Genomic DNA, 115,343 nt, shown 5'->3' on the forward strand with positions numbered 1-115,343 from the left:
AGGCGCAGGGCGCGTTCAATGGCCACCAGGCTGTAGTCCAGACTTGGGTGCAGTCCAGTTGTCGCATGGACCTGGTCAATCAGGTTTTCGCGCCGGGAGTCAAATGGCAGCAGGGCCAGCAGGTAGGCGCTGCGCGGGTCGCCTGAAGGGTAGAGCGGGTGGCCAAATCCTGCCATGTAGTGCGGTGTCTGACCGGTCTGCCTGGCTTCCAGCAAGGCCTGCAACGAGGCGGCCAGGGCTGCCTTGGGCGGTCTGCCATGCCATTCGTCCCAATGAGCGCTGATGTGCCGGGTCATGCCGCCATGCAGTGGGCCGGACAATGCGGCCAGCCCTGCTCCGACGCTGGCATGCAGGCTGGCGCCGGTGGATGCAACCACGCGTGTGGCAAAACTGGACGCATTGAGCTCATGGTCGGCGCACAGTACCAGGGCGCTACGCAGCACATTGGTGGCATCGACCTTGGCGTCAGAATCTGCAGCGATCTGCCAGCTGGCGGCCAGGCGCTGATGCAGTGGCGCAAGCGTCACAGTTTGCGCAGATGGCTTTGAACTGGAGGCGCTGGCTGGTGGCGGCAGACCCAGCAACACATCTCCCATGCAGTGCAGCAGTGCCAGATGATTGCGCGGCACCGTTGCCATGCCAAACCATGTGGCCAGCGCCTGTGCCGCGCTGCGGGGCATGTGACGAGCCCCCTGCCTTGCCGGTGCCTCATCGACCCCGGTGGGGCCTGCGCTGCTTTGCTGCCAGAGCAGCATTGCGGTTTCTTCCAAAGTGGCGCTTTGTGCCAGTTGTACGGCGCTGTGGCCGCGGTAGTAAAGCTGTCCGTCGCGCACCAGGGTGATGGCCGAGTCCAGCACGGCCTGACCCCAGTCCAGGGTGGACTGGGCCAGTTGTGCGGGGTTGCGCACGGCCTGCCGCTGGCGCACGAGACGCTGCACATCCGACAGCAGGTAGACGTTGCCGCGCCTGCCGACGAGTCGTTGAGCCTTCAACAGGCCGCGGCTGACATAGCTGTAGAGGCTGGCGCGCTGCACCCCCAGCATGGCTGCAGCTTCTGCCGCCTGCAGCCATGGGGAGGAGGAGGGCATATCAGCGGACATGGGCAGTCGATCAGGCGATGAGAGGTGGTGGCCCTGCATCGTAGCGCCTGCAGATGGGTTGATGGCGAGTGTGTGCTGTCCGCAGTCGATTGGCCCAATCAAGATTGACGGCCATGGATCATGGCGCGTGCAATGCAAGACATGGGTTTACGGCGCTTGCCAGGAGTTTCGATGTCTACAGCCAGTCTTTGCTTTTCTTCTTCCGCAGCGTCCGCACAGCGGGCTCGTGCCGCGCTGCAGCAGCAATGGGAATTGGCCGGTTTGCCTGCACGGGCCTTATCGCAGCTGCGGTTGACGGGCAGGGCCCGCGGCTTTGTCAGCAGCTTTGCCGTGGTGGATGCAGTGCAGGCCAGCGTGGCAGCGGCAGCGCTTGCGGCCACGCAGATAGAGCAGCTGCGTCAGCCCCGTCGCCCTGTGCAAATGGTGACGGTAGATGCCCAACATGCGGCATTCGAGTCCAGCGGCTATTTCACCCTGGATGGAAGAAGGCCTGACCCATGGGCGCCAGTCTCCGGACTGTATGCCTGCGGCCAGGCGGTGGGCGAACCAGGCTGGGTTCGTATTCATGCCAATTTCGATCATCACCGCGACGGGGCGCTGGCCTTGCTGGGGCTGCCCGAGGGCGCAGCCACTCCACGCGAGGCCGTGGCTCAGGCGCTGGCCCATTGGCGTGCGCAGGACGTCGAGACACAGGCAGCCGTCCGTGGCTTGCCGGTGGCCGCATCGCGCAGCCATGCCCAGTGGCAGTCATTGGGCCAGGAGGAGAGGGTGGCCGGGGCTGCGCTGGTGCAGATAGAGCGAGTGGGCGATGCTCCAGCATTGCCCTGGCCGGGACTGCAGAACGGGCAGCGGCCGCTGGCGGGGCTGAGGGTGCTGGATCTCACGCGCATTCTGGCCGGGCCGGTTGCAGGGCGTACTTTGGCCGCCTATGGCGCGGATGTGATGCTGGTCAACAGCCCGCATTTGCCCAATATCGACGCTATTGCCGATACCAGCCGGGGCAAGCGGTCCACACATGCGGATATGAATGAGGCCGCAGGACACGATGCCCTGAGCATGCTGGTAAGGGGTGCTCATGTCTTCATGCAGGCCTACCGCCCCGGGGCTTTGCAGGCCAAGGGCTTTGGCACAGAGCAACTGCTGCAGATGCGGCCCGGGCTGGTGGTGGCCGAACTCTGCGCCTATGGATGGGAGGGGCCATGGGCCGGGCGGCGCGGCTTTGATTCTCTGGTGCAGACGGCCAGTGGCATCAACGAGGACGAGGCCGCCGCGCATGGCTCGGCCCAGCCCCGCGCGCTGCCCATGCAGGCGCTGGACTATGGTGCAGGGTTCTGGCTGGCCTTTGGCGTAGAGGCCGCCTTGCTTCGTCAAGCGCAGCAGGGGGGCAGCTGGCGTGTGCGTGTCACCCTGGCCGGTGTGGCGCACTGGTTGCGTGGCTTGGGGCGGGTGCAGGTAGCGGGCCATGCCTGGACAGAGGCCAGGCCTGATATCGCGCCCTATCTGCAGACATTGGACAGCGGCTTTGGCAAGTTGCAGGCCGTGCGTCACAGCGCCCGGTTCTCGCACACGCCGGTGGCCTGGGACCATGCATCCATGCCGCCCGGCAGCAGTCAGCCGCGGTGGTGAGCAGGCGCTGCAGGCATAATTGACGGTCTATGAGCGGCAATACCTTCGGCACAATTTTCACGGTCACCAATTTCGGTGAGTCCCACGGTCCGGCCATTGGCTGTGTGATTGACGGCTGCCCCCCGGGCATGGCCTTGAGCGAGGCGGATATCCAGCATGATCTGGATCGGCGCCGCCCAGGCACCAGCAAGTTCGTCACCCAGCGCAACGAGCCCGATGCAGTGGAGATTCTCTCCGGCGTGTACGAGGGCAAGACCACGGGCACGCCGATCGCCCTGCTGATCCGCAACACCGATCAGCGCAGCAAGGATTACTCCAATATTGCGCAGAGCTTTCGCCCCGGTCATGCCGACTATGCCTACTTCCAGAAGTACGGCATCCGCGACCCGCGCGGCGGCGGTCGCTCCTCGGCACGCCTGACAGCGCCCACCGTGGCCGCGGGTGCCGTGGCCAAGAAATGGCTCAAGGAAAAGTTCGGCACCGAGTTCCGCGCCTGCATGACGCAGATCGGCGAGCTGTCCATAGGCTTCGAGAGCTGGGAGCATGTGCCTCACAACCCCTTCTTCGCACCCGTGGCCGATGTGAGCCGTTTCGAGGAATACATGGAGCAGCTGCGCAAGAGTGGCGATTCCTGTGGTGCGGCGCTGCGAGTGAACGCCAGCAATATGCCGGTCGGCCTGGGCCAGCCTTTGTATGACCGCCTGGACGCCGACATCGCCTACGCCATGATGGGCCTGAATGCGGTCAAGGCCGTGGAGATCGGCGCAGGCTTTGACAGCGTTGCCCAGCGCGGCACCACGCACGGCGATTCGCTGAGCCCCGAGGGTTTCCGCAGCAATAATGCGGGCGGCATCGTGGGCGGCATCAGCACCGGCCAGGATCTGGAAGTGCGCATCGGCATCAAGCCCACCAGCTCCATCATCACGCCGCGTGAATCCATCGACGTGCACGGCCAGAGCACCGAAGTCATCACCAAGGGGCGCCACGACCCTTGCGTGGGCATTCGTGCCGCCCCGATTGCCGAGGCGCTGCTGGCGCTGGTGGTGATGGACCATGCGCTGCGCCACCGCGCGCAGAATGCCGATGTGGATTCCGGTCTGGCTCCGATTCCGGCCTCGGCCAGCTGACATCACCCAGACCTTTTTGTGCGTTACAAGCTCTGACTCAGGAGAGTCCGATGGTTGCAACTGACAAAAAACCGGATCAACGCCAGTCTCGCGCCCTGTCGCCAGGCTGGCGTTGTGCTTTTCACAAGGTCTCCGCCCCCCTCTGCGCTGCGCTGCTCGCATTGGGCTTGAGCGCATGCAGCGGTGGTGTGCCCAGGCCTGCCAGCATGGAGATCATCGTGCTGGGCTTCAACGACCTGCACGGGCATCTGGAGCCGCCCGGACTGGCGGTGACGGCGCAGAACGCGCAGGGCCGCAACGTTGTCGTGCCTGCGGGCGGCGTGGCCTACATGGCCCGGGCCATCGCCCAGCGCCGCCGGGCCAGTCGCCATGTGGCGCTGGTCACGGCAGGGGACATGATCGGGGCTTCGCCCATGGTCTCGGCGCTGTTTCTCGATGAGCCGACGATAGAGGTGCTCAATCTCATGCGGGTGGACTTTGCGGCCACTGGCAATCACGAATACGACCAGGGCGTAGCCGAGTTGCAGCGCATGCAAAACGGTGGCTGCGAGAAGTTCACCAGCAAGCAGCCATGCCAGATCAGCCAGCCCTTCAGGGGCGCGGAGTTCCCGTTTCTCGCGGCCAATACGCTGCGCGGCGACGGCCGGCCGCTGTTTCCCGCGACGGGGCTGAAGTTCTTCGAGCAGGACGGTCTGCGCATAGGCGTGGGCTTCATCGGCATGACGCTCAGGAACACGCCGCATATGGTGCGGCCCAGCGGGGTCAGAGGGCTGACATTCGCCGACGAGGCACAGACGGCCAATGCGCTGATCCCCCAGCTGCGTGCGCAGGGGGCCGATGTGATCGTGGTGCTGATCCATGAGGGTGGAGCCACCACGTCGGGCCTGCAGGACGATAGCTGCCAGGGCCTGTCCGGCGCTATCGTGCCGATTCTGGAGCAGCTCTCCAGCGAGGTCGATGTGGTGATCTCCGGTCACACCCATCGTTCCTACGTGTGCGATTACGCCAGGGTGAATGCCCGCAAGCCGTTCTTGCTGACCAGCGCGGGTCACTACGGCACGCTGCTGACCGAGGTCAGACTGACGGTGGATGCGCGCAAACGCCGCGTCAGCCGCAAGTCGGCGCACCAGACCATCGTGCAGGGCGAGGCCTATCGCAGCGCTGGTGGCCAGGTGGGCTTGCAGCCCGAGTTTCCGGTCTTTGACGCCGATGCTGAAGTGGCGGCGCTGGTGGCTCGCTACAAGGCTGCGGCGCGGCCGCTGGCCGAGGCCGTTGCAGGGCGGCTGGCCGGACCTGTCAGCCGCATGCCGCAAGCCAATGGCGAAAGCGTAATGGGGCGCATCGTGGCCGACGCCATACTTGCGGCCACGCGCGATGCCGCCGCGGGCGGAGCGCAACTGGCTTTTGTGAACCCCGGCGGTGTGCGCGCCGACCTGCTGCCCGCGGCCGACGGCAGCGTGAACTATGGCCAGCTGTTCAGCGTTCAGCCGTTCGGCAATACGCTGATGGTGATGAGCCTGACGGGCGAGCAGATACGACAGGCGCTGGAGCAGCAATTCGACAGCGGCAGCAACACCGTGAATGCGCCGCGCATCCTGCAGGTGTCCGAGGGCTTCAGCTACCGCTTCGACCGTCGCCAGCCCGCGGGCCGGCGCGTGAGCGAGCTGCGTCTGAACGGCCGGCGGCTCGAGATATCGCAGCGCTACCGCGTGGGACTGCAGAGCTATCTGGGCAGCGGCGGCGACAACTTCAGCATCTTCGCGCAAGGCATCGATGTGGTGGGCGGCATGCTGGATCTGGATGCCCTGGCCGAGCATGTGCGCGAGCAAAGCCGCAGCGGTCCGATGGCGCTACCTTTAATGGAGCGCATTACGCTCGTGCATTAAGGGAATTAGATAAAAAACTATCTGATATCCTTTTATATCATGCGATAGTTGCTCATTAATTCATAGCAGATGCCTGCCGTCAAGTGCACAAAACAAAAGCCACCCGAGGGTGGCTTTTGTCATGGCGGTGGTCAGGGCTGGGGCTTTCTGGCGGCCTTGGCCTTGGGACTGCGAACCTCATCCATGATGTTCTTGAAATCGTCCACATCCTCGAAGCTGCGGTATACGCTGGCAAACCGGATATAGCCGACCTTGTCCAGGCCCTTGAGTTCATCCATCACCAGCTCGCCAAGGCGGCTGGAATCGATTTCACGCTGGCCCAGATTGAGCAGCCTGTCCTCGATGCGCTCTATGGCCGCATCGATGAGTTCGGTGCTCACGGGGCGCTTGCGCAGCGCGATCTGAAAAGAGCCTTGCAGCTTGGCGCGCTCGTACTCGATACGGCGGCCGTCTCTCTTGACCACGGTCGGAAAGCTGACCTCGGGGCGCTCGTAGGTCGTGAAGCGCTTGTCGCAGCCGCCGCAGCGGCGGCGGCGGCGGATGAAGCCCCCGTCCTCGGACTCGCGGGTCTCAACCACTTGCGTGTCTGGATGGTTGCAGAAGGGGCACTTCATGACAGATCAGCGCAGCAGAATTTACTTGCTGTAGACAGGGAACTTGGCAGTCAGCTCGGCCACCTTGGCGCGCACGGCGGCCAGATTGGCTTCGTCTTCGGGCTTGTCCAGCACGTCAGCCACCAGATTGGCGGTGATGCGGGCTTCTTCCTCACCGAAGCCACGTGTGGTCATGGCGGGCGTGCCGATACGGATACCGCTGGTCACGAAAGGCTTCTCGGGGTCGTTGGGGATGGCGTTCTTGTTCACGGTGATGTGAGCCAGACCCAGAGCCGCTTCGGCAGCCTTGCCGGTAATGCCCTTGGCGCGCAGGTCCACCAGCATCACGTGGCTTTCGGTGCGGCCGGAGACGATGCGCAGACCGCGCTCGGTCAGCGTTTCGGCAAACACCTTGGCATTCTTCACGACCTGTTCCTGGTAAGCCTTGAACTCGGGAGTCAGGGCTTCCTTGAAGGCCACGGCCTTGCCGGCGATGACGTGCATCAGTGGGCCGCCTTGCAGGCCAGGGAAGATGGCGCTGTTGATGGCCTTCTCGTGCTCGGCCTTCATCAGGATCACGCCGCCACGAGGACCGCGCAGGCTCTTGTGAGTGGTGGTGGTGACCACGTCGGCGTGGGGCACGGGGTTGGGGTACACGCCGGCGGCAATCAGGCCGGCATAGTGGGCCATGTCCACCCAGAAGATGGCGCCGACTTCCTTGGCGATCTTGGCGAAGCGCTCGAAATCGATGCGCAGGGCATAGGCGGAAGCGCCGGCCACGATGATGCGGGGCTTGTGCTCACGGGCCAGCTCTTCGAGCTTGTCGTAGTCGATGGCTTCGTCGGCATTCAGACCGTAGGAGACGGCCTTGAACCATTTGCCGGACATGTTCAGCGCCATGCCGTGGGTCAGGTGACCGCCTTCGGCCAGGCTCATGCCCAAAATGGTGTCGCCGGGCTTGGCGAAAGCCATCAGCACAGCCTGGTTGGCCTGAGAGCCGGAATTGGGTTGCACGTTGGCGGCGTCCGCGCCAAAGATCTGCTTGATGCGGTCAATGGCCAACTGCTCGACCACGTCCACATGCTCGCAGCCACCGTAGTAGCGCTTGCCGGGATAGCCTTCGGCGTACTTGTTGGTCAGCTGGGAGCCCTGGGCTTCCATCACGGCGGGCGAGCAGTAGTTCTCGCTGGCGATCAGCTCGATGTGCTCTTGCTGGCGATGGTTTTCAGCTTCAATAGCTGCAAACAGTTCGGGGTCGACTTTCGCGACGGTATCGGTGCGTTGAAACATGGCAGTCCTATGAACTTAGATATTCCCTTGAGGCCAAGGGCTGCCCAGGCGAACGGCTGAAACGCTTGCAGGCGGCAGTCGCTGCGGCTCTGGGCGGTACGCTCCCCGGTGGTTCACAGACCTTGCAGTCTGCCGGTTTCCACGTCAGCGGCAGAAAACTCTGCGCCTATCGCCAGTTGCGTACACCCGCTAGTGTAGCTGAGCCGGCATGGCTCCAAGGCCTATGCCCGTTTTTCCCTCAGAGCCGTGCCAGGCATAAAAAAAGCTGGCCGCAGCCAGCTTGAGAAATACGGGGATCTGTCGCTTAGAGATTGGAGTCGGCCAGGGCCACCTGCTGGGCGTGGGAGACCTTGGTGGCTGCTTCGGACTTGGCCGTCATCAGCGGGCTGGCCTGCAGGCCCACGCCCTGGCGCAGGCGCTGGTGTTCGGCAAGCACCTTGGCCGCATAGCCGCCGTCCGAAGGAAGATTGGCTGCGCCCACGTAGTAGCGCAGGCCGCCCTCGATGGAGCCGGCGCGGGCAATGCATTCCTTGAGCACCTTGACGCCGACCTTGAGGTTGGTCACAGGGTCGAAGGCCGCATGCTGGCCGCCAAAGCTTTCATACTTGTCGGTGTGCACGGACGTCATCACCTGCATCAGGCCCTGGGCACCGACCGAGCTTTGGGCAAACGGGTTGAAGCTCGATTCAATCGCCATGATGGCCAGAATCAGCGTCGGATCGAGCTTGTTGGCCTTGCCCTGGGCATAGGCTTCGCTGACCAGGGCTGCAATCGGTTCGGGCGCCACCCGGTATTTTTTGCTGAGCCAGTAGGCGACAGCCGCCTGCTCCTTGGGCAGGTTCTTGGGGTTGACGGCCGTGGCACGGTCGCTGGCGACGACGATGTTGGCGGAAGCAGGAGCTTCCTCCACTTCGGCGGCAGCCACAATGGTGCTGGCGGGCAGGCGTGTGTCGAGCCACTCGCGCAGCTCGGTGGCGCCGGCCAGACGCAGGTCCGGACGAGAGATCAAAATCAGGGCCGAAATGGCCACGGCCAAGCCCAGCAGGGCGAAACCGTTGTGAGTAAGAGCAAGAAAACCGTGGGCCGTCTTATGGCCCAACGTTCGCGCAGAGGCGATTAATTTTCCTGACGCTGGCATAGCTTGTCCTTTCTTGGCTATCGCCCGAGGTCGCACCGGATCAATCTCGCGGTGCAACCAGGACAACTGGCCGATGAGGTTTGCTGCGGGCCGATTAAAAGCGCCCCTCGGGGCGCCGATCGGTCTGCTCAGTCGTGAGGCAGCGGAAACAAAAAACGCTCATTTCGAGCGCTGGCGGATTCTAGAAGCGTCCTAAATATTCAGTCAACACTAACAAAAATACTTTTTAGATTTTAAAATTATATAAAAACTGTATGAATGTACAGTTTGCTCAAAAAATTACAGCAAAAAATCACGGATTCAAGAGGTGTATACGCTCACATCGTTTTATTTGTCATCAAGGCGAAATAAAGTGCAAAAAGCCTGGTAGCCCTACGCGAGCACAGATATAGTGAATCTGCCTGCAAGTTGCAGGTGCTTGCCAAAGGAAAGGAAAAGCAAACTCCGCCGAGGCCTTTGATTCCATGGGCTGTTGGCACTTGCTCTTTATCTTCGCTTGAGGCACTAAAGGGAGCAATCGTTGCTTCCAGCGGCAAGGACCACACCCTCCTTGAACCGCGAAAACGGCCCGGTCTGGTACCGGCCGTGAAGCCCGGAAGTCGGTTTCGCCACTTCCGGGCTTTGTCGTTTCTGGCGAGGTCTCGTGCTGCAGCGCATTGTTTGCATTTTTTCGCGCTCATCTGTCTCTGCCGGGCATGTCGATGACGCAAACTTCTCTCTGGAAACGCCTCTTGCCTCTATCTATATATAGAGCGCAATCTGGATACACCTGTATGCGCTCAAGGTACAGTGGTGTTCCGGGCGCGTGGCGGGTCCCGGCCCTGAGAGTCTTGAAAGGCTTTCAATCCCTGCATCAATAACAAATCCTCATGTCCTTGCTCACATCGAATCGCTGGCTTCGCCGGCTGATCTGGTCTGTTCTTGCTCTTTTGCTGTTATGGCTGCTGCTCTGGGCGCTGGTGCCCTGGGTGGCTAAGAGCCAGCTGGAAAAACGGGCTGCCGAGAAGCTGGGGCGCGGCGTCCATGTGGGCAAGATCGAGTTTGCGCCCTGGGCGATGTCCATCACCCTGCATGATCTGGTGATTGATAAAGCTACTAAAAAAGTAGCTGTAACCGCTGATGCAGAAGGCGTTTCAGCTCATAAAGACCTGAATTCTGCCGCAGAGCCCCAGCTGGAGATCAAGCGCATCTTCATCAATGCCAGTGCGCAATCACTGTTCAGGCTCGCGCCTGTGCTGGATGCCATCGAGGTCGATGCGCCCGTGGTGCGCCTGACTCAGCATTCGTTGGGCAAGCTCGATATCGACGATGTGATTGCCAGGCTCATGGAGCCCGATGACGAAGAGCCAGCCAAGCCCGTGAGCTTTGCGCTCTACAACATTGCCTTGCGCGACGGCCGTGCCGAACTCAATGACGAGTCGGTGCAGCGCAAGCATGAGCTCAAGGACTTGCAGCTGAGCATTCCCTTCATCAGCAATCTGGCGTCCAAGCGCGAGATCAAGGTGTTGCCGCATCTGGCTTTCGACCTCAACGGCAGCAAGTTCGATACATCGGGCGAGAGCACGCCATTCACGGACAGCCGCCAGACGGCGATGCATCTCAAATGGGAGCACATCGATCTGACTCCTTATCTGGGCTATGTGCCTGCCAGTGTTCCGGTGCAGCCTCTCTCGGGAATGCTTGATACGGATCTGCAGGTCAGCTTCGAGGAAAAAGACCAGCCGGTGGTTCGCATCAGCGGCAAGCTGGCCTTGAGCGAGGTCGCTTTGCAGGACCGCCAGGGCGCGCCGCTGCTGAGCTTTGATGCGCTGGAAGTGCAGCTCCAGAATGTTCAACCGCTGCAGAACCAGATGGCGCTGGAGACGGTGCGCTGGGTCAAGCCGGAGGTACATGTCAGCCGCAACGCGCAAGGCGTGATCAACTGGCTGGGGCTGAATGCGCCGGCCGTTGCTCCCGCAGCGCCGCTTGAGAAGGCAGGGCCTGAGCCCGCTTCCGTCGAGGCAAGCAATCCGGCCCAGGCAAATGCGAAGGCTCAGAAGCCCAACCCCTTGGTCGTTGGCGTGCAGCAGTTCGATATTGAAGGCGGCATCGTGCATTGGCAGGATGCTGCAACAGGTGCGGCACCTGCGGCGCTGACGCTGGCTCCGTTGACCCTGCAGGCCAGAAGCCTGGCCTGGCCCATGAATGAAGCTTTGCACCTGAAGGCCTCCGCAGGAGTGCAAGCAGGCGGCCAGCCACAGGCGCAAGAGGAAGCCAGCCTGGCTGTGGAGGGTGAGGCCACGCTCAAGGCCGGCAAGCTCAGCCTCAAGCTGGAGCAGTTGCCGCTGCAATGGCTGCAGCCCTATGTGCAAGCGCACTTCACGCCGCAGCTCAGCGCCATGCTCAATACCGATGCCCGGATTTCCTGGGGCGAGGGCGGGGTGGTGGCGGAAGTGACCGAGCTGACTGCCGACAAGCTGCAGCTGCAGGACAAGCAGGCTCCCGTCAATATCGCGCAGATCAAGGTCAGCGGCGTTCAGGTCGATCTCGCTGCCCGCCAGGTGCAGGTGGAGGCCATCGCCGTCCAGAAACCTCAGCTTGCGGCGCTGCGCGACGCACAAGGGCGCTGGATGTACGAGCGCTGGCTGCCTGCCGCAGTGCCGGCAGCCAGATCGACAAGCCAGGGGGCTAAGACGGAGCCAGGCCAGCCCTGGTCGGTCAAGCTCGCAGCGATTGCCGTGGATGGCGGTGCGCTGCAGTTCCGCGATGCCGCACCTGTGCAAGGCCGCAGTGCACAGCCGGTACAGCTGGATGTCAGCGCCTTGCGCGTGCGCCTGGGCGCTTTCGAGCCGCTGGCGGCCAAGGCGGCGCCGACCCCGCTGGAGGTCTCGGCGCAGCTCTCGGCCAATCGCCGGGTGCAGGCTGGCCAAATTCAGTTCAAGGGGCTGCTGGGCCTGACGCCGGTTTCGGCTCAGGGTCAACTGCAGGCTCGTGCCGTGCCGCTGCATGCACTGGAGCCGTATTTCGCTCACAAGCTCAATGTGGATCTGGTGCGTGCCGATGGCAACTTCCGCGGCCGGCTCAACTATCTGGCCCATGCCAAGGGGCCGCAAGTGTCCGTGTCGGGGGATGTGGAACTCAACGACCTGCGCGTGCGCTCCACGCTGGCTGCTCCGGTGCAGGAGGAGGCTGGCAAGCCTAGCACCGCCAAGGGCGCGCTGACGGCGGTGCTCAATGACTCCACGGCGGACCGCGCCAAGGCGCTGGCAGCGCGTACCGGCCTGGGCCTGGGCGATGATCTGCTGGCCTGGAAGACACTGGCCGTGCGCGGGCTGGATCTGAGCATGCAGCCGGCCCAGCCGCTGCGCGTGAGCGTGCGCGAGACGGCATTGAGCGATTTTTTTGCGCGCGTCATCGTGCAGCGCAACGGCCGCATCAATCTGCAGGACATTGTGAAGACCGAAAAGTCCGAACAGTCCGTCGCGCAGAACGAAGAGGCGAACGCCAAGGTGGCGGCGGGCCAGAAGCCCGAAGCCAGCAAGCCTGTGGAAGAGCCGGCAAAGCCCGAGGACAGCGGGCCTGCGCCCATCATCAAGGTCGGGCCGATTGTGCTGACAGGCGGCAAAGTGCAGTTCTCTGACTACTTCATCCAGCCTAACTACTCGGCCGATCTGAGTGAGCTGACCGGCCGTCTGAGTGCTTTCTCTTCACAGGCCCCTGCAGGCCAGGCCGGACCGCAAATGGCCGATCTTGAAATCAAGGGCCGGGCCCAGGGCACGGCGAAGCTCGATATCAGCGGCAAGATCAATCCGCTGGCCAAGCCTCTGGCGCTGGATGTGCGCGCCCAGATGAATGACCTGGAGCTGTCGCCGCTGTCGCCATATTCCATCAAGTACGCGGGCTATGGCATAGAGCGCGGCAAGCTCTATATGGATGTGAACTACAAGGTGCAGCCCGATGGACAGCTCACGGCCTCGAACAAGCTGGTGCTGCGTCAGCTGACTTTTGGTGACAAGGTCGAAGGCGCGCCCGCGTCGCTGCCCGTCAAGCTGGCCGTGGCCCTGCTGTCCGACCGCAACGGCGTGATCGATCTGGATGTGCCGCTGAGCGGCTCGCTCAACGACCCGCAGTTCCGTCTGGCCCCCATCATCTTCAAGGTGATCGGCAACATCATCATGAAAGCCGTGACTGCACCGTTTGCGCTGTTGTCAGGCGCATTCTCGGGTGGCGACGAATCGGGTGCTGTCAATTTTGCGCCGGGCAGTGCCAAGCTCGATGACCAGGCAAAAGAGCAGCTGGCCAAGATCGTCAAGGCACTCAACGACCGCCCGGCACTCAAGATGACGGTGGTGGGTGAGTCGCGCGAAGCCGAAGACCAGGAGGCCTGGAAGTCGGAGGAGCTGGATCGACTGCTGCTGGCCCAGAAGCGCCGCAACGTGATTCGCGCAGGCAAGAGTGGCGATGAGGTGATGGAGTTCAGCGAAACCGAGCGCCTGGCCTTGCTCAAGGCTGTCTACGGCCGTGCCGACATCAAAAAGCCCCGTAACATGGTCGGGATGGCCAAGGATCTGCCGGCCGATCAGATGAAGGCCCTGCTGGTGGCCAGCATCAAGGTGCCCGACGATGCCATGCGTGAGCTGGCACTGGCGCGCGGCGTGGCTGTGCGGGACTATCTGGCCACCCAGCAACTGCCGCTGGAGCGCCTGTTCCTGGGCGCTCCCAAGCTGGATCTGAAGGACAAGGACTGGACTCCGCGTGCCCAGCTGAGCCTGTCGGCTCAGTAATGAAATCGCCGCGAAATACCTTGCGATTTCGCATTTTTTGGCTTGCCTTTAAATAAAGGCGAAAATACCGGTTTGCCTAGGCACTCATGTGCCTGGGCTTGCGCTTGGAAAGTCTGCCCTCATGTGGGTTGGCTCTGGCCTGTTGCAGCGTTGACTGCGGTGGCTGCCAAGCATTTTCTGACCCTTACATGACATCTATTTCTCCTAGCAGCACCATGTCTGATGCATCTGAAGTGAACCCGGCCTCTGCCAAGAATTCTGAGCAACATCCGCTGGATGCATTGACGGGTGGTGCTTTCTCCGCCGAGACCTCGGGTGATCGCGCCGCGCGCATTCGCGACTGGCTGGCGACCCAGCCCACGGTCGAGCAACTCCAGGACGTTCACAAGGAACTGAGCAAGGGCGACAAGAGTGCTGCCCGTGCCGTGCGTGAGCGCCTTGATGAAATCCGCCGCACCGCAAATCAGGAAAAGATTTCGGTGGAATGGGCCGAGAAGGCAGAGGCGCTGCTGGCAGCCGTGCCCTTTGACGCCGCAGCTGCAGCCGCCTGGCAGCGTGATGCCGCCAAGGCCGGTGCCGCACTGTCGCGCGAGCCCCTGTCGCAATTCAAGGCCCAGCTGGTCGAGCGTGTGAAGGCTGTGGAAGACCTGCAACATCGCACCCAGGTGCAGCGCGAAGTGGCGCTGCTCCTGGCGCAGCGCATTGAAGTGCTGTCCACCAAGTCCTGGAAGGATGCCAAGGCCGTTCTGGAGGCTCTCGGCGCTGATGTGGCCCGTTGGCAAGAACAGGCCAAGGAACTGACCGGTGACGCCAGCTGGAGCAGCGTGGACGGCCGCTTCCCGCCTCAGCTGGAAGCCGCGTCGGCACAGCTGGCGCTGGTTTGGGATGCCTTCCAGTCTGCGCTTGCGCTTACCGAAGCGGCTGCCGCCGACGAGGCTGCACCTCTGCCCACCGTGCCGGTCTGGGCTGACGAAATCCGTGTAGCTCGTGGTTTGCCGCCTGAGGCCGCTGCTGTGGAAGTGGCCAAGCCTGCCGCGCCACGCGCAGCAGCCGGTGGCCGTGGCAAGCCCACCTCCGAGCAGGTCGAAGCTGCCAAGGCCGGCCTGGGCCAGGCTCTGGAGGCGCTGAAGGCCGAGACCGCAGCCGGCAACAGCAAGGCAGGCTCCGAAGCCGTGCAAGCCATGCGCGCTGCCATCAAGACCCATGGCCGCTTTGTGGATGAAGCGACCGTGAGCGAAGTGCACGACGCTCTGCTGGCTGCCGGTGAGGCCGATGGCTGGCAGCGTCAGCTGGCCGACAAGCTGCGCGAAGATCTGGTGGCCAAGGCCGAGGCCTTGCTCAACCGCCCCGACGGTCAGGTTCTGGGTGGCCGCAAGATCCAGGAAACCCTGCGCAGCCTGCGCGAGCAGTGGAAGCAGGCCGACCAGGGTGCTGCGGCCAATCATGCGCTGTGGAAGAAGTTCGACGAGGCCTGCAATGCCGCCTACAAGGTGGTCGAGTCCTGGCACGACAAGATTCGCCAGGACAGCACGCAGGCCAAGGCCCAGCGTCTGGCGCTGATCGAAGAAATCAAGGCCTGGGCCGCAGAGCATTCCGCGAGCCAGGACTGGAAGAACATGCTGCGCGCACTGCGCCAGTTTGGCGAACGCTGGCGCGAAAGCGGACATATCGGCGAAAAGCTGTTTGCCGAGCTGCAACCCCTGTTCAAGCAGGCCATGGCTGCCGCTGAAGCACCCTTGCAGGCGGCGCAGAAGGCCAGCCTGGAGCGTCGCCATGCCATGATCGACGAAGCCACGGCCCTGGGCACTGCGCCCAGCCTGCGCATCGATGCCGTAAAGGCGCTGCAGCAACGCTGGCAGGCCGAGGCTCAGGTGGTGCCGCTGGATCGCAAGCATGAGCAAAAGCTCTGGGATGCATTCCGCAAGCCGCTGGATGATGCCTTCAATCGTAAGAGCGTGGAGCGTGGTGGTCGCAGCCAGGCAGCGGTCGAGCTGTCCGAGCATGATCGTCGCGTGCTGGATGCATCCAAGGCGGTCGAAGCGGCCAATGCCAGCGGCGATGCGCAGAAGATTCACGCAGCGCTGGCCGAGCTGGAGGCTGCCATCAAGGCCCAGCCTGCCAAGACTGGCGACAATCAGCCTCAAGCCCAGACGGAGCCAGCAGCTGAAGCCGATGCGGCAGAAGCTGCGGCAGTGGCCAAGCCGGCACGTCCCGTGGTCGCCGTGCGTGGTGATGACCGCCCTGGCATGAAGAAGGAGGCCGCAGCTGCCGTCGGTGGCCGTCCTGGCGATCGCAAGGATGGAGGCCGTGGCCGAGATGCAGCCCGTGGTGAGCGCGGTGGCCGTGATGGCCGCGACAGCCGCGATGCCGGTCGTGGTCGTCGCGAGTTCGCGCGTGAAGAGCGCGGTCCTCGTCTGGCCGATCCCGCCTTCCGTGCCCAGCGTGATGCCGTGGAGCATGCCCAGGAGGCCTTGCGCAAGCTGGCGGCCCAGGCCCATGGCGAAGCGCTGACCCAGTTGCTGGGTGCCTGGCAGGCACGTGATGCGGCGCAGCTGCCATCGGCTCAGCAGCTGGGTGGCAAGGTGACGGCTCCTGTGCGTACCTCCTGGTCCGGCGCCGTGGCCGCTGCGCCCAAGGGCAATGCTGCAGAAGCTCTGCTGCGCCTGGAAATGGCTGCTGACGTGCACACCCCGGCCGATCAGCTGGCTGCACGCCGTGCGCTGCAGCTGCAGATGCTGACTCGCCGCAACGATCCAGCGCCCCAGCAGACCTGGGGCCAGGATGTGGCCACGGTGCTGGGAAGTGCGATCGATGAGGCGTCTGCCCGTCGCCTGCAGACCGCACTCAAGCAATTGCTGCGCAAGTAAGTGATGGGCATGCCGCCTCGATAAGGGGTGGCGGTCGCAAGAAAGGGAGCTTGAGAGCTCCCTTTCTTGCATCTGTCTCTTGCACCCTTGGTAGGTGCACTGACAAACAAAAAAGCCGCTGCATTTGCATGCAACGGCTTGTCGTGTTTGGTGCCCAGGAGAGGACTCGAACCTCCACGGAGTTACCCGCTAGTACCTGAAACTAGTGCGTCTACCAATTCCGCCACCTGGGCATTTCAGAGTAAGCGAATTATATAGCGTGAAAAGCTGCATTCAGGCGAGTTGAGGCACTTTTTTGTGCATGTTGCGGGCGCTGGCCTTAATTGACCATCATTCCGATACGCGATGACCGGCTTGCTTGTTCTGACCACCCGCAGCAAACGACCCAAAGGCGACATAGAGTTAGTTTTCGTTTGCCTGATAGTGGTCCAGCAGGACTTGCTGGAGTGTGCGATACGATGGACTACTCTTGCGTTCACCGGGAGAGATTTTTTCTAGGGTTATCAGAGCCTTCCACATAGCCCAACCACGACCACGCGCCCATGTACTGCCATCCAAAGGAAGCGCCGCACGAAATGCACGCCGACTTTTTCCTTCAAAGAATGTCCAAGCTATCGCCAAATCGCATGCTGGGTCGCCCACGGCAGAGCAACCAAAATCAATGACGGCACACAACCGGCCCTCATTAACCAGCAAATTGCCGCACGCTATATCTCCATGCACCCAGACTGGCGGAGGCGTCCATTTGCTTTTCAATGCTGCATCCCATACCGCCAAAGCGGTATCCGCATCAAGAAAATCGGCGAGAGCCACGATGGCAGAACGGGTCTCAGCATCGTAGACGGCTAGTGAGTCACCCCGAAAGAAGTTGTGTAGCCCTGGTTGTGGAGCGCCCGCTACGGGAACTTGATGAAGCTCGTGAAGGAAACTGGCTAAATCACGCGCAAAGGTCGCTTTGTCATCAACACGAGCCTCCGCAGCAGGTTCACCTGCTAGCCAACGGTAAACCGACCAGGGCCATGGATAGATGTCACTGGGCTTGCCTTTAGCGATTGGTTCGGGAATGGCCAGGGAGATGTTTGCAGCGATTTTTGGCAGCCACGTTTGCTCCTTCTCGACCTGTTCCACGTACGCTGCTGCACTGGGCAGTCTTACCAGTTTGTCAGCTCCAAGGCGAAAGGTTCGGTTGTCCCAGCCGCCAGGTAACACAGGTGCGAGGCTCAGACCTGCCCATTGAGGGAATTGCAGGTCAATAAGTTGCCGAACGATATTTACGTCAATAAGCGGTTGGCAGTTTTGTGGTGCTTCTTGCATATGCATTTGATGATGACACATCCTCGCAAGAAGACGCTCTAGGTCCGCTTCTGGCCGAACTCAGTCGGTCACGACCAGCAGCCTGGTCAGCCATAGCCGGCGTAGGCGGTCAGTTCGACCGGAATACGCACATGTTGTCTGCAGGGCGTTCCTCCTCGACTCGATGGATCGGACGTGCCGCAGACGCAGGTGGGAGCTAGCTTGCACCTGCGTCCTGCTCCTGGTGTGCGTGACTTCAAGGGCGTAGTGTGGAAACAAAAAAGCCGCTGCATTTGCATGCAGCGGCTTGTCGTGTTTGGTGCCCAGGAGAGGACTCGAACCTCCACGGAGTTACCCGCTAGTACCTGAAACTAGTGCGTCTACCAATTCCGCCACCTGGGCATTTCAGAATGATTGAATTATATAGCAGCTGATCTAGCGCAGATGGCGGTTTGCGCATGTTTTTCCAAAAAAATCAGCGCGATCGATCGAGCGGACTCGGAAACGAAAAAGCCGCTGCATTTGCATGCAGCGGCTTGTCGTGTTTGGTGCCCAGAAGAGGACTCGAACCTCCACGGAGTTACCCGCTAGTACCTGAAACTAGTGCGTCTACCAATTCCGCCACCTGGGCATTTCAGAGTGAGCGAATTATATAGTGGTCAAGGCGGTGTCTGAGCCGATTTGTGCAGATTTTTCAGAAAACTTTGCGCTTCCGACGTCGGGCTTGCAAAAACGAAAAAGCCGCTGCATTTGCATGCAACGGCTTGTCGTGTTTGGTGCCCAGGAGAGGACTCGAACCTCCACGGAGTTACCCGCTAGTACCTGAAACTAGTGCGTCTACCAATTCCGCCACCTGGGCATTTCAGAGTGATCGAATTATATAGCAGCTGATCTAGAGCAGATAACGGTTTGCGCATGTTTTTTCAAAAAAATCAGCACGACCGATCGGGTTGGGTCGAAAACGAAAAAGCCGCTGCATTTGCATGCAGCGGCTTGTCGTGTTTGGTGCCCAGAAGAGGACTCGAACCTCCACGGAGTTACCCGCTAGTACCTGAAACTAGTGCGTCTACCAATTCCGCCATCTGGGCTTTCAGGGAAGCTCGTATTGTAATGCAATTTCTTGCGTTCAACCCGAATCTTCAAATTCTCTAAGATGCCACTTGGCTTGAAAGCATTCCTTTGGGGGAATGTTTTCCAAGTTTGTTTCAACCCTTGCAGGTTGTCGTTAAACTTGGTGCCCAGGAGAGGACTCGAACCTCCACGGAGTTACCCGCTAGTACCTGAAACTAGTGCGTCTACCAATTCCGCCACCTGGGCATCTCAGGAAAGACATAGATTGTATATCAAAAAAATGAACCCTCGCGCAAAAGTTGCCGATATGAACGAAGAAATTTTGGGCACAGTGCAGGGCCACCGCGACGGTCACGGCTTCGTCGTCCGCGACGATGGTGAGCGTGACATCTACCTTCCCCCCAATGAAATGCGTGCGGTGCTGCACAAGGACCGGGTCCAGGTGCGCATTGCTCGCCATGATCATCGCGGTCGCCCCGAAGGGCGCGTGGTGGAAATCGTGGAGCGTCCCGATCAGCCCATCATTGGTCGCTTTCTGCAGGAAAGCGGTGTGTGGCTTGTGGCTCCCGAAGACAAACGCTACGGCCAGGACATTCTGATTCCTTCCAATGCCACGGGTGCTGCCAAACCGGGGCAGGTGGTGGTGGTGGAATTGACAGAGGCTCCGGCCCTGTTTGGTCAGCCAGTGGGGCGCATCGTCGAAGTGCTGGGCGAAGTGGATGACCCCGGCATGGAGATCGAGATTGCGGTGCGCAAGTATGGCGTGCCGCATATCTTCTCCGACGCCTGCCTGGAGCAGGCCAAGGCGCTGCCTGAAAAAGTCCGCCCCGCAGACTGCAAGCACCGCATCGACCTGACCGATATTCCCCTGGTCACCATCGACGGCGAAGATGCGCGCGACTTTGACGATGCCGTGTATTGCGAGCCTGCCAAGGTGGGGCGCAGCAAGGGCTGGCGCCTGCTGGTGGCAATTGCCGACGTGAGCCACTATGTGACCACGGGCAGCGCCATCGATATCGATGCCTACGACCGCGCCACCAGCGTGTACTTTCCGCGTAGGGTGATTCCCATGCTGCCGGAAAAGCTCAGCAATGGCCTGTGCTCGCTGAATCCCGACGTGGATCGGCTGTGCATGGTCTGCGACATGCTGATCACGGCGCAAGGCGAGATTCACGCCTATCAGTTCTACCCGGCAGTCATGCACAGCCATGCGCGCTTCACCTATACCGAGGTGGCGGCAATCCTGGCCAATACGCGGGGGGCGGAAGCGGCCAAGCGCAAGGATCGCGTGCAGGACTTGCTGAATCTGTATGGCGTCTTCCAGTCCCTGCTCAAGGCGCGCGAGGCGCGTGGTGCGGTGGACTTCGAGACGACCGAGACGCAGATCGTCTGCGACGACAACGGTCGCATAGAGAAGATCGTGCCGCGCACCCGCAACGATGCGCACAAGCTGATTGAGGAGGCCATGCTGGCGGCCAATGTCTGCAGCGCTGATTTCATCGACCAGAGCGGGCAGCTGGGGCTGTTCCGTGTGCACGACAAGCCTTCGCTGGAGAAGCAGGAAATCCTGCGCAACTACCTCAAGGCCATGGGCGTGAGCATGAGCATCAGCGAGAACCCTTCGACCAAGGAGTTCCAGCAGATTGCCAGTGCCACCAAGGACAGACCTGACTCGCAGCAGATTCACACCATGCTGCTGCGCTCCATGATGCAGGCCTTCTACACGCCGGAGGGCTCGGGTCACTTCGGCTTGGCCTTTGAGGCGTATACCCACTTCACCAGCCCGATTCGCCGTTACCCCGACTTGCTGGTGCACCGCGTGATCAAGGCGGAGCTGAACGGCACGCATTACAAGCTGCCCAGCCTGCCCACGCCGGGTGAGGCTGAAGCGAAGATGGCCAAGCGTCTGGCTTCGCGGGTGGTCGCGCCGGGTCAGAAGCCGCGCAAGCGTTCGGCGGCCAAGGAGTTTCAGGCCTGGGAAGCCGCCGGCCTGCACTGCAGTGCCAACGAGCGCCGCGCCGACGAGGCCAGCCGCGATGTGGAAGCCTGGCTCAAGTGCAAGTACATGCGCGAGCATCTGGGCGAGGAGTTCGCGGGCACGGTGTCCTCGGTGACGACCTTCGGTGTCTTTGTGACGCTGGATGCCATGTATGTGGAAGGTCTGGTGCATATCACCGAACTGGGCGGCGATTACTTCCGCTTCGACGAAGCCCGGCAGGAACTGCGCGGCGAGCGCTCGGGTGTTCGCTATGGCATCGGTGCACGAGTGCGCGTGCAAGTCAGTCGCGTTGATCTGGATGGACGTCGCATCGACTTCCGTCTGGTGCGCGACGGCGAGGACGGTCTGGTGCAGTCGTCCCGCAGCGGCCGCGGTCAGGCCAAGGATGAGGGGCGTGGTCGCCGTGATTCGCGTGACGAGCGCAGTGCGGGCGGCTATTCCGACAAGTGGAGTCGTCGTGACGCCAAGGCCAGTCGTGCGCAGCGCAATGCTGCTGCAGAGCCTGCTGCTGCGCCTGAGCCCGATCGCTCCAGGCAAGGTCGTAAGGCAGCCAAGAAGGCCATGCTGAAAAGCGTGAATCTGGCGGCGCTGGAGGCGGAATACGCGCAGGCTCCCAAGCCCGAGCCTGTAGCGGAGCCCGTCGCTGTGGCCGTGGTTGCCAAGCCGCGCAAGGCGGCAGGCAGGAAGCAGGTTGCCGCCTTGCTTGCGCCTGATGCGCAACCTGTCTCCGTTGCCAAGCCAGCGGCCAAGCCCGAATCCAAGGCCGTGGCCAAGGTGGCGGCGAAGTCTGTGGCGAAATCGGCGCCCAAGGCTCCAAAGGCGGTAGCCAAGCCCGCAGCGCGTACCAAGCCCGCGCCGGCAAGCAAAACCAGCAAGCGCAAGACCGAACGCTGATTGCTCGCTTGCGAAGCGCTGAAGGCCTTGCCGGATACCGGTAAGGCCTTTTTTCTTGCGCTGGTTACTGCTTGCCCAGGTGCATTGCCAGGGCACTGGCGCTGAACGGGCGGTCTGCGGGCCAGCGATCTGCGAGCTGGCCGTGGCGGAAGGCCCCCTCCATGGCAGCCATATCGGCACTGCGACCCTGTGCCCATAGCGCGGCGATCAGTCCGGCCAGCACATCGCCCGTGCCGCCCGTGGCCAGGCGGGCATTGCCGCTGGCATTGATCCAGACTTGCTGCTGTGGGTTGGCAACAACCGTGCCCGAGCCCTTGAGCAGCACCGTGCACTGAAATTTGCGGGCCAGCTGCAGGCAGGACTGCAGGCGGTCGGCTTGCACTTGGGGGGTAGTGGTCTGCAGCAGGCGCGCGGCCTCCAGCGGGTGGGGGGTCAAGACCGTGCTCAGCTGCTGCATGGCACGCTGGCTCAACTGCTGTGCCAGCACTGGGCTGGCTGCGACGGCATTGAGTGCATCGGCATCCAGTACCAGCTGTGGCGCCTGGCTCAGTATGTGGGGCAGCCAGGCCTGCACGGCTTCGCCACCACCGCAGCCGCAGACCACGGTGGCCTGGCTCCAGTCCTGGGCTGCAGGCCGTCGCAGCATGATTTCCGGCCAGGGGGCAATGCCTTGCGGTAGTGCTTCGTCCAGCAAGGCCAGCATGACGCGGCCGGCTCCGGCGTGCAGTGCGGCCAGTGCCGCCAGCCAGGCCGCGCCCGTCATCGACAGGCCGCGCAAGCCCAGGCCTTCGCCGCCAAGCACGGCTACATTGCCAAAACTGCCTTTGTGACTGGCGTGCGGGCGCGCACTCGAGGAAGCGGAGGAGGGGGGGCTCAGATGCGCTGTGGGCTGCGCTGCAGCGGGGTTGGTCATGCCGGGAGTGCCGGCAATGCCGCAGCCCAGGTCGTCCCACCAGATCTGTCCGCAGGCATCGCGTCCCTGGCCGGTGAACAGGCCGGGCTGCAGGGTCAGCAAGGCAAGCGTGTGGCGCGGTTGACTGGCGGCGATATGGCCGGGCGCGAATTCCCTCAGATACTGGCCGGTATCGCCATCGAGGCCGGAGGCAAGGTCGACACAGAGTACGGCACAGGCGCACTGCCGAACCTGGGCCAGCAGTTGCAGCAAGCGCTGCTTTTCAGTCGAGGCCTTGCCAGAGGGGCGCGGGCTCAGTCCGATGCCCAGCAGTGCATCGATACACAGGTCTTGTGGCCCCAGATCGGCGGGCGCGTCATGCAGCCACTGCGCGCCAGCCTGCCTGGCCTTGTCCCGGGATATCTGTGCGTCGGAAGGTAGCTCGGCAGGCGCGCGCACCTCGCTGACCATGATTCGCACGTGGGGCAGCATGGTTCTGAGCTGCGCCGCCGCCTCAAAGCCGTCGCCGCCGTTGTTGCCCGGGCCGCAGGCAATCCAGATTCGTTGTGCATGGGGGGCTATTGCCAGCGCCAGTTTGGCGATGGCAAGGCCTGCACGCTCCATCAGTCGGTGGGGAGGCAGGCGTCTGGCGCAATCCTGCTCGATCTGGCGCGTGGCGGCGGCGCTGAATAGCGGCCAGCCCTGGCCGGCAGCCATGGAAGCGGGCGGGGTGTCGGTTGGAGAAATGCGCAGCATGGTCCGAGGATAGCCTCAGGCCGCGCATTTGTGGGTTTTGATGATTTTTGCCATGTAGCCCAATGACCATAAGCGGTTGTAGCTACAAGAATGGAAGTCAGACGTGATGGAGCGCGGCTTCTATGCCCGCGCTGATATTCAGGATGGCGTCGTCATGCAGGGCGGCATGCCAGATCATCAGGCCCATGGGGAGTTCGTTCGGGTTGTGGCACGGCAGTGACAGCGCGCAGCCGTCCAGCATATTGACCACGCTGGTATTGCGCAGCAGCAGGCCGTTGACGCGGAAAAATTCTTCGTCACGCCTGAGGTCGGCCGCAGCATCGAAGCCGTTGGCCGGGGCGACGGATGCAATGGTGGGGGCGGTGATCGGCGTGGTCGGCGAGAGCAGGGCGTCATAGTCGGCAATGGCGCTCTCCATCCTGGCAATCCAGCGCTTGCGCGCGGCCAGCAGATCCAGATAGTCGGCAGCGCTCATGCTCGCGCCGCGCTCTATGCGCGAGCGCACCCGGGGATCGTAGAGCTCGGCCTTGGCAGGATCCTGCAGATGGTGCCGGTGCCAGGCATAGCTTTCGGTGGGCGAGAAGCCGCCGATGATGTTGATGGCGTCCAGCTCTTCCAGCTCGGGCAGGTCAATCCATTCGATCTGCGCGCCGCCGGCTTGCAGCTTGGCGATGCTGCGTTCGAAGGCGCTGCGCACGGCGGGTTCGATCTGTTCGAAGAACAGGGGGCGCGGCACTGCCAGACGCCACTGGCTCAGGCTGCGTTCGTCCTTGGTGACTTTGCGCTCGGCCAGGATCTCGTGCAGCAGCACGGCATCGCGCACGCTGCGCGTAATGGCGCAGGCAGTGTCCAGTGTGGGCGAGAGTGGCACGGTTCCTTCGGTGGGCACCAGCCTGGCCGTGCTTTTGAAGCCCACCAGTCCATTGAGCGCAGCGGGAATGCGGATGGAACCCCCGGTGTCCGAGCCCAGAGCCGCCCAGGCGGCGCCGCTGGCGACGGATACAGCTGCTCCTGACGAGGAGCCACCTGGAATGCGGGCCGGCCATGTGGGGGCCAGCTGAGGATTGGCGGGGTGGCGGGCATCCAGCGCGGCAGGGGTACCGAAATGCGGATTCACACCCACGCCGGAAAAAGCGAACTCGACCATATGGGTGCGGCCGATGATGGCGGCACCTGCCGCGCGCAGGCGGGCGACGGCCGCGGCGTCTGCCCGGGCGACAGGAGCATCCTGCAGCACCAGGGAGCTGGCGGCACTGCGTGCGCCTCGGGTGTCAAACAAATCCTTGACCGAGATGGCCAGGCCGGCCAGGGGGGCAGTCGTTGGTGTTTCTGCAGCGGCCCAGCGTGCCTCGTCAAAGAAAGTCTGGCTGAAAACGTTGGCGCACAAGGGACTTTGCGCGGCAGCAATGCTCATTTGCATGAGGTTTGCGGCGCTTTGGCGGCCTTCGCGGATCTCGAGAGTGAGGTGACTGAGGTCGAGTTGCATGGCGATGTGCTAAAATCTTGCGGCTTTGCTAAGGGTTATTCCGTGAGGATTGACTTGAAAAGCTCTGAAAGTGGTTGATGCGATGGCGTTTTGCACCTTGCAGCACCTGCTTTTAAGTCGGCAAGGCAAATAGCAAACCGGCCTATCCAAGGTGTTGCGATCGCTTTTTCAAGGCGGCTGCAATCGTTGGGCCGGATTTTAGACCCAACCTTTGAGGTAATTAACATGGCAGTAACAATGCGCGAGATGCTGGAAGCCGGCGTCCACTTCGGTCACCAAACCCGTTTCTGGAATCCCAAGATGGCTCCGTTCATCTTCGGCGCCCGTAACAAGATCCACATCATCAACCTGGAAAAGTCCCTGCCGATGTTCCAGGAAGCCCAGAAGTTCGCCAAGCAGCTGACTGCTAACGGCGGCACCATCCTGATGGTGGGTACAAAGCGTCAAGCCCGCGAGCTGGTGGCCGAAGAAGCCAAGCGCGCTGGCGTGCCCTTCGTCGACCAGCGCTGGCTGGGCGGCATGCTGACCAACTTCAAGACCGTCAAGACCTCCATCAAGCGTCTGAAGGACATGAAGGCTCAGCAAGAAGCTGGTCTGGAATCCATGTCCAAGAAGGAACAGCTGATGTTCGTTCGCGAACTGGAAAAGCTGGAAAAGGACATCGGCGGCATTCAGGACATGAACGGCCTGCCCGACGCCATCTTCGTGATCGATGTGGGCTTCCACAAGATCGCTATCGCTGAAGCCAAGAAGCTGGGCATTCCTCTGATCGGCGTGGTTGATACCAACCACAACCCCGAAGGCATCGACTACGTGATCCCTGGTAACGATGACTCCGCCAAGGCCGTGCAGCTGTACGCCCAAGGCATCGCCGACGCTATCCTGGAAGGCCGCGAAGCCCGTCTGAACGACGTGGTGAAGGCTGCTGCCGGTGAGAACGGCGACGAGTTCGTGGAAGTGGAAGAGTCCGCCGCCTAAGCGAAGTCCGGCTGCGCGACCGCATCGCGAGAAAAAGCGGGGCTCTAGGTAGCCCCGTTTTTTTAGCCGGAATCCTGTAACGAATCGAACTGATACTGGAGAAATACGATGGCAATTACTGCAAGCATGGTCGCCGAACTGCGCGCCAAGACCGACGCTCCCATGATGGAATGCAAGAAGGCTCTGACCGAAGCTGATGGCGATATGGCCAAGGCTGAAGAGCTGCTGCGCGTCAAGCTGGGTACCAAGGCTGGCAAGGCCGCTTCCCGCGTGACTGCTGAAGGCGTTGTGGCTGCTTTCATCGAAGGCGGCAAGGGCGGCCTGATCGAAGTGAACAGCGAAACCGACTTCGTGTCCAAGAACGACAGCTTCCTGGCCATGGCCAACGCCGCTGCCAAGCTGGTCGCCGAGCACAACCCCGCTGACCTGGACGCCCTGGGCGCCCTGGCCTACGAACAAGACGGCTACGGCCCCACTCTGGAAGATGTGCGCAAGGGCCTGATCGGCAAGATCGGCGAGAACATGTCTTTCCGTCGCTTCAAGGCTTTCAACGGCGCTGGCCTGGCTGCCTACGTGCACGGCACCCGCATCGGCGTGGTGGTCGAGTTCGACGGCGACGCTGCTGCTGCCAAGGACGTGGCCATGCATGTGGCTGCCATGAAGCCCGTGGCCCTGACTTCCGCTGACGTGCCTGCCGAGCTGATCGCCAAGGAACGCGCAGTGGCCGAAGGCAAGGCTGCCGAATCCGGCAAGCCCGCCGACATCGTCGCCAAGATGGTGGAAGGTTCCGTTCAGAAGTACCTGAAGGAAGTGTCCCTGGCCGACCAGGTCTTCGTGAAGGCTGCCGACGGCAAGCAAACCGTGGCCCAGATGCTCAAGGCTGCCAATACCAATGTGAAGGCGTTCACGATGTTTGTCGTGGGTGAAGGCATCGAGAAGAAGACCGATGACTTCGCCGCTGAAGTGGCTGCCCAGGTGGCAGCAGCCAAGGCTGGTGCTTAAACCTAAGCCTTAGCAACAATCGCGGCCAAGAGCCGCGATTGATTTATTCCCCTCCCGTTTTCATACTTATTCAACTTCCACCGGAGAAACACCATGTCCAACGCCATTCCAGCCCACAAGCGCATCTTGCTCAAGCTGTCGGGGGAGGCGTTAATGGGAGATGACCAGTTCGGCATCAACCGTGCAACCATTGAGCGCATGGTTGCCGAGATCGTGGAAGTGACCAAGGTGGGTGTGCAGGTTGCCGTGGTGATCGGCGGCGGCAATATCTTCCGTGGCGTGGCAGGTGGCTCAGTCGGCATGGATCGTGCGACTGCCGACTATATGGGCATGCTGGCCACGGTGATGAATGCCCTGGCCCTGGCCGACGCCATGGACAAGCAGGGCCTGACGGCGCGCGTGATGTCGGCCATCGGTATCGAGCAGGTGGTGGAGCCCTATGTGCGCCCCAAGGCGCTGCAGTACCTTGAAGAGGGCAAGGTCGTGGTGTTCGCTGCCGGTACGGGCAACCCCTTCTTCACCACCGACACCGCAGCTGCGCTGCGTGGTGCTGAAATCGGCGCCGAAGTCGTGCTCAAGGCCACCAAGGTGGACGGCGTGTACACGGCCGACCCGGTCAAGGATCCCTCGGCCACGCGCTACGACAAGCTGGCTTTCGATGAAGCCATCTCGCGCAACCTGGGCATCATGGATGCCACGGCTTTCGCGCTGTGCCGCGACCAGAAGCTGCCGATCCGCGTGTTCTCCATCGTCAAGCCCGGCGCACTCAAGCGCGTGGTCATGGGTGAAGACGAAGGCACTCTGGTGTACGCTTGAGCGTTTTGCCGCCCAATGCTCGCAAAGGAACAAGAACATGACGATCGCTGAAATCAAAAAGAACACCGAAACCAAGATGGGCCAGTCCATCGAGGCTTTGAAGAACAACCTGGCGCGCGTGCGCACCGGCCGTGCAAACCCCGCGCTGCTGGACGCCATTCACGTCGAGTACTACGGCTCCATGGTGCCCCTGTCCCAGGTGGCCAATGTGTCCCTGCTGGACTCCCGCACCATCAGCGTGCAGCCCTGGGAAAAGAACATGGCCGCCAAGGTGGAAAAGGCCATTCGCGAAAGCGATCTGGGTCTGAATCCCGCCTCCATGGGTGACCTGATCCGCGTGCCCATGCCTCCCATGAGTGAAGAGCGCCGCAAGGAAATGACCAAGCTCGCCCGCAACGAAGGTGAGAACGGCAAGATTGCCATCCGCAACCTGCGCCGCGATGCCAATGAAAGCGTGAAGAAGCTGGTCAAGGACAAAGAGGCCTCTGAAGACGATCAGAAGCGCTCCGAAGCCGAAATCCAGAAGATCACCGACAAGCACATTGCCGAGGTCGACACGCTGGTGGCGGCCAAGGAGCAGGACATCATGGCGGTCTGAGTCTTGCCAAAGGACCTGCACTTTTGACATCCAAGAAAAACGGCGCGGTTCCGCGCCATATCGCCGTCATCATGGACGGCAACGGGCGGTGGGCCAAGCGCCGTCTGCTTCCACGTCTTGCAGGTCACAAGCAGGGCGTGGAGTCCCTGCGCCGCTGCGCTCGTGCCTGCGTAGAGCGTGGCGTGCAGGTGCTCACGGTATTTGCGTTTTCCTCCGAGAACTGGAACCGGCCTCAGGAAGAGGTCTCAGGCCTCATGAGCCTGCTGGCCAATGCCCTGGCCAAGGAAGTTGCGCAACTCAGCCGCGACGGCGTGCGCCTGTACTTTGTCGGAGACCGTCAGGGTCTGAGCGACAAGGTCCGTGAGGGCCTGGCCGAGGCCGAGCGCATCACTGCGCACAACACGCGCCTGGTTCTCAATGTCTGCTTCAACTACGGTGGCCGCTGGGACATCGCGCAAGCAGCGCAGAAGCTGGTGGCCCAGGGGCTGGAACTGAGTCCGGAGAATCTGGATAGGGCCATGGCCCTGGCGCATGTGCCTGATCCTGATCTGATGATCCGCACAGGCGGCGAAACCCGCATCAGCAATTTTCTGCTTTGGCAGGCTGCCTACACCGAGCTGTTCTTCAGCAATGCCCTGTGGCCTGATTTCGACGAGGCCGCTCTTGACGAGGCCATTGCCGTGTTTGGCGGTCGGGAGCGCCGTTTCGGCCAGACTTCAGAGCAGATTCAACCATCATCTGCCGTCACCCTGACGGCATAACCATAAGAGGTGCCATGCTCAAGCAGCGCGTCATTACCGCCTTGATTTTGCTGGCCATTTTGCTGCCTGCATTGTTTTATACGGCCAGCACCGTGCCTTTTTCGGCACTGATGCTGTTGTTCATGGCGGCTGGTGCCTGGGAGTGGGGGCGTCTCAACGGCTTCGGGCAGGCAGGCTCGCTGGGTCTGGGGGCTGTCTGTACGGCGCTATGCGCGGGCTCCTGGTGGGCCGGCTGGGTTGACCAGCCTCTGTCCATGGTGTGGCTGATTGCGGGTTGCCTATGGGTGCTGGGGGGCGTGCTGCTGCTGCGTGCTGGCGTGACGGGCTGGCCGCATATTCCGGCTGCAGTCCGTCTGGTTGGCGGCGTGCTGGCATTGTGGCTGGCCTGGCTGGCCGCGGTGCAGGCGCGCAATATCGGCATCAACTTCCTGCTTTCGGTCCTGGTGCTGGTCTGGGTGGCCGATGTATTTGCCTATTTTGCAGGCCGCACTTTCGGCCTGAAGTTCACCAGGAACAAGCTGGCTCCTTCCATCAGTCCCGGCAAGAGCTGGGAAGGTGTCTGGGGGGGCATGCTGGGAGTGGTTGTTCTGGCTCTGGTCTGGAGCTGGGCAGATCGCCACTACGGCGCCGGTGTTCCCAGTTTCTATTCGGTGCTGCAGTCACGAGGGCTCTGGTTCCTGTTGCTGGCTGCGGTGTTTATGGCTGCGATGAGTGTGGTGGGCGACCTGGTCGAATCCCTCATCAAGCGCAGCGTCGGTGTCAAGGACAGCAGCGGCTTGCTGCCCGGCCATGGTGGTGTCCTGGATCGCATTGATGCCCTCCTGCCCACACTGCCGTTGGCGATGATGCTCTCATCCTTTGTGCATCCATGAAGCAGAAAATCACGGTTCTGGGTTCTACCGGTTCCATTGGAACCAATACCCTGGATGTGGTGGCACGCCACCCTGATCAATACGAAATCTTCGCGCTGAGTGCTGCCACGCAAGTGGATCTGATGCTCAGTCAATGCGCGCAGTTCAAGCCGCAGTTCGCCGTGATGGCCAGTGCGCCCCATGCACAGCAGCTGGCCGAGAAGATCCAGTTGCACGGACTTCAGACGCAGGTCCTTCAAGAGCGGAACGCTCTTGAAGCGATAGCATCTCATCCTGATGTCGATGCGGTCATGGGGGCGATTGTCGGTGCGGCCGGACTGGCCCCCTGTCTGGCAGCGGCCAGAGCGGGCAAGCGCCTGCTGCTGGCCAACAAGGAAGCCCTGGTGGTGGGCGGTGCGCTGTTCATGGACACCGTCAAGCGTCATGGCGCCACCTTGCTGCCCATCGATAGCGAGCACTCCGCCATCTTCCAGTGCCTGCCCGAAGACAGCAGCACCTGGGCCGAGCGCGTCGACTCCTTGCTGCTGACGGCCTCGGGCGGTCCGTTCCGCCAACGCGACCCGGCGACACTGTCTGCAATCACTCCCGAGCAGGCCTGCTCGCACCCCAACTTCTCCATGGGGCGCAAGATCTCGGTGGACTCGGCCACCATGATGAACAAGGCGCTGGAGGTGATCGAGGCGCGCTGGCTGTTCGATATGGCGCCCGAGAAGATCAAGGTGGTAATTCATCCGCAGCAGATCGTGCACTCCATGGTGCAGTTCAAGGATTCGTCGGTGCTCGCTCAGCTGGGAACGCCCGATATGCGGGTGCCGATTGCCTGCGGTCTGGCCTGGCCCGAGCGCATCGAGAGCGGCGCGCCGGTGCTGGATTTTGCCAAGCTGGCGGCGCTGACCTTCGAGGAGGCGGATGCGCATCGCTTTCCCGGCCTGCATCTGTCCTGGCAGGCACTGCGCGCGCCCGAGGGTACGACCACGGTGCTCAACGCCGCGAACGAAGTGGCAGTCGCCGCCTTCCTGGAGCGTCGCCTGTCGTTTGACCGCATTCATGCCGTCAACCTGCAGACGCTGGAATCCGTGCAACCGGGCGCCGTGAGCAGTCTTGAAGATCTGATGGCGCTCGATGCGCGAGCACGCGAGAGCGCGGTCGCCATAGCCGGCCAGTGGGCGCGCTGAACGGGCGCGAAGTGCGGGTGCTTGCCGGGCGGCGGTTGAACTTGCGGCCTGGCGCGCACTCCAAGCATCGATTGGCAAAAAGGAGTTTCAGGTGTTGCTGACAGTTGTGGCTTTCGTCGTGGCGCTCGGCGTTCTGATTGCGGTGCATGAGTGGGGCCACTATCGCGTTGCCGTGGCCTGCGGTGTCAAGGTGCTGCGTTACTCCGTGGGCTTTGGCAAGCCGCTGTTGCGCTGGGTCGGCAAGAAGTCGGGCACCGAGTATGTGATCGCGGCGCTGCCTCTGGGTGGCTATGTGCGCATGCTTGACGAGCGCGAGGGCGCGGTCAGGCCTGAGGAAAAGCATCTGGCCTTCAACAACCAGCCTTTGCGCGCACGCGCAGCCATTGTTGCGGCGGGGCCGGCAGCCAATCTGGTGCTGGCCGTGGCGCTGCTGACCGTGGTCAACTGGGTGGGAACGAACGAGCCTGCAGCACGGCTTGCCGCGCCCGCGGCTGGCAGCTTGCTGCAGCAGGCCGGTATTCAAAGTGGCGACTGGGTGCAGCGTGCCTCCGTGGGAGGCCAGGAGTGGCAGCCTGTGCGTGCCCTGGGTGATTTGCGCTGGCTGGTGACGACTGCGGCCATTGAAGGCGAGTCCTTGCAGCTGGAAGTGGCTGACCAGGCACATGGCGCGGCGCGCATCGTGCCGCTGGATCTCGCTTCTTTGCAACAAAAGGAACCAGATGCAGCTTTCTTTGACAAGGTAGGGCTGCAGGGAGCCTGGAGTCGTGCAGTCATAGACGAGATTGTCGCAGGCGGTCCGGCAGACAAGGCGGGCCTGCAAAAAGGCGATGTGCTGCTCAGCATCAATGCTCAGGCAGTCCAGGATGGCGCGCAGGCGCGTGCCCTGATCCGTGCCTCGGGGCAGTCCGGCGAGGTGCAGCCCCAGGCATGGGTTGTGGAGCGCGCGGGCCAGCGTCTGAATCTGCAGGTGCAACCGGAAGTAGTACCTGGCAAGGACGGTCAGGCGCCTGCGGCACGCGTGAATGCCTTCATTGGCAGCCAGCCGGAAATGGTGCTGGTGCGCCGCGGCTTTCTCGATGGCCTGAGTGCCGGTGTGCACAGGACCTGGGAGCTGTCTTCCATGACGCTGCGCATGATGGGGCGCATGCTGATCGGCCAGGCCTCGCTCAAGAATATCAGCGGCCCTCTGACGATCGCCGATTACGCGGGCAAGTCCGCGAGCATGGGGTTGGTGCAATACCTGTCGTTTCTCGCCTTGATCAGCATCAGCCTGGGCGTTCTCAACCTGCTACCATTGCCCGTTCTGGACGGTGGGCACCTGATGTATTATCTTTGGGAAGGTCTGACGGGACGTAGTGTCTCCGATGTCTGGGCTGAAAGACTGCAGCGTGCAGGCATCGCAGTCATACTGCTGATGATGTCAGTCGCCTTTTTCAACGATATCAACCGGCTCTGGGGCTAATTTTTATCGCTACGGTAGGCCGCATTCGCGGCGATTTCCACTCATGAAAAAACATTTCAATCGCTTGGGCGTGCGCTCTGCAACTGCCCTGGCTGCTATGGTTTTAGCTGCGCAAGCGGCATGGGCGCTGGAGCCCTTCAAGGTTCAAGATATCCGCGTCGAGGGTTTGCAGCGAGTGGAGCCCGGTACGGTGTTCGCTTCCATGCCTTTGCGCGTGGGTGATGACTACAACGACGAGAAGGGCGCAGCGGCCATCCGCTCGCTGTTTGCACTGGGCCTGTTCAAGGACGTGCGTCTGGAGGCCAATGGCAATGTGCTGGTGGTGGTCGTGGAAGAGCGTCCCACCATTGCCGAGGTGAATTTTGCCGGCACCAAGGAGTTCGACAAGGACACCTTGCTCAAGGCCATGCGCGATGTAGGTCTGGCCGACGGTCGTCCTTTCGACAAGGCCTTGGCCGACCGTGCCGAGCAGGAGCTCAAGCGCCAGTACATCAACCGCAGCCTGTACGGCGCGGAGGTTGTGACCACGGTGACGCCTATCGAGCGCAACCGTGTGAACCTGACCTTCACCGTCTCTGAAGGCGAGCCCGCGAAGATCAACGAAATCCACATTGTGGGCAACAAGGCCTTCAAGGAATCCACGCTCAAGGACCTGTTCGATCAGGACACGGGCAACTGGATGAGCTGGTACACCAAGTCCGACCGCTACGCGCGCAACAAGCTCAATGCCGATCTGGAGTCGCTGCGCTCCTACTATCTGCAGCGCGGCTATCTGGAGTTCCGCGTGGAGTCCACGCAGGTCGCCATTTCTCCCGACAAGCAGAGCATCGGCCTGACCGTGAACATTCACGAAGGCAACCAGTATGTGGTCTCGGGCGTGAAGCTCGAAGGCAACTACCTGGATCGTGACGACGAGTTCAAGTCGCTGGTCAAGATCAAGCCCGGAGAGCCTTATAACGCCGACCAGGTTTCCGAGACCATCAAGGCTTTTACCGACTATTACAGCAATTTCGGTTTTGCTTTCGCCAAGGTGGAAGCCGTGCCCGAAATCGACCGTACCAACAACCGTGTGTCCCTGGTGCTGCAGGCTCAGCCTTCGCGCCGTGCCTATATCCGTCGCATCAGCGTCAGCGGCAACAACAAGACCCGCGACGAAGTGATCCGCCGCGAGTTCCGCCAGTTCGAAGCCTCCTGGTATGACGGCCAGAAGATCAAGCTGTCGCGCGACCGTGTCGACCGTCTGGGCTTCTTCACCCAGGTTGAGATCGAAACCCAGGAAGTGCCGGGCTCTCCCGACCAGGTCGATCTGATGATCAACGTGGTGGAAAAGCCCACGGGCTCGATCCAGCTGGGTGCCGGTTTCTCCAGCGCCGAAAAGGTCTCGCTGTCCTTCGGTATCAAGCAGGAAAACGTTTTCGGCTCGGGCAACTATCTGGGCCTGGACATCAACACCAGCAAGTACAACCGCACCATGGTGGTGTCGACCACGAATCCCTATTTCACGGATACGGGTATTTCGCGCACCTATGACCTGTACTACCGCACCATCCGTCCCTACTATGACGATGGCGCCTACAAGATCATCACCAAGGGTGCCAGCGTGCGTTTCGGCGTGCCCTTCAGCGAAGTGGATACCATCTTCTTCGGTGCCGGTGTCGAAGGCAATGAAATCAAGCCGGGCACCTATATGCCCGAGGTCTACAACGAATATTGCGGCGGCGCTGTCGGTGCGAATGTCGGCTGCTCCAAGACCGGCATTCCCCTGACGCTGGGCTGGTCTCGCGATAACCGCGACAGTGCCCTGGCTCCGAATGCAGGCCGCTATCAGCGCGTGAATCTGGAAGCCTCGTTCATGAGCGATATGCGCTATGCGAAGGCCAACTACCAGATTCAGCAATACATCCCGCTGAACAAGAAGTACACGATCGCCCTGAACGGCGAGCTGGGCTGGGGCAAGGGCCTGGGCGGTAATCCCTATCCCATCTTCAAGAACTTCTACTCGGGCGGTCTCGGCTCGGTGCGCGGCTTCGAGCAAGGCTCTCTGGGCAAGCACGATTCCGTGAACACCAATCTGGCCCTGGGCGGTACCCGCAAGCTGACCCTGAATGGCGAATTCATGGTTCCATTCCCCGGAGCGGGCAACGACAGGACCTTGCGTCTGTTCGGCTTCGTGGACGTGGGTAATGTGTGGGCGGAAGGTGAAAGCATGGATCTGGGGACCCTGCGTGCTTCCACCGGTATCGGTATCAGCTGGATTTCGCCGCTGGGTCCTCTGCGTTTGGCGTATGCTCAACCAATCCGTAAGGAAACCGGCGATAGAATCCAGAAACTGCAATTCCAAATCGGAACATCTTTCTAATGAAATCTCTCTCTAGCCATCTTTCTCTGGCTGTGCTGCTTGGCGCCATGGCCGTCTCTGCGCATGCACAGGAATTCAAGGCAGGTTTTGTGAACACGGATCGCATCTTCCGTGAGGCATCCGCTGCCAAGGCTGCCCAAGCCAAGCTTGAGCAGGAGTTTTCTAAGCGTGAAAAGGATTTGGTCGATCAGGGCAATTCCTTGAAGACTGCTTCGGACAAGTTCGAGCGTGAAGCCACCACCATGTCCGAAAGCCAGCGCGCTTCGCGCCAGCGTCAGCTGGTGGATCAGGACCGCGAATTCCAGCGCAAGCGCCGCGAATTCCAGGAAGACCTGAACGCCCGCAAGAACGAAGAGCTGGCCACGGTGCTCGACCGTGCCAACAAGGTTGTCAAGCAAGTGGCCGAGGCTGAAAAGTACGACGTCATCCTGCAAGAGGCCGTGTATATCAACCCCAAGTTCGATATCACCGACAAGGTCATCAAGGCCCTGAACGGCGCAAAGTAATCCCAGGGATACTTTTGTGAGCGTTCTATTGGGACAGATTCTCGATGCGCTCGGTGGAGAACTGATCGGCGGCGAGCGCGAGATGACCATCTCGCGCATCGCTCCGCTGGACTCTGCGGGTCACGGTGATCTGAGCTTTTTAAGCAATCCCCGCTATCGCCAGCAACTGGCCGCCTCACAGGCGGCCTGTGTCATTGTGGCGCCGGCGCTGCGCGATGAAGCGGCGCAGCGCGGTGCCTGCATTGTCACGGCCGATCCCTATGCCTATTTCGCGCGAGCCACCCAGTGGTGGAAGGCGCAGCAGCAAGGCGGCAGGCCCAGCGGCATTCATGCCAGCGCCGTGGTGGATGCCACGGCCCAGGTGCATGCCAGCGCCTGTGTGGGGCCGCAGTGCGTGGTGGAGGCGGGCGCCGTCATCGGTGCCGATACGGTACTGAAGTCGCGCGTCACCATAGGCCAGGGCTGTGTGGTGGGCGAGCGCTGCATCGTGCATCCGGGCGTGGTCATCGGAGCCGACGGTTTCGGCTTTGCGCCATCGGCAGGCCGATGGGAGAAGATCGAGCAGCTGGGGGCCGTGCGCATCGGCAACGATGTGGAAATCGGCGCCAACACCTGCGTGGATCGTGGGGCACTCGACGACACCATCATCGAAGACGGTGTCAAGATCGATAATCTCGTACAGATTGCCCACAATGTTCATATTGGCGCGCATACGGTGATTGCCGGCAATACCGGTATTGCGGGCAGTGCGCGCATTGGCAGGCACTGCCAGATCGGTGGCGCGGCCAATATCCTGGGGCATTTGACGATTGCGGACGGTACGGTGATTTCGCCGACCTCCATGGTCACTCGCTCCTTGCCCAAGGCAGGTTTTTATACAGGCATCTTTCCGCTGCAAGAAAACGAGCAATGGGAAAAGAACGCTGCAACCTTCAGGCAGCTGTACACGCTCCGGGAGCGGGTCAAGAAGCTTGAACAAGCGCTGGCTGAGGGCCGGCAAAGCAACAACGGAAATTGATGATGGATATTCAAGAAATTCTCAAGCAACTGCCTCACCGCTATCCCTTTCTTCTGGTGGACCGGGTGCTGGAGCTTGAGCGCAACACACGCATCAAGGCGATCAAGAACGTCACCTTCAACGAGCCGTTCTTCACCGGGCACTTCCCCGGCCGTCCCGTCATGCCCGGCGTGCTGATTCTTGAAGCTCTGGCCCAGGCCGCCGGCCTGCTGGCTTTCGATGCCATGGGTCAGGTGCCCGACGAAAACAATATCTACTACTTCGTGGGTATCGACTCGGCGCGCTTCAAGCGCCCCGTGGTGCCGGGAGACCAGCTGGCCCTGGAGATCACCATCGACCGCGTGCGCGGCGGCATCTGGAAGTTCAATGCCGTCGCCAGCGTGGATGGCGAAGTGGCTGCCGAAGCCCAGCTGATGTGCACCATGCGCCACGTGGGATAAGCATTGATGGCGGCTGTGAGCTTGATTCATCCCACCGCCCTGGTGGACCCCGCGGCCCAGCTCGACACCTCGGTGTCGGTGGGGCCGTATGCCGTCATCGGCCCCAGGGTGCGCATTGGCGCCCGCAGCAAGGTGGGCGCGCATTGCGTGATCGAGGGCGACACCACGATTGGTGAAGACAACCACATCTTCCAGTTCGCATCGCTGGGTGCGCAGCCCCAGGACAAGAAGTACGCGGGCGAGCCCACGCGTCTGGTGATGGGCGACCGCAACACCGTGCGCGAGTTCTGTACCTTCAACACCGGCACCATGCAGGACCGCGGCGAGACCATCATCGGCAATGACAACTGGATCATGGCCTATGTGCACATCGCGCATGACTGCGTCATCGGCAACCAGACCACGCTGGCCAACAACACAACGCTGGCAGGCCATGTGCATGTCGGCGACTGGGTGACCATCGGTGGGCTGACCGGCGTGCTGCAACGCATGCGCATCGGCGCGCACGCCATGGTGGGCTTTCAGGCCCATGTGAACAAGGATGTGCCGCCCTTCATGACGGTGGATGGCAATCCGCTGGCCGCGCGCAGCGTGAATCTGATCGGTCTCAAGCGCCGCGGTTTCTCGGATGCGCGTATTGCCGCGGTGCGCGAGATGCACAAGCTGCTGTACCGCCAGGGCCTGACGCTGGAGCAGGCCATTGCGGCCATGGATGCGATCAAGTTGGCAACGCCCGAAGCCGTGCAGGATGTGGACTTCATGCAGTCCTTTCTGTCATCGGCGACCAGTGGCATCACACGTTGATAGCAGCTTGCGCTGTCTCCATCTGGATTTGAGTCGTGAATAGCTCTGAAATGCCTAATAAGCAAGCGCAAGCTGCTGCGGATTCCGTAGCGCCCCGCATTGCCATGGTGGCTGGCGAGGCCTCGGGCGATCTGCTGGCTTCGCTGTTGCTGGACGGTCTGCGTCAGCGCTGGCCCGATGCAAGCTCCATGGGGATCGGCGGCGACAGGATGCAGGAGCGCGGCTTTGACGCCTGGTGGCAGTCCGAGCGTCTGGCCGTGCACGGCTACAGCTGGGAGGTGCTGGCCCGCGTGGCCGAACTGCTCGGAATTCGCAAAAAGCTGCGCCAGCGCCTGATTGCGCATCCGCCCTCGGTGTTCGTGGGCGTGGATGCGCCCGACTTCAACCTGGGGCTGGAAACGGGCTTGCGCGAAGCCGGCATCAAGACCGTGCATTTTGTCTGCCCTTCGATCTGGGCCTGGCGTGCCGATCGCGTGGAGAAAATCCGGCGCGCGGCTGACCATGTGCTGTGCATCTTTCCGTTCGAGCCCGAGCTGCTGGCCCAGCATGGCATCGAAGCCACCTACGTCGGCCATCCGCTGGCGCAGGTGATTCCGTTGCATCCCGACAGGGCGGCCGCGCGTGCGCGCCTGGGCCTGGCCGAAGAGGGTCTGGTGCTGGCCCTGCTGCCCGGCAGCCGCCGCTCCGAGGTGCGTTATATCGCCTCGGGCTTTTTCAAGGCTGCGGCGCTGGTCCAGAAGGCGTTGCCGCAGACCCGGATCGTGGTGCCGGCCGTGCCTTCGCTCTACGAGGAAGTGCAGCGCATTGCGGCCGAGGCCGGCATGCAGGACCGATGCCTGATCGTCAAGGGCCAGTCCCACGATGTGCTGGCGGCCTGCGACTGCACGCTGATTGCCAGCGGCACCGCCACGCTGGAGGCCGCGCTCTACAAGCGTCCCATGGTCATCAGCTACAGCATGCACCCCTGGAGCTGGCGCCTCATGAAGCGCAAGCAACTGCAGCCCTGGGTGGGACTGCCCAATATTCTGTGCGGCGACTTCGTCGTGCCCGAGCTGCTGCAGGATGCGGCAACGCCCGAGGCACTGGCCCAGGCCGCGCTGGGCTGGCTCAGAGCCAGCCAGGATTCTCCTGTCACCATTGAAGCGCTGGTTGAGCGCTTCACCGCGCTACATCACGAACTGCGCCGCGATACCGCCGAACTGGCTGCCCATGCGATCCAAAAAATCATTGCCACCCCCGCTGCTTGAGCAAGGCTGCCTGCCCTGGCATCCGCCCGGGCTGGTTGCCGGGGTGGATGAGGCAGGGCGCGGCCCCCTGGCCGGCCCGGTGGTGGCTGCTGCCGTCATTCTGGACGACATGAAGCCCATTGCCGGGCTGAACGATTCCAAGAAGCTCACGGCCAACCGTCGCGAGGTGCTCTACGACGAGATCCGCGCCAAGGCGCTGTGCTTTTGCATAGCGCAGGCCTCGGTGCAGGAGATCGACGAGATCAACATCCTCAAGGCCACGCTGCTGGCCATGCGCCGCGCGGTGATGGGTTTGCGCCTCAAGCCCGTGCTGGTGCTGGTGGATGGCAACCAGCTGCCTCAGATCGATGTGCAGGCAGAGGCCATCGTCAAGGGTGACTCGCTGGTGCAGGCCATTTCGGCGGCCTCCATCTTGGCCAAGGTCACGCGCGACCGCTGGTGCGAGCGCCTGGACGCCCAGTATCCTCAGTACGGCTTTGCAGGACACAAGGGCTATGGCACGGCCGCGCATCTGCAGGCCTTGCGTGCCCACGGTGCGACGGCCGAGCACAGGCGCTCTTTTGCCCCCGTGGCCCAGGTGCTGCAGGCCGGCCAGGTGTGCGCTGGCGCAGCGGCCCAGCCCGTGCTGTGCGAGACCGGGCTGTCGGGGGTGACTTCCAGCCTGCAGATGTCGCAGGCTTTGCTCTACGTCTGATGCGCGCCTGATGGTCGGGCCTGCATTCCCGAGTGGGGCGCAGGGGCTGCTCGGGCGCTCTATCTTCTTTGGGACTTACGCGAACAAGAATGCCACGACGGCCTGCCTTCTGAGGCAGTCGCCCGGCCTGAGCCCGTTTTGCGTAAGTCGTGTTCTTTTTTCAGGCCCGGCCAGGCGCTTGCATGCCGGGTTTTTGTTTTTTCTCAGAGGTCGACATGGCTGCACGCCCCCAGGTCACGGACATTCATTCGCGCGACAACGCTTTCGTCAAGGAACTGCGCCGCCTGTCCCAGGACAGCACGGCCTACCGCAAACAGGGGCAGGTCTGGCTGGAAGGCGATCATCTTTGCCGTGCGGCCCTGGTGCGGGATCTGAAACCAAAGGTTGCCGTTTTTGCGCAGTCTTTCTGGCCCCAGGCGCCCGAAGAGTGGGTGCAGGCTGCCAGCAAGGTCGTGGTGCTGGCCGATGCCTTGTTCGACGAGATCAGCAGTCTGGAATCTCCCGCCCGCATGGGCTATGTGATGGACTGGGACGCGGCCTTGCAGGCGCAGTCCGGCATCGCCACCGTGGTGCTGGACCGCGTGCAGGATGCCGGCAACGTGGGCAGTATCCTGCGCAGCGCGTCGGCCTTCGGTTTCACCCAGATTGTGGCGCTCAAGGGCACGGCCGCGCTGTGGAGTCAGAAGGTGCTGCGCGCAGGAATGGGCGCTCACTTCGGTCTGCATCTGGTCGAGGCGGCCTCGGTCGAGGATGTGAAAGCCCTGCAAGTGCCCCTGGTAGTGACCAGCTCCCATCAGGGGACATTGATTCATGAGGCTGATCTGCCCTGGCCCTGTGCCTGGGCCATGGGTCACGAAGGGCAGGGTGTGGGCGAGGCGCTGATGGAGATGGCGCAGCGCCGCATCAGCATTGCGCAGCCCGGAGGTGAGGAGTCACTCAATGTGGCTGCTGCGGCCGCGATCTGCCTGCATGCGAGCAGCGTAAGCATGCTACGCCGTAGAGGGTAATCCCGGGGCGCTTCAAAGGGGTGAAGCGGACAGAGCCTATAATGGGCGGCTTTCAAGCATTCCTTCATACGCCTAGCGACGCTTCCTCGCCATTCCCTGCAGACACAAATGTCCCAGCGCACACGCCGGGGCTTCGTTGGGCGTAACCGTAATTAAAAAACCGGAGAACCCAGTGCTTTTGTCTCTCAAGGGAAATTTCCCATCCGCCATTCTGGCGCTCGCAGACGGCACGGTCTTTATTGGCAACTCGATTGGTGCGCAAGGCACCACTGTTGGCGAAGTCGTTTTCAACACCTCGCTGACCGGCTACCAGGAAATCCTCACCGACCCCAGCTATTGCCAGCAGATCGTGACACTCACGTATCCGCACATCGGCAACTACGGTGTCAATCCTGAAGACGTCGAAGCTGACAAGATCCATGCCGCAGGTCTCATCATCAAGAACCTGCCCCTGCTGGCCAGCAACTTCCGAAGCACGCAGACGCTGTCCGAGTACCTGACCGAAGGTAAGACCGTCGCCATCGCCAATATCGACACCCGCAAGCTCACGCGACTGCTGCGTGATCACGGCGCGCAGAACGGCGCAATCGTGGGTCTGGCCGCTGGTGAAGAAGTCACCCAGGCCAAGATCGACGAGGCCATCGCCGCAGCCAAGGCCGCACCCAGCATGAAGGGCCTGGATCTGGCCAAGGTCGTGACCACCGACAAGTCCTATCCCTGGGCTGAAACCGAGTGGAAGCTGGGCGAAGGCTACGGCCAGCTCGAAGCGCCCAGGTTCAAGGTCGTGGCCTACGACTTCGGCGTGAAGAAGAACATTCTGCGCATGCTGGCCGAGCGCGGCTGCGACGTGACCGTGGTGCCTGCCCAGACGCCTGCCAAGGACGTACTGGCCCTGAACCCCGACGGCGTGTTCCTGTCCAACGGCCCTGGCGACCCCGAGCCTTGCGACTACGCCATTGCCGCTGCGCAAGAGATCATGGCCGCCAAGAAGCCTCTGTTCGGCATCTGCCTGGGTCACCAGATCATGGCTCTGGCCTCCGGCGCCAAGACCTTCAAGATGCAGAACAGCCATCACGGCGCCAACCACCCCGTGAAGGACCTGGACTCCGGTCGCGTCAGCATCACCAGCCAGAACCACGGTTTTGCGGTGGAGATCGAGTCGCTGCCCGCCAATGCCCGCGCCACGCACATCAGCCTGTTTGACGGCACGCTGCAAGGTCTGGAGCGCACCGATGTGCCTGCCTTCTGCTTCCAGGGTCACCCCGAAGCATCGCCCGGCCCCAACGATATCGGCTATCTGTTTGACCGCTTCACAGCGCTGATGGAGAAACACAACAATGCCTAAGCGCAACGACCTTAAAAGCATTCTGATCATTGGCGCCGGTCCCATCGTGATCGGTCAGGCCTGCGAGTTTGACTACTCCGGCGTGCAGGCCTGCAAGGCCCTGCGCGAAGAGGGTTACAAGGTCATCCTGATCAACAGCAACCCCGCCACGATCATGACGGACCCGGCCACGGCCGACGTCACCTACATCGAGCCCATCACCTGGCAGACGGTCGAGAAGATCATTGCCAAGGAACGTCCCGATGCCATCCTGCCCACCATGGGTGGCCAGACCGCGCTGAACTGCGCGCTGGACCTGTGGAAGAACGGCGTGCTGGACAAGTACAAGGTCGAGCTGATCGGCGCCAAGCCCGAAGCTATCGACAAGGCCGAAGACCGTCTGAAGTTCAAGGACGCCATGACCAAGATCGGTCTGGGCTCCGCGCGCTCCGGCATCGCCCACTCCATGGACGAAGCCTGGGCCGTGCAAAAGCAGATGGGCTTCCCCACCGTCATCCGCCCCAGCTTCACGCTGGGCGGCACAGGCGGCGGCATTGCCTACAACCCCGAGGAATTCGAAACCATCTGCAAGCGCGGTCTGGAGGCTTCGCCCACCAACGAGCTGCTGATCGAAGAATCCCTGCTGGGCTGGAAAGAGTACGAGATGGAAGTGGTGCGTGACACCGCCGACAACTGCATCATCGTCTGCTCCATCGAAAACCTGGACCCCATGGGCGTGCACACCGGTGACTCCATCACCGTGGCGCCGGCCCAGACACTGACCGACAAGGAATACCAGATCATGCGTAGTGCATCTCTGGCCGTTCTGCGCGAAATCGGTGTGGACACGGGTGGCTCCAACGTGCAGTTCTCGGTGAATCCCAAGGACGGTCGCATGATCGTCATCGAGATGAACCCCCGCGTCTCGCGTTCCTCGGCACTGGCTTCCAAGGCCACGGGCTTCCCCATCGCCAAGATCGCGGCCAAGCTGGCCGTGGGCTTCACGCTGGACGAGCTCAAGAACGAAATCACCGGTGGCAAGACCCCCGCTTCGTTCGAGCCTTCGATCGACTACGTGGTCACCAAGATCCCGCGTTTCGCCTTCGAGAAGTTCCCTGCTGCCGACAACCGCCTGACCACGCAGATGAAGTCCGTGGGCGAAGTGATGGCCATCGGCCGTACCTTCCAGGAATCCTTCCAGAAGGCCTTGCGCGGCCTGGAAGTGGGCGTGGACGGCATGAACGAAAAGACCCAGGATCGCGAAATCCTGGAAAAGGAGCTGGGCGAGCCCGGTCCCGACCGCATCTGGTATGTGGGCGACGCTTTCGCTGCCGGTTGGTCGCTGGACGAAGTGCACAACATCACCAAGATCGACAAGTGGTTCCTGGTGCAGATCGAAGAGATCGTCAAGATCGAACTCGAGCTGGACAAGCTGTACGAAGAAAAGGGCGAAGGCGCTCTGGCGGCTCTGGATGCGCAGACCCTGCGCAGCCTCAAGCAAAAGGGCTTCTCCGATCGCCGCCTGGCCAAGCTGCTGCACACCAGCGACAAGGCCGTGCGCGAAGCGCGCAAGGCGCTGAAGGTGCGTCCCGTGTTCAAGCGCGTGGACACCTGCGCGGCAGAGTTCGCTTCCAACACCGCATACATGTACTCCACGTATGACGAAGAGTGCGAAGCCGCTCCCACGGACAAGAAGAAGATCATGGTGCTGGGCGGTGGCCCGAACCGTATCGGCCAGGGCATCGAGTTCGACTATTGCTGCGTGCACGCCGCCATGGCCATGCGCGAAGATGGTTACGAAACCATCATGGTCAACTGCAACCCCGAGACCGTGTCCACCGACTACGACACTTCCGATCGCCTGTACTTCGAGCCCCTGACGCTGGAAGACGTGCTGGAAATCGTGGATGTGGAGCAGCCCGAAGGCGTGATCGTGCAGTACGGCGGCCAGACGCCTCTGAAGCTGGCCCTGGGCCTGGAGCGCGAAGGCGTGAAGATCATCGGCACCACGCCCGACATGATCGATGCCGCCGAGGACCGCGAGCGCTTCCAGAAACTGCTCAACGAACTGGGTCTGCGTCAGCCTCCCAACGCCACTGCACGTACCGAAGCCGAAGCCCTGGAAAAGGCTGCCGGCCTGGGTTACCCCCTGGTGGTGCGTCCTTCCTATGTGCTGGGCGGCCGTGCCATGGAAATCGTGCACGAGCAGCGCGACCTCGAGCGCTACATGCGCGAAGCTGTGAAGGTCTCCAACGACTCTCCCGTGCTGCTGGATCACTTCCTGTCCAACGCCATCGAGTGCGATGTGGACTGCGTGCGCGACAAGACCGGCGCCGTGTATATCGGCGGCGTGATGGAGCACATCGAGCAAGCCGGCGTTCACTCCGGTGACTCCGCCTGCTCGCTGCCTCCTTACTACCTGAAGGCCGAAACCGTCGCTGAAATCAAGCGCCAGACCGCCGCCATGGCCGAAGGCCTGCATGTGGTGGGCCTGATGAACGTGCAGTTCGCCATCAAGGAAGCGGACGGCCAGGACGTGATCTACGTGCTGGAAGTGAATCCCCGCGCCTCGCGCACCGTGCCTTTCGTCTCCAAGGCCACCGGTGTGCAACTGGCCAAGGTGGCTGCGCGCTGCATGGCCGGCCAGACTCTGGCCGAGCAGGGCATCACCAAGGAAGTCACGCCGCCTTACTTCAGCGTCAAGGAAGCCGTGTTCCCGTTCGTGAAGTTCCCTGGTGTGGACACCATCCTCGGCCCCGAGATGAAGTCCACCGGTGAAGTCATGGGCGTGGGCAAGACCTTTGGTGAAGCCTTTGTGAAGAGCCAGATGGGTGCCGGCGTGCACCTGCCTGCCGAAGGCAAGGTCTTCCTGTCGGTGAAGAACAACGACAAGACCCGTGCCGTGGCCGTGGCCAAGGAACTGGCCGCCATGGGTTACAGCCTGTGCGCCACACGTGGCACGGCCACGGCGATTGCCGAGGCCGGCATCGAGGTGCAGACGGTGAACAAGGTCACCGAGGGCCGCCCCCACATCGTGGACATGATCAAGAACGGCGAAATCGCCCTGGTCATCAACACCGTGGAAGAGCGCCGCAACGCCATCGCCGACTCGCGCCAGATCCGTACCAGCGCGCTGCTGGCACGCGTGACCACCTTCACCACCATCTTCGGCGCGGAAGCGGCCGTGGAAGGCATGAAGGCCATGCGCGGCAGCCTGGACGTGCACTCGGTGCAAGAGCTGCATGCCATGCTGACCAAGGCCTGAAAAGGCTGACGCCCGAAGCAGCCCGCAAGGGCTGCCGGGTTTTTACCGCGCTTGTGTCGCAGCAAACACGGCATAATCTGCGGTAATGTATTTGAACCGCCGCGCGGCAACGTGCGGCGGTTTGCTTTTGGGGCACAGGCCCCTGTTTGACGTTGTCACTCAGGCCTGTGCGAGAGGTGCCGCGCTGGGCGCGGCGTTTGCTGAATTTGGAGACTTGATCATGGCCACCATCCCAATCACCAAGCGCGGAGCAGAAAAGCTCAAGGTGGAACTGCAACGCCTGAAGACGGTGGATCGTCCCGCGGTCATTCAAGCCATTGCAGAGGCCCGTGCCCAGGGTGACCTGAGCGAAAACGCCGAATATGAATCCGCGAAGGAGCAACAGGGCTTCATCGAAGGCCGCATCATCGAGGTCGAAGGCAAGCTGTCCGCCGCGCAGGTCATCGACCCGACCGAGCTGGATGCCGGCGGCCGCGTGGTGTTCGGCGCGACCGTGGATCTGGAAGATGAAGACAGCGGCTCGGCCGTGACCTACCAGATCGTGGGCGAGGACGAGGCCGATCTCAAGCACGGCCTGATCAATGTGTCCAGCCCGATTGCCCGCGCCTTGATCGGCAAGGAAGAGGGCGATACCGCCGTGGTGCAGGCACCGGGCGGCGAGCGCCGCTACGAGATCGTAGGCGTAAAGTACATCTAATCACCCCTGAGGCGCTGCGCGCCTTCCCCTCTCTCTACGCGCTTCGCACTGCGGGAGGGGACGATGCCCTTGCTGCGAGGCGGCTCTTGCTCGGCATCTCTGGTTTGCGCTCTGCCATGCTGAAATTTCGCCATGATGTTTGAACGCTTTCCCGTTTTCTTTGCGGCTCTGTGGTGGGGCAGCCTGAGCGCCATCGGCTTTGTGGCCGTGCCCATGCTGTTTGCCCATCTGCCCACGCCGGCTCTGGCGGGTTTTATGGCGGCCAAGTTGTTCGCCGCGCAGACCTGGATTTCCATAGCATGTTGCGCTTTTCTGCTGGTGTTTTCAAAGCGAAAGCATGCTGAAAAGCTTGAGCAATGGGCGCAAGCAGCTATCGGTTTTGTGATCGCCGGCATGTTGCTGGCGCTGCTGGTGCAGTACGGCGTGTCACCCAAGATCGTGGCGCGCGAGAACCTCAGGCTCTGGCACAGCGTGGGCACCGGCATGTATGCGCTGCAGTGGCTGTGCGCCGCCATCGTGCTGTGGCGTGTGGCGGGCGCGCGCAAGCCGGCTTGATCCAGTGCAAGCCCGCGCCAGCTGCGGGGAGTACACTGCCCAGGCCATGGAATCTCAAATCGTAAAAATCGACGCGACCGACTGGAGTAACGTCCAGGGGCGCGATGAATGGACTGCTGCCGTCGAAGCCGGCAAGGTGCTGTACTTTCCTCAGCTGAGCTTTGAGCTCTCCGAGCAGGAAAAAACCCTGCTGCGCCCCGATGTGCGCGATCCCAAGACACGCAATATCAGCCTCAACGTGGATGGCTCGATCAAGGGCGTGGCGGGCGACGAGGCCACGCAGGCCCAGGTGGCGGCCATGGTCGGACGCTTTCGCGAGCAGGCCACGGCGCTGATCGCAGGGCTGTTTCCCGCCTATATGCCGGTGGTACGCATGGCGCCCACCAGCTACCGCCCCTCGCAGGTGGAAACGCGGGCACAGTCCTGGCGTGCCGACGACAAGCGCATGCATGTGGATGCCTTTCCTTCGCGGCCCAACTATGGCGAGCGCATTCTGCGTGTCTTTACCAATGTCAATCCCGATGGCCAACCGCGCGTCTGGCGTGTGGGCGAGCCTTTCACCGATGTGGCCAAGCGCTTCGTGCCGCGTGCCAAGCCCTACAGCGCCTGGCAAGCCAAGGCACTGGAGCTGCTGCATGTGACCAAGTCCTATCGCAGCGAATACGACCATCTGATGCTGCAGCTGCACGACGGCATGAAGGGCGACGCCGACTACCAGAAGAATGCGCCGCAGGAGACCGTGCCTTTCGCGGCAGGTTCCTCCTGGGTGTGCTTCTCCGATCAGGCCGTGCATGCCGTCATGTCGGGGCAGTACATGCTGGAGCAGACCTTGTTCCTGCCGCCCGGCAGCGAGTACAACCCTGCGGCCAGCCCGCTGTCGATTCTCTCGCGCATGAAGGGGCATCCGCTGGTCGATGCCAAGTATCGCTGACACCGCTGACAAGGCCGGGCTCGCGCTGATCCATCGGTCAGGCGGGCACAAAAAAAGGCGTTGAACCTCGCGGTCAACGCCTTCTGTTTTTGAGGCTGCAACTGCAGCCGTCCTTCAGCCCCAGGCCTTCTCGATCCACCTAGCCGGCTCGATATGGCGAAAGCGCTTGTTGCGACGGCCTTCCAGGGCGTCGGGCGGGTTCACTTCGCCGTGGAAGATCACGATGCGCGCATCGGCGGGCGGCAGCGGCTCCTTCCAGTAATTGCTGGGCCAGGTCGGAATGCAGTAGTACTTGAAGCTGGGGCACCAAGCGGCAGGCCAGTAGTCCAGCTTGCCCTGCTTGTGCAGAAAGTGCGACAGGTACTCCTGCTCGTTGCGGTACTTGGCACGCATTTCTTCGGTGTGCGCCCGGAAATGCTCCAGCACATCGGCATGGGCGCCCAGCTCGAAGCGGTAGACCGAGGAGTTGCCGACAATGCGCTCGCCAAAGCGCCAGAAGCGCGGATAGTCGTGAATGATGCGGAACTCGCCAGGCAGCGTGAAGAACTCATCGAGGCTGCCCACGATCACCACATCCAGGTCCAGGAACAGAGCCTGACCCTTTAGGCCATGCAGGTCGCGCTCGAAGGTGGTCAGCTTCTTCCAGGCGCCGTCACGCTGGCCGGGAGCCAGATGAATGTTCAGGTCGGGAATGGGAAAGCACTCCACTTCGGAGCGAATCCCCTCTGTGCTGTCGGTCAGGCAGACAAAGCGAAAATCTCCGCTGAGATGGCGGCGCACCATGGCATAGAGTCGGTTGACGTACTCCGGGCCGTATTTGGTGCCCCATTTCATGCAAAGAATATGGCGTGGCTGCTGTGTGGTCTGAACCATGGATTGGCGGTCTCGGCGAGGAAATAAGGCGGATGGACGGGCAGACTGGGCTGATCGGCAGATCAGTCCTGACGGCCTTTCTTGACCGACTTCTGCTTGGGCTTGGCGCGCTTGATGGTGCCGCCGGCGGTCAGGCGCTGGTTGCCGAGCACGCGCAGTTGCTTGACTTCGGGCTTCTGGCCGGCGCGGCCGAACTTGAGCACCTTGACGTCGCGAGGACCGGGCATGCGGTCTTCGTCAAAGGCCTTTTCCTTTTCGGGAATAGGGCGCCACAGCACCAGCAGCTTGCCGATGTGCTGGATGGGAGCCGCGTTCAGCTCGTCACAAAGTTGTTGATAGATCTGCTCGCGGGCTGCACGGTCGTCGCCGAAAACGCGGACCTTGATCAGACCATGGGCATTGAGTGCGGCGTCCACTTCCTTCTGAACGGCAGTGGTCAGACCATCGCCACCGATGAGGACGACGGGGTCCAGATGGTGGGCTTCGGCGCGGTGTTCCCGGCGCTGCGCGGGAGTTAATTCAATTTGGGGCATACCCGTATTATCAAGGCTGCGAGAATTCAGGCATGAAAACGAAAACCAAAAGCAAGAAGGTCAATAAGAATTGGCTGCACGATCACATCAATGACCCGTATGTGAAAGCCGCCCAGAAGGACGGTTATCGTGCCCGCGCGGCCTACAAGCTCAAGGAAATTGACGAGTCGCTCAAGCTGATTCAGCCCGGTCACACCGTGGTGGACCTGGGCTGCGCGCCCGGTGCCTGGAGCCAGTATGTGCGCCGTCGTCTCTCGCCCAGCGGTGCGGCCGTGGGCGAGCTCAACGGCCGCATCATCTCGCTGGACCTGTTGCCCATGGAGCCCATAGAGGGCGTGCATTACATCCAGGGTGACTTCCGTGAGGAGGCGGTGCTGGCGCAGCTGGAGGAAGCCATGGGCGGCGGCAAGGCCGACGTGGTGGTCTCGGACATGGCGCCCAATCTGTCGGGCCATGGCGCCACGGACGGGGCGCGGGTCGCGGTGCTCATCGAGATGGCCGTCGATTTCGCGATCAACAACATGAAGCCTGAGGGTGCGCTGGTGGTCAAGCTTTTCCACGGCAGCGGCTACAACGAGCTGGTGGATCTGTTCAAGCAGACCTTCAAGGTGGTTAAGCCCATCAAGCCCAAGGCCTCGCGCGACCGGTCTGCCGAGATTTTCCTGGTGGGGATGGGGCTGAAGCAGGGCTCCTGATGCAGTTGCCTGCTTGCATAGGGGCATTTGACTTCATGACTTGCTGCAGCAAGTCAGTGAAACTGATAGCGCAAAGCCCTGATAAAACACAGGCTTAGAGCCGATTGGCTGTCGGACCATGGCTTGCCTATGGCCGCTATAGGGGGAAATAGGCGTCCTGGGCGCTTGAAACACCTAAAATGAACCTCAACTAGGTCTGGAGTCCCCTCCGGGCCTTTACGTCTGAATATTCCATTGGAGCCCCGCTTGAACAATCAGTGGTTTTCAAAAGTCGCCGTCTGGCTGGTCATCGCCATGGTGCTGTTTACGGTGTTCAAACAGTTTGACACCCGAGGTGCTGGCGGTGCCTCTCATGTTGGCTACTCGGAATTCCTGGAGCAAGTGCGCAACAACCGTATCAAGAGCGCCACCATTCAGGAAGGTGCCGGCGGTACCGAGGTCGTAGCCACCACCACCGATGATCGCAAGATCCGCACTACAGCCACCTATCTGGATCGTGGCCTGGTGGGCGACCTGATCAACAACAACGTCAAGTTCGACGTCAAGCCACGTGAAGAAGGCTCGCTGCTCATGACGCTGCTCGTGAGCTGGGGCCCCATGCTGCTTTTGATCGGCGTATGGGTGTACTTCATGCGCCAGATGCAGGGCGGCGGCAAGGGCGGCGCCTTCAGCTTCGGCAAGTCCAAGGCGCGCATGCTCGACGAGAACAGCAACACCGTCACCTTTGCCGACGTGGCGGGTGCCGATGAGGCCAAGGAAGAGGTCAAGGAAGTCGTGGACTTCCTCAAGGACCCCAACAAGTTCCAGAAGCTCGGCGGTCGTATTCCCCGTGGTCTGCTGCTGGTCGGTCCTCCCGGCACCGGCAAGACGCTGCTGGCCAAGTCGATTGCGGGCGAGGCCAAGGTGCCTTTCTTCTCGATCTCGGGTTCCGATTTCGTTGAAATGTTCGTCGGCGTGGGCGCGGCCCGCGTGCGCGACATGTTCGAAAACGCCAAGAAGAATGCACCCTGCATCATCTTCATCGACGAAATCGACGCCGTCGGTCGTCAGCGCGGCGCCGGCATGGGCGGCGGCAACGACGAGCGCGAGCAGACTCTGAACCAGATGCTGGTCGAGATGGATGGTTTCGAGACCAACCTCGGCGTGATCGTGGTGGCGGCAACCAACCGTCCCGACATTCTCGACGCAGCCTTGCTGCGCCCCGGCCGCTTCGACCGCCAGGTCTATGTGACGCTGCCCGATATCCGTGGCCGCGAGCAGATTCTGAACGTGCACATGCGCAAGATTCCCGTGGGCCAGGACGTGAACCCCGCCATCATCGCGCGCGGCACGCCAGGCATGTCGGGTGCCGATCTGGCCAATCTCTGCAACGAAGCGGCTCTGATGGCGGCACGCCGCAATGCTCGCACCGTGGAGATGCAGGACTTCGAGAAGGCCAAGGACAAGATCATCATGGGCCCCGAGCGCAAGTCCATGGTCATGCCCGAGGAAGAGCGCCGCAATACGGCCTACCATGAGGCGGGCCACGCCCTCATCGGCAAGCTGCTGCCCAAGTGCGATCCCGTGCACAAGGTCACCATCATCCCGCGCGGTCGTGCGCTGGGCGTGACCATGAGCCTGCCCGAGAAGGACCGCTACTCCTACGACAAGGAGTACATGCTCAACCAGATCGCCATGCTGTTCGGCGGACGTATCGCCGAAGAAGTGTTCATGAACCAGATGACGACTGGTGCTTCGAACGACTTCGAGCGTGCGACCCAGATCGCCCGTGACATGGTGACGCGCTACGGCATGAGCGATGCGCTGGGCACCATGGTCTACTCCGAGCAGGAAGGCGAGCCTTTCCTGGGTCGTACCTTCAGCCGAGGCTCCAATCTGTCCGAGTCCACCATGCAGAAGGTGGACGACGAAGTGCGTCGCATCATCGACGAGCAATATGCGCTGGCGCGCAAGCTGATCGAAGACAACAGCGACAAGATGCACGCCATGGCCAAGGCCATGCTGGACTGGGAGACGATCGACGCCGAACAGCTCAACGACATCATGGCTGGCAAGGAGCCTCGTCCTCCCAAGGACTGGACGCCTCGCAATCCGCCCTCGTCGGATGGCGGCAACTCCTCTGGAGGCAATCCCGCATCGAATGCCGAGCCTTCACCGACTACGGCTTAAGCGCCAAGTCTCCGCAACATAAGGTCCCTCAGGGGCCTTTTGTTTTTGTACTCTCAGATATCGGAAGATCTATGTCGCAACAGTGGCAAACCTCGCGTTTTCTCTTGCAGCTCGACAAGCCCCAGGTCATGGGCATCGTGAATGTGACCCCGGATTCCTTTTCTGACGGCGGCAAGCATGCCGGGGTATCCCAGGCCATGGCCCATGCAGAGCTGCTGCTGGCACAGGGCGCGCATATTCTGGACATAGGCGGCGAATCCACCAGGCCGGGCTCACCCGCAGTCAGCCTGGAGGACGAGCTGGCACGTGTTCTGCCCGTGCTGCGCGAGGCCGTCAAGCTCGATGTGCCCATCTCCATCGATACCTACAAGCCCGAAGTCATGGTGGCAGCCCTGGATCTCGGGGCCGACATCATCAATGACATCTGGGCGCTGCGCCAGCCCGGCGCCTTCGAAGTGGTGAGCCGGCACGACAGCTGTGGGGTATGTCTGATGCATATGCACAAGACCCCGCAGGACATGCATCTGGAGCATATGCAGGGCAACGCCGTGGCGCAGGTGCGGGACTTTCTGCTGCAGGCGACGCAGCCCCTGCTCGACGCAGGCGTCGCACGCTCGCGCATCGCCTGGGACTACGGTATTGGCTTCGGCAAGAGCGTGGTACAAAATTTTGCCTTGCTTGCACATCAGCGTGAGCTGCTGGGCCTAGACTTCCCGCTGCTGGCAGGCTGGTCGCGCAAGGGTTCTCTGGGGCAGGTCAGCGGCCTGCCCGTGGATCAGCGCATGGTGCCCAGTGTGGCGGCGGCATTGCTGGCGGTCGAGCGAGGGGCCAGAATTGTGCGTGTCCACGACGTGAAGGACACGGTGGCCGCGCTGGCAGTCTGGCAGGCCATGCATGATGCGCAAGCACTGCAGGCCTGATGACAGAGTATTGAATCTAAAAAGGACAACGAAACTATGGCAAGACAGTACTTCGGCACCGACGGGATTCGCGGCACGGTGGGCAAGTCGCCCATCACGCCTGACTTTGCCCTGCGCCTGGCGCATGCCGTCGGGCGTGTGCTGCGCCGTACGCAAGAGCGTCCTCTGGTGCTGATCGGCAAGGACACCCGCATCTCCGGCTATATGCTGGAGAGCGCACTCGAATCGGGCTTCAACTCCGCTGGTGTCGATGTCATGCTGCTTGGCCCCCTGCCGACACCGGGCGTCGCCTATCTGACGCGTGCCCAGCGCGCCAGCCTGGGAGTGGTGATCAGTGCCAGCCACAACCCGTTCTACGACAACGGCATCAAGTTCTTCAGTGCCGAAGGCACCAAGCTGCCCGATTCCTGGGAAGAGGATGTGGAAGCCGCTCTCAAGGAAGACCCCGTCTGGGTGGACTCCGCCTCTCTGGGCAAGGCACGGCGCCTGGCCGATGCAGCCGGTCGCTACATCGAGTTCTGCAAAAGCACCTTCGATCACAGCCTGTCGCTGCGCGGTCTGAAGATCGTGGTGGACGGGGCCCATGGCGCGGCCTATCAGATCGCTCCCAAGGTCTTTCATGAGCTTGGTGCCAGCGTGCTGGAGATCGGCTGCTCCCCGGATGGCCTGAACATCAACGAGGGCGTGGGTGCGACCCATCCCGAGGCGCTGGTCAGGGCCGTGCGTGCCAACAATGCCGACTATGGCGTGGCACTGGACGGCGATGCCGACCGGCTGCAGCTGGTCGATGCGCAGGGCCGTCTCTACAACGGCGACGAGCTGCTCTATCTCATGGCGGCCGACCGTCTGGCGCGCGGCGATGCGGTGAGCGGCGTGGCCGGAACCCTGATGACCAATATGGCGGTGGAGCAGGCGCTCAAGGCGCAGGGCGTGGGCTTTGTGCGCGCCAAGGTCGGAGACCGCTATGTGCTGGAAGCACTCATTGCCAAGGGCTGGCAGCTGGGTGGCGAAAGCTCGGGCCATCTGCTGGCGCTGGACAAGCACACCACCGGCGACGGCCTGGTCAGTGCGCTGCAGGTGCTGCAGGCCTGCGTGCGCTCCAAAAAGACCATGGCCCAGTGGCTGGAGTCCGTGAAGCTGTTCCCCCAGGTCATGATCAATGTGCGCCTGCAGCCGGGACAGGACTGGAAAAGCAACGCCAAGCTCCCCGGCGAGCAGGCAGCTGTCGAGAAACTGCTGGGCAGCGACGGCCGCGTGCTGATCCGTCCCAGCGGTACCGAGCCCCTGGTGCGCGTCATGGTCGAGGCCAGAAGTGCGGACATGGCCAGCAACTGTGCCGAGCGTCTGGCCGAGGTGGTCAGGACCAGCTGACGCTGTTCAAGCCCGGGGTGGCTGTCATGAACAACGATGACAGTCATATTTTGGTCATGCAATTGTCATAAACCACCGGCAGACTGCGGGCATGCCCTCAGGGGCGCTTCAAGCTTTCGCAGGCTGCTGCCACATGTCCCAATCCGTACCTGGTTCCGATTCTTTCTTTTCCGCTTCCATCACTTCTTCTTCAGGGCAGGATTGCGCCGCAGCCTCGCAGGCCGGCAGTCAGTCGCAGGAGGCGGGGCCCGCATCCCTGGGGCTGGTGCATCTCTCGCTGGTGTCAGCAGCGGCAACAGTGGAGCAGGGCGGTTGCGTGAAGGGCGCTGCAGGCGAGCCGCCTGCAGTTGCGCAAGCCGCCGGCACCGGGCACCATGAGGTGCCCGGTGCCGTTTCCGACGCGGCCCCTGCGGCATCTTCCGTCCCTGCCAAAGCGCCGCGCCGACGCCGGGCGGCGTCCAAGAACGAGGTTGCCATGCCGCCTGTGATCGAGCCGACTCTGGAGCTGCTGGACCGCGATCAAAGCATTCTGGTCTTCAACGAGCGCGTGCTGAGCTGGGCCGAGCGCGAGGATGTGCCGCTGCTCGAGCGCCTGCGCTATCTGTGCATCGTGTCCTCCAATCTCGACGAGTGGTTCGAGGTGCGCTGCGCCCCTCATGTCTCGGCCGCCAAGGTGGGCGACGAGCAGGGCACCTACTCGCGTGCCAGCTTCGAGCGACTGATGACCACGGCCCATGGCCTGGTGGCCAAGCAGTATCAGCTCTACAACCAGGCCATCATTCCTGCGTTCGACAAGCATGCGATCCGCCTGGTCTCGCATGGCGAGCGCAGCGTGGCGCAGCGCAAATGGGTGCGCGAGTACTTCATGCGCGAGGTCCAGCCCCTGCTGATGCCGGTGGGCCTGGATCCGTCGCACCCCTTTCCGCAGGTCGCCAACAAGGCGCTGAATTTCATTGTGCGCCTCAACGGCGTGGATGCCTTCGGGCGCGCCAACGAGGTGGCCATCGTCAAGGTGCCGCGCGCCTTGCCGCGCCTGATCCGCCTGCCCGAGAAGATCTCGGGCAAGCAAAAGCTGTTCGTCAGCATCTCCAGCGTGGTGCGCGCCCACCTGGCCGAGCTGTTCCCCGGCCGGGAGGTGTCCGAGTTCTCCCAGTTCCGCGTCACCCGCCACTCCGATCTGGCCGTGGATGAGGACGATGTGGTGGATCTGCGCATGGCCTTGCGCCAGGGCCTGCACCACCGCCATTACGGCCAGGCCGTGCGCCTGGAAGTGTCTTCCTCATGCTCCGTGGTGCTCTCTGACCTGCTGCTGGAGCAATACGGCCTGCCTGCCGAGGCGCTGTTCCGCGTCAAGGGACCGGTCAATCTGGTGCGCCAGATGCAGCTGATCGATCTGGTCGACGACCCGGCCCTGCTGTTTCCCAAGTGGAAGCCGGCCTGGCCCACCCAGCTCGTGCCGGGCCGCTCCATCCTCGCGCAGATGCGCAAGAGCGACATCATCATCCATCAGCCCTTCGAGAGTTTCGACGGCGTGCTGGAGCTGCTGCGCGAGGCCGTCAACGACCCGCAGGTACTGGCCATCAAGCAGACCATCTACCGCACGGGTACCGACTCCGAGATCATGAGCCTGCTGGCCGAGGCCGTGAGCCGGGGCAAGGAAGTGCTGGCCGTGCTGGAGCTCAAGGCGCGCTTTGACGAAGAGGCCAACATCAACTGGGCGGAAAAGCTGGAATCGCTGGGCGTGCAGGTGGTGTATGGCGTGGTCGGTCTCAAGACCCACGCCAAGATGCTGCTGATCACGCGGCGCGAAAAGCGCAACAACCAGCTCAAGCGCTATGCCCATCTGTCCACGGGCAACTACAACGCTCGCAGCGCGCGTCTGTACACCGACATCAGCCAGCTGACCTGCAATGACGAGATCACGGCCGATATGGATGCGGTGTTCCGCCACCTCTCCAGCCACAACACCATGCCCAAGCTGCAAAAGCTGGTCATGGCACCCTTCCATCTGCAAAACCGCATGCTGGAGCTGATCGGCCTGGTGGCCGCCGCGGCGGCGCGGGGCGAGAAGGCGCGCATGGTGCTCAAGATGAATGCGCTGACCGACGAGCCGTTGATTCGCGCTCTGGTCGAAGCCGGTCGCAAGGGTGCGCAGATCGATCTCATCGTGCGCGGCTCCTGCATGCTGCCGGCCCAGCGCCCGGGCGTGACGGACAATATCCGCGTGCGCTCCATCATCGGCCGTTTCCTGGAGCATTCGCGCGTCTTCTACTTTGCCTGGGGCCAGGAAGAAGAGGTGCTGCTGTCCAGCGCCGACTGGATGAATCGCAATATGCTCAGCCGCGTGGAGCTGGCCTGGCCGGTGCTGGACAAAAAGCTGCGCCAGCGCGTGATTGACGAGTGCCTGGTGGCCTATCTGGGCGATGACCGCGATGCCTGGACGCTGGATGCTTCGGGCGCTTACCAGAAGCCCGAGCGTCCCCTGGAAGGCAAGGGGGCCCAGCAGGCGCTGATGGTGCGCTACGGCGACAAGAGCCTCTGAGTTATCAAATAAGGAGCTGATTGCGCTTGACAGTCAAGGATTTCAGATACTTTTCATGCTGAAATCATTATCTGACAAGCGCTTGCAGCTCTCTTTTTGAAGACCGAATGCAAAAAAAGGGACTGCCTCGCAGTCCCTTTGCCTTTGCCGTGCGGCGGCCGCATGGCCGGCCGCGTCAACGCAGCTGCAGCTTGAGGCTCCAGGGCGTCTTGCTCCAGGCCATGGCTTCCTCTTCCAGCAGGCGCGCGGATTGCGGATAGGTCAGCATCCAGCCCGAAGGGGTGGAGAACTTGCATTCCGAACCCGAGCGCTTGATCTGCATGCCCTTCATGTCCGGCTCGCGGCGGGTGTGGCACAGCTGCACGGCAATGCGCAGCGCCATCAGCGGCAGGGCCAGCTGGGGCTCCTCGATGGCGTCCTCCAGCTTGCGCAGCTTGCCCTGGTGGCCCAGCACCAGCTGGCAGATGCGCTGGCGCAGCTCCGGCTCCCAGGTGGCCAGGCCGCAATGCTCGACAATGTAGGCACCGTGGCGGTGGTAGTTGCTCAGGGCCACACGCATGCCGACCTCATGCAGCTGCGCAGCAATGGCCAGGGCCTGCGCGCTCTGCGCCGCCGTTTCGGCAGGCAGGATCTGCTGATACAGCTCGGTGGCAATACGCTGCACGCGCAAGGCATGAGGGGCATCCACGCCGAAGTCCAGTTGCAGGGCGCTGATTTCTGCGGCCTCCTTGTCGGCAGGAGGCTCGTGATCGAGCAGGTCGTGCAGGGCCCCCTGGCGCAGCGCTCCCTGGGCGACTTCGAGCTCGGTGATGCCGAGCAGGTCGACTACGGCCATCATCACGCTGATGCCGCCCGCGACCACGGGGCGGCGATCTTCCTTGAGGCCCGGCATGCGCAGGCGGTCCACATGGCCGATGTCCAGCAGCATCTCGTAGAGGTGGCGCAGCTTGGCGGGAGTAATCACCTGTCCGTCCAGGCCCTGGGCCGTGAGGGCGTCGGCCACGGCATTGGCCGTGCCGGAAGAGGCGTAGGCGCAGTCCCAGGCCGTGCCCGGGTAGGCGAACTGGGCCTGGGCCAGGCATTGCTTGGCGGCAGCAACGGCGGCCTGGAAGTTGGCCTTGTTCAAGGCCCCATCGCTGAAGAAGCGGCTGCTCCAGGAGACGCTGCCCAGCGCATACGATGCCACCTGCAGCGGCTGGCTGTGCTGGCCGATGATGATCTCGGTGGAGCGCCCGCCAATGTCGATGACCAGGCGTTTTTGCTGGCTCGGCGGCAACGAGCTGGCCACGCCGCGATAGATCAGCCGGGCTTCTTCCTCGCCGGCAATGACTTCGATGGGAAAGCCCAGCAGCTGGCTGCCATGCGTCACGAATTCGTCGGCGTTCAGGGCCTCGCGCAGGGTCTGGGTGGCGACGGCGCGGACATGTGAGGCATCGAAGCCCCTGAGGCGCTCGCCGAAGCGCGCCAGGCAGTCCCAGCCTCGCTCCATGGCTTCGCGCGAGAGTTCCTGGCGCGAGTTCAGACCGTTGCCCTGGCGCACGGTTTCCTTGAGGTATTCCACACGCTCTATGCGTTGATGCGAGCCGATGCGGCCTATTTCAAGGCGAAAACTGTTGGAGCCAAGGTCTACGGCGGCAAGCAGCGATTCTGGAGCCATTTCTGAGCCAATCAATGCGTTGTTGTTATGCGGGTTGGGGCACGAGTGGAGCATGAGCGTGAAGGAGCTTACGACACATGCATCGGGCAGTGGAATATGCAATATGCGCCGTCATCGGGCTATCAGGGGGCAAAGTTCAGCCTATGCCAAGTCAGGTATTTGCAGGTATTGCCGGCCCTTGCCACCGCTGAGGGGTGCTCACGCTGTGTGACAGACTATGTCATACATTGCCAGCGCCCCGGCATCGGCCTTGCGACAAGCTGTTACCTGTGGTTTCACTCGGGGACCGGGTATGCAGGTCAAGGCTCAGCAGTTTGCGAATGAAATATGACAATCACATGACCGGATCGAGCGTCTTTCACTCGGTTGCGCCTTGAAATTTTCATGTCACGACGCTGTCATAAAAGGTTTTTAAAGTCCACTCCATCGAATCTTTCAACCCTAAGAGGTCGTTTCATGAAGTTGTCCTTGATTCACGTTCTGGTAGCTGGTGCTCTGTCTGCCGCGGGTATTGCCAACGCCAGCCAGGAAGCTACGGGTGCCGGTGCGAGCTTCCCGGCTCCTCTGTATTCCAAGTGGGCTGCTGACTATAACAAGGCCACTGGCGTCAAGATTAACTATCAGTCCGTTGGCTCCAGTGCCGGCGTCAAGCAGATCGATGCCAAGACCGTGGACTTCGGCGCCTCGGACGCTCCCCTGACCGATGAAGAGCTGAAGAAGAAGGGCCTGCTGCAGTTCCCCACCGTGATCGGCGGCATTGTTCCCGTGGTCAACATCAAGGGCGTGGCTCCCGGTCAGCTGAAGCTGTCGGGCCAGGTGCTGGGCGACATCTACCTGGGCAAGATCACCAAGTGGAGCGATCCCGCCGTTGTCGCTCTGAACCCCGGCGTGGCGCTGCCTGATGCCGCCATCGCTCCCGTGCGCCGCGCCGACGGCTCCGGCACCACCTTCGGCTTCACCAACTACCTCTCCAAGGTCAACGCCGAGTGGAAGGACAAGGTCGGCGAAGGCACGGCCGTGAACTGGCCCACCGGTGCCGGCGGCAAGGGCAACGAAGGCGTTGCCGCCTTTGTGGGCCGTCTGCCCAACTCCATCGGCTACGTCGAGTACGCCTATGTCAAGCAGAACAAGCTGACCTACACACAGCTGCAGAACAAGGAAGGCGCTTTCGTCTCTCCTGACGACGATACCTTCAAGGCTGCCGCTGCTGGCGCCGACTGGGCCAAGAGCTTCTACCAGATCCTGACCAATCAGCCCGGCAAGAGCGCCTGGCCCATCACCTCGGCCACCTTCATCCTGATGCACAAGACCCAGGATAAGCCCGCCCAGGCCGCCACTTCGCTGAAGTTCTTCGAGTGGGCCTACAAGCAAGGTGACAAGACTGCTGCCGATCTGGACTACGTGCCCATGCCCGACTCCGTCAAGAACGTGATCTACAAGTCCTGGAACGACATCAAGGACACTTCGGGCAAGGTTGTTGCCAAGTAATCTCGTGTAATCAGTGAGCAGCGGACTGCCGTGCCGGACGGCATCTCCGCTGCTTGTTTCAACCCTTTGCGAATAAAGGCGCTCACGTGTCCACTACGTCGCCCTCCAGTTCGCTGGCTGCTGCCTCCACCGATGCCGCCAAGCGACGCTCTCCTTCTCCGCCACGTGCTCCGATGATCTCGGGACGTATGGCGGATCGTTTGTTTGGTGGCCTGGCATGCGGTGCAGCGATTCTGACGCTGGCGCTGCTGGTGGCCATCATGGGTTCGCTGATCGTCGGTGCCTGGCCCGCCATTGCGGAATATGGCCTGGGCTTTCTGACCAGCAGTGTCTGGGACCCCGTCCAGAATCAGTACGGCGGCCTGGTCATGATTTACGGCACGCTGGCCACGTCGGCCATCGCACTCCTCATTGCCGTGCCCGTGAGCTTCGGCATTGCCCTGTTTCTGACGGAACTCTCGCCCGCCTGGCTCAAGCGCCCCCTGGGCACCGCCATCGAGCTGCTGGCCGCAGTTCCCTCCATCGTCTACGGCATGTGGGGTCTGATGGTGTTCGGCCCCGTGCTGGCCACCTATGTGCAGCAGCCGCTGCAGAACCTGCTGAGCGGCGTGCCCTATCTGGGGGCTTTTGTCTCCGGGCCTCCCGTCGGTATCGGCATTCTGTCGGCCGGCATCATCCTGGCCATCATGATCATCCCCTTCATCGCCTCGGTGATGCGCGATGTGTTCGAGGTCACGCCGGCGCTGCTCAAGGAGTCGGCCTACGGCCTGGGCTCCACGACCTGGGAAGTGGTCTGGAAGGTGGTGCTGCCCTATACCAAGACCGGTGTGCTGGGCGGCGTCATGCTGGGCCTGGGCCGTGCGCTGGGCGAGACCATGGCCGTGACCTTTGTGATCGGCAATATGAACCAGCTCAACTCGCTGTCCGTGTTCGAGGCTGCGAACAGCATCACCTCGGCCCTGGCCAATGAGTTTGCCGAAGCCGGCGAAGGCCTGCATCAGGCGTCGCTGATCTATCTGGGTCTGGTGCTGTTCTTCATCACCTTCGTGGTGCTGGCCCTGTCCAAGGTGCTGCTCAACCGCCTGCAGAAGAACGAAGGAGCCCGCTCATGAGCTCGACCTCTACCTCCGCCAAGATGCTTGATGCGGCCGACCTGGCTGCGGTGCGTCAGGCCAAGTACGACAGGCGTAAGCGCCTCAATCAGCTTGCGCTGACGCTGTCCATGGCCGCCATGCTGTTCGGTGTCTTCTGGCTGGTCTGGATTCTCTGGGAAACCATTCGCCAGGGCGTGGGCGGTCTGAACTTCGCCCTGTTTACGCAGATGACGCCTCCGCCCAACGAAGAGGGCGGCATTGCCAACGCCATCTGGGGCTCGCTGATGATCGTGACGCTGGCCACTTTTGTCGGCACTCCGATCGGCGTGATGGCCGGCGTCTATCTGGCCGAGTACGACAAGAAGAGCTGGCTGGCTTCCACCACGCGCTTCGTCAACGACATTCTGCTGTCGGCCCCCTCCATCGTCATCGGTCTGTTTGTCTACACCGTGGTGGTGGTGCGCTTCAAGAGCTTTTCCGGCATGGCCGGCGTGATCGCGCTGGCGCTGATCGTTATTCCCGTGGTCATCCGGACTACGGAAAACATGCTGGTGCTGGTGCCCGCCAGCCTGCGTGAAGCGGCGTATGCACTGGGCACGCCCAAGTGGAAGGTCATCATCATGGTGACCCTGCGTGCGGCCCGTGCCGGCGTGATCACCGGTGTGCTGCTGGCCGTGGCCCGTATCGCGGGCGAGACCGCTCCGCTGCTGTTCACGGCGCTGAACAACCAGTTCTGGAATGCCGACATGAGCAAGCCCATGGCCAGCCTGCCGGTGACCATCTTCAAATTTGCCATGAGCCCCTATGAGAACTGGCAGCAACTGGCCTGGGCCGGTGTGTTCCTCATCACGGTGGCTGTGCTGGGTCTGAATATCCTGGCGCGTTTCATCACCCGCCAGAAATAATTCCAAGGTTCAAGATCATGACTGCAACCATTGCTCCCGCCAACGTCAAGCTGGCCGTGCGCGACCTGAACTTCTATTACGGCAAGTTTCACGCGCTGAAAAACATCAATCTCGATATTCCCGAGAAGAAGGTCACGGCCTTCATCGGCCCCTCTGGCTGCGGCAAGTCCACGCTGCTGCGCACCTTCAACCGCATGTTCGAGCTCTATCCCGAGCAGCGCGCCGAAGGCCAGATCATGCTGGACGGCGACAATCTGCTGACCAGCAAGCAGGATGTGGCCCTGATCCGCGCCAAGGTCGGCATGGTGTTCCAGAAGCCCACGCCGTTTCCCATGTCCATCTATGACAACATCGCCTTCGGCGTGAAGCTGTTCGAGAATCTCAATGCCTCCGACATGGACGACCGCGTGGAGTGGGCCCTGCGCAAGGCGGCGCTGTGGAATGAAGTCAAGGACAAGCTGCAGCAAAGCGGCTCGGGTCTGTCGGGCGGCCAGCAGCAGCGTCTGTGCATCGCGCGCGGCATTGCCATCAAGCCCGAGGTGCTGCTGCTGGACGAGCCCTGCTCGGCGCTGGACCCCATCTCCACGTCCAAGATCGAAGAGCTGATTGCGGAACTGAAGAACGACTACACCGTGGTCATCGTGACCCACAACATGCAGCAGGCCGCCCGTTGCAGCGACTACACGGCCTATATGTACCTGGGGGACCTGGTGGAGTTCGGCGACACCGAAAAAATGTTCTTCAAGCCCCAGCGCAAGGAAACGGAAGACTACATCACAGGCCGCTTCGGCTAAGGACTCAAAAATGACAGAAAAACATTTGTCCACACAGTTCGATTCCGAACTCAATCGCGTCTCCGCCCGCGTCATGGAGCTGGGCGGTCTGGTCGAGTCTCAGATCAGCAATGCCGTCTATGCACTGACCAGCTTCAGCACCGACGCCGTGGAGCAGGTCATCAGCACCGAGCAGCGCGTCAATGCCATGGAAGTGGAGATCGACCATGAGCTGTCGTCCATCATTGCGCGCCGCCAACCCACGGCCCGCGACCTGCGCCTGCTGATCGCCTTCTCCAAGGCCACGGCCAATCTGGAGCGCATGGGCGACGAGGCCTGCAAGATGGCCCGCATGGTCAAGTCCATCATCGAAAGCGGTGCGGCCCGTTCGCTGCCCAGCGGCGAGCTGCGCATGGCTGCCCAGATGGCTTCCGAGCTGCTGCGCAAGACCCTGGATGCCTTTGCCCGCCTGGACACCAAGGCGGCGGTGGCCATCTTGCGCGAAGACGATCTGATCGACGAAGAGTTCGACGGCTTTGTGCGCAAGCTCATCACCTACATGATGGAAGATCCGCGCACCATCTCCGCCAGCCTGGACCTGCTGTTCCTGGCCAAGGCCATCGAGCGTATCGGCGACCACTCCAAGAACGTGGCCGAGCTGATCATCTACCTGGTCGAGGGCAAGGACGTGCGCCATCAGACCATGGCTGAAATCGAATCTGCGGTGTTGTAAGACGGAGGCTAGCCAGGGATGAAGAAGATGCCCATGGTCCTCATCGTGGAGGACGAACCTGCGATTGCAGAGTTGATCGCGGTCAATTTGAGGCATAACGGCTTCCAGCCCGTCTGGGCGGAAGACGGTGTGTCGGCGCAGCGCGAGCTTGATGCCGTGCTGCCCGATGTGATCTTGCTCGACTGGATGCTGCCCGGAGCCAGCGGCCTGTCGCTGGCCCGCAAATGGCGTGCCGACAGCCGCACCAAGGCCGTGCCCATTCTCATGCTGACGGCGCGTGGCGACGAGCCCGACAAGGTGGCGGGCCTGGATGCCGGAGCGGACGACTACATCACCAAGCCTTTCTCCACCCAGGAGCTGCTGGCCCGCATTCGCGCCGTGCTGCGCCGTCGCGCGCCGGAACAGGTGCAGGACAAGGTCAGCATCGGCGAGCTGGTGCTGGATGCCGCAGCCCATCGTGTGAGCTGGCAGGGCGATCTGCTCAAGATCGGACCCACCGAGTTCAAGCTGCTGAACTATCTGATGAAGCATCCCGAGCGCGTGCACAGCCGTGCGCAGCTGCTCGACAAGGTCTGGGGCGACCATGTCTTCATCGAAGAGCGCACGGTGGATGTGCACGTCAAGCGCCTGCGCGAATCGCTGGGCGTGGCCGGTGTTCTGATTGAAACCGTTCGCGGCGCAGGTTACCGTTTCAGCGCTCAGGCCATGGCCTGACAGCACTTCCCCCAAAACCTCGGCCCGGTCTGGCTGGGTCGACAAAAATCACAACTGAAAGCAAATATGGGGTGGCGTGGTTTTCGATTGTTGGCCTCTCAGATCGCGGCAGCCATGGTGCTATGGCTGCTGTGGGCCTATCTGGTCGCACCCGATGCGACGGTGGGGCAGCAAACTGTGGCGGCCATGGCAGGTGCCTTGATAGGCGGCTGGATCTGGTGGCTGGTGGATAGCTGGAATGGCGCGCGCCTGCTGCGCTGGCTGCGCCAGTCGGAGCTGGGTGCCGTGCCCAACCTGGCGGGCATCTGGGGCGAAGCCGGTGTACGCATGCGCCGCTGGATTCGCCAGAGCGTGCAGCAGGTGCAGCAGGGCGATCAGCGGCTCAACGATATCTTGTCGGCCCTGCAGGCCAGTCCCAATGGCGTGGTGCTGCTCGATGCACAGGGGCGCATCGAATGGTGCAACCAGATTGCGGCCAAGCAGTTCGGCTTCGACGCCGAGCGCGACGTGCTGCAAAGCATAGGCAACCTAGTGCGCAATCCCCAGTTCAGTGCCTATTTCGTGGCGCAGGACTTCACCCACGATCTGGTCATGCAGGGGCGCGAAAGCACGCCTTCGCGACCGGTCAAGCTGTCGGTTCAGCTCTACGGTTATGGCGAGGGACGCAAGCTGCTGCTGGCGCGCGATGTGACGGCGCTGGAGCAGGCCGAAGCCATGCGCCGCGACTTCGTGGCCAATGTCTCGCATGAAATCCGCACGCCGCTGACGGTGCTGGCCGGTTTTGTGGAAACGCTGCAGAACCTGCCGCTGGAGGAGGCCGAGCGCAATCGCTATCTGGAGCTGATGGCCCAGCAGGCCGAGCGCATGCAGCATCTGGTGGAGGACTTGCTGACCTTGTCGCGTCTGGAGGGCAGCCCGCTGCCCGGCAACAACGACTGGGTCTCGGTGGCGCAGTTGCTCACTCGCTGCGAGAACGAGGCGCGCGGTCTCTCCAATGCCTTGACGCGCAAGCAGTCCAAGCCCCATGTGCTGAACTTTCCCGACGAGCAGGTGCTCAGGCAGGCCGGAGAGCTGGCAGGCGCCAGCGCGGAGCTGCACAGCGCGTTCTCCAATCTGCTGGCCAATGCCATGCGCTACACGCCTGCCGGTGGGCAGATCGATGTGCGCTGGCAATTGCTGCCCGACGGTTCGGCCCGCTTTGCCGTCAAGGACTCCGGCCCCGGCATCGATGAAAGGCATGTGTCGCGCCTGACGGAGCGCTTCTATCGCGTGGACCGCAGCCGCTCACGCGACACTGGCGGCACCGGCCTGGGACTGGCCATCGTCAAGCATGTGCTGCAGCGCCATGGTGCCAAGCTCAGCATCGAGAGCGAGCTGGGCAAGGGCTCGGAGTTCGCTGTGACTTTTCCGCCTGGCCGTGTGCGGGCCGTGACCGAGGTGCCGGTCAAGACGCTGTCTCATTGAGTGCTTCGGGGGCTGGTCTGGGGCTTGGGAGGTCGTATGGTTTTGTGCAGGATGGTGCTGAATGCCAGGGCCGTGACCAGCAGGGCGGCCGCGCTGCAGATCCACAAGGGCATGGGCGTGGCCTGCCAGTCCTGCCAGCCGGGAGCGGCCTGCCACCGGTAGGTCAGCCAGTAGCCAAGGCCCAGGCCGCCGCCCCAGAGCAGCAGGCAATAAATCACCAGAGGCGCCACGGTCACGCGGTAGCAGCGCAGCACGAAAATGCAGTAGGTCTGCACGCAGTCCGCCACATGGTATGCGGCCACGCAGATCAGCAGCCAGGACGTCATGGCCAGTACCTGCGGGGAGTCGGTATAGATGTCTGCAATCCAGCTGCGAGCAACGAACAAGGTGGCAGCTGTCGCCATGCCTATCATCAGCGCAAGCTTGAAACACTGCTGAATCAGCGTTCTGGCCTGGACTTCATCGCCTGCGCCGCGCCAGTAGCTGACGCGGGCACTGGTGGCAATGGCCAGGGACAGCGGCACCATATAGCAGATGGCGGCCAGATTGGCGGCAATCTGGTGGCTGGCGGACGAGAGCGGGCCCTGTCTTGCCACATACAGGGCCATGAGCGTAAAGGAGGTGACTTCCACCAGAATGGCCAGACCCGCAGGAATGCCAAGGCGGCAGAAACGGCCCAGCTGCCGCCAGTCAGGGGGCTCCAGCTTCTGCCACAGCGCCAGCGGCGCATAGAAATCCTGGGTACGCATCAGCCACAGGGCCACGGCAAACATGGTGTAGTTGACCAGCAGCGTGGCCAGGGCGCAGCCCACGGCTCCAAGGGGAGCGAGGCCCAGGCCGCCAAAGGTGAACCAGACGGACAAGGGGATTTTGATCAGCAGCGAGATGAGCTGCAGCCAGGTGACCAGCTTGGGGTGGCCCAGCGCCTGGTTGAGTGCACTGTAGATGCGAAACAGCAGCGCCGGAGGCAGCCCCCAGGCCAGCACGGCGAGATAGCGCTTGACCTCCAGCTGCAGCGCATCGGGCACATCGGTCCAGCGCAGCAGCGCGTCAGGCATGAGCAGCACTGCCATCCCCAGCACGCAGGCCGTGGCACACAGATACATGGACTGGCGCAGCGAATGCCCTATGGCCCGGGGCCGGCCGGCGCCGCGCTGCTCGGACCACAGGGGCAAAAGAGCCTGAAAAATGCCCATCAGCGAGGCATAGACGCTGATGAAAATGGCCGAGCCCACGGACAGGGCTGCGACGGCCTCGTTGGAATAACGACTGGCGACGATGGTATCGGTGGTGCCGAAGGCCATGACGGCCAGCTGGCCGGCCAGCACGGTACCGGCATGGCGGCCTATGTACTGCAGCTCGCCCTTCATGGCGCGGCTTTGGGGCCGGTGTACTTGAGCAGAACCAGAACTTCCTTCTGACCGGCCAGACGGGTGATGCGGCTGACCTCGCTCCAGCCCTGGCGCAGCTTGCGATTGTGGTCGCCCGCCCAGCGGTCTGCATCGACCAGTGCCCAGCCGCAGTCGCGGGGATCGCTGCGGCGCAGCAGTGCCGTATCCACATGGGTGTAGTAGCGCACGGCCGCAATCTGCGAGCGGCCCAGGCCATAGGTCAGCACGCAGCTTGTGGCGCCGCTTTGCCTGAGCTCGCCGTCCAGCTGCGTCATCTGGAACTGATAGCTGCGAGCATGGTCCAGCGGCTCCATCCAGAGCGTGGACAACAACACCCAGCTCAGCGTGGCACCACCGGCCGGCAGCACCAGGCTCTTCCAGATGGCTGCGCGGTTGCGCGAGGTGCGCCAGACCACCAGCGCAAACCAGCCGGCAGTGGCGACGAGTGCCACGATGACCGTGGGCCAGGAGATGCTGGCTTCAAACTGCGGGGCAAGGCGTGCAATATTGGCGGCGATCTTGGGCGGAAATCCGGTCTGAAATGCCAGCCAGACCACCCAGATGGCAATCGCGGATGCCGTAAAGAACAGCAGTGTGAACCAGTCGATCAGCGCGCTGATGCTGCGCCTAAAGGTGGGCAGGGCGAAGGCGGCCAGTGTGGCGATGGCAGGAAGTCCCAGCAGCAGGGCGCGATCGGCCGGCGTGCTGCTCAGGCAGGCGGCTACCGGGACGGTGGCAAACAGCAGGGCGATGGACAGATGCGGGTTGTGGCCGGGGTAGGCAATCTGGCGGCGCCAGACCCACAGAGTCCACAAAGCCAGGGGCCAGGCAGGCCAGCAGAACCACAACAGCAGCTGCAGCAGCGCGCTCCAGTCCTTGAGCGAGTCCACGAGATGCCAGACCCATTGATCCAGTGCGGTGGTCAGGCTGGCGGCCAGCACGGTGGCGGCCATCCAGGCTGCGGCCCAGATGCGTGCCTGGCGGTGTGAGCGGCCCGGATTGTCGCCCCAGCTGCGCTGGGTGAAGGCGATCACGCTGCCGCCCAGTCCGAACAGCACGGCAAGCGTGGGGGCGCCGCTCAGGGCCAGTCCCAGCAGGCCGAATATCAGTGCTGCCACTGACTTCCTCGGGTGATAGGCCATGGCTGCCGCTGCAAAGAACAGCAGCGTCGTGCAGCCCAGCTGGGTGACGTAGCTGGTGGTTTCATGCGAGAGCTGGGCCAGACCCAGGCAGGCAACCAGCGCCAGCAAGGCCGCATCGGCCATGGCGCGGGCGTAGTCGATCAGTTGCGCCTCTCCGCCAAAGGCGAAGGCTACGGGCTGCGCGCCAGGCGTGCGTGCCAGATAGTAGGCGCCCCACCAGGTGGCTGCCAGGGTCAGGATCAGCAAGGCGATGAACGGCAGGCGCGCCGCCATTTCAGCGCCGAGCAGCCACTCGAAGCCCAACAGGGACAAGGCGCCCAGCCAGTAGGGCAGCAGACCATCGATGCTGGGAGCCAGACCCGAAAGCGTGGGAGACAGCCAGTCGGTATGACCTAGCGCCAGCTCGCGCATATAGCCAAAGGCCTCCATGTCGTTGGAGCGCCAGGGGCCACGCATGACAAAGCCGGGAATCACATAGGCCAGGCACAGCAAAAGCAGGGCCCAGCGCGGCAGTCGGCGCACGGCGCTTTGGGCAACAATGGCAGGTGTGGGCTGGTTCACGCAATCAATCCGGTAGCGGCGGTGCGAGTCTGCACGGCCTGATCAGGCGAGAGCGCCCGGGTTCGGAGCGCTTGGTGCTCCGATGATAGGAGCATTGGGATGCCGCAGGGCAGCTCCCAAAAAGAAAAGGCAGCACGGTTGCCCGAGCTGCCTTTTCAGCAAAAAAGTAAGATTTACTTCTTGCCGAAGCGGTTGCGGAACTTCTCCACGCGGCCACCCATGTTGTCCACCGACTTTTGTGTGCCAGTGTAGAAGGGGTGCGATTCAGAAGTGGTATCCAGCTTGAACAGAGGGTACTCTTTACCTTCGAAGTTTTCGGTTTCCTTGGTGGAAACGCAAGAACGTGTCACGAACTTGAAGCCGTTGGACATGTCAACGAACAGAACTTCGCGGTAATTGGGGTGAATGCCTTCTTTCATGATCTTTCCTTTGGTCAAGTGCGGGAGCCGCACCAGCCTGTCCGGTGTACTTTCCGCATAAAAGCTCTCCATTATTGCACACAATGGGTAATCGGTGTCTGGCGCGCAGGCCGACTTTGGTCGGAGCCCGCCGCTTGCAGGCCATTGCCGATATTGCCTGCAGGTCTGGACGCCGAGTTCTTTCGCCTGCAGCGCTGCAGCCTGCGCCATCCGGCATCCGGCATCCGGCATCCGGCATCCGGCATCTGGCATCTGGCGCCGCATTGCTTGCTGGCCTGGATTTGATGAAGCTCAAGCCTCCGTGGGCGGTGGCTATGCAACAACTTCTTCAGCACATAAGATGTTGCGTTATTGCCATGCAGCAAAAAGGGGCCGCTATGGTTGACCGCGAGGCCGAGACGCAGTTCAGTTCCAGCCAGCAGCTTGATCAGGCTGTGCGTGCGATGTGGGCGCAGCAGTGGCTGTCGGTTTCCCCCGAGTCCCAATGGCAGGCCTGGCTGGACTGGGCTGGCCATCTTGCCATCAGCCCCGGAAAGCGTCTGGATCTTGCGCGGCTGGCGCTGGAAGAATGGGCCAGTCTTTGCTATGGCGGGCCGAGGAACGCAGAGCCCGATCACCGCTTCAAGGCGGCTCAATGGCAGCAATGGCCGTTCAATGCCATCAGTGCGGGCTTCGCCGCTCAGCAACGCTGGTGGCGGGCTGCCAGCCAGGGCGTTGCCGGGGTTGAACCGCATCACGCACGCCTGGTCGGGTTCTGGGGCAAGCAGTGGCTGGATATGTGTTCGCCCGCGAACTTCTTTGCCACCAACCCGATTGTTCAGGAGCGTACCCTCAAAGAGGGCGGGGCGAATCTGGTGCGCGGCTTGCAGTACCTGATGGAAGACCTGCAGGCCCAGATCGCAAACCAGCCGCCTGCAGGTTCCGAAGCATTCCAGCCAGGGCGCGATGTGGCCGTCACGGCTGGCAAGGTGGTGCTGCGCAACCGGCTGATGGAGCTGATCCAGTACACGCCCACCACCGACAAGGTCCACCCCGAGCCGGTATTGATCATGCCGGCCTGGATCATGAAGTACTATGTCCTGGATCTTTCGCCAGGCAATTCGCTGATCAAGTATCTGGTCGACCAGGGGTATACGGTGTTCTGCGTTTCCTGGAAGAACCCCGATGCCGATGACCGGGAGCTGGGCATGGACGACTATGTCGCGCTGGGCTGGCGTGCTGCGCTGGATGCCGTCACCGGTATCGTCCCGGGCAGGAAAGTGCATGCGGCCGGCTATTGCCTGGGCGGAACCCTGCTGGCCATGGCTGCAGCAGCGATGGCGCGCGACGGCGACGACCGTCTGGCATCGATGAGCCTGCTGGCCGCACAGACCGATTTCACCGAGCCCGGCGAGCTGGGGCTGTTCATCGACGAAGCGCAGATCAGCCTGCTTGAGGCCCAGATGGCCCGGCAAGGCTATCTGCGCGCCGAGCAGATGGCCGGCGCATTCCTGATGCTGCGCTCCCAGGATCTGCTGTGGTCGCGCATGGTCGATCACTACCTGCTGGGCGAGCGTGCGCCGATGAGCGATCTCATGGCCTGGAATGCCGATGCCACGCGCATGCCTGCGAGGATGCACTCGCAATACCTGCGCCGTCTGTTTCTGAACAACGATCTCAGCGAAAACCGTTATCCGGTTGACGACAGGCCGGTCTCGTTGCTCGATCTCAGAGTGCCCATCTTCTGCGTGGGAACGCTTACCGATCATGTGGCACCCTGGCCATCGGTATACAAGCTGCACCATCGCACCCCGGCCGAAATCACCTTTGCGCTGACGAGCGGTGGCCATAACGCCGGCATTGTCAGCGAGCCCGGCCATCCGCGCCGCAGTTACCAGCTGCGCATGCGTCCCGCCGGTGCTCAGGACATGCCTGCCGCGCAGTGGCAGCAGGAAGCCGAGCGGCACCAGGGCTCCTGGTGGCCGGCATGGAGTGCCTGGCTCCAAACCAGATCCGGCACGCCGCTGGCTGCGCCGCGCATGGGCGGCAAGAGTGGCAAGCCTTTGTATGACGCTCCGGGCCGGTACGTGCTCGAGCATTGAGTTGAAGACCTGCTCCGACCAGGATGCACGACGGGCATTTCTCTGCACGAAACGCCATGCGCCATCCGGGTTTGCGCAAGTCACGGAGTTTTCATAGGCCGTCTGGTCACGGTGATAGGCCGGACGGTCCGCCAGCCTCTCGATAGGCACCACCATCACCATAGGGAGACCGATATGAGCATCCAAGCGACCCCCCTGAGTCTGTTCAAGGCCAATGCCGAGCTGCAACTGCGCATCGCTCAGCTGATGCGTGAGAGTGGCCATCGCTGGCTGGAAGCGGCGCAGCACAGCAGTGCTACTGGCATCAGCGAAACCACGTCGGAGCTGCAAAGCCTGCTGAAGGCCGAGGACTGGCAGTCACTGGCCAGCCTGCCCGCCGAGGCTTTCATGCGCAGGATTGAAGACCGCATGAGCGATGCCAGGAGCGCCAGCGATATCGCGATCCGGAACCAGCAGGCTTTTGCCAGCGGTCTGCAGCAAGCCCTGGAGGCCTGGCAGAAGGCCGTGGCCGACGCCATGCGTGCAGACGGCTCGTCCAATCTGCCCGCTTTGCCGCTGCAGGACATCTTCAAGCAGTGGCTGTCCGTCTGGACGCCGCCGGGTCAGGACGAGGCTCAGGCCAAGGGCGGCAAGACGGCACAGAAATAGGAGAAAGAGGGGCGGGGCCGCAGCATGGCTGCCGCTTCGTCGCCGGATGATCTGCGGTCTTGTCATGGCAGGAACTCCGGCTTTTCGGCGCTTGGCTGATCCATAAAGCGCCGACAGCTATTGTTTTTGAGTCTTTTTGAGAGAAGCTTGTGACTTCGGGAGCACGATATGAGCAAACCCAGCGAGGCCGGCCCATCGACTCAGGGGGCTGTCGATCCTTTGGCATGGTGGCGCGCCGCCGCAGCCTATGCGCTGGATGCCGCCCAGCGCAGCGTGCTGTATGCCGATATCGAGCGCCAGGTCGGCGATCAGTACCGGATGCAGCGCGAGGCCAGGATGCCCAATGTGCTGCATTTCCCTGCCGAGCTGGTGATGTCGGGACTGGAGCTTCCCAGGCCCGTCAACTATGGCCTGGTGCGCATTCAGGCGCCTGAGAATCGGCCGGCCGATCCGGGCAAGCGACCGTTCGTCGTGGTCGATCCACGCGCCGGCCATGGGCCCGGCATCGGCGGCTTCAAGCCGCACAGCGAGATCGGGGCGGCACTGGAGGCCGGCCACCCTTGCTACTTCGTCGGCTTTCTGCCCGATCCGGTGCCGGGTCAGACGGTGGAGGATGTGATGCGTGCCGAGGCGGCCTTCATGCGTCGCGTGGCCGAGCTGCATCCCGAGAGCGAGGGCAAGCCCGCGGTCATCGGCAACTGCCAGGCGGGCTGGCAGATCCTGATGACGGCCGCTGTCTGGCCCGAGCTGTTCGGGCCCATCATCGTTGCTGGAGCGCCCCTGTCGTACTGGGCCGGTGACAATCCCATGCGTTATTCGGGCGGGCTTCTCGGGGGAAGCTGGATGACGGCTCTGGCCAGCGATCTGGGCAACGGCCGCTTCGACGGCGCCCATCTGGTGCAGAACTTCGAGCAGCTCGATCCGGCCAACACGCTGTGGAGCAAGCAGTACAAGGTCTATGCCAATGTCGACACCGAGGCCGAGCGTTATATAGGCTTCGAGAAATACTGGGGCGGCTATGTCTTTCTCAACGATGTGGAGATGCAGTACATCGTCGACAACCTGTTCATCGGCAACAAGCTTTCGACGGCCCGGCTGCTGACCTCGGACGGGGTGCGCATCGATCTGCGCAATATCCGCTCCCCCATCCTGGTGTTCTGTTCCTATGGCGACAACATCACACCGCCGGCCCAGGCCCTGGGCTGGATCACCGACCTTTACGCCAGCGACGACGACGTGCGTGCCCATGACCAGACCATCATCTTCAGCACGCATGACAGCATTGGCCACCTGGGCATCTTTGTGTCGGGCGCCGTCGGCAGCAAGCAGCACCGCAAGTTCGCCAGTGCCATAGAGCAGATCAATCTACTGCCTGCAGGCATCTACCGCGCCAGCGTGGACGACGCGACGGCGCAGGAGCAGAAGCTGCTCCACGATCCTTATCTGCTGAGCATCCGTGCCAGCGGTCTTGATGAGGTGCGCGACATCGTCAAGCCCGATGCCCAGGCCGAACGCCGCTTCGACGCGGCGGCCAGGGTCTCCGACATCAACCTGGCGCTGTACCGCAGCCTCTGGCAACCCTGGGTGCGCGCGCTGAGCACCTCTGAGTCGGCGCGCTGGCTGCAGGCCCTGCACCCCATGCGCCTGCAGTTCGAGGCCTGGAGCAGCCAGCACCCGCTGGCCGCCCTGATACGCGGCAGTGCCGGATACATACGCGAACATCGCCGGCCCGTGGACGAGGCCAATCCCTGGCTGCAGATGCAGCAGCAGGGCTCGGCCGCGCTGGAGCGCTCCCTCGATGACTTTCGCGACCGGCGCGACCATATCTATGCCCTGTGGTTCGACATGTTCTACGGCTCGCCCCTGATGCAGGCACTGGCCGGACACGCCTATGGCGAAAGCGGGCCGGTGCGCCAGCATCCGGGCACCACGCCCGAGCATCTGGCCCTGATGGCGGGCAGGCAGCGCCAGATCGAGGACAGTGTGGGTCAGGGCGGCGTGCTCGAAGCCACGTTGCGCGGCTTGCTGAGCGTGCTGTCGCTGCGCCGCTCCGTGGACGAGCGCTACTACCATCTGGCCGCGCAATTGCTGGAGCAGGAGGCGCCGGGGCGCTGGAGCCTGGCCGAGCTGCGCGCCGCCATCCGCGAGCAGACCCTGGTGATCAGGCAATGCGGTAGCGCCGCCATCGATGCCATTCCAGGCCTGCTCAAGAACACGCCTGCCGACACCATACGCAAGGCCAGCCAGGCGATTGCCAGCATGGCGGCCATCGATACGGGAGCGAAGGCCGAGCAGCAGGCCGTGAAAAGCGCTCTGCAGCAGGTGCAGGCCTTGTTCGAGCAGGCCGCCCTGGCGCAGCAGGCCCCGATGGACGAGGCTCAGGTGCCGCAGCTGGCGCCGGCCCGGGCTTCCGCCACCGCCACGCGGCCCAAGCCTGCTGCGCGACGTCAACCGGCCGCAAGCCGCGGCAAGAAAGGAGTGCGATGAGTCAATCGAGTCCAGAGGGGATGCGGGAGCCGTTCGAGGGCCTGGCTGTCGGCGACAGCCTGCATGTCACCGTTGCCGCCCGTGATGCGAGCACGTTGACCCTGCGCTGCGCCCGCGAGGCACAGGCCCAGGCTTTCACCACAGCGTCACCTCCGGCGACCGACCTGTCTTCGGGCGGGGCGGAGCAGCCGCTGGACGTGGCCACCCATCATGGCCTGATCCGGCTGCTGGCGGCCGTCAAGGAGCTGCCGCCGGTGCGCATGGGCGTGGTTCATCCCTGCGATGCGATCAGTCTGTCCGCGGCGCTCGACGCGCATCGGCTGGGGCTGATCGAGCCGGTCCTGATCGCTCCGCGCGCCAGGCTGGAGGCGGTTGCGCTGGCGCAGGGGTTCGAGCTGCAGGGCTTGCGCATCGAGGACGTGCCGCACAGCCACGCCGCCGCCGAGCATGGCGCCAGGCTTGCCGCCAGCGGCGAGTTGGAGGGCTTGATGAAAGGCAGTCTGCACACCGACGAGCTGATGGCTGCTGTCGTTGCCGGCAGTGCCGGGCTGCGCACCAAGAGGCGTGTCAGCCATTGCTTTGTGCTGCAGACGGCCAGCTATCCACGCCCCTTCATCGTCACCGACGCGGCCATCAATCTGGCCCCCGATCTCTTGCAGAAGGCCGATATCGCACGCAATGCCATCGAGCTCGCGCAGGTCCTGGGCGTGGCCAGGCCCAAGCTGGCCATCCTCGCTGCCGTCGAGACGGTCAACCCCAGCATGCCCGCAACCCTGGATGCGGCCGCGCTGTGCAAGATGGCCGACCGGGGCCAGATCACCGGAGGCGTGCTGGACGGCCCGCTGGCTTTCGACAATGCGGTCTCCATCGAGGCCGCACGCACCAAGGGCATCACGTCGCCCGTGGCCGGTCAGGCCGACATCCTGCTGGTGCCCGATCTGGAAAGCGGCAATATGCTGGCCAAGCAGCTGATGTACCTGGGCGGCGCCGCCAGCGCAGGCATCGTGCTCGGTGCCAAGGTGCCCATCGTGCTGACCAGCCGCGCCGATTCGCGCGAATCCCGCATTGCATCCTGCGCGATTGCGCTGCTGCTCGCACATCACTACCGGCAGACGCCGCCCTGAAAAGCATGGTCGATGGCGCCAGGCTGGCCGTTGCTGCAGTCTGTGCCCTGTCGGCAGACAAAGGTACTGCCATGAGCAATTCCGTCATCATCGTCCTGAACTGCGGCTCCTCGAGCATCAAGTTCGCCGTCTTCGAGGCCGCCAGGCCGCTGCCGCGCAAACCCCTGTGGAACGGCAAGGTGCAGGGCATTGGCGGGCCCGCTCCCGACTTCGGCGAAACCGGCATCCCGCCCTTTGCCATCGGGCTGGGCGCCGAGCACCCCTATCGCGATGCGCTGCGCATCATCCGGGAGCGCATCACGGCGCGGCTGGAGGACCGGCCCGTGGCCGCGATCGCTCACCGGGTGGTGCATGGCGGCAGCAAGTATTTCGAGTCCACCCGCATTGATGCGCAGGTGCTGCAGGACCTGCGCAGCTATGTGCCGCTGGCACCGCTGCACCAGCCGTTTGCGCTGGAGGCCATAGAGATCCTGCTGCGCGAGCGGCCCGATATCGTGCAGATCGCCTGCTTCGATACCGGCTTTCATCACAGCCTGCCCAAGGTGGAGCAGATATTGCCGCTGCCATACGAATGGTGGCAGCGCGGCGTGCGCCGCTATGGCTTTCACGGGCTCTCGTATGCCTATATGGCGGCCGCGCTGGCCGAGCGTCATGGCGACAGGGCCAGGGGCCGAACCATCGTCGCCCATCTGGGCAGCGGCGCCAGCCTCTGCGGCATGCAGCAGCTGCAGAGCATGGCGACCACCATGGGCTTCTCGGCTCTGGACGGATTGATGATGGGCACCCGTACCGGTGCGCTGGACCCGGGGGCCGTGCTCTATCTGATGGAGATCGAGAAACTGACGCTTCAAGAGGTGGGGCGTCTGCTCTATCACGACTCGGGGCTGCTGGGCGTATCGGGCATCTCGTCCGAGCCGCGCGTGATCCTGCGCCATATCGAGGAGCCGGGCGAGGCCGGCGAGCGCGCACGCATTGCGCTGGAACTCTTTGTGCGCCGCATCGTGCGTGAGATCGGTTCGCTGGCTGCGGCACTGGGCGGCCTGGACATGCTGGTCTTCACGGCAGGCATAGGCGAGCACAGCGAGGAGATTCGTGCCCGCGTCTGCACCGATCTGGCCTGGCTGGGTCTGGAACTCGATGCCCGGGCCAATGCGGCGCATGCGCCCGTGATCTCAGCGGCCGGCAGCCGGGTGCTGGTGGGCGTGGAGCCCACCAACGAGGAGTGGGTGGCTGCCCGCGATACGCTGTGCATTCTTGGCGTGCAACCGTCTTCTTGAGATAGGCCGGCTGCCGCTCAGGCCTGCGCTGCTGCAGAGATATGCGTGAGGGCGCAGGCCGGGGACAGCGCGGGTTCCGGCGAGTGCTTAGCCCTCCTGCACTGCCTGCCGCCTGGCTGCGTCGATGGTGGCCTGGATGGCGGCGCGTGCCTGCGGGCTGTTCTTCCAGCAGCTGGAGCCCGTGAGCGCAGAGGCCTTGGCGACGATGTCCAGGGCATTGGCCTCACGCAAATGTGCGAACGAGCCATAGCCCAGGGATTCCAGCCGGCTCAGCACCGTGGGGCCCACGCCCTTGAGGGCAAGCAGTGATTGTCGTTCTTCGGTGGTGAATGGCATGGGCGCAATCCTGGAGCTGGGGAGATCTTTGGCACAAGCAGGCGGCTTGCGCCTTGTTGCTGGCGTAGCAGGCCGCTGGATGGCGGCATGAGGACGATATCAGGCCATGCTGGACAAGGTTTTTCTGAACCGCATCAGCGACAGCCAGAACAGCACGGCGCCTATGCCCGCCAGCCACAGGAAGGGCTTCCACACGGTTTCTATACCGGCGCCGCGATACAGAATCGCCTGACCAAGCTCCACAAAATGCGTGGTGGGGGCGAACAGCATCACGTCCTGCACCAGCTGGGGCATGGATTCGCGTGGCGTCATGCCGCCCGACAGCAGCTGCAGCGGCAGCAGCGTCAACACCATCAGCAGACCGAACTGCGGCATGCTGCGCGCCACGGTGGCCAGGAAGATGCCCATGGCCGTGGTGGCGAACAGGCACAGGGCCGAGCCTGCCATGAACAGCAGCAGACTGCCTTCTATGGGCACCTTGAGTGCGCCGCGCACGACCAGATTGAGCGAGACGGCGGCTGCCAGCAGCACCACGGCGCCCATGGACCAGACCTTGGCCAGCATGATCTCGGTAGGCGTCACCGGCATGACCAGCAGGTGCTCGATGGTGCCATGCTCGCGCTCGCGGATCAGCGCCGCCCCCGTGAGGATGATGGAGAGCATGGTGACGTTGTTGATGATCTGCATCAGTCCGCCGAACCAGATCTTGTCCAGCCCGGGATTGAAGCGCGCGCGCAGCTCCAGGTCCACGGGCAGGGTGCTCGCTCCCCGGTAACGCTGGACGAACTCGTTGATCTCGGCCAGCACGATCTGCTGCACATAGCCGCTGCCCGAGAAGGCCTGGCTCATGCGGGTGGCATCCACGTTCAGCTGCAGCTCGGCCTTTTTGCCGGCCAGCACATCGCGCTGGAAGTTGGGAGGAATGGTCAGCGAGAAGGTGAAGTCGCCTGCATCCAGCCCGGGGTCCACATGGCTGAAATCCACCATCTGCGGCGGCATGAACTGAGGTGGGTAGAAAGCCGAGGCGATGCGTGCCGACAGCGGCGACTGGTCTTCGTCGACGATGGCGATCGGCGCCTTGTGCAGCGTATCGGGCATGGCCGTGGCCGCCGTGTACACCGAGGCCGTGAAGGTATAGACGATGAGTACCAGCATCACCGGGTCGCGCCACAGGCTCCACAGTTCCTTGACGCCCAGGCGCCAGATATTCTTCAGGCTATGCCACATGGTGTGTCTCCATGACGAAAACGAGGGCTGCTGCTGAAACTGGCGCTGGCCTACCGCCAGGACAGCGAGCAAGGGCCGCCCCGCAGCGAGGCTGTCGTCCCCCTCCCGCGTTAGCGAGAGAGGGGGAAGCTGCGCAGCAGCTCAGGGGGAGCTTCATCACTTCTCCTGCTTGGGCAGGGCCCAGATGGCGATGCCCATGATCACGGGAACGGCGATCAGCAGCGGCAGCAAGGTCGGCGCCAGATCGTGCAGGCCCAGCGCCTTGTTGAAGACGCCGCGGCTGATGGCGAACATATAGGTGGCCGGATAGATCTCGCCGATCCAGCGGCCGGCGCCTTCCAGCGAGGACACCGGGTCGGTCAGCCCCGAGAACTGCGTGGCCGGAATCAGCGTGCCCAGCATGGCAAAGAACATGGCGGCAATCTGGCTGCTGGTGACGGCCGAGGCCAGCAGGCCCATGCCCGTGGCAATGACGCTGAAGAGCAGGGCGGCCAAGACGAGCAGCGGGAAGCTGCCGGTCATGGGCACGCCGAAGACGAAGACCGCCATGGCGCACATCAGAAAGAAGTTCAGCATGGCCAGCACCACATAGGGCAGCTGCTTGCCCAGCAGAAACTCGGTGCGGGTCACGGGGGTGACGTACAGGTTCACGATGGAGCCCAGCTCTTTTTCGCGCACCACGGCCAGGGCCGTGAGCATGGCCGGCAGCATCATCAGCAGCAGCGGAATCACGGCCGGCACCATGGCGGGCAGGCTTTTCACATCGGGGTTGTAGCGAAAGCGGGTCTCCAGGCTGACCTGGCTGGCCAGCTGCACGCCCAGGCGCTCGCGTGCCTGCTGTGCCAGCCAGAGCTGGTGCATGGCCTGGACATAGCCTTTGACGGTCTCGCCGCGCTGGGGCATGGCGCCGTCGAACCAGGCGCCCACGGCTACTTTCGAGCCGCGCAGCACATCACGGCCAAAACCGGGTGGAATCTCGATGGCCAGTGCCAGCTCGCCGCTTTTCATGCGCCGGTCCAGGTCGGCGTAGTCCCGGATGGCCGGCATTTCAATGAAATAGCGCGAGCCCGCGAGATTGTTCACATAGTTCTGGCTGATGGTGCTCTGGTCGCGGTCCAGCACCGCGAAACGCAGGTCTTCGACGTCCATGCTGATGCCGAAGCCGATCACCACCATCAGCACCAGCGAACCCACCAGGGCCAGCGTGGCGCGCACGGGATCGCGCTGCAGCTCCAGCGACTCGCGCCACAGATAGCTCCACAGGCGTTGCAGGCTGAAGCCGGGGCCGCTGAAATGTGCTTCTGAAAAAGGAGCTTTTTGCGCTTCATCCACTTGGGATTCAGCATGATTTAAGTCTGAAAATGAAGCAGAGCGAGCGGTAGTAGCTTCTTTTTTGATATCGAGCACGGGTGCGGCCTCGCCCGAGGCCTCCACCAGATAGCCGATGAAGGCCTCTTCCAGTGTGGCCGCACCGCGCTTGGCGGTCAGGGCTGCCGGCCGGTCGCTGTCCAGCACCTTGCCCGCATGCATCATGGACATGCGGTCGCAGCGCTCGGCCTCGTTCATGAAGTGCGTGGAGATGAAGATGGTCACGCGGTCGCGGCGCGAGAGCTCGATCAGCAGGCGCCAGAACTGGTCGCGCGCCACGGGGTCCACGCCCGAGGTGGGCTCGTCGAGAATCAGCAGCTCCGGCTTGTGCACCATGGCCACGGCCAGCGACAGGCGCTGGCGCATGCCCAGCGGCATATTGCCGGGCAGGGTCTCGCGCACCTCGGTGAGGCCGAAGCGGGTGATCATCTCCTCGACCCGCGCGGGGATCTGGGCCGGGTCCACATGGAAGAGTTCGGCGTGCAGCACCAGGTTCTGCAGCACGGTCAGCTCGCCGTAGAGCGAAAAGGCCTGGGACATGTAGCCCACTCGCTGGCGCGTGGCCACATCATGCGGATCGATCTTCTTGCCGAACAGCCAGGCATCTCCCTCGCTGGCGGGCAGCAGCCCGGTCAGCATCTTCATGGTGGTCGACTTGCCGCAGCCGTTGGAGCCCAGAAAGCCGAAGATCTCGCCGCGCCGGATGCGGAAGTTCACATGGTCCACGGCCACGAAATCGCCAAAGCGCATGGTGAGATCGCGCGCCTCAATGGCGATGTCGTCATCGCGGGTCTGCAGCGGCGGGATCACCACGGCGGCATGGCCGCGTTTTTTCTCCTCGGGCAGCAGGGCGATGAAGGCGGCCTCCAGCGCCGGCATGCCGGTGCGTGCCAGCAGCTCGGCGGGCGTGCCGGTGGCCAGAATCCGGCCGTCATCCATGGCGGCCAGCCAGTCGAAGCGCTGGGCCTCGTCCATATAGGCTGTGGCCACGATCACGCTCATCTGCGGGCGCTGGCCACGGATGCGGTTGATCAGATCCCAGAACTGCGCGCGCGCCAGCGGGTCCACGCCGGTCGTGGGCTCGTCGAGAATCAGCAGGTCGGGGTCGTGGATCAGGGCGCAGCACAGCGCCAGCTTCTGCTTCATGCCGCCCGAGAGCTTGCCCGCTGGGCGGGAGAGGAATTTCTGCAGTCCGGTGCTCTGGGTCAGATCGTCGATGCGCGCCCGGCGCTCGGCCGCGTCATGCCCGAAAAGGCGCCCGAAGAACTGCAGATTCTCTTCCACCGACAGCGTGGGGTAGAGGTTCTTGCCCAGGCCCTGAGGCATGTAGGCAATGCGCGGGCAGACTGCATCGCGGTGCTTTTTGCTGCGCATATCGCCACCCAGCGCCTGTATCTCGCCGCCTTGCAGCGCGCGCGCTCCCGCAATCAGCGACAGCAGGCTGGACTTTCCCACGCCGTCGGGGCCGATCAGGCCGACCATGAGGCCTGCCGGAATTTCCAGGCTCAGGCCGCGCAGCGCCTGCGTCTTGCCGTAGGCGAGCGTCACTTCACGCAAGGTGGCTACATGCTGGGTCATGGCAAACCGGGTCCCGGTATTCACGAGGCCGAAGCGTCGCCGGTGCGCAGCTCCAGTCGGGCCGGCCATTCGCGCTCCTTGTCGAGCTTGATCCAGGCCACGCCAGGCAGGCCTGTCTTGACCTGTGTCAGATGCTTTTGCAGCAGATCCGGGGCGATGCGGGCCTTGACGCGGAACATCAGCTTCTGTCTTTCGCTGGCCGTCTCCACGGTCTTGGGCGTGAACTGGGCGGTGCTGGCGACAAAGGACACCTGGGCCGGGATCACATATTGCGGTGCCGCATCCAGCACGATGCGCACCTCGGTACCCAGGGCCACGCGGCCAGCCACGGTCTCGGGCAGGAAGAAGCTGATGTAGACATCCGAGACATCCACCATATTGAGCACCTTGCCGCCCGCGCCGATCACCTCGCCGGGTTGGGCCAGCCGGTATTGCACGCGGCCATCGCGCGGGGCGGTGAGTTCGCTGTCCTTGACGTCGGCATCGATGCGCTGGACGGTGGCGGCGGCGGCCGTCACCGCCGACTCCGCACCGATGGTCTGGGCCTTGGCTGCGTCGATGGCTGCCTTGGCGGCCGTGGCCTGGGCCTCGGCGGCCTTGAGCGCGGCCCGGGCACCACGCACGCGCGCCCGGTCGTCGTCCAGCTCCTGCTCCGAGGACGCACCTTCGCGCGCCAGTGTTTCGGAGCGATTGACGCGGCGCAGCGCTGCATCCAGCTCTGCCTCGCGTTGCGCAACCGTCGCGATGGTGGCCGCATACTGGCTTTCGCGCAGCGCGATTTCGGCGCGTGCCGAGGTCACTGCATGAGAGGCGCGCTCGCGGCCGGCGATGGCTTCGCGCTGCTGAGCCTGCAGGCTCTCGATCTGCATGCGGGCCAGGGGCTGGCCGGCTTTGACGAACTCGCCTTCCTGCACCAGGACTTCGGCAATGCGGCCGGCGTATTTGGTGGCGACGTCGATCTCGGTGGCCTCGATGCGGCCGTTGCCGCTGACCAGGCCTTCGGAAGCCTGGGCGCTGCGCCATTGCTGCCAGCCATAGGCACCCAGGGCGGCTGCGGCAACGATGAGCGCGGCGAGGGTCAGTTTCTTGTTCATGGGCATGGATTTGCAGATCAGGGTTGGAGGGCGGCAGGGGCGGAGGCGCTGCTCTGGCCTTGGGTGGTGTAGCCTCCGCCCAGGGCCGCGTAGAGCGTGACCTGGCTGGACAGCAGGGCTTCGCGGCCCTGGACCAGTTGCTGCTCTGCGCTCAGCAGGTCGCGTTCGGCATCCAGCACATCGAGATAGGGCGAGGCTCCCTGGTCATAGCGCAGCCGCGCCAGCCGGGCACGCTCCTTGAGGGCTGCGCGCTGCTCGGTCAGCACCAGCTGCTGCTGCTCCAGCGTGCTGCGGCTGGACAGTGCGTCCAGTACCTCGCGCATCGCCGTCTCTATGGTTTTCTCGTACTGGACCACCGCGATGTTCTGTCGCACGGCCTGCAGATCCAGGTTGGCCTGGCGCTGGCCGCCGTCAAGGATCGGCAGCGAGATCGAAGGGACGAACTGCCAGGCACGACTGCCGCCTTTGAACAGGCCGTCGAGTTCGGCGCTGGCCGTGCCCCAGCTGCCGGTCAGCGCGATACGGGGCAGGAACGCTGCGCGCGCGGCGGTCACATTGGCCTTGGCGGCCTGCAGGCCGTACTCGGCGGCAATGATGTCGGGACGCTGCGTGAGCAGAGCCGAGGGCAGGCCTTCGGCAACGGGTTTGAGGTTGACCGGTGTGGACAGCCGCTGCGGCAAGCGCTCTGCATCCAGACCCGTGAGCTGCTGCAGCGCATTGGCCTGCAGCGCGCGCTGCTGCGCAAGTTGAGTGCCTATGAGCTTGGCCTGGTGGACCAGCGTCTGCACCTGCGTGAGCGCATAGCGCGAGGTGGAACCCACCTCGGTGCGCCGCTTGAAGATGCGTAGCGATTCCTCGCGGCTGGCAATCGTGCGCTCGGTCAGGGCCAGGCGCTCATCGAGGCTGCGCAGGGCCAGATAGTTCAGCGCCACCTGTTTGATGAGACTGGATTGAACGGCATGCTGCGTGGCATCCAGCGCCAGATAGTTGCCCAAGGCGGCATCGCCGAGGCTTTTGACACGGCCCCAGAGGTCGAGCTCCCAGCTGTTGAGGCCCACAAAGACCTCCTGATCGCCGGCAACCACGGAGCGGCCGCTGGCATTGAGGTCGGCGGGCACGCGTGCTCTGGCATGGCTGCTGCCAAGCCCGATGGTCGGCAGCCTGGCCGCGCTCTGGATGCCGTAGGCAGCCTGGGCCTCCTGTACGCGCAGCAGCGCCAGGCGCTGGTCCTGATTGTGGGCGAGAGCCGCTTCTATCAGCTGCTGCAATACCGGGTCTGCATAGAAGTCTTGCCAGGCAAGCGGCGCTGCGGCGCTGTTCTGCTGCGTCCAGGCCTGGGGCCACAGGCCCGGCAGCCTGGCCTGCGCCTGTGGCTGCAGCATCTGCACGCTGGTGCTGCAGGCAGCCACAGCGGCCAGCAAGGCGGCTGATGCCAGCAGGCGCATCAATGTGGGGATAGGAGGTGATTGGCGATTCGCTGATGGGGGCATGAATGCAGAACCTGCGACTTGAAAGCTTTTGGCTTCCGCTTGGCGCAAGATTTGTATAGATGTGAACCCCAGTATTGGGGGGCGACTCGCAAATCAGTTTGAGCTATGTCAAGTAAGGCGGTCGAGCTCCAGAAACAACAAAGCCCCGCGAAGCGAGGCTTTGTCTTGCATGGCGCAGCAGCTTAGCCGCCGCGGCGCATCATGTCGAAGAACTCCACATTGTTCTTGGTGGCCTTCATGTTCTTGATCATCAGCTCCATGGACTCGATCTCGTCCATGTTGTACATGAACTGGCGCAGGATACGAGTCTTTTGCAGAATCTCGGGAGCCAGCAGCAACTCTTCGCGGCGTGTACCGCTCTTGGTGAGTTCGATGGCTGGGAACACGCGCTTTTCATACAGGCGACGGTTCAGGTGCAGTTCGCTGTTGCCGGTGCCCTTGAATTCTTCAAAGATCACTTCGTCCATGCGGCTGCCCGTGTCGACCAGTGCCGTGGCGATGATGGTCAGCGAGCCGCCTTCTTCCACGTTGCGGGCCGCACCGAAGAAGCGCTTGGGGCGCTGCAGTGCGTTGGAGTCCACACCGCCCGACAGCACCTTGCCCGACGAGGGCACGACGTTGTTGTAGGCGCGGGCCAGGCGGGTGATGGAGTCCAGCAGGATGACCACATCCTTGCCCAGTTCCACCAAGCGCTTGGCGCGCTCGATCACCATTTCGGCCACGTGCACGTGACGGGTAGCTGGCTCGTCGAAGGTGGAGGCGATGATCTCGCCCTTGACCGAGCGCTGCATTTCCGTCACTTCTTCAGGGCGCTCGTCCACCAGCAGCACCATCAGGTGCACATCGGGGTGGTTGGCGGTGATGGCGTGCGCAATGCTTTGCATCATCATGGTCTTGCCGCTCTTGGGCGGTGCCACGATCAGCGCGCGCTGGCCGCGGCCGATGGGGGCGATGATGTCGATGATGCGGCCGGTGATGTTTTCTTCGCCCTTGATGTCGCGCTCAAGGCGCATCTGCTCCTTGGGGAACAGAGGGGTCAGGTTCTCAAACAGCACCTTGTGCTTGTTTTGCTCGGGTGGGCCGCCGTTGACCTTGTCGAGCTTGGTCAGGGCAAAGTAGCGCTCGCCATCCTTGGGGATGCGCACTTCGCCTTCGATCATGTCGCCGGTGTGCAGGTTGAAGCGGCGCACCTGACTGGGCGAGATATAGATGTCGTCGGTGCTTGCGGTGTAGCTGGTATCGGGGCTACGCAGGAAGCCGAAGCCATCGGGCAGGATTTCCAGCACGCCGTCGGCGAAAACCTGTTCACCGGCTTTCGCGCGCTTTTTGATGATGGCGAACATCAGTTCCTGCTTGCGCATGCGACCGACGTTTTCGATCTCAAGCGCTTCGGCCTGCTTCAAGACTTCAGACACGTGCAGTGCCTTGAGTTCATTAAGGTGCATGAAATGACTCCAAGCGTGGAGTGAGAATAACCAGGGGGGAGAGGCGTAGAGCCTAACGAAACACTGTAGTAGTGGGCAGGCTTGCCTGAAGAAAATCCAGCGCGGTCCCATGCGGTGGCCGGCGGTTCGTACATTATGACAGGAAAACTGGCGCAGCTTGCAAGCTATTTATCGAGGACTTGTCATCTGCGGCCTGCGCAAGGTCTGTGGCAGATGTGAAAGAGGGAGCCCCGAAAGCAAACAGAGCTCCATCCGGAGCCCTGTTTGTCAAATACATCAGATGTGCTGATCGAGGAAGGCGGACAGCTGGGTCTTGTTCAGTGCGCCAACCTTGGTGGCGGCCAGTTGGCCGTCCTTGAACAGCATCAGCGTGGGGATGCCGCGAATGCCGAACTTGGCGGGGATTTCACGGTTTTCATCCACATTCATCTTGGCGATCTGCACCTTGCCTTTGTAGCCTTCGGCCACATCGTCCAAGATGGGGGCGATCATCTTGCAAGGGCCGCACCACTCAGCCCAGTAATCCACCAGCACGGTCGTGCCGGGTTGCAGTACGTCGGATTCAAAGCTGGCATCCGTGATGTGCTTGATCAATTCGCTGGCCATTTGTAGTCCTGGATTTTCTTGAATCAAAAAAGGTCGGCGGTCTATTCGCCTAGTGAACTGATTGTGACAGAAACTCATCTCCCGTCATGGTGTGTGGGTGGTTGTTTGCTGCTATCGCGCTAATAGTGCCCGCAGTATTGCAGAAATGCCGTCGATGGTATTCTGCGCACCCTTTGGCGGCCTCTGGCCGCGAGCTGATTGAGGTGGTAGAACTATGAGTGTCCCGGAACCGTTGATGACCGATGTTGAATCGGCCTGTGATGTGGCTGTGGTCGGCGCCGGGCCTGCAGGCCTGATGGTGGCCGAGCAACTGGCAAAGGCCGGCCTGTCGGTCAGGGTCTTCGAGGCGAAGGCCTCGGCTGCCCGAAAGTTCCTCATGGCCGGCAAGGGCGGCCTCAATCTCACGCATTCCGAAGAGTTCTCCGGTTTTGTGACCCGTTATGGCTCCCGCGCTGGCGATCTGGCCCCTTGGCTCGAAAAATGGGGTGCGGACGAACTTCGGGCCTGGGTCAAGGAGCTGGGCTTTGATACCTTTGTGGGTACATCCGGGCGCGTGTTTCCGGCGGATATGAAGGCTGCGCCGCTGCTGCGGGCCTGGCTTGTGCGCATGAAGTCGCTGGGCGTGCAATTCCATATGCGTCACCGCTGGACAGGCTGGTCGGAGGATGGTCAGCCGGTTTTCCAGACAGGGGGAGCCAGGGTCAAGATCGGCTGCAAGGCCCTGGTGCTGGCGACCGGCGGAGGCAGCTGGGCGCGTCTGGGCTCGGATGGCGCCTGGGTTGCGCTGTTGCAGGACAAGGGTGTGGACATTGCTCCCTTGCAGGCGGCCAATTGCGGCTTTGATGTGGGTTGGCCGCAGGGGCGTGAAGCAGGGTGGAGCGAGGTGTTTGCCCAGCGTTTTGCGGGCCAGCCATTCAAGTCGGTGGTTCTGAGGTTTGTGGATGACCAAGGGGTCCGCTTTGAGCGCCAGGGGGAGTTTGTGGCGACGCAAAGCGGGGTGGAAGGCAGTCTTGTCTATGCAGTTTCATCCCTGCTGCGAGACAGCATTTCCCGCCAGGGCGCAGCTTGCTTCGAGCTGGATCTGCTGCCGCAGTGGAGTGTGGAGCGTGTGCAGCAGGAAGTGATGCGGCCGCGCGGCTCGCGCAGTCTCAGCAGTCATCTCAAGGGACGTCTGGGGCTGGACGGCATCAAGACGGGCTTGCTGTATGAGGTGCTCGGCAAGGACGGCATGGCGGACATGAAGCGTCTGGCATCGACGATCAAGGCGGTGCCCCTGACCGCCATCGCGCCACGTCCCATTGATGAGGCTATCAGCACGGCTGGCGGGGTCCGTCTGGAAGCTCTGGACGCGCGCGGCATGTGTGCGGCACTTCCCGGCGTCTTCTGTGCCGGGGAGATGCTGGACTGGGAAGCTCCGACGGGCGGCTACCTGCTGACGGCCTGCCTGTCATCAGGCGTTCATGTGGCTCAAGGTATCCTGGACTTCCTGCAGGCCGGCGAGGCCTGAGAGATGGCCTGGGCAGCAGGCGCGCTGCATTGATTTCTAAGGAGTTTCGCGGCGTGGCGGCGGCCCTTGGCCTGTAAGGCTTGCGAGTGGAGGCTGTCTCAAGCTGCAAAGGCCTGTTCCAGGTGCCGCACAAGCCCGTGGGTATAGGTGGAAACGCCATTGCGCTTTGGTGTTTCACAGGAGATGCGAGACATCGGCCGGAAGGTTGGGGGCTTACCGAAAGACACTGCAAAAGTCCCTGGCAATGTGTCTCTTTGATTTCTGGACAGTGTCTTTGTGATGCAGAAAGGCCTTCGGCGCGTGGCGGCGAGCTGGCTTCGGGCGGCTTGCCGTGGGGAGCGGGTCTCCATCCTACGAGGCGAACTCTTGCTGTGGGACAGATGCCATGGGCCAGAGACAGTACGCTGACAGCAGCACCTCATCGGATGATGGGTATGACGGATTTGCGTTGTTACCGGAAAAGGAGGTTGGACATGTTTTTCGGCAAGATCTTCGGGTTTGGACGTTCCGAACCACGCTATATCCGCCGCACGCGTGCCTATCTGCAGGAAGCTCGCATGGCCATTCTTGAGCACTCCATCGCGGCGGAGTACTACCAGTCCTCTGCGCAGATGTATGCCGAACGCGCTGCGCGGCTGGAAGATGAGTTGCGGGCCTGGGAGGAGGGTGAGCAGCACCATATTCCGGCCGTGCCGCACCACTATCCCTATGTCCCACACTCGGCACACAAGGCCGTCGCCGTAGATGCGCCGCCCGTGGGGGCATCCGTGGGCGTGGTTAGGGCAGCCTGAGCGGATAAAAGAAAAGCCTGTATGCGTGCATACAGGCTTTTTGATGGCTCCTCAACCTGGGCTCGAACCAGGGACCTACGGATTAACAGTCCGGCGCTCTACCGACTGAGCTATTGAGGAATGTGTCGGCGTGACTGCCTTGAACGATTGCAAGGCGATTGAATTTTGGCTCCTCAACCTGGGCTCGAACCAGGGACCTACGGATTAACAGTCCGGCGCTCTACCGACTGAGCTATTGAGGAATGTGTCGGTGTGACATGCCTTGAACGATTGCAAGGCGATTGAATTTGGCTCCTCAACCTGGGCTCGAACCAGGGACCTACGGATTAACAGTCCGGCGCTCTACCGACTGAGCTATTGAGGAATGTGTCGGTGTGACTGCCTTGAACGATTGCAAGGCGATTGGATTTTGGCTCCTCAACCTGGGCTCGAACCAGGGACCTACGGATTAACAGTCCGGCGCTCTACCGACTGAGCTATTGAGGAATATGTCGGTTTGATGCTTTGATATCCGCAAAGCATCGGAATTCTTGGCTCCTCAACCTGGGCTCGAACCAGGGACCTACGGATTAACAGTCCGGCGCTCTACCGACTGAGCTATTGAGGAAGAAGACCTAGATTATAGGGTGTAAAAATAGGCTCGCAGGAAGTTCATCGCAATTTCATCAAATTCTCTGTGCCTGATGCCCCAAACAGGTCGCAGGGTTCAGGTTGATTGGGGCTGACGCTATGCTTTTGAAGAATGAAACAGTGCGGTGGCCCGGTGGCTGCTGCGCGCTATATTGATCTATGACCGTACGTGCCATTTTGAAGATGGGTGATCCCCGTCTGTTGCGGCTTGCCAAGCCGGTGACTGAATTTGATACCGATGCGCTGCATCTATTGCTCAAGGATTTGCTGGACACCATGCATGCCGCCAACGGCGCAGGTCTGGCGGCGCCGCAGATCGGTGAGGATCTGCAGATGGTGGTGTTCGGCTCGGGCGAGCCCAATCCTCGCTACCCCGACGCCCCCATAGTGCCCCGCACCGTGCTGATCAATCCGGTCATCACTCCAATCGGTGAAGAGGAGCAACTGGATTGGGAAGGTTGTCTGTCTGTGCCCGGTCTGCGAGCCATGGTGCCGCGCTGGAGCAAGGTGCGCTATACCGGCTTTGACCTCTATGGCGATCCGATCGACCGCACGGTCGATGGTTTCCACGCACGCGTGGTTCAGCATGAGTGTGACCACCTCTGGGGCAAGCTCTATCCGATGCGCGTACGCGATTTCAGCCAGTTCGGCTTTACCGATGTGCTGTTTCCCGGCATCGCGCAGGCCGAAGACGACTGAGCCTGAGCGGACAGGCGCTCTCGATTCCTTCTCTGACCTACATCAGGTGCAAGCCTCCATGGAAGTGGAGCTTGCATCTTTTTGTTTCTTGCCGGGCCTTGGGGTCCGGGTGTCCGTGACATAAGTCAATTTTTTCGCACTCAACAGCAGGCAATTGGCCTGCTGTTGAGCTTTGGAAAGGTTCTGGTCAGCACTTTGTATACAAAACTGTAGACAATTTTGGTGTCCTGGCGACGTACAGTCTCGACTCATGCCCTGCTGGGTATGGCTTTGATTGCGCAATGGAATAGTCCGTCCGGCGGATGTCATGCAATCAAAGGAGATTGAAAGACTGACTTGGGTGAATGAAAGAGTGGTTTGCTCTTTTCTATAGGTCGGATCGCTCTCGCAGAAGAGCGACTGGCGGCAGCACAAGGCCTCGCTGGGGCGATCGGAAGACAGATCGTTGCCAAGGGCAGTCGCTGCAAGTCGACTGGACAGAGCAAAAGGCCTCAAGAGCCTTGGTGAGTTGGTAATTTAGGAGACAAAGATGAACGATCAGACCGGAGCATCCAGGGATGCGACCGTCAAGCGCCCCGAAGATGAGAATCTTGGCGTCACCGCCAACCTCATGTACGGCTTGCAACATGTGTTGACCATGTACGGCGGCATCGTGGCAGTGCCTCTGATCGTGGCCGAAGCGGCTGGCATGTCCGCTGCCGACGCCGGCCTGCTGGTGACCGCCTGCCTGTTCATGGGTGGTGTGGCAACCTTGCTGCAGACCCTGGGCATCCCTTTCTTCGGCTGCCGCCTGCCTCTGGTTCAAGGCGTTTCATTCGCAGGTGTGGCCACCATGGTCAGCATTCTGCATACCGGCGGCGGCATGCAGGGCGTGCTGGGGGCTGTCATGTACGCCTCGGTACTGGGCCTGATCATTGCGCCGGTTTTTTCGCGCATCACCAAATTCTTCCCGCCGCTGGTCAATGGCTGCGTGATCACGGTGATCGGCATGTCGCTGATGCCAGTGGCTGCGCATTGGGCCATGGGCGGCAATGCCAAGTCGGCTGATTACGGCAGCATGGGCAATATCGGTCTGGCCGGGCTGTCGCTGTTCATGGTGCTGCTGTTCAGCAAGCTGGGCAATGCCATGTTGTCGCGCCTGTCGATTCTGGTGGCGATCGTGGTGGGCACCATCACGGCGGTGTTCATCGGCAAGGCCGATTTCTCCCAGGTGTTCAACGGCCCCATCTTTGCGGTACCCACGCCTTTGCATTTCGGCTGGCCCACTTTTGACATGGCGGCAACCATCTCCATGTTCATCGTGATTCTCGTGATTCTGGTGGAAACCTCGGCCGACGTGCTGGCCGTGGGCGAAATCGTGGACAGCCCCGTGGACGGTCGTCGACTCGGTGACGGTCTGCGCGCCGACATGCTGTCCAGCATCGTGGCTCCCATCTTCGGCGGCTTCACGCAAAGCGCTTTTGCGCAGAACGTGGGTCTGGTGGCCGTGACTGGAATCAAGAGCCGTTTTGTGGTGGCTTTCTCCGGCCTGATCCTGATCGTATTTGGCGTGCTGCCGGTGATGGGGCGTATCGTGGCCTGCGTGCCTCCCTCCGTGCTGGGCGGCGCCGGCCTGGTGCTGTTCGGTACCGTGGCTGCGAGCGGCATCCGTACCCTGGCCAAGGTGGAGTACAACAACAATATGAATCTGATCATTGTTGCCACCTCGGTGAGCGCGGGTCTGCTGCCGGTGGTGGCTCCCAAGTTCTATGACCAGTTCCCCGCATGGTTTGCCACGATTTTCCACTCGGGCATCAGCGCAACCGCTCTGGTTGCTGTGACCCTGAACCTGCTCTACAACCACTTCAAGCAAGGCAATTCCGATCAGCCTTCCGTCTTTGAAGCCGGCTATGGCCGTGCCCTGAGCCAGCATGTGCTGGAAGCCCTGGCCGATGGCGACCGCGTCGAAGGTGGCAAGATCTACGACAAGGAAGGCAAGGAAGTTCCCATCATTCCGGTCAAGCCGGCTCATGGTCATTGACTCGAGATCAAAGTGCGCGCGGTGGGGTCTGACCCCGTCGTGATTTACACCGCTATCCCGCATACGAGGGATAGCGGTTTTTTTATGCCTGTCTGAAAGGCGGCGGTGCCTAGAGCGTCGGAGAAATGCGCCGCAAGCGCTTCAGTGCGACACGCCCAGGATGGCGTGCAGGCGGGCGCTGGTCGTCGTGTATTCCAGCAAAGGCTTGCTGCCCTGCAGGTATTCGGCGGCCGCGAACGCGGCCATGGTGGCCTCATGAAATGCGCAGAGGATCAGCCGCTTCTTGCCGCTGTAGCTGACGATGTCGCCGACGGCATAGATTCCCGGGGCACTGGTGGCAAGCGTTGCCGGATCCACCGCCAGCTGCTTGCGCTCCAGCGCCAGGCCCCAGTCCGTCAAAGGGCCCAGCTTGGGCGAGATGCCCTGATAAACCAGCAGCAGCTCGGCGGGCAGAGTATGTTCATCGCCTTCGCCATCCATCCATTGCACGGCCTGCAGCCGGCCATTGCCGTGCCGCACTTCGGTGATCTGGCCAATCAGGACTTCTACGGCGCCAGATTCGCGCAGCTGCTGCAGCTGGGCCAGTTGCGCGGGCTCGGCATTGAAGCTGTCGCGGCGGTGCATGAGAACGGTTCTGGCTGCATTGGCAGTGCAGGCAATGGCTGCGGCCACGGCTTCCTCATCGCCGCCATAGACCAGCGCCTGGCGGCCTGCAGCCATGTCCGGCTGCTGCGGGTGATAGTGCAGTTGGCCTGGTTCGAGTCCATCCACTCCCGGCGCCTTGAGGGCCTTGGGAACAAAGGCGCCGACTCCTGCGGCGATGAAAACGGTGCGCGTGTGAAAGACGGCTCCAGCCGTGGTGCCGACCTGCCAGCGCCCGTCCTCAAGGGCCTGCAGGGCCTGTACTTGCTGTGAAAGATGGCGCGTTACCTGCATGGGCGCGATTTGCTTTTCCAGCAGTTGCACCAGCTCCAGACCCGTGCAGACAGGAATGCCGGGAATGTCGTAGATGGGCTTGTGCGCATAGAGCTGGCTGCACTGGCCGCCGACATGGGGCAGGGCGTCGATCAGATGGGCTTGAATGCCTTGAAGGCCGAGCTGGAAGGCCTGAAACAAACCCGCCGGACCTGCGCCAATGATGATGGCGTCGGTTTCCACGGCGGGTTGTTGTTGAGTGAGAAAAGCGTTGGTCGTTGCGTTGGACAGGCTCATGCGGGCAAGCGTAGCGCAGTCAGCGCCCAGACTGGCTCAGCGCTCCAGCAAATCCACTTTGTTCGGCTTGCCATTCCACTCGTCGGCGTCGGGCAGCGAGGCCTTGCGCTTGGTGATGCTCTTCCAGCTCTTGAGCTGGGACAGATCCACGTTCAGCTTGATAAAGGCCAGTTGATCGGCCGGCACATCTTCTTCGGCAAAGATGGCATTGGCCGGGCATTCAGGAATGCAGACGGCGCAGTCAATGCATTCATCGGGATCAATCACCAGAAAGTTGGGGCCTTCACGGAAGCAGTCCACGGGGCATACGTCCACGCAATCGGTGTACTTGCACTTGATGCAGTTTTCGGTAACGACGTGAGTCATTGAGAATCTTCTTCTTGGGTGGGGATTGGTAAAACCCCTTGATTTTAGGTTTTTTCCCGCGCAGCGCCAGTGCCTGGCCGGATAAGGCCGTATGGAGATCCGGTTTGACGGCCAGATCGGGGTACGGCCCTGCCTTCGGTTGCCTCAGTTCACCAGCGCGGCGCCGGCTGTGGCGTTGCTGGCGGTGTCCACCAGAATCAGCGAGCCCAGCTGGCGAGCCTGGGTGAAGGGAGCCGCCGGAATCGCTTCCTGCAGCACCAGCTCCACCTGGCCTATGGCGTTGGCTTCGAGCTGCTGGGCATCTTCCTTGTCCAGCGTGTTGATGTTGAGGCGGTGAACCAGGCGGCGGGCCTTGGCCTTGACCCAGCGGTGGCCGTGCAGCGCCCAGTAGACACGGCCGGGCACCAGGGGCTCGTTGTCCATCCAGGCCACGGTGGCGGTGATCTCGCGGCTGCTGGGCCAGGGGCTTGCGGCAGCAGGGGCATCGAAGTCATCGTCGGCCACTTCTGCTTGCACGGGTGCAGCAATGATCCAGTCGCCGCGCGAGACGTCGACCTCACGGTCCAGCGTGATGCCGGCGGACAGGCCGGCAGCCACTTCCTTGGGGGCGCGGGCGTGATCTATGACCTGGGCCACGGTGGCGAGCTGGCCACTGGGCAGAATCTGCACCTGGGCACCGACCTGGGCCAGGCCCGTGGCGACACGGCCCCAGAACACGCGGCGACCCTGGCTGGTGTCGGACGAGGAGGAGAACTTCTCCACCCACTGCACGGGGAAGGCCAATGCCAGATCGCTGTCGGTGGGTGTGTTGGGCAGTTGCTCCAGCAGCTGCAGCAAGCTGGGGCCTTGGTAGCCGGCCCAGCCGTCGGCGCTGTTGACCACGTTGTAGCCCTTGAGCGCGGACACAGGCACGGTGGCCGTGATCTTGATGTCTGCGGAGGCCGTGAACTTCTGCAGCGCGGCGCTGATATGGGCAAAGGCCAGGGCCGGGTCCTGAACGGCATCGAGCTTGTTGACGGCAAACACCAGCGAGTTCACGCGCAGAAGGTGGGCCAGCAGGCTGTGACGGCGGGTCTGGGGCAGCAGCTCCAGATCGGCATTCTTCCAGTCCAGCTTGGTGGCGTCGACCAGCACCACGGCGGCATCGGCGCTTGATGCGGCCGTCACCATATTGCGGGTGTACTGCTCGTGACCAGGTGCATCGCCAATGATGAACTTGCGCGACTCGGTGGCGAAGTAGCGGTAGGCCACGTCGATCGTGATGCCTTGCTCGCGCTCGGCGGCCAAGCCGTCGGTCAGCAGAGCCAGATCGGTTTCGCCGGACTTGGTGACGCCGGCCAGCTGATCCTGCAGCACGGCGCGGGTGTCCACCAGCAGGCGGCCGATCAGCGTGCTCTTGCCGTCATCGACCGAGCCGCAGGTGATAAAGCGCAGCGCGCTGCTGGTATGTGCATCAAATTGGTCTGTAACGCTTGATGGACTTGCGCTAGCAGCTATGGAATTAATAGTTTCAGTCATCGCATTCTTTCTTCGATCAGGCCTGGGCGTGATCCTTGAACAGGCATGGCCCAACCCCGGACACCGCGCAAGGGCCGTCCCGCTGCGCTGGTGTCGTCCCCCTCCCGAAGGCGAAGCCTGACGAGAGAGGGGGAAGGCGCGATAGCGCCACAGGGGGAGCGTTAGAAGTAACCGTCTTTCTTGCGCTTTTCCATGGACGCTTCGCTGGTCTTGTCATCCATGCGCGTCGCGCCACGTTCGCTGACCTCGGCGGCCAGGGTTTCGATCACGATGTCTTCGGCCGTTGCTGCCGTGCTTTCCACGGGGCAGGTGCAGGTGATGTCACCCACGGTGCGGAAACGCACATCACGTACCACCACTTCTTCGCCATCCCTGGGAGGCGTCAGCTCGGTCACGGGCACCAGCAGGCCCTTGCGCTCCACCACATCGCGCTTGTGGGTGTAGTAGATCGATGGCAGGGCGATGTTTTCTCGGGCGATGTACTGCCACACGTCCAGCTCGGTCCAGTTGCTGATGGGGAAGACGCGGAAATGCTCTCCCTGCGCAATACGGGTGTTGAACAGCGTCCACAGTTCGGGGCGCTGGGCCTTGGGCTGCCACTGGCCGAAGCTGTCGCGGTGGCTGAAGATGCGTTCCTTGGCGCGGGCCTTTTCCTCGTCGCGGCGCGCGCCGCCGATCAGGGCATCGAAGCGGAACTCGTCAATCGCCTCCAGCAGCGTCACGGACTGGTGCACATTGCGCGATTCGCCGGGGTGGGCCAGGCGCACGGTGCCGCGTGCCATCGAGTCTTCCACACTGCGCACGATGAGCTCGGCGCCCAGTTCCCTGGCTCGCTGGTCGCGGAAATCGGTCACTTCGGGGAAGTTGTGGCCGGTGTCGATCATCAGCAGAGGGTAGGGGATGCGGCCTGCGCCAAAGGCTTTTTCGGCGCAGCGAAGCATGACCAGCGAATCCTTGCCGCCCGAAAACAGCAGGGTGGGGCGTTCAAAAGCGGCGGCCACTTCGCGCAGGATGAAGATGGTTTCTTCTTCCAGCGCATCCAGGTGGCGATTGCTGAGATGGCTCAACACGGAAGTATCCACACGGGCGTTCATAAATACACTTTCAAGCGAAACAGTTCTCTAGCGCATATGTAGCAAGCGCTGGTTGCTATTTTTTAGTGAGCAATGTGGAGGCCGCACTCGCGGTTGTCTTCGCCCTTGGTGGGGTCCACATAGTCAAAGTTGTTGGGCAGGCCGTGCTTTTCGCAGTATTCGTACAGCTCCTTGGACGACCAGTGCAGCAGCGGCGCAACCTTGACCAGACCGTCGGGGTTGATGCTCACGGGGTCCATCTGCGCACGCACGGCGGTGTCGGTGGCGCGCAGAGCGGTGAACCAGACCTTGGGTGCGGTCTCGCGCAGGGCGCGGGCAAAGGGCTCCAGCTTCACCTCTTCGGTGAAGGCCGCATGGCGCGGGTCGTCCAATGCCGGCGTGGCGCCTTCCACGGCCTCGCGGTGGGCGCGTGAGCGCAGCGGCAGGTAGATCTTGAGCCTGAGCCCAAGCTGCTTGGTCACCGCATCGGCAAACTGATAGGTGGCTTCGGTGTTGTAGCCGTTGTCCATCCAGACCACGGGCACGTCGGGGTTGGCGCGCGTCACCATGTGCAGGATCACCGCCTCGAAGGGACGGAAGTTGGTGGTGACTATGGTGGACTGACCCAGGCCCACGGCCCAGTCCACCAGCGCCTGGGCGTCGCGGCCCAGCTCGGCATTGATTCGTGCCAGATCCAGGTCGAGGGTGCTTGCGGGGGCGAGCTGGCTCATGCTTGCACCTCGGCGAAATGAGGCTGGGTGTGCACGGCATCGGCCTGGTAGAAACCGCCAAAGCGCTCGAACTGGCGCTGGGCATCGGCGGCGTCCACGCCTTCGCGCAGCACGGCGCTGCTGAAGCCTGTGCGCTCCATCTGAACCAGCTGGTCGATCAGCACATCGCCGGTGGCGCGGATGTCGCCCGCAAACTTCAGGCGGCGACGCAGCAGATAGGCCTGGCTGAAGGCGCGGCCGTCGGTGAAGTTGGGGAAATGCAGATCCACCTGGATGATGCCGTCGAGATTGGCTTCGAGGGCGTTCACATCGTTCGCCAGCACCAGCACATTGCCGGTGCTTTCGGTGGGGGCCTGGTATTCGTTGCTTGCCAGAATTTTCATGACTTTATCCTTGTTCTTATGGCTTCAGGCCAGCGCTTCTTCTTCGGTTTCCACAGGGTGGCGGGCGGCCTTGCCGGCCTCCTTGAAGGGCTCCAGGCCGATGCGGCGCACGGCGTCGATGAAGTGCTCGCCGGGCTGGCGCAGGTCGCGATAGGTGCTGAGCACGGCTTCGATCACATCGGGCACTTCGGCGGCGCTGAACGAGGGGCCGATGACCTTGCCGGCCACGGCCTGGCCGGACAGGGTCGAGCCGTCGGAGCCGCCCAGCGTGACCTGATACCACTCCTTGCCGTCCTTATCCACGCCCAGGATGCCGATATGGCCGCTGTGGTGGTGGCCGCAGCTGTTGATGCAACCGCTGATATGCAGATCGATCTCGCCGATGTCGTCCAGCTCGTCCAGATCCTGGTAGCGGGCCGTGATGGCGTCGGCAATCGGCAGGCTGCGGGCATTGGCCAGCGCGCAGAAGTCACCGCCGGGGCAGGCGATCATGTCGGTGAGCAGCGCCACATTGGTGCTGGCCAGGCCCAGGGCCTTGGCCTCGGTCCACAGCGCATGCAGCTGGCCGACCTGCACCCAGGGCAGCATCACGTTCTGGTCGTGCGTCACGCGGGCTTCGCCGGCAGAGAACTTGTCCACCAGATGAGCCAGTGCGTCGAGCTGTTCGCTCTGTGCATCGCCGGGGGCCTGGCCCACACGCTTGAAGGACAGGGTCACGGCGCGCAGACCGGCCACACGGTGGGCGTGGACGTTGCGGGCAATCCAGCGTGCAAAAGCGGGTTCCTTGGCGGTCTGGGCAATCAGGGCCTGCTCATCGCCTGCGGCATCGGCCACCACGGGCAGAGCGGGCGTGGTGAACATGGCAGACACGCGATCGAACTCTGCCTGGGGCACGGTGTGAGGGCCGCCGTCCACTTCGACGATCTGGCGGAATTCCTCTTCGACGGCATCGATATAGGCCTGGCCTTCGGCCTTGACCAGAATCTTGATGCGTGCCTTGTACTTGTTGTCGCGGCGGCCCAGCTCGTTGTAGACGCGGACGATGGCCTCGATGTAGTTCATGATCTGGTTCCAGGGCAGGAACTCGCGGATCACGGTGCCGATCACGGGTGTGCGGCCCATGCCGCCGCCCACGAAGACCTTGAAGCCGATCTCGCCGGCTTCGTTCTTGACCATGTGCAGGCCCACGTCATGCCAGCCCGTGGCGGCGCGGTCTTCGCTGGCGCCGGTGATGGCGATCTTGAACTTGCGTGGCAGAAACGCGAACTCGGGGTGCAGCGTGGTCCACTGACGCAGAATTTCTGCATAGGGACGGGGGTCGACGATCTCGTCGGGTGCGATACCGGCCAGTGCATCGGTGGTGGTGTTGCGGATGCAGTTGCCGCTGGTCTGGATGCCGTGCAGGTTCACCGATGCCAGCAGATCCATCACATCGGCAGACTTGCTCAGCGGAATCCAGTTGAACTGCACATTGGTGCGGGTGGTGAAATGGGCGCAGTTCTTGGGCAGATAGGTGGTGCCCAGTTTGCCCTGGCCTTCCAGAGCCTGTTTGAAGACTTCGGCCTCGGGCTCGTCATACTCGCGCGCCACCCTGGCCAGTACGCGGATCTGGGCGGAATTGATTTCACCGTAGGGCACGGCCACACGCAGCATGGGCGCATAGCGCTGCACGTACCAGCCGTTTTGCAGACGCAGCGGGCGGAAGTCGTCTTCCGTGAGCTTGCCTGCCTGCCAGCGCTGGAGCTGGTCACGGAACTGGTCGGCGCGTTGCTTGACGAACGCTTTGTCGAAATCGGTGTATTGATACATGTCTTCAGTTCTTCCGTGGAGCGTATGCCCTGCCACGCGTGGCATTGCACTTGGATCGTTGGACTGAACTGTAGAGAGGCTTTATATAAAAACAAACGATTATTTAGTGCTTCATATATATCTGATTGAATATGTGAGAGGGCTGGTTCACAGGTCGAACAGGGTGCCTCGGCGAATTTCCTTTCTGCGCGCTTGCATTTTGTGAGCGGCCCTGCGCCGCGCATTCTCTAGAATCGGGGCTTGTTCAATGATTGAGGCGCCTGGATTGAAAGCGGGTGCCTGACTATGGAAATAGCCATACTTTTCGCTCTCATCTGTCTGAACGGCGTGTTCGCCATGTCGGAAATCGCGCTGGTCACCGCCCGCAAGAGCCGCATGCAGAAACTGGTGGATGAGGGCGACAGCGGCGCGGCAGCTGCTATCAAACTGGGAGAGGATCCGACGCGTTTCCTCTCCACCATCCAGATCGGTATCACCTCCATCGGCGTGCTCAACGGCATCGTCGGCGAGGCGGCTCTGGCCGGCCCGCTGGAGAACTGGCTGATCACCATGGGCATGACCCAGAAATATGCCGACTACCTCTCCACCGGCCTGGTGGTGGTGCTGATCACCTACTTCTCCATCGTCGTGGGCGAGCTGGTTCCCAAGCGCCTGGGCCAGACCCATCCCGAGGCCCTGGCGCGCCTGATCTCGCGTCCCATCAACTTCCTGGCCCTGGCCACCAAACCCTTTGTCTGGTTGCTGTCGGCATCGACGCGCGGCCTGCTCAAGGTCCTGGGCGTCAAGGAAAGCAATGGCAGCGTGGTGACCGAAGAGGAAATCCAGGCCATTTTGGTGGAGGGCCACACGGCCGGCGTGATCGAGTCGCAGGAGCACACCATGGTGCGCAACGTGTTCCGTCTGGACGATCGCCAGATCGGCTCGCTGATGGTGCCGCGCAGCGATGTCATCTGTCTCGATATCGACGAGAGCCTGGAAGAGACTCTGGCCCGTGTCGAACAGGCCGACCATGCGCGCTTCCCGGTCGTGCGCGGCGATATGAACAATATCGTGGGCGTGCTCAATGCCCGCCAGTGGCTGACGCAGGCCTTGCTCAACAAGGGCAGGCAGGCGCTCAAGGACCAGCCTTTGCAGGCGGCCCTCTATGTGCCCGAGACCATTACCGGCATGGAGCTGCTGGACAACTTCCGCACCTCCGATCTGCATATGGCTTTTGTGATCGACGAGTACGGCGAGGTGCAGGGCATTGTGACGCTGCAGGACCTGATCGAGGCGATTACCGGCGAATTCCAGCCGCGCGACCCTGAGACCAGCTGGGCCGTGCAGCGCGAAGACGGCAGCTGGTTGCTGGACGGCCATATTCCCGTGCCCGAGCTCAAGGACCGGCTGGGCCTGCATGCCGTGCCCGAGGAAGAGCGCGGCCGCTATCACACCCTGAGCGGCATGATCATGCTGCTGCTGGGCCGCGTGCCCACCGAAGCCGACGTGGTGGAGTGGGAAGACTGGCGCTTTGAAGTCGTTGACATGGATGGCAAGACGCTGGACAAGGTGCTGGCGACCAGACTGGAGCCCCTGGTCACCGTGGCATCGTTAAGCAGCGAATAAACCCGGCTTCAGAATCAGGGCCGAAACGGCACGCAGCACTTCTCCGTAAGCGCTGCGTGCTTTTTTTGCGAGTGGCTTACCTGGGCTGCTGCAGGGAGCGGCTCCACAGGCGCTGCGTACCCAGGGCCTGCGCCAGTCTGGCATCCAGCGGCAGCGGCTCGCCATGCAGGCGCGCCGCCAGCAGCTCGCCGCAAAGCATGGACAGCGTCAGCCCGCGTGAGCCCAGCCCCGTCAGCACCCATAGGCCCGGTAGATCGGCTGCCGACTGCCCGGCAGGGCCTGCCAGCGGCAGACGGTCATAGGCCGCGCAACGCAGGCGCGCCCAGGTGGCGGGTCGCTGCTCAGCATCGAAGAAGGAGCGCAGCGCCTGCCTGCAGCCGGGCAGCAAAGCGGCCAGCTTTTCGCCATTGCTGGCATGTGCGGCCTGCTGGTCGTCGGCGGTGGGCGGCAGCTCGGTCACATCGCGCTCGAAGGTCGATCCCATGATCCACTGGTGCGCGCCGGCCCGGTCGGCCGAGGGAAAGTCCGGCACCAGATTGCCGTGACCGTTGACGGGGAAGGGCGGCATGGCTGCCAGCGTCCCGGCATCATGCTCGGCCACGCTGACCTGGCCGCGTATGGCTTGCAGCTCCCATTCGCCTGCCGCCAGCCCGCTAGCCTGCAGCAAGGGCCTGGTATCCGGGCCCAGGGCCAGCACCAGCATCGGGGCTTCGGCCAGGGTCTGGCCCTGGGCATCCTGCACTTGCCAGAGCTGGCGCAGCGGATCGCGCAGCAGCCTTGAGGCCGAAGCATGACCTTGCCAATGAATTCCGGGGGATTGCAGCAGCGCCTGCACCAGTTGTGCAGGGCGCACCCAGCCCGCCTGCTCATGCCAGACAGCCTGGCTGTCTGCAGGCAGATGGGCCGCAGCCAGCTGAGCCGGCTGCACGGGCGCGCTCCAGTGCAGACCCCAGGGGTAGGTATCGCTTCCGGGCTGCAGCCATGACCTGGGCAGATGGGAAGGCTCGTTCAGGTCGTGTTCGAGCACCCCGCCATGAGCCCAGTCTCGGGCAGGCTGCAGTTTGTTTGCCTGGCTCAGTTGCTGCAGATTCTGTAGCGTTGTGCGCACGCCGCTTCTGGACAGGCGTGACAGGACGCTGTCGTCGGGCGAAATATGCGGGCAGAACAGGCCGGCAGGCAGGCCCGAGGCCCCTGCAGCAGGCGCGGCCGCCGCATCCAGTACGGTCACTTCCCAGCCACGCCTGGCCAGGCTGGCGGCGGCGGCGGCACCGGCCAGACCCGCACCCAGCACCAGACAGCGACCGGCCTGGCTCACCGGCGCAGGCAGGCCGTCGCTGCGATGGCGCGGTTCCCAGGCCGGGTTGTAGGCCGCATGCAGGTTATGGCGCTTGGGTGGCACGCCGGCGCGCTTCTTGACTTCAAAACCCTGAGCCTTGAGCGCCTGGCGCACATGTCCGGCTACGCACCAGGTGGCCAGCCGGGTGCCCCGGCGGCAATGGCGGGCAATGTTCTTCATGGCGTCTTCGTCCCACATCTCGGGGTTGAGCTGGGGAGAAAAGCCATCCAGGTACACGCTGTCTGCCGTCAGCTGCTGCTTGCGCAACATGGTCTTGGCGTCGCCTATATAGAGCGTCAGCAGCACCTGGCCGTCGTCGAACGAAAGGCGGTGCACGCCGGGCAGCAGCCCCCACCATTGCGCGGCCAGCTGCTCGCCAAGCGGACGCAGTGTCTCGTCGGCGGGCAAGGACTTGAGCAGATCCTCGCGCGAGACCGGGTGGGCTTCCACCGAGACAAAATGCAGCATGCGCGGGCGTTTCGGGTCGGCTTTCCATGCCGCCCAGGTGACGAGAAAGTTCAGGCCCAAGCCGAAGCCGGTTTCCAGAATGCGCCACTGAGCCGCATCGGCCCAGGCCGCAGGCAGACCGCAGCCGCCGAGAAAGACCTGTCGGGCCTGGTCAAGGCCGCCCAGCTCGCTGTGATAGCGGTCGCCAAATCGGGTGTTGTAGGGGGTGCCATCCGGCATCCATGTGATGGGTTCAGACATGGAAAGTGAAACTACATGGGTAATGCATGGCGCAGTCTAGGTCAGAGCAGCCAAGCAAGGGCCTAGCGGCCCCGCCGCCCCGCAGCGATGGCTGCGTCCCCCTTCTGCGCAGCAAGAGAGGGGGAAGGCGCACAGCGCCACAGGGGGAGTCTCGATCACTCCCAGCGCTGCTGGTAAGAGAAAACTGGCAGGCGCCACTTGAAACGAATCGCGGCCAGACGGAAGGCCAGACCGCCTGCAAAACAGACAAGGGTGCTGATATTGGAGCTTACCTCCAGATAGCGCAGGCCCAGGAACATCAGGCATACGGACAGCGACACGCTGGCATACAGCTCGCGGCGGAACACCACGGGGACCTGGTTGCAGAGCACGTCACGCAAAATGCCGCCGCTGATGCCGGTAATCATGCCGGCCATGATGATGACGATGGTCGGGTAGCCCAGTTCCAGCGCGGTATTGCAGCCGATCAGCGAAAAGGCGATCAGGCCCATGGCGTCCAGCAGCAGAAACACCTGCTTGAGGCGGTGCATATGGCGGGCGATCACCGTGGTCAGCAGGCCGAAGCTGATGACCAGATACACATATTCGGGGTGCTGAGTCCAGCCTATGGGGTAATGGCCCAGCACCATGTCGCGGATGGTGCCACCGCCCAGCGCGGTGACGAAGGCGATGACCACGACGCCAAAGATATCCATATTGCGCCGGCCTGCAGCAAGGGCGCCGGACATGGCTTCGGCGGTAATGGCCACCAGATAGATGACCAGCATGACGGTGAAGTTGGAGGCCTGGAACGAGTCCAGCAAAGAGATGGAGGGAAGCATGAAGGCACTTGAAAATAGACCAGCCACTCGCATCAGCGGGAGTGTCCGGCTTGCCTCTCCCGCTGTCCTTTTACCTGAGAGTTGCACATGGGCGCCTTCGCGGTGCGCATGCTTGCCCCTTCGGTGAGCCCTGCAGACTTGTGGTCGCGGGCTGCTCTCCAGTTGGCGATATCCGGGTCCTGTCAGACCCACCTGCGGTACTTATTGCCTGAGCGATTATGGGAGTTTGCGCCTTCGGCGGGAACCGTTGACAGGTTCCGCTCTCCCGCGGGATGGGCGCGATTCTAGCCAGTTCCAACGACTTTATTCGGGTTAATACCTGTATCAATTGGGTTTGAGCGGTCTTGCGGCTGTCAGCCTCGGTGCCCCTGGGCTGCCTGGGCGCGCCCTTGCTCTCACCGGTTGGCTGTTCGGCAGCCCGCAAGAAAAAAGCCCCGAGGCCTGGGCCAGGGGGCTTGGTGTCCAGGTCGACCGAACTTACTCGGCGCTGGGAGGCACGTAGCCTGCTGCGGCATCTGCGCCGCCGCCAAAGAAATGGTTTTCCATCTGGCGGGCCAGGTATTGGCGGGCACGGGCATCGGCCAGGTTCAGGCGGTTTTCATTGATCAGCATGGTCTGGTGCTTGAGCCAGTCGGCCCAGGCCTGCTTGCTCACGCTTTCATAGATGCGCTTGCCCAGTTCGCCGGGGGCAGGAGGGAAATCCAGGCCTTCAGCGTCTTGACCAAGCTTGATGCAGTGAACGGTACGTGCCATGTGTAGGGTCCTCTTGGTTGATCTCAGATGTTTGGGTAATAACAAACTGAAATCTTAGTAGTTTGAGTTTTAAGAATGCGGCTCAAGAATGCGCAGCAACGGGGCAGAAGCCCGTTATCCATTCACTCCAAGAACACAGTCCAATGAAAAATCGTCGCAACTTTATCAAGTTTCCTCTGGCTGCCGGTCTGATTGCTGGCTTGACCCTCTCGGCTCTGCCCACATTGCCCGCTTTTGCGCAGACTGGCGTGCAACTGCTCAACGTCTCCTACGACCCGACACGCGAGCTCTATGTGAACTACAACCAGGCGTTCGCCAAGCACTGGAAGGCCACGCAGAATCAGGATGTGACCATCAAGCAGTCGCATGGCGGCTCGGGCAAGCAGGCACGCTCCATCATCGACGGCATCGAGGCCGACGTGGCCACGCTGGCCCTGGCCGGCGATATCGACGCCCTGGTCAAGAACGGCAATGTCAAGGCCGACTGGCAAAAGCGCCTGCCGCACAACAGCGCGCCCTACAGCTCCACCATCGTGTTCCTGGTCAAAAAGGGCAATCCCAAGGGTATCAAGGACTGGGACGATCTGGTCAATCCCGGCATCCAGGTGATCACGCCCAACCCCAAGACCTCGGGTGGTGCACGCTGGAACTATCTGGCGGCCTGGGAATTTGCCAAGCGCAAATACGGCGGCGATGCACAGGCCAAGGACTTCATCACCAAGCTCTACAAGAACGTGCCCGTGTTGGACACCGGCGCGCGCGGCTCCACGGTGACCTTTGTGCAGCGGGGTCTGGGCGATGTGCTGCTGGCCTGGGAGAACGAGGCCTATCTGGCGCTCAAGGAGTTCGGCCCAGAAAAGTTCCAGATCGTCGCACCTTCGCTGTCCATCCTGGCCGAGCCTTCGGTGGCCGTGGTCGACAAGGTGGTCGATAAAAAGGGCACGCGCACCGTGGCCGAGGCCTATCTGAAGTATCTGTACTCCGAAGAGGCCCAGCGCATCGCCGGCAAGAACTTCTACCGTCCGACCGATGCCAAGGTGGCCGCCGAGTTCGCGAGCCAGTTCCCCAAGCTGGAGCTGTTCACCATCGACAAGGCTTTTGGCGGCTGGGCAGCGGCAGACAAGGCCCACTTCGCCGATGGCGGCAGCTTTGATCAGATCTACACCAAGAAATAAGAGAAACGCAGGACGGGAGCGCGATGAGTGCTCCTGTCTTTGCAATGACAAAAAGATAGAGCCAAGCCCATGTCGATTTTGCTGATTGCCGGTAGTCCCTCGCAGCCCTCGCGCTCCAGTGCCCTGCTCAATGCCGTGGCCGTGCGTCTCCAGGCCCAGGGTCTGAACACCGAGTCCGTGCTGCAGCTCAACCAGCTGGACCCTGCAGCCCTGCTGCATGCCCGCTTCGATCATGCCGAGATTCGTGCCGTGACCGAGCGCGTGGCCCGGGCCGATGCGGTGGTGGTGGCCACCCCCGTCTACAAGGCAGCCTATAGCGGTCTGCTCAAGGTCTTTCTCGATGTGCTGCCGCAGACCGCGCTCAAGGGCAAGCTGGTCCTGCCCCTGGCCACGGGCGGCAGCCCCCACCATATGCTGGCGCTGGACTACGCACTGCGCCCGGTGCTGCAGTCGCTGGGAGCGCGGCATATCCTGCCGGGTATCTATGCCACCGACCAGGGCGTGCCGCTGCTGCCCGAGGGCGGTTACGGCCTGGCTCCCGAGATTGCCGAGCGCGTCGAGGATGCCGCCCAGCTGCTGGCCACCGACCTGCGCCGCAGTGCCCAGTGGGCAGCCGCCAATGACTTTGAGAGCATCGCCTTCGCCGATGTGCGATGTAGCGTTTGAATTAACGCCCCCCTGAGCTGCCACGCGGCTTCCCCCGAGGGGGACGACAGCCTCGCTGCGGGGGCCCTTGCTTGCTGTCCTTTGATGGGGCGGTGCCCATTTCCCCATGTCTCTTTTTTTGATAGCAGTCCCCGCACTGAGAAGGCCGAGCTGCGCCTGAAATCAGGCCAAGAGATGCCTGAAGTGTGTGGACTGGGAACTCCAAGGATTGATTTCTCATGACCGATCGCAACAACACTTCATCGGCTATTTCGTCGCAACTGCCAAGTGCCTCGCGCCGCCAGTGGCTGGCGGGGACGGCTGTTTCTGCCCTGGCCCTGGCTTCGGGGCGTCTGCATGCGCAGCAGGGCAATGGCACGGCAGGCGCCCCGCGCGTGCTGCGCGTGGGCCATCAAAAAGGCTGGTTGTCGATTCTCAAGAATCGCGGCACGCTGGAAAAGCGCTTGAGTCCGCTGGGCGTGGCCGTGCGCTGGGTCGAGTTCAACGCTGGCCCCGTACAGCTGGAGGCGCTCAATGTGGGCTCCATCGACTTCGGCGATGTGGGCGAGGCTCCGCCGATCTTTGCCCAGGCCGCCGGTGCACCCCTGGTCTATGCCGGTGCCACCGTGGCGCGGCCCGGTCTGGAAGCCGTGATCGTGCCCAAGGGCTCGCCGATCCGCAGCGTGGCCGACCTCAAGGGCAAGCGCATTGCCTACAACAAGGGCTCCAACGTCCATTACTTCCTGGTCAAGCTGCTGGAAAAGCATGCTCTCAAGTACGGCGATGTGCAGTCGGTCTTTCTGGCGCCGCCCGATGCGCGGGCCGCCTTCGAGAAGGGCTCGGTCGATGCCTGGGTGATCTGGGATCCGTTCCTGGCCTCGGCCCAGAAGACCCTGGATGCGCGCTTGCTGGCCGATGCCAGGGGCGTGGTCAACAACCGTGCCTACTACTTCACCTCGCGCGACTATGCAAGCCGCAATGCCGATGTGCTGCGCATCGCGATCGAGGAAATCGCCGCCATCGATGCCTGGGCCAGCAAGAACAAGAGCGCAGCAGCGGCAGAGCTGTCGCAGATCCTGGGCCTGGACACCGCCGTGACCGAGCTGTATCTGAACCGTACCGAATTCGGCACCAAGGCCGTGAATGCCGAAATCCTGGGCGAGCAGCAAAAGATTGCCGATACCTTCTTCGATCTCAAGCTGATCCCCAAGAAGCTCAATCTGCTGCATGCAGCTCCCGTGGATCTGCTGGCCAGCCGCTGAGACAGGCCGCCACCGCCATGAGTTCTGCATCCACTCCACCCCGTTTCCGGCGCGGTCGCCGTCAGGCGCTGCAGCTGCTGGGCACCACGGCCTTCAGCTGGACCCTGGCTGCCTATTACGCCGACGATGCGCTGGCCCAGCCTACGCCGGCCGTGGCGGCACCGGCCCAGCTGCGCATCGGCTATCAGAAGTCGGCCGTCAATCTGGTCGTGCTCAAGCAGCATGGCGTGCTGGAAAAGCGCTTTCCGGCCACCAGGATCAGCTGGCTGGAGTTTCCGGCGGGGCCGCAGCTGCTGGAGGCGCTGTCGGCCGGCAGCCTGGACTTCGGCCTGACCGGCGATTCGCCGCCCGTGTTTGCCCAGGCTGCCGGCAAGGACCTGCGCTATGTCGGGGCAGAGCCTCCCAAGCCCGAAAGCTCGGCCATTCTGGTGCTGGCCGACTCGCCGCTGAAGTCACTGTCCGACCTCAAGGGCCGGCGTGTGGCACTGCAAAAAGGCTCGAGCGCCCACTACCTGCTGGTGCGCGCGCTGGACAAGGCCGGTATTGCCTGGGCCGACATCCAGCCCGTTTACCTGGCTCCGGCCGACGCGCGCGCGGCGTTCGAGCGCGGCAGTGTCGATGCCTGGGCCATTTGGGACCCGTTTTACGCGGCCACCGAGCAGAGCATCCGAGCACGCGTGCTCAGCAGCGGAGAGGGGCTGACGGGCAACAACTCGTTCTATCTGGCCTCGCGTGGCCTGGTCGAGCACCATCCCCAGCTCATCAAGGCCTTGTTCGACGAGCTCACGCGTGCCGACCAGCTGGTGCAGGCCTCGCGCAAGGAGGCCGTGCAGCTGCTGGCCGCCTTCAGCGGTCTGGACGCGAATGTGGTCAGCCGCTTCATCGGCCGCAGGCCCAGCTCGCCGACCACGCCGCTCAATCCCGCCATGGTGGTCGAGCAGCAGCGCGTGGCCGACGCCTTTTTTCGTCTGGGCGTGATTCCGCGCCAGGTGAAGGTGGCTGACATCGTCTGGCAGCCCATGGCGGCGGAATACGCCATCCATGGCCAGACAAGCCCAGCCGCTTCATCCATCACGCCCGCCGTGGCATCCAGGCTCTAAATCAGGTTCAAGGAGATTTCGTCATGCAAGTGTTCTGGTTCATTCCCACCCATGGTGATGCCCGCTACCTGGGCAGCAGTGAAGGCGCACGCCAGCTGAGCCATGACTATGTCAAGCAGGTGGCCGTGGCGGCCGACAGCCTGGGTTACGAAGGCGTGCTGATTCCCACGGGCCGCTCCTGCGAAGACCCCTGGGTAGTGGCGTCCAGCCTGCTGCCCGTCACCAAGCGCCTCAAGTTCCTGGTGGCCGTGCGTCCTGGACTGCATCAGCCCAGCCTGGCTGCGCGCATGGCGGCCAGCTTTGACCGCCTCTCGGGTGGACGTCTGCTGATCAACCTGGTCACAGGCGGCGATCAGGCCGAGCTGGAGGGCGATGGCGTGTTTCTCGACCATGCGACGCGCTACGAGCAATCGGCCGAGTTCATCGAGATCTGGCGCGAAATTCTGGCGCGCAGCCATGAGGGTCAGTCGCTGGATTTCGAAGGCCGGCATCTGCAGGTCAAGGGCGCCAAGCTGCTGTTTCCGCCGCTGCAAAAGCCTTATCCGCCTGTTTATTTCGGTGGCTCTTCGCCCGCTGCCCATGAGCTGGCGGCAGAGCAGGTCGATGCCTATCTGACCTGGGGCGAGCCGCCAGCCGAAGTCGCCAAAAAGATTGCCGATGTGCGCGAGAAGGCCGAGCGCCATGGCCGCCAGGTCAAGTTCGGCATTCGTCTGCATGTGATCGTGCGCGAGACCGATGAAGAGGCCTGGGCCGATGCCGAGCGACTGATCAGCCGTCTGCAGGACGAGACCGTGATCCAGGCCCAGGCCGCGTTTGCGCGCATGGACTCCGAAGGCCAGCGCCGCATGGCCCAGCTGCACGCGGGCGGTACCAAGCGCAGCCGCAAGGATCTGGAAATCAGCCCCAATCTCTGGGCCGGTGTGGGTCTGGTGCGTGGCGGTGCAGGGACGGCTCTGGTGGGCAGTGCCCAGACCGTGGCCGATCGCATCAAGGAATATGCCGATCTGGGCATAGACACTTTTGTGCTCTCGGGCTACCCGCATCTCGAGGAAGCCTATCGCTTCGCCGAGCTGGTCTTCCCGCTGCTGCCCGTCAACGTGCAGCAAAAGCTCGGCGGCGGCAACCCCGGCGGTCCGTTTGGCGAGACCGTGGCCAACCTGTACTCGCCGCGAGCCGCTGCTTCGGGAGCCGCTGCTTCGGGAGCCGCTGCTGCAGAGCGCGAGCAGATCCGGGTATCGCAAAGCTGAAGGAGAGAGCATGAGTGATGTTCAAACGCTGACGTTGCAGGCTGCGGTCCAGCCTGCACGCCCGCCGGTGCCGCGCCTGGAGCTGCTGGCACGCCAGTTCGCCTTGCGGCTGTTGCCCTGGCTGCTGCCGGTCGCGCTGATCGCGCTCTGGCAGGCTGCATCGGCCTGGGGCTGGCTGTCCACGCGGGTGCTGCCCGCACCGCTGGATGTGCTGCGCGCGGCCTGGACGCTGGCCGAGTCGGGCGAGCTCTGGACGCATGTCAAGGTCAGTGCCGGGCGCGCGCTGGCAGGGCTGGCCATAGGCGGCAGCCTGGGCCTGCTGCTGGGCCTGCTCACGGGTTCGCTGCGCTGGGCCGAGACGCTGCTTGATTCCACGATCCAGATGGTGCGCAACATCCCTGCGCTGGCGCTGATTCCGCTGGTCATTCTGTGGTTCGGCATCGACGAGTCGGCCAAGCTGTTCCTGATCAGCATTTCAGTGTTCTTCCCCATCTATCTCAACACCTTCCACGGCATCCGCAATGTGGACCCGGGTCTGATCGAGATGGGGCGCAGCTACGGCCTCACACGCTGGCAGCTGTACCGCGACATCGTGTTGCCGGGGGCTCTGTCCTCCATCCTCGTGGGCCTGCGCTTTTCGCTGGGACTGATGTGGGTGATTCTGATCGTGGCCGAGACGATTTCGGCGCAGGCCGGCATCGGCTACCTGACCATGAATGCACGCGAATTTCTGCAGACCGATGTGGTGCTGGTGGGCATTCTGCTCTACGCGATTCTGGGCAAGCTGGCCGATGTGTTTGCCCGTTCCCTGGAGCGCTGGTGGCTGCGCTGGCATCCGAGCTATGGAGCCCCCTGAGCCGCTTCGCGGCCTCCCCCGGAGGGGGACGACGCCTTCGCTGCGGGGCGGCGGGGCCGCCTAGGCCCTTGCTAGGCGTCTCTGGGTTGGTGCGTGTCGGTTTCAAGAATGATAGGAGCTTGCGATGAGTAGTTTGTGGAGTCGTTTGACGCAGTCGCTGGTGGGTGCAGGTGCGCTGAATGCGCGTCAGCCGCTGGTGGCCTGGGAGGCCTCCTGGGACGAGGCCGAGGCCTTGCAGGCGAGTGGGAAGCTGTGGCAGCGGACCAAGGATGAGGAAGCAGATCAGCAGGGCAGCAGCAAGCAGCCGGATGTGCCGCAGAAAGTGGCCCAGGGTGTGCATTTGCAGACCCTGCAGCTGACCAAGCGCTATGGCGAGCGTGAAGTGCTCAAGCAGGTGCAGCTCGATGTCCGGCCCGGTGAGTTCATCGCCATCGTGGGGCGCAGCGGCTGCGGAAAATCCACCTTGCTGCGCCTTGTCGCGGGGCTGGAGAAGGCCAGCGCCGGGCAGTTGCTGATCGATGGGGGCGAGGGCCAGCAGAGCGGGGATACGCGCATCATGTTTCAGGATGCGCGTTTGTTGCCCTGGAAGCGGGTGCTGGACAACGTGATTCTGGGTCTGCCCGATTCAGCGCGCGAGCAGGGCCGCAAGGTGCTGGCGCAGGTGGGATTGGCCGACCGTGAAAACGAATGGCCGGCAAGGCTGTCGGGCGGCCAGCGCCAGCGTGTGGCCCTGGCGCGCGCCCTGGTGCACCAGCCACGGCTGCTGCTGCTCGATGAGCCGCTGGGTGCTCTCGATGCGCTCACGCGCATTGAGATGCACCGCCTCATCGAAGGTCTGTGGCGCAGCCATGGCTTCACGGCCTTGCTGGTCACTCACGATGTACAGGAGGCCGTGGCTCTTGCCGATCGCGTGGTGCTGATCGAGGACGGACGCATTGCGCTTGACGAGCGCATCGACTTGCCACGTCCGCGTGTACACGGAGATGCCCGCTTTGCCGCGCTGGAGACACGCATTCTGGACCGCGTGCTGCAAAAGCCCGAGCCAGAACAGGACGCCGGATTGCAGGATTGGCCTGGCGTGCCGGCTACGGGCCTGCGCTGGGCGATTTGAGCTTCCAACGAAAACAAAGAGAAACAGGCGGCGGGCGCAGCCGCAAGCTGTGCCGCCTGCCATCAAGATATGAATTTTCAGCAACTGCGTTCGGTCCGGGAAACGGCAAGGCGTGGCTTCAATCTGACCGAAGTGGCGGCCATGCTCCACACCTCGCAGCCTGGTGTGAGCCGGCAGATTCGTGAGCTCGAGGAGGAGTTGGGCATCGATATATTCGTGCGTGCAGGAAAGCGCCTGACGGGGCTGACGCCACCCGGCACGGCCTTGCTGCCCATTGTCGAACGCATGCTGCTCGAGGCCGACAATCTGCGCCGCGCGGGCGAGGACTTCCATGCCAGCGAGCGCGGAGGCCTGTCGATTGCCGCCACGCACTCTCAGGCACGCTATGCCTTGCCCCAGGTGGTGCGTGATTTCCGCAGGCTCTACCCCCAGGTTTCTTTGCATCTGCATCAGGGCTCGCCGCGCCAGGTGGCCGAGATGCTGCTCTCGGGTGAGGCCGATATCGGCGTGGCCACCGAGGCGCTGGGCAGTTACGAGAATCTGGTGACCCTGCCTTGCTATCGCTGGTCCCACAGTGTGGTCGTGCCGCCTGGCCATGCACTGCTCGATGCCTCCGGACCGCTGACGCTGGAGGATCTGGCGCGCCACCCCATCATCACCTACGAACAGGGCTACACCGGGCGCGCCCATATCGACAAGGCGTTTGCTGCCGCTGCACTGGTGCCCGAAGTGGTGCTGACCGCCATGGATGCCGACGTGATCAAGACCTATGCGGAGCTGGGCATGGGCGTGGGCATCATCGCCTCCATCGCTTTCGATGCCGAGCGTGACCGCCATCTGCGCGCCATCGATGCGCGCCATCTGTTCGAAGTCAATCTCACACGGCTGGCCCTGCGCCGCGATGCCTGGTTGCGAGGCTATGCCTATGCTTTTATCGAGAGCTTTGTGCCCACGCTGAAGCCTGAGGTGGTACGCGCTGCACTGCAGTCTGCAGAAGGTTGAAGTCCGAGGCGAATTCCATCGGCAAAGGCCCGAGCGCTGGCTGTCACAGTGCTGCGGGCTGCTTGGCCTGGATCGCCGCCCCAAGCCTGCCGCTCCCAGACTTGAGGGACTTGGCAAGGCCTGAACATGCTTGCACATCCTCGGGTCTGTTGCGGGTGCCTGGCGCGGCTCAGCCATGCGCGTGGTTCTGGACTGCGACGGGACTGGGCCATACCACTGGCCCCAGCAGGGCCTGATGCTGTTTTTAGGCCCTGCCTCTTTGCTCCAGTCAAATCCTGGTGAAGGTCTTTTTGAACCGCTGCGATTGCGCAGACTCGCGAGCTGATGATCTGCATAAGATGTTTTCGGTATAAAAATTTTTGTTTTTATTCTTTTGAGTTTTGTGGAGAAGGTTTCAGAATTGTTTTCATGCAGTGCAGCAAACACTGTTGTCATAACCTTCACGAGTTCTCAGGAGAATTTTGCATGTCCATTCAAGCCATCAACGTGCGCAATCAGTTCAAGGGCAAGGTCAAGGAAATCATCCGCGGTGATGTGGTTTCGGAAGTGGATGTGGAGACGCCTTGGGGCATCGTCACTTCCGTGATCACCACGCGTTCGGTCAATGATCTGGGTCTGGCCGTGGGCTCCGAGGTCGTGGCCCTGGTCAAGTCCACCGAGGTGTCCATCGCCAAGCTGTAATCCTCAAACCTTTTCCACACAACCCCCGCGCAGCTGCCTGCGCCGGGGGGTTTCTTTTTGGCGGGCAATGCGCTGTCGCGCAGTGCCCAGGCCTTACTCCAGGGTCATCAAGGCGGCGTTGCCGCCGGCGGCCGCCGTGTTGTGCGACAGCGCACGCTCGTGCCAGAGCCGCTCCAGTCGCACGGGCTGGCCTGCTTGGCAGCGCGTGGGCAGAACCAGCGGGCCGGGCCGTCCTGCCAATGCCTGCGACCATTGCAGAAAGCCTGCGTCGTTGCATTCCAGCAGCGCAGCGTCCATGGCCTCGGTCTGCGCAATTTCCTCGATGCTCAGCTTGTCAGGCAACAGCCGCACATGGTGGCGCAGTGCCTCAGGCAGCTTGTGGTGCACGGCGGTGCCGAGCGGGCTGGCTGGCCACAGGGCTTGTGAGCCGCAGGCCAGTGCGGCGGCCAGTTGCAGCAGCAGCATGGTCCTGTCCTGCGCCAGACACAGGGTGCGCGGCTTGCCAAGCAGTTGGTAGAGATTGCGCTCGCCGGTGGGGCCTGGCAGCAGGCGTGCGGCATGCAGATCGGGCAGGGCCGATTGCAGGCCCTCGCAATGACGGCTGACGATGGCCTCACCATGCTGCCTGGCCCAGTGACCCAGCTGCTGCAAGGCGACTGCGGCAGCAGAGGTGGCGGGGGCGGCAGTGAGCTGAGCCTCGCCGCACTGGTGCAGCAGCAGGTTCAGCAGCTGTAGCGGCGAGCTGGGTGCCTGCTGCAGGCGCGGCAGATACAGCGGCCCGCCGGCCTTGGGGCCGGTGCCCGACAGCCCTTCGCCGCCAAAGGGCTGAACACCGACCACGGCTCCCACCATATTGCGATTCACATACAGATTGCCTACATGTGCTGCCTGGGCGACCTGCTGCACGGTCTCGTCGATGCGCGTGTGCAAGCCCATGGTCAGGCCATAGCCCAGGGCGTTGATGTGCTCCAGCAGCTGCGGCAGCTCACGCCTTTGATACCGCAGCACATGGAGTACGGGGCCGAAGACTTCGCGCTCGAGCGGCTGCAGATCGGGCAGCTCGATCAGCGTGGGGGCCACAAAATGCCCTTGTACGGCAGTTTCCGGGCTCAGCGGCGATTGATGGATGCGCAGGCCCAGAGCTCCCAGCCTGGCGATGTGCCGCTCGATGGCTGCCTTGGCATCGGCATCGATCACGGGGCCCACATCGGTGGCCAGCTCGGCCGGGTCGCCGCAATGCAGCTCCTGCATGGCGCCGCGCAGCATGGCCAGCAGCCGGTCGGCGCAGTCGCTTTGCACGCACAGCAGGCGCAGAGCCGAGCAGCGCTGGCCGGCGCTGTCGAAGGCGGATGCAGCAATGTCCTGCACGGCTTGCTCGACCAGTGCGGATGAGTCCACCAGCATGGCGTTCTGGCCGCCGGTTTCGGCCACCAGCACCACGGGCTGGCCGTCGGGCCGCAGCCTGGCGGCGGTCTGCAGATTCAGCAGCCGCGCAACCTCGGTGGAGCCCGTGAACAGCACGCCTGCCACACGCGCATCGGCCACCAGCGCTGCCCCCACGGTTTCGCCCCGGCCGGGCAGCAGTTGCAGCACACCAGGCCCGATGCCGGCCTGATGCAGCAGGCGCACGGCTTCCTGGGCGATCAGCGGGGTCTGCTCGGCGGGCTTGGCAAGTACTGCGTTGCCGGCTGAAAGGGCGGCGGCGACCTGCCCGGTGAAGATGGCCAGCGGAAAATTCCAGGGGCTGATGCAGACTACCGGGCCAATGCCGGGGGCGAGCAGATCCGCAGCTGCCTGTCGCCGAATCTGGGCCGCGTAATAGCGCAGAAAATCGGTGGCCTCGCGCACCTCGGCTACGGCATTGGCGGCGGTCTTGCCAGCTTCGCGCATCAGCAGGGTCATCAGCGGCAGCATCTGGGTCTCGAAGCTGTCGGCGGCGCTCTCCAGCAGGCAGGCGCGTTGTTCGGCCGGGCTTGCCCCCCATGAGGGCTGGGCCTGCACGGCTGTCTGCAGTGCCTGTTGAATCTGCGCGGGCGTGGCATCGCTGACATGGCCCAGCAGCTCCTGATGATTGGCCGGGTTGGTGATGACGGTGCCGACGGCATCGGCGGTATGGCCGTCCTGGGGCCGGAGTGCCTGCCGGGTTTGCACAAGCGCCTGAGACAAGGCGCCCAGCACACCGTCATCGCTCAGATCCAGGCCTGTCGAGTTGATGCGCTGCGCACCCAGCAGGTCGCGCGGCAGTCCTATGCGAGGATGGGGCAGGCCTATGTCTTGCGCCGCATCCTGCGCAGCCTGAGCATCGAACTGGCTTTGGGCCAGCACCTGATCTGCGGGGGCTGCTATCAGGTCGGAGACCGGCCAGTCGGGGTTGGCAATGCGGTGCACGAACGAGCTGTTGGCGCCATTCTCCAGCAAGCGGCGCACCAGATAGGCCAGCAGCGTCTCGTGCGTGCCCACAGGTGCATAGATGCGGCAGGGGCGGCGCGCGGCCTTGTCCTCGGCTTCGACCACATGACGGTAGAGAGGCTCGCCCATGCCATGCAGACATTGAAATTCATAGCTGCCTACGCTGTAGGGAAGGGCGCTGGCGAGTGATTCGATGCTTGCTACCGTCTGAGCATTGTGGGTGGCGAATTGCGGGTAGATGGCATCGGGCGCGGCCAGCAGCTTGCGCGCGCAGGCGATGTAAGCCACATCGGTGTGATGTTTGCGGGTATAGACGGGATAGTCGCGCAGGCCGTCTATCTGGGCACGCTTGATCTCGCTGTCCCAGTAAGCGCCCTTGACCAGACGTACCATCAG

General features: G+C 62.7%; 89 protein-coding genes, 11 tRNA genes and 3 riboswitches (2 of these 103 only partly in view). Of the genes, 58 read left to right on the plus strand and 42 right to left on the minus strand.

Translation table 11 applies throughout. The features are described from left to right. Nucleotides 1–1,100: the 5' portion of a citrate synthase family protein gene (locus FSY59_RS22775; protein ID WP_255439685.1), read on the minus strand. 181 nt of this gene lie to the left of the window's left edge; only the first 1,100 of its 1,281 coding nucleotides appear in the window; the start codon lies at nt 1,098–1,100; its stop codon lies off the left edge, out of view. 171 nt (nt 1,101–1,271) lie between these two features. On the opposite strand from FSY59_RS22775, the gene FSY59_RS22780 reads away from it, so the two are divergent. Genes FSY59_RS22780 through FSY59_RS22790 form a run of 3 tightly spaced genes read left to right on the plus strand, consistent with a single transcriptional unit; the run spans nt 1,272 to nt 5,739 of the window. After that, entirely contained in the window at nt 1,272–2,726 is a 1,455-nt protein-coding gene (locus FSY59_RS22780) for a CoA transferase (protein ID WP_187427963.1), read from the plus strand. A gap of 29 nt (nt 2,727–2,755) precedes the next feature. Continuing rightward, on the plus strand, nt 2,756–3,853 hold the full coding sequence (gene aroC / locus FSY59_RS22785; RefSeq protein WP_019043197.1) for a chorismate synthase: 1,098 nt from the start codon (nt 2,756–2,758) through the stop codon (nt 3,851–3,853). A 50-nt stretch (nt 3,854–3,903) separates the two neighbouring features. After that, nucleotides 3,904–5,739, plus strand: coding sequence for a bifunctional UDP-sugar hydrolase/5'-nucleotidase (locus tag FSY59_RS22790; RefSeq protein ID WP_148729743.1), 1,836 nt, complete (start codon nt 3,904–3,906; stop codon nt 5,737–5,739). Between the two features lie 131 nt (nt 5,740–5,870). Here FSY59_RS22790 and nrdR read toward each other — a convergent pair whose 3' ends face one another. From nrdR to FSY59_RS22805, 3 genes are all read right to left on the minus strand, one after another. Then, complete coding sequence (gene nrdR, locus FSY59_RS22795; protein ID WP_019043195.1) at nt 5,871–6,353, minus strand: transcriptional regulator NrdR; 483 nt, start codon at nt 6,351–6,353, stop codon at nt 5,871–5,873. 21 nt (nt 6,354–6,374) lie between these two features. Next, entirely contained in the window at nt 6,375–7,622 is a 1,248-nt protein-coding gene (gene glyA, locus FSY59_RS22800; RefSeq protein WP_019043194.1) for a serine hydroxymethyltransferase, read from the minus strand. A 35-nt stretch (nt 7,623–7,657) separates the two neighbouring features. Beyond that, nucleotides 7,658–7,812: riboswitch (ZMP/ZTP riboswitch) on the minus strand. Nucleotides 7,813–7,926: 114 nt separating this feature from the next. Continuing rightward, nucleotides 7,927–8,760, minus strand: coding sequence for a lytic transglycosylase domain-containing protein (locus tag FSY59_RS22805; protein WP_003053391.1), 834 nt, complete (start codon nt 8,758–8,760; stop codon nt 7,927–7,929). An 869-nt stretch (nt 8,761–9,629) separates the two neighbouring features. Between FSY59_RS22805 and FSY59_RS22810 the strand changes: the two genes are divergently transcribed. Together FSY59_RS22810 and FSY59_RS22815 are read left to right on the plus strand one after the other, a co-directional pair. Then, the gene (locus FSY59_RS22810) at nt 9,630–13,523 is read left to right on the plus strand and encodes a DUF748 domain-containing protein (RefSeq protein ID WP_148729744.1); all 3,894 of its coding nucleotides are present in this window, start codon (nt 9,630–9,632) and stop codon (nt 13,521–13,523) included. A 215-nt stretch (nt 13,524–13,738) separates the two neighbouring features. Continuing rightward, nucleotides 13,739–16,390, plus strand: a complete 2,652-nt coding sequence (locus FSY59_RS22815; RefSeq protein WP_148729745.1) for a DUF349 domain-containing protein — start codon at nt 13,739–13,741, stop codon at nt 16,388–16,390. Nucleotides 16,391–16,538: 148 nt separating this feature from the next. Here the strand turns inward: FSY59_RS22815 and FSY59_RS22820 are convergent. The 7 genes from FSY59_RS22820 to FSY59_RS22850 form a co-directional block, all read right to left on the minus strand. Then, a tRNA-Leu gene (locus tag FSY59_RS22820) sits at nt 16,539–16,623 on the minus strand. 169 nt (nt 16,624–16,792) lie between these two features. After that, nucleotides 16,793–17,704 carry an aminoglycoside phosphotransferase family protein gene (locus tag FSY59_RS22825; protein WP_255439686.1) on the minus strand — a complete coding sequence of 304 codons (912 nt, stop codon included), beginning with the start codon at nt 17,702–17,704 and terminating at the stop codon, nt 16,793–16,795. A 296-nt stretch (nt 17,705–18,000) separates the two neighbouring features. Continuing rightward, a tRNA-Leu gene (locus FSY59_RS22830) sits at nt 18,001–18,085 on the minus strand. A 144-nt stretch (nt 18,086–18,229) separates the two neighbouring features. After that, nucleotides 18,230–18,314, minus strand: a tRNA-Leu gene (locus FSY59_RS22835). Between the two features lie 143 nt (nt 18,315–18,457). Further along, nucleotides 18,458–18,542, minus strand: a tRNA-Leu gene (locus FSY59_RS22840). Nucleotides 18,543–18,686: 144 nt separating this feature from the next. After that, nucleotides 18,687–18,771: transfer RNA gene (locus FSY59_RS22845), tRNA-Leu, on the minus strand. 144 nt (nt 18,772–18,915) lie between these two features. After that, a tRNA-Leu gene (locus FSY59_RS22850) sits at nt 18,916–19,000 on the minus strand. A gap of 34 nt (nt 19,001–19,034) precedes the next feature. Here FSY59_RS22850 and rnr point away from each other — a divergent pair. Beyond that, entirely contained in the window at nt 19,035–21,647 is a 2,613-nt protein-coding gene (gene rnr / locus FSY59_RS22855; RefSeq protein ID WP_050874193.1) for a ribonuclease R, read from the plus strand. A gap of 64 nt (nt 21,648–21,711) precedes the next feature. Here the strand turns inward: rnr and FSY59_RS22860 are convergent, their stop codons facing one another. Beyond that, nucleotides 21,712–23,295, minus strand: a complete 1,584-nt coding sequence (locus tag FSY59_RS22860) for an NAD(P)H-hydrate dehydratase (RefSeq protein WP_148729747.1) — start codon at nt 23,293–23,295, stop codon at nt 21,712–21,714. Between the two features lie 97 nt (nt 23,296–23,392). Further along, nucleotides 23,393–24,781, minus strand: coding sequence for an amidase (locus FSY59_RS22865; RefSeq protein ID WP_148729748.1), 1,389 nt, complete (start codon nt 24,779–24,781; stop codon nt 23,393–23,395). A 225-nt stretch (nt 24,782–25,006) separates the two neighbouring features. Here FSY59_RS22865 and rpsB point away from each other — a divergent pair, with 225 nt between their 5' ends. From rpsB to FSY59_RS22970, 21 genes are all read left to right on the plus strand, one after another. Next, complete coding sequence (gene rpsB, locus FSY59_RS22870; RefSeq protein WP_003053402.1) at nt 25,007–25,759, plus strand: 30S ribosomal protein S2; 753 nt, start codon at nt 25,007–25,009, stop codon at nt 25,757–25,759. 108 nt (nt 25,760–25,867) lie between these two features. After that, nucleotides 25,868–26,761, plus strand: a complete 894-nt coding sequence (gene tsf, locus FSY59_RS22875) for a translation elongation factor Ts (RefSeq protein WP_003053404.1) — start codon at nt 25,868–25,870, stop codon at nt 26,759–26,761. Nucleotides 26,762–26,854: 93 nt separating this feature from the next. Next, a complete protein-coding gene (gene pyrH, locus FSY59_RS22880) occupies nt 26,855–27,577 on the plus strand; it encodes a UMP kinase (protein WP_003053409.1) in 723 nt (240 codons plus the stop codon). Nucleotides 27,578–27,614: 37 nt separating this feature from the next. After that, entirely contained in the window at nt 27,615–28,175 is a 561-nt protein-coding gene (frr, locus tag FSY59_RS22885; protein ID WP_003053411.1) for a ribosome recycling factor, read from the plus strand. Between the two features lie 23 nt (nt 28,176–28,198). Continuing rightward, the gene (gene uppS / locus FSY59_RS22890) at nt 28,199–28,936 is read left to right on the plus strand and encodes a polyprenyl diphosphate synthase (protein WP_003053415.1); all 738 of its coding nucleotides are present in this window, start codon (nt 28,199–28,201) and stop codon (nt 28,934–28,936) included. Between the two features lie 14 nt (nt 28,937–28,950). Continuing rightward, nucleotides 28,951–29,808, plus strand: a complete 858-nt coding sequence (locus FSY59_RS22895) for a phosphatidate cytidylyltransferase (RefSeq protein ID WP_148729749.1) — start codon at nt 28,951–28,953, stop codon at nt 29,806–29,808. After that, nucleotides 29,805–30,983, plus strand: coding sequence for a 1-deoxy-D-xylulose-5-phosphate reductoisomerase (gene ispC / locus FSY59_RS22900; protein WP_019044279.1), 1,179 nt, complete (start codon nt 29,805–29,807; stop codon nt 30,981–30,983). Before FSY59_RS22895 ends, ispC begins: the two co-directional genes overlap by 4 nt. A 91-nt stretch (nt 30,984–31,074) precedes the next feature. Beyond that, a complete protein-coding gene (gene rseP, locus FSY59_RS22905) occupies nt 31,075–32,445 on the plus strand; it encodes an RIP metalloprotease RseP (RefSeq protein ID WP_019044278.1) in 1,371 nt (456 codons plus the stop codon). Nucleotides 32,446–32,488: 43 nt separating this feature from the next. Further along, nucleotides 32,489–34,804, plus strand: coding sequence for an outer membrane protein assembly factor BamA (gene bamA, locus FSY59_RS22910; RefSeq protein ID WP_003053422.1), 2,316 nt, complete (start codon nt 32,489–32,491; stop codon nt 34,802–34,804). Then, complete coding sequence (locus FSY59_RS22915; RefSeq protein WP_003053423.1) at nt 34,804–35,310, plus strand: OmpH family outer membrane protein; 507 nt, start codon at nt 34,804–34,806, stop codon at nt 35,308–35,310. The genes bamA and FSY59_RS22915 overlap by 1 nt, the downstream gene beginning before the upstream one ends. A gap of 16 nt (nt 35,311–35,326) precedes the next feature. Beyond that, a complete protein-coding gene (lpxD, locus tag FSY59_RS22920; protein WP_019044277.1) occupies nt 35,327–36,328 on the plus strand; it encodes a UDP-3-O-(3-hydroxymyristoyl)glucosamine N-acyltransferase in 1,002 nt (333 codons plus the stop codon). Continuing rightward, the gene (gene fabZ / locus FSY59_RS22925) at nt 36,328–36,768 is read left to right on the plus strand and encodes a 3-hydroxyacyl-ACP dehydratase FabZ (protein ID WP_003053425.1); all 441 of its coding nucleotides are present in this window, start codon (nt 36,328–36,330) and stop codon (nt 36,766–36,768) included. Before lpxD ends, fabZ begins: the two co-directional genes overlap by 1 nt. Nucleotides 36,769–36,774: 6 nt before the next feature. Further along, nucleotides 36,775–37,572, plus strand: coding sequence for an acyl-ACP--UDP-N-acetylglucosamine O-acyltransferase (gene lpxA / locus FSY59_RS22930; protein ID WP_003053426.1), 798 nt, complete (start codon nt 36,775–36,777; stop codon nt 37,570–37,572). A gap of 50 nt (nt 37,573–37,622) precedes the next feature. Beyond that, nucleotides 37,623–38,819: a lipid-A-disaccharide synthase gene (gene lpxB, locus FSY59_RS22935; RefSeq protein WP_003053427.1), complete on the plus strand. Its 1,197-nt coding sequence runs from the start codon at nt 37,623–37,625 to the stop codon at nt 38,817–38,819. Then, nucleotides 38,782–39,513, plus strand: a complete 732-nt coding sequence (rnhB, locus tag FSY59_RS22940; RefSeq protein ID WP_043373937.1) for a ribonuclease HII — start codon at nt 38,782–38,784, stop codon at nt 39,511–39,513. Before lpxB ends, rnhB begins: the two co-directional genes overlap by 38 nt. A gap of 215 nt (nt 39,514–39,728) precedes the next feature. Continuing rightward, nucleotides 39,729–40,520 (plus strand): RNA methyltransferase, encoded by a 792-nt coding sequence (locus FSY59_RS22945; protein ID WP_003053430.1) that lies wholly within the window; start codon nt 39,729–39,731, stop codon nt 40,518–40,520. Between the two features lie 172 nt (nt 40,521–40,692). Continuing rightward, nucleotides 40,693–41,865, plus strand: a complete 1,173-nt coding sequence (gene carA / locus FSY59_RS22950) for a glutamine-hydrolyzing carbamoyl-phosphate synthase small subunit (protein ID WP_003053434.1) — start codon at nt 40,693–40,695, stop codon at nt 41,863–41,865. Further along, entirely contained in the window at nt 41,858–45,109 is a 3,252-nt protein-coding gene (carB, locus tag FSY59_RS22955) for a carbamoyl-phosphate synthase large subunit (RefSeq protein WP_148729750.1), read from the plus strand. Before carA ends, carB begins: the two co-directional genes overlap by 8 nt. Before the next feature lie 220 nt (nt 45,110–45,329). Further along, nucleotides 45,330–45,806, plus strand: coding sequence for a transcription elongation factor GreA (gene greA, locus FSY59_RS22960; protein WP_003053437.1), 477 nt, complete (start codon nt 45,330–45,332; stop codon nt 45,804–45,806). Nucleotides 45,807–45,941: 135 nt separating this feature from the next. Next, nucleotides 45,942–46,361 carry a DUF4149 domain-containing protein gene (locus FSY59_RS22965; RefSeq protein WP_029158828.1) on the plus strand — a complete coding sequence of 140 codons (420 nt, stop codon included), beginning with the start codon at nt 45,942–45,944 and terminating at the stop codon, nt 46,359–46,361. Between the two features lie 46 nt (nt 46,362–46,407). Further along, on the plus strand, nt 46,408–47,292 hold the full coding sequence (locus FSY59_RS22970) for a Kdo hydroxylase family protein (protein ID WP_148729751.1): 885 nt from the start codon (nt 46,408–46,410) through the stop codon (nt 47,290–47,292). Nucleotides 47,293–47,406: 114 nt separating this feature from the next. On the opposite strand, the gene FSY59_RS22975 is transcribed toward FSY59_RS22970, so the two are convergent. Beyond that, nucleotides 47,407–48,165 carry a hypothetical protein gene (locus FSY59_RS22975; protein ID WP_019044272.1) on the minus strand — a complete coding sequence of 253 codons (759 nt, stop codon included), beginning with the start codon at nt 48,163–48,165 and terminating at the stop codon, nt 47,407–47,409. 62 nt (nt 48,166–48,227) lie between these two features. Beyond that, the gene (locus tag FSY59_RS22980; protein WP_003067342.1) at nt 48,228–48,698 is read right to left on the minus strand and encodes a YhbY family RNA-binding protein; all 471 of its coding nucleotides are present in this window, start codon (nt 48,696–48,698) and stop codon (nt 48,228–48,230) included. A gap of 32 nt (nt 48,699–48,730) precedes the next feature. Between FSY59_RS22980 and FSY59_RS22985 the strand changes: the two genes are divergently transcribed. The 5 genes from FSY59_RS22985 (at nt 48,731) to ppk1 (ending at nt 56,395) form a co-directional block, all read left to right on the plus strand. After that, the gene (locus tag FSY59_RS22985; protein ID WP_003053442.1) at nt 48,731–49,393 is read left to right on the plus strand and encodes an RlmE family RNA methyltransferase; all 663 of its coding nucleotides are present in this window, start codon (nt 48,731–48,733) and stop codon (nt 49,391–49,393) included. 246 nt (nt 49,394–49,639) lie between these two features. After that, complete coding sequence (gene ftsH, locus FSY59_RS22990) at nt 49,640–51,562, plus strand: ATP-dependent zinc metalloprotease FtsH (RefSeq protein WP_019044271.1); 1,923 nt, start codon at nt 49,640–49,642, stop codon at nt 51,560–51,562. 71 nt (nt 51,563–51,633) lie between these two features. Next, nucleotides 51,634–52,482: a dihydropteroate synthase gene (folP, locus tag FSY59_RS22995; RefSeq protein ID WP_043373932.1), complete on the plus strand. Its 849-nt coding sequence runs from the start codon at nt 51,634–51,636 to the stop codon at nt 52,480–52,482. 36 nt (nt 52,483–52,518) lie between these two features. After that, a complete protein-coding gene (gene glmM, locus FSY59_RS23000; protein WP_148729752.1) occupies nt 52,519–53,853 on the plus strand; it encodes a phosphoglucosamine mutase in 1,335 nt (444 codons plus the stop codon). Nucleotides 53,854–54,328: 475 nt separating this feature from the next. After that, nucleotides 54,329–56,395 (plus strand): polyphosphate kinase 1, encoded by a 2,067-nt coding sequence (gene ppk1 / locus FSY59_RS23005; protein ID WP_148729788.1) that lies wholly within the window; start codon nt 54,329–54,331, stop codon nt 56,393–56,395. A gap of 175 nt (nt 56,396–56,570) precedes the next feature. Here the strand turns inward: ppk1 and FSY59_RS23010 are convergent, their stop codons facing one another. Then, nucleotides 56,571–58,052 carry a Ppx/GppA phosphatase family protein gene (locus FSY59_RS23010; RefSeq protein ID WP_029158825.1) on the minus strand — a complete coding sequence of 494 codons (1,482 nt, stop codon included), beginning with the start codon at nt 58,050–58,052 and terminating at the stop codon, nt 56,571–56,573. 456 nt (nt 58,053–58,508) lie between these two features. Here FSY59_RS23010 and pstS point away from each other — a divergent pair, with 456 nt between their 5' ends. The 7 genes from pstS to phoR all read left to right on the plus strand — a co-directional run bounded on the left by pstS (nt 58,509) and on the right by phoR (nt 65,223). Further along, a complete protein-coding gene (pstS, locus tag FSY59_RS23015) occupies nt 58,509–59,540 on the plus strand; it encodes a phosphate ABC transporter substrate-binding protein PstS (protein WP_003053449.1) in 1,032 nt (343 codons plus the stop codon). Between the two features lie 173 nt (nt 59,541–59,713). Further along, on the plus strand, nt 59,714–60,652 hold the full coding sequence (gene pstC / locus FSY59_RS23020) for a phosphate ABC transporter permease subunit PstC (protein WP_003053450.1): 939 nt from the start codon (nt 59,714–59,716) through the stop codon (nt 60,650–60,652). Next, entirely contained in the window at nt 60,649–61,539 is an 891-nt protein-coding gene (gene pstA, locus FSY59_RS23025; RefSeq protein WP_003053451.1) for a phosphate ABC transporter permease PstA, read from the plus strand. Before pstC ends, pstA begins: the two co-directional genes overlap by 4 nt. Nucleotides 61,540–61,556: 17 nt before the next feature. Further along, nucleotides 61,557–62,333 (plus strand): phosphate ABC transporter ATP-binding protein PstB, encoded by a 777-nt coding sequence (gene pstB / locus FSY59_RS23030; protein ID WP_019044268.1) that lies wholly within the window; start codon nt 61,557–61,559, stop codon nt 62,331–62,333. A gap of 10 nt (nt 62,334–62,343) precedes the next feature. Then, the gene (gene phoU, locus FSY59_RS23035) at nt 62,344–63,045 is read left to right on the plus strand and encodes a phosphate signaling complex protein PhoU (protein WP_003053453.1); all 702 of its coding nucleotides are present in this window, start codon (nt 62,344–62,346) and stop codon (nt 63,043–63,045) included. Nucleotides 63,046–63,063: 18 nt separating this feature from the next. Further along, nucleotides 63,064–63,759: a phosphate regulon transcriptional regulator PhoB gene (gene phoB, locus FSY59_RS23040; protein WP_003053455.1), complete on the plus strand. Its 696-nt coding sequence runs from the start codon at nt 63,064–63,066 to the stop codon at nt 63,757–63,759. A gap of 87 nt (nt 63,760–63,846) precedes the next feature. Next, nucleotides 63,847–65,223, plus strand: coding sequence for a phosphate regulon sensor histidine kinase PhoR (gene phoR, locus FSY59_RS23045; protein ID WP_034400399.1), 1,377 nt, complete (start codon nt 63,847–63,849; stop codon nt 65,221–65,223). On the opposite strand, the gene FSY59_RS23050 is transcribed toward phoR, so the two are convergent. From FSY59_RS23050 to FSY59_RS23060, 3 genes are all read right to left on the minus strand, one after another. Further along, nucleotides 65,217–66,593: an MATE family efflux transporter gene (locus FSY59_RS23050; protein ID WP_148729753.1), complete on the minus strand. Its 1,377-nt coding sequence runs from the start codon at nt 66,591–66,593 to the stop codon at nt 65,217–65,219. The genes phoR and FSY59_RS23050 overlap by 7 nt on opposite strands. Continuing rightward, complete coding sequence (locus FSY59_RS23055) at nt 66,590–68,317, minus strand: hypothetical protein (RefSeq protein ID WP_003053458.1); 1,728 nt, start codon at nt 68,315–68,317, stop codon at nt 66,590–66,592. The genes FSY59_RS23050 and FSY59_RS23055 overlap by 4 nt, the downstream gene beginning before the upstream one ends. Nucleotides 68,318–68,490: 173 nt before the next feature. Further along, complete coding sequence (locus tag FSY59_RS23060; RefSeq protein ID WP_003053459.1) at nt 68,491–68,736, minus strand: type B 50S ribosomal protein L31; 246 nt, start codon at nt 68,734–68,736, stop codon at nt 68,491–68,493. 377 nt (nt 68,737–69,113) lie between these two features. Here FSY59_RS23060 and FSY59_RS23065 point away from each other — a divergent pair, with 377 nt between their 5' ends. The 5 genes from FSY59_RS23065 to FSY59_RS23085 all read left to right on the plus strand — a co-directional run bounded on the left by FSY59_RS23065 (nt 69,114) and on the right by FSY59_RS23085 (nt 76,353). After that, nucleotides 69,114–70,817, plus strand: coding sequence for an alpha/beta hydrolase (locus FSY59_RS23065; protein ID WP_148729754.1), 1,704 nt, complete (start codon nt 69,114–69,116; stop codon nt 70,815–70,817). Nucleotides 70,818–70,991: 174 nt separating this feature from the next. Beyond that, complete coding sequence (locus tag FSY59_RS23070; protein ID WP_019044263.1) at nt 70,992–71,465, plus strand: phasin family protein; 474 nt, start codon at nt 70,992–70,994, stop codon at nt 71,463–71,465. Nucleotides 71,466–71,633: 168 nt separating this feature from the next. Beyond that, a complete protein-coding gene (locus FSY59_RS23075) occupies nt 71,634–73,952 on the plus strand; it encodes a DUF3141 domain-containing protein (protein WP_148729755.1) in 2,319 nt (772 codons plus the stop codon). After that, entirely contained in the window at nt 73,949–75,076 is a 1,128-nt protein-coding gene (locus FSY59_RS23080; RefSeq protein ID WP_148729756.1) for a bifunctional enoyl-CoA hydratase/phosphate acetyltransferase, read from the plus strand. Before FSY59_RS23075 ends, FSY59_RS23080 begins: the two co-directional genes overlap by 4 nt. Before the next feature lie 71 nt (nt 75,077–75,147). Further along, a complete protein-coding gene (locus FSY59_RS23085) occupies nt 75,148–76,353 on the plus strand; it encodes an acetate/propionate family kinase (protein WP_148729757.1) in 1,206 nt (401 codons plus the stop codon). An 87-nt stretch (nt 76,354–76,440) separates the two neighbouring features. Here FSY59_RS23085 and FSY59_RS23090 read toward each other — a convergent pair whose 3' ends face one another. The 7 genes from FSY59_RS23090 to trxA form a co-directional block, all read right to left on the minus strand. After that, complete coding sequence (locus FSY59_RS23090) at nt 76,441–76,689, minus strand: hypothetical protein (RefSeq protein ID WP_003053468.1); 249 nt, start codon at nt 76,687–76,689, stop codon at nt 76,441–76,443. Between the two features lie 99 nt (nt 76,690–76,788). Further along, a complete protein-coding gene (locus tag FSY59_RS23095) occupies nt 76,789–77,916 on the minus strand; it encodes an ABC transporter permease (protein WP_050873686.1) in 1,128 nt (375 codons plus the stop codon). Nucleotides 77,917–78,072: 156 nt separating this feature from the next. Continuing rightward, entirely contained in the window at nt 78,073–80,862 is a 2,790-nt protein-coding gene (gene rbbA / locus FSY59_RS23100; RefSeq protein WP_148729758.1) for a ribosome-associated ATPase/putative transporter RbbA, read from the minus strand. 20 nt (nt 80,863–80,882) lie between these two features. Then, the gene (locus tag FSY59_RS23105; RefSeq protein WP_019044257.1) at nt 80,883–81,962 is read right to left on the minus strand and encodes an HlyD family secretion protein; all 1,080 of its coding nucleotides are present in this window, start codon (nt 81,960–81,962) and stop codon (nt 80,883–80,885) included. 11 nt (nt 81,963–81,973) lie between these two features. Further along, nucleotides 81,974–83,401, minus strand: coding sequence for an efflux transporter outer membrane subunit (locus tag FSY59_RS23110; protein WP_148729789.1), 1,428 nt, complete (start codon nt 83,399–83,401; stop codon nt 81,974–81,976). 227 nt (nt 83,402–83,628) lie between these two features. Beyond that, a complete protein-coding gene (gene rho / locus FSY59_RS23115) occupies nt 83,629–84,891 on the minus strand; it encodes a transcription termination factor Rho (RefSeq protein ID WP_003053478.1) in 1,263 nt (420 codons plus the stop codon). Between the two features lie 276 nt (nt 84,892–85,167). Beyond that, nucleotides 85,168–85,497 carry a thioredoxin TrxA gene (trxA, locus tag FSY59_RS23120; RefSeq protein ID WP_003053480.1) on the minus strand — a complete coding sequence of 110 codons (330 nt, stop codon included), beginning with the start codon at nt 85,495–85,497 and terminating at the stop codon, nt 85,168–85,170. Between the two features lie 214 nt (nt 85,498–85,711). On the opposite strand from trxA, the gene FSY59_RS23125 reads away from it, so the two are divergent. Further along, nucleotides 85,712–87,004 carry a TIGR03862 family flavoprotein gene (locus tag FSY59_RS23125; RefSeq protein WP_148729759.1) on the plus strand — a complete coding sequence of 431 codons (1,293 nt, stop codon included), beginning with the start codon at nt 85,712–85,714 and terminating at the stop codon, nt 87,002–87,004. 473 nt (nt 87,005–87,477) lie between these two features. Then, a complete protein-coding gene (locus FSY59_RS23130; protein ID WP_003053484.1) occupies nt 87,478–87,795 on the plus strand; it encodes a hypothetical protein in 318 nt (105 codons plus the stop codon). 44 nt (nt 87,796–87,839) lie between these two features. On the opposite strand, the gene FSY59_RS23135 is transcribed toward FSY59_RS23130, so the two are convergent. From FSY59_RS23135 to FSY59_RS23155, 5 genes are all read right to left on the minus strand, one after another. Next, nucleotides 87,840–87,915, minus strand: a tRNA-Asn gene (locus FSY59_RS23135). Nucleotides 87,916–87,961: 46 nt separating this feature from the next. Next, nucleotides 87,962–88,037, minus strand: a tRNA-Asn gene (locus FSY59_RS23140). 46 nt (nt 88,038–88,083) lie between these two features. Further along, a tRNA-Asn gene (locus tag FSY59_RS23145) sits at nt 88,084–88,159 on the minus strand. Nucleotides 88,160–88,205: 46 nt separating this feature from the next. Next, nucleotides 88,206–88,281: transfer RNA gene (locus FSY59_RS23150), tRNA-Asn, on the minus strand. A gap of 45 nt (nt 88,282–88,326) precedes the next feature. After that, nucleotides 88,327–88,402, minus strand: a tRNA-Asn gene (locus FSY59_RS23155). A gap of 182 nt (nt 88,403–88,584) precedes the next feature. Here FSY59_RS23155 and def point away from each other — a divergent pair. Together def and FSY59_RS23165 are read left to right on the plus strand one after the other, a co-directional pair. Continuing rightward, nucleotides 88,585–89,124: a peptide deformylase gene (gene def / locus FSY59_RS23160; RefSeq protein ID WP_003053486.1), complete on the plus strand. Its 540-nt coding sequence runs from the start codon at nt 88,585–88,587 to the stop codon at nt 89,122–89,124. Nucleotides 89,125–89,653: 529 nt separating this feature from the next. Next, nucleotides 89,654–91,144 (plus strand): nucleobase:cation symporter-2 family protein, encoded by a 1,491-nt coding sequence (locus FSY59_RS23165; RefSeq protein ID WP_019043982.1) that lies wholly within the window; start codon nt 89,654–89,656, stop codon nt 91,142–91,144. 141 nt (nt 91,145–91,285) lie between these two features. Here FSY59_RS23165 and FSY59_RS23170 read toward each other — a convergent pair whose 3' ends face one another. The 7 genes from FSY59_RS23170 to FSY59_RS23200 all read right to left on the minus strand — a co-directional run bounded on the left by FSY59_RS23170 (nt 91,286) and on the right by FSY59_RS23200 (nt 98,236). Then, nucleotides 91,286–92,356 carry an NAD(P)/FAD-dependent oxidoreductase gene (locus tag FSY59_RS23170; RefSeq protein WP_019043983.1) on the minus strand — a complete coding sequence of 357 codons (1,071 nt, stop codon included), beginning with the start codon at nt 92,354–92,356 and terminating at the stop codon, nt 91,286–91,288. A 36-nt stretch (nt 92,357–92,392) separates the two neighbouring features. Beyond that, entirely contained in the window at nt 92,393–92,722 is a 330-nt protein-coding gene (fdxA, locus tag FSY59_RS23175) for a ferredoxin FdxA (RefSeq protein WP_003053491.1), read from the minus strand. Nucleotides 92,723–92,866: 144 nt separating this feature from the next. Next, entirely contained in the window at nt 92,867–94,240 is a 1,374-nt protein-coding gene (locus tag FSY59_RS23180) for a sulfate adenylyltransferase subunit 1 (protein WP_043373913.1), read from the minus strand. Between the two features lie 161 nt (nt 94,241–94,401). After that, complete coding sequence (gene cysD, locus FSY59_RS23185; protein ID WP_003053495.1) at nt 94,402–95,334, minus strand: sulfate adenylyltransferase subunit CysD; 933 nt, start codon at nt 95,332–95,334, stop codon at nt 94,402–94,404. Nucleotides 95,335–95,396: 62 nt separating this feature from the next. Beyond that, nucleotides 95,397–96,044, minus strand: a complete 648-nt coding sequence (locus tag FSY59_RS23190) for a phosphoadenosine phosphosulfate reductase family protein (RefSeq protein WP_148729760.1) — start codon at nt 96,042–96,044, stop codon at nt 95,397–95,399. Further along, on the minus strand, nt 96,041–96,427 hold the full coding sequence (locus FSY59_RS23195) for a DUF934 domain-containing protein (protein ID WP_003053497.1): 387 nt from the start codon (nt 96,425–96,427) through the stop codon (nt 96,041–96,043). The genes FSY59_RS23190 and FSY59_RS23195 overlap by 4 nt, the downstream gene beginning before the upstream one ends. 24 nt (nt 96,428–96,451) lie before the next feature. Next, nucleotides 96,452–98,236: a nitrite/sulfite reductase gene (locus FSY59_RS23200; protein WP_148729761.1), complete on the minus strand. Its 1,785-nt coding sequence runs from the start codon at nt 98,234–98,236 to the stop codon at nt 96,452–96,454. A gap of 285 nt (nt 98,237–98,521) precedes the next feature. On the opposite strand from FSY59_RS23200, the gene FSY59_RS23205 reads away from it, so the two are divergent. After that, on the plus strand, nt 98,522–99,841 hold the full coding sequence (locus FSY59_RS23205; RefSeq protein WP_003053499.1) for a hemolysin family protein: 1,320 nt from the start codon (nt 98,522–98,524) through the stop codon (nt 99,839–99,841). Nucleotides 99,842–99,917: 76 nt separating this feature from the next. On the opposite strand, the gene mnmC is transcribed toward FSY59_RS23205, so the two are convergent. The 3 genes from mnmC to FSY59_RS23220 form a co-directional block, all read right to left on the minus strand. After that, nucleotides 99,918–101,864: an FAD-dependent 5-carboxymethylaminomethyl-2-thiouridine(34) oxidoreductase MnmC gene (gene mnmC, locus FSY59_RS23210; RefSeq protein WP_148729790.1), complete on the minus strand. Its 1,947-nt coding sequence runs from the start codon at nt 101,862–101,864 to the stop codon at nt 99,918–99,920. Between the two features lie 176 nt (nt 101,865–102,040). Beyond that, on the minus strand, nt 102,041–102,706 hold the full coding sequence (locus FSY59_RS23215; RefSeq protein WP_003053501.1) for a trimeric intracellular cation channel family protein: 666 nt from the start codon (nt 102,704–102,706) through the stop codon (nt 102,041–102,043). A 52-nt stretch (nt 102,707–102,758) separates the two neighbouring features. Next, nucleotides 102,759–102,878: riboswitch (glycine riboswitch) on the minus strand. A 13-nt stretch (nt 102,879–102,891) separates the two neighbouring features. Next, a riboswitch (glycine riboswitch) is annotated at nt 102,892–102,984 on the minus strand. Nucleotides 102,985–103,183: 199 nt separating this feature from the next. Continuing rightward, the gene (locus FSY59_RS23220; RefSeq protein ID WP_003053502.1) at nt 103,184–103,459 is read right to left on the minus strand and encodes an oxidative damage protection protein; all 276 of its coding nucleotides are present in this window, start codon (nt 103,457–103,459) and stop codon (nt 103,184–103,186) included. 143 nt (nt 103,460–103,602) lie between these two features. On the opposite strand from FSY59_RS23220, the gene FSY59_RS23225 reads away from it, so the two are divergent. The 9 genes from FSY59_RS23225 to FSY59_RS23265 all read left to right on the plus strand — a co-directional run bounded on the left by FSY59_RS23225 (nt 103,603) and on the right by FSY59_RS23265 (nt 112,538). Beyond that, nucleotides 103,603–104,634 (plus strand): sulfate ABC transporter substrate-binding protein, encoded by a 1,032-nt coding sequence (locus tag FSY59_RS23225; protein WP_148729762.1) that lies wholly within the window; start codon nt 103,603–103,605, stop codon nt 104,632–104,634. 69 nt (nt 104,635–104,703) lie between these two features. Continuing rightward, the gene (gene ssuE / locus FSY59_RS23230) at nt 104,704–105,300 is read left to right on the plus strand and encodes an NADPH-dependent FMN reductase (protein ID WP_003053505.1); all 597 of its coding nucleotides are present in this window, start codon (nt 104,704–104,706) and stop codon (nt 105,298–105,300) included. A 218-nt stretch (nt 105,301–105,518) separates the two neighbouring features. Continuing rightward, nucleotides 105,519–106,541 carry a sulfonate ABC transporter substrate-binding protein gene (locus FSY59_RS23235; protein WP_148729763.1) on the plus strand — a complete coding sequence of 341 codons (1,023 nt, stop codon included), beginning with the start codon at nt 105,519–105,521 and terminating at the stop codon, nt 106,539–106,541. Nucleotides 106,542–106,558: 17 nt separating this feature from the next. Next, nucleotides 106,559–107,641 carry an aliphatic sulfonate ABC transporter substrate-binding protein gene (locus tag FSY59_RS23240; RefSeq protein WP_148729764.1) on the plus strand — a complete coding sequence of 361 codons (1,083 nt, stop codon included), beginning with the start codon at nt 106,559–106,561 and terminating at the stop codon, nt 107,639–107,641. Between the two features lie 23 nt (nt 107,642–107,664). Continuing rightward, nucleotides 107,665–108,888 carry an FMNH2-dependent alkanesulfonate monooxygenase gene (ssuD, locus tag FSY59_RS23245; protein ID WP_043373906.1) on the plus strand — a complete coding sequence of 408 codons (1,224 nt, stop codon included), beginning with the start codon at nt 107,665–107,667 and terminating at the stop codon, nt 108,886–108,888. Between the two features lie 10 nt (nt 108,889–108,898). Beyond that, nucleotides 108,899–109,744 carry an aliphatic sulfonate ABC transporter permease SsuC gene (gene ssuC / locus FSY59_RS23250; RefSeq protein WP_019043991.1) on the plus strand — a complete coding sequence of 282 codons (846 nt, stop codon included), beginning with the start codon at nt 108,899–108,901 and terminating at the stop codon, nt 109,742–109,744. Between the two features lie 124 nt (nt 109,745–109,868). Continuing rightward, nucleotides 109,869–110,855 carry an ATP-binding cassette domain-containing protein gene (locus FSY59_RS23255; protein ID WP_148729765.1) on the plus strand — a complete coding sequence of 329 codons (987 nt, stop codon included), beginning with the start codon at nt 109,869–109,871 and terminating at the stop codon, nt 110,853–110,855. Nucleotides 110,856–110,924: 69 nt separating this feature from the next. After that, on the plus strand, nt 110,925–111,857 hold the full coding sequence (locus FSY59_RS23260; protein ID WP_003053515.1) for a CysB family HTH-type transcriptional regulator: 933 nt from the start codon (nt 110,925–110,927) through the stop codon (nt 111,855–111,857). 465 nt (nt 111,858–112,322) lie between these two features. Next, complete coding sequence (locus FSY59_RS23265) at nt 112,323–112,538, plus strand: molybdopterin-binding protein (protein ID WP_003053517.1); 216 nt, start codon at nt 112,323–112,325, stop codon at nt 112,536–112,538. Between the two features lie 93 nt (nt 112,539–112,631). On the opposite strand, the gene putA is transcribed toward FSY59_RS23265, so the two are convergent. After that, on the minus strand, nt 112,632–115,343 hold the 3' portion of the coding sequence (gene putA, locus FSY59_RS23270; protein WP_148729766.1) for a trifunctional transcriptional regulator/proline dehydrogenase/L-glutamate gamma-semialdehyde dehydrogenase. Its footprint extends 1,113 nt past the window's final position; only the last 2,712 of its 3,825 coding nucleotides appear in the window; its start codon lies off the right edge, out of view; it ends in the stop codon at nt 112,632–112,634.

The organism is Comamonas sp. Z3, assembly GCF_008121565.1.
In the GTDB taxonomy this organism is placed as follows: domain Bacteria; phylum Pseudomonadota; class Gammaproteobacteria; order Burkholderiales; family Burkholderiaceae_C; genus Comamonas; species Comamonas brasiliensis.

Excerpts from the sequence above, each read along its gene's own strand:
- FSY59_RS22780 (WP_187427963.1), top strand. The coding sequence starts at position 1,272 with ATGTCTACAGCCAGTCTTTGCTTTTCTTCTTCCGCAGCGTCCGCACAG.
- aroC (WP_019043197.1), top strand. The coding sequence starts at position 2,756 with ATGAGCGGCAATACCTTCGGCACAATTTTCACGGTCACCAATTTCGGT.
- FSY59_RS22790 (WP_148729743.1), top strand. The coding sequence starts at position 3,904 with ATGGTTGCAACTGACAAAAAACCGGATCAACGCCAGTCTCGCGCCCTG.
- nrdR (WP_019043195.1), bottom strand. The coding sequence starts at position 6,353 with ATGAAGTGCCCCTTCTGCAACCATCCAGACACGCAAGTGGTTGAGACC.
- glyA (WP_019043194.1), bottom strand. The coding sequence starts at position 7,622 with ATGTTTCAACGCACCGATACCGTCGCGAAAGTCGACCCCGAACTGTTT.
- FSY59_RS22805 (WP_003053391.1), bottom strand. The coding sequence starts at position 8,760 with ATGCCAGCGTCAGGAAAATTAATCGCCTCTGCGCGAACGTTGGGCCAT.
- FSY59_RS22810 (WP_148729744.1), top strand. The coding sequence starts at position 9,630 with ATGTCCTTGCTCACATCGAATCGCTGGCTTCGCCGGCTGATCTGGTCT.
- FSY59_RS22815 (WP_148729745.1), top strand. The coding sequence starts at position 13,739 with ATGTCTGATGCATCTGAAGTGAACCCGGCCTCTGCCAAGAATTCTGAG.
- FSY59_RS22825 (WP_255439686.1), bottom strand. The coding sequence starts at position 17,704 with ATGCAAGAAGCACCACAAAACTGCCAACCGCTTATTGACGTAAATATC.
- rnr (WP_050874193.1), top strand. The coding sequence starts at position 19,035 with ATGAACCCTCGCGCAAAAGTTGCCGATATGAACGAAGAAATTTTGGGC.
- FSY59_RS22860 (WP_148729747.1), bottom strand. The coding sequence starts at position 23,295 with ATGCTGCGCATTTCTCCAACCGACACCCCGCCCGCTTCCATGGCTGCC.
- FSY59_RS22865 (WP_148729748.1), bottom strand. The coding sequence starts at position 24,781 with ATGCAACTCGACCTCAGTCACCTCACTCTCGAGATCCGCGAAGGCCGC.
- rpsB (WP_003053402.1), top strand. The coding sequence starts at position 25,007 with ATGGCAGTAACAATGCGCGAGATGCTGGAAGCCGGCGTCCACTTCGGT.
- tsf (WP_003053404.1), top strand. The coding sequence starts at position 25,868 with ATGGCAATTACTGCAAGCATGGTCGCCGAACTGCGCGCCAAGACCGAC.
- pyrH (WP_003053409.1), top strand. The coding sequence starts at position 26,855 with ATGTCCAACGCCATTCCAGCCCACAAGCGCATCTTGCTCAAGCTGTCG.
- frr (WP_003053411.1), top strand. The coding sequence starts at position 27,615 with ATGACGATCGCTGAAATCAAAAAGAACACCGAAACCAAGATGGGCCAG.
- FSY59_RS22895 (WP_148729749.1), top strand. The coding sequence starts at position 28,951 with ATGCTCAAGCAGCGCGTCATTACCGCCTTGATTTTGCTGGCCATTTTG.
- ispC (WP_019044279.1), top strand. The coding sequence starts at position 29,805 with ATGAAGCAGAAAATCACGGTTCTGGGTTCTACCGGTTCCATTGGAACC.
- bamA (WP_003053422.1), top strand. The coding sequence starts at position 32,489 with ATGAAAAAACATTTCAATCGCTTGGGCGTGCGCTCTGCAACTGCCCTG.
- FSY59_RS22915 (WP_003053423.1), top strand. The coding sequence starts at position 34,804 with ATGAAATCTCTCTCTAGCCATCTTTCTCTGGCTGTGCTGCTTGGCGCC.
- fabZ (WP_003053425.1), top strand. The coding sequence starts at position 36,328 with ATGATGGATATTCAAGAAATTCTCAAGCAACTGCCTCACCGCTATCCC.
- lpxA (WP_003053426.1), top strand. The coding sequence starts at position 36,775 with ATGGCGGCTGTGAGCTTGATTCATCCCACCGCCCTGGTGGACCCCGCG.
- lpxB (WP_003053427.1), top strand. The coding sequence starts at position 37,623 with ATGCCTAATAAGCAAGCGCAAGCTGCTGCGGATTCCGTAGCGCCCCGC.
- rnhB (WP_043373937.1), top strand. The coding sequence starts at position 38,782 with ATGCGATCCAAAAAATCATTGCCACCCCCGCTGCTTGAGCAAGGCTGC.
- FSY59_RS22945 (WP_003053430.1), top strand. The coding sequence starts at position 39,729 with ATGGCTGCACGCCCCCAGGTCACGGACATTCATTCGCGCGACAACGCT.
- carB (WP_148729750.1), top strand. The coding sequence starts at position 41,858 with ATGCCTAAGCGCAACGACCTTAAAAGCATTCTGATCATTGGCGCCGGT.
- greA (WP_003053437.1), top strand. The coding sequence starts at position 45,330 with ATGGCCACCATCCCAATCACCAAGCGCGGAGCAGAAAAGCTCAAGGTG.
- FSY59_RS22965 (WP_029158828.1), top strand. The coding sequence starts at position 45,942 with ATGTTTGAACGCTTTCCCGTTTTCTTTGCGGCTCTGTGGTGGGGCAGC.
- FSY59_RS22970 (WP_148729751.1), top strand. The coding sequence starts at position 46,408 with ATGGAATCTCAAATCGTAAAAATCGACGCGACCGACTGGAGTAACGTC.
- FSY59_RS22975 (WP_019044272.1), bottom strand. The coding sequence starts at position 48,165 with ATGGTTCAGACCACACAGCAGCCACGCCATATTCTTTGCATGAAATGG.
- FSY59_RS22980 (WP_003067342.1), bottom strand. The coding sequence starts at position 48,698 with ATGCCCCAAATTGAATTAACTCCCGCGCAGCGCCGGGAACACCGCGCC.
- FSY59_RS22985 (WP_003053442.1), top strand. The coding sequence starts at position 48,731 with ATGAAAACGAAAACCAAAAGCAAGAAGGTCAATAAGAATTGGCTGCAC.
- folP (WP_043373932.1), top strand. The coding sequence starts at position 51,634 with ATGTCGCAACAGTGGCAAACCTCGCGTTTTCTCTTGCAGCTCGACAAG.
- glmM (WP_148729752.1), top strand. The coding sequence starts at position 52,519 with ATGGCAAGACAGTACTTCGGCACCGACGGGATTCGCGGCACGGTGGGC.
- ppk1 (WP_148729788.1), top strand. The coding sequence starts at position 54,329 with ATGCCGCCTGTGATCGAGCCGACTCTGGAGCTGCTGGACCGCGATCAA.
- FSY59_RS23010 (WP_029158825.1), bottom strand. The coding sequence starts at position 58,052 with ATGGCTCCAGAATCGCTGCTTGCCGCCGTAGACCTTGGCTCCAACAGT.
- pstS (WP_003053449.1), top strand. The coding sequence starts at position 58,509 with ATGAAGTTGTCCTTGATTCACGTTCTGGTAGCTGGTGCTCTGTCTGCC.
- pstC (WP_003053450.1), top strand. The coding sequence starts at position 59,714 with ATGATCTCGGGACGTATGGCGGATCGTTTGTTTGGTGGCCTGGCATGC.
- pstA (WP_003053451.1), top strand. The coding sequence starts at position 60,649 with ATGAGCTCGACCTCTACCTCCGCCAAGATGCTTGATGCGGCCGACCTG.
- pstB (WP_019044268.1), top strand. The coding sequence starts at position 61,557 with ATGACTGCAACCATTGCTCCCGCCAACGTCAAGCTGGCCGTGCGCGAC.
- phoU (WP_003053453.1), top strand. The coding sequence starts at position 62,344 with ATGACAGAAAAACATTTGTCCACACAGTTCGATTCCGAACTCAATCGC.
- phoB (WP_003053455.1), top strand. The coding sequence starts at position 63,064 with ATGAAGAAGATGCCCATGGTCCTCATCGTGGAGGACGAACCTGCGATT.
- FSY59_RS23050 (WP_148729753.1), bottom strand. The coding sequence starts at position 66,593 with ATGAAGGGCGAGCTGCAGTACATAGGCCGCCATGCCGGTACCGTGCTG.
- FSY59_RS23060 (WP_003053459.1), bottom strand. The coding sequence starts at position 68,736 with ATGAAAGAAGGCATTCACCCCAATTACCGCGAAGTTCTGTTCGTTGAC.
- FSY59_RS23065 (WP_148729754.1), top strand. The coding sequence starts at position 69,114 with ATGGTTGACCGCGAGGCCGAGACGCAGTTCAGTTCCAGCCAGCAGCTT.
- FSY59_RS23070 (WP_019044263.1), top strand. The coding sequence starts at position 70,992 with ATGAGCATCCAAGCGACCCCCCTGAGTCTGTTCAAGGCCAATGCCGAG.
- FSY59_RS23075 (WP_148729755.1), top strand. The coding sequence starts at position 71,634 with ATGAGCAAACCCAGCGAGGCCGGCCCATCGACTCAGGGGGCTGTCGAT.
- FSY59_RS23080 (WP_148729756.1), top strand. The coding sequence starts at position 73,949 with ATGAGTCAATCGAGTCCAGAGGGGATGCGGGAGCCGTTCGAGGGCCTG.
- FSY59_RS23085 (WP_148729757.1), top strand. The coding sequence starts at position 75,148 with ATGAGCAATTCCGTCATCATCGTCCTGAACTGCGGCTCCTCGAGCATC.
- FSY59_RS23090 (WP_003053468.1), bottom strand. The coding sequence starts at position 76,689 with ATGCCATTCACCACCGAAGAACGACAATCACTGCTTGCCCTCAAGGGC.
- FSY59_RS23095 (WP_050873686.1), bottom strand. The coding sequence starts at position 77,916 with ATGTGGCATAGCCTGAAGAATATCTGGCGCCTGGGCGTCAAGGAACTG.
- rbbA (WP_148729758.1), bottom strand. The coding sequence starts at position 80,862 with ATGACCCAGCATGTAGCCACCTTGCGTGAAGTGACGCTCGCCTACGGC.
- FSY59_RS23105 (WP_019044257.1), bottom strand. The coding sequence starts at position 81,962 with ATGCCCATGAACAAGAAACTGACCCTCGCCGCGCTCATCGTTGCCGCA.
- FSY59_RS23110 (WP_148729789.1), bottom strand. The coding sequence starts at position 83,401 with ATGCGCCTGCTGGCATCAGCCGCCTTGCTGGCCGCTGTGGCTGCCTGC.
- rho (WP_003053478.1), bottom strand. The coding sequence starts at position 84,891 with ATGCACCTTAATGAACTCAAGGCACTGCACGTGTCTGAAGTCTTGAAG.
- trxA (WP_003053480.1), bottom strand. The coding sequence starts at position 85,497 with ATGGCCAGCGAATTGATCAAGCACATCACGGATGCCAGCTTTGAATCC.
- FSY59_RS23125 (WP_148729759.1), top strand. The coding sequence starts at position 85,712 with ATGAGTGTCCCGGAACCGTTGATGACCGATGTTGAATCGGCCTGTGAT.
- FSY59_RS23130 (WP_003053484.1), top strand. The coding sequence starts at position 87,478 with ATGTTTTTCGGCAAGATCTTCGGGTTTGGACGTTCCGAACCACGCTAT.
- def (WP_003053486.1), top strand. The coding sequence starts at position 88,585 with ATGACCGTACGTGCCATTTTGAAGATGGGTGATCCCCGTCTGTTGCGG.
- FSY59_RS23165 (WP_019043982.1), top strand. The coding sequence starts at position 89,654 with ATGAACGATCAGACCGGAGCATCCAGGGATGCGACCGTCAAGCGCCCC.
- FSY59_RS23170 (WP_019043983.1), bottom strand. The coding sequence starts at position 92,356 with ATGAGCCTGTCCAACGCAACGACCAACGCTTTTCTCACTCAACAACAA.
- fdxA (WP_003053491.1), bottom strand. The coding sequence starts at position 92,722 with ATGACTCACGTCGTTACCGAAAACTGCATCAAGTGCAAGTACACCGAT.
- FSY59_RS23180 (WP_043373913.1), bottom strand. The coding sequence starts at position 94,240 with ATGACTGAAACTATTAATTCCATAGCTGCTAGCGCAAGTCCATCAAGC.
- cysD (WP_003053495.1), bottom strand. The coding sequence starts at position 95,334 with ATGAACGCCCGTGTGGATACTTCCGTGTTGAGCCATCTCAGCAATCGC.
- FSY59_RS23190 (WP_148729760.1), bottom strand. The coding sequence starts at position 96,044 with ATGAGCCAGCTCGCCCCCGCAAGCACCCTCGACCTGGATCTGGCACGA.
- FSY59_RS23195 (WP_003053497.1), bottom strand. The coding sequence starts at position 96,427 with ATGAAAATTCTGGCAAGCAACGAATACCAGGCCCCCACCGAAAGCACC.
- FSY59_RS23200 (WP_148729761.1), bottom strand. The coding sequence starts at position 98,236 with ATGTATCAATACACCGATTTCGACAAAGCGTTCGTCAAGCAACGCGCC.
- FSY59_RS23205 (WP_003053499.1), top strand. The coding sequence starts at position 98,522 with ATGGAAATAGCCATACTTTTCGCTCTCATCTGTCTGAACGGCGTGTTC.
- mnmC (WP_148729790.1), bottom strand. The coding sequence starts at position 101,864 with ATGCCGGATGGCACCCCCTACAACACCCGATTTGGCGACCGCTATCAC.
- FSY59_RS23215 (WP_003053501.1), bottom strand. The coding sequence starts at position 102,706 with ATGCTTCCCTCCATCTCTTTGCTGGACTCGTTCCAGGCCTCCAACTTC.
- FSY59_RS23220 (WP_003053502.1), bottom strand. The coding sequence starts at position 103,459 with ATGGCACGTACCGTTCACTGCATCAAGCTTGGTCAAGACGCTGAAGGC.
- FSY59_RS23225 (WP_148729762.1), top strand. The coding sequence starts at position 103,603 with ATGAAAAATCGTCGCAACTTTATCAAGTTTCCTCTGGCTGCCGGTCTG.
- ssuE (WP_003053505.1), top strand. The coding sequence starts at position 104,704 with ATGTCGATTTTGCTGATTGCCGGTAGTCCCTCGCAGCCCTCGCGCTCC.
- FSY59_RS23235 (WP_148729763.1), top strand. The coding sequence starts at position 105,519 with ATGACCGATCGCAACAACACTTCATCGGCTATTTCGTCGCAACTGCCA.
- FSY59_RS23240 (WP_148729764.1), top strand. The coding sequence starts at position 106,559 with ATGAGTTCTGCATCCACTCCACCCCGTTTCCGGCGCGGTCGCCGTCAG.
- ssuD (WP_043373906.1), top strand. The coding sequence starts at position 107,665 with ATGCAAGTGTTCTGGTTCATTCCCACCCATGGTGATGCCCGCTACCTG.
- ssuC (WP_019043991.1), top strand. The coding sequence starts at position 108,899 with ATGAGTGATGTTCAAACGCTGACGTTGCAGGCTGCGGTCCAGCCTGCA.
- FSY59_RS23255 (WP_148729765.1), top strand. The coding sequence starts at position 109,869 with ATGAGTAGTTTGTGGAGTCGTTTGACGCAGTCGCTGGTGGGTGCAGGT.
- FSY59_RS23260 (WP_003053515.1), top strand. The coding sequence starts at position 110,925 with ATGAATTTTCAGCAACTGCGTTCGGTCCGGGAAACGGCAAGGCGTGGC.
- FSY59_RS23265 (WP_003053517.1), top strand. The coding sequence starts at position 112,323 with ATGTCCATTCAAGCCATCAACGTGCGCAATCAGTTCAAGGGCAAGGTC.